Genomic DNA, 114,927 nt, shown 5'->3' with positions numbered 1-114,927 from the left:
GGAGGCGTTCGCGCGCGCCGTCGAGACGCTCGGCGCGCAGCCGGACGCCGCCGCGGTCATGCGGGCCGCCGCCGGGCTCGCCCGGCTCACCCAGCAGGAGAACGGATGACACTGCAAGCGATCAAGCCCGCCGCGTTCCCGTGGTTCCCCTACGAGGGGTTCACGTTCTGCCTCGGCCTGTCCGAGGACGGCGGGGCGTGGTCGTCCGGGCACACCTCCGCCGCGCACGACGACGCGGTCGGGAAGATGACCGTGTCGGGGACGATGGCCGAGCAGGCGCGCACCGCCTACCGGAAGGTCATGACGATCATCGAGGCCGCCGGGTACGGGCCCGACGACGTCGTGCACGTCACGGAGAACGTCACGGTCGCCGGGCTCGCCGACTACGCGGCGGCGGCCGGGGTCCGCGCGGAGGTCTTCGGCGCGCACGAGCCCACGGTGACGACGGTCGTCGTGGAGCGCCTCGTCCGCTCCGCCGCGCTGCTGGAGATCGAGATGCACGCCGTGCGGGGCGGCGGCGCCGAACTGCTCGCGGCGAGCGAGCGGCGCGAGGCCGGAACCTGGGCGCCGTCACCCGTCCGCGAGGGCTACGACGGCACCGTGCACCTGCCGACCATGGTGCCGGTGGACGAGTCGGGCGGCGTCGTCGCCCCGGGCGACTTCGTCGGGCAGTACGCCTACTGCCTCGACCGCGCGGACGTGCTGCTGCGCAAGGCGGGCCTCTCCCTCGACAACGCGGTGACCACCTACGACTACTCGACGCCGGCCAGCCGCGACATGTACCGCAAGACCCACCGCGTCCGGAAGGAGCGCCTCGGCGGGGCGGGCGTGCACCCGGGCGCGGGCGGCATCCTGATGAGCCGGCTGCACCATCCCGAGGCGCTCGTCGCGATCGACGTCACCGCGTCCCGGCACCCCCTCGAACTCGTCAACCCGGGCTGGTCCCGCTACGACACGCTCACCTACGCGCCGGGCGTGCGGGCGGGCCGGACGCTGTTCATGTCCGGGTTCGCCGCGCTCGACATGGAGACGCAGGAGGCGCTGCACCCCGGCGACATCGGGGCCCAGGCCGAGGCGACCTACGGAGCCGTCCTCCACCTGCTGGAGTACGCGGGCCTCGGCCCGGCGGACCTGCTGTCGACCATCGAGTTCTGCGTCGAGTCGGCGCTGCGCGACTACCGCGCGGTCGCGCCCGTCCGGGAACGGCTGCTGTCGCCGCCCTGGCCCGCGTCGACGGGGGCGATCTGCAAGGGGCTGCTCCGCCCCGAGTTCCTCCTGGAGGTCTTCCCGACCGCCTTGTACCCGGAGGGCGCCCCGACCACGGCCACGACCAACACGACCGCGGGGGACGCGTCATGACGCTGCTCACCGAGGAGATCCGCGCGCTCGTCGGCCGGACGAAGGTCTACACCGCGCCCGAGCCGCTGGGCGCCGCCGCCGGCCGCTACTTCGGCCTGGCCGTCGGCGACCGCAACCCGCTCTACTCCGACCCCGCGTACGCGCGGGAGCAGGGGCTCGCCGACGTGACCGCGCCGCCCACCCTGATCTGCGAGACCAACCAGTACGCGAACCTGCCGATCGGGCCGGACGGCGACGCGGGCCACAACTGGGGCATCGAGATCCCCGGCACCCGCAAGGTGCGCGGCGGCAACCGCTACGTCTTCCACCGCCGCATCCTGCCGTCCGACGTCGTCACCGCCACCTGGGAGATCACCGACGTGGCCGGCAAGACGAACCGGGCGGGCGCGGAGATGCTGATCATCACGTCGCGGGCGACCTACACCCAGCAGGACGGGGAGACGCTCGCGGAGAACGAGGAGACCGTCATTTTCGTATCTCTGGAGGCGGGCGCATGACCGCCGCGCACGCGACGCACGAGGCGGGCGGGGCCGTCCCGCCGCTGGAGCGCCGGATCGGGCTCCCGGACATGATCGCCTACGCCGGGGCCACCTGGGACTGGTACCGGCTGCACTACGACACCGAGTTCGCGAAGGCGTCGAAGCTGCCCGGCCTGGTCGTCGACGGCCAGGTGTTCGGCGCGCTGCTGGTCGAGCAGATCCAGGACTGGCTCGGGCCGCGGTGCTTCGTCCGCGAGCTGGAGTTCAGCTTCAGGGCGCTGGTGTTCGCCGAGGAGACCGTCCGCTGCGAGGGGACGGTCGCCGCGGCCGGGGACGGGTTCCTTGACCTCGACCTCCGGGTGGTCGTGGTCGGCGAGGACGGCGCGGCCGACCGCGTCGCCGTGGCGCCGGCCCGCGCCCGCGTCCTGCTCGGCACGGCCGACGGCCCCGGCTCCGGGGCCGCGCGCGCGGGGGAGCGGTGAGCACGGGCGTCGCGATCGCGGGCGCCGCCGAGTGCGACCTCGGGGTGACGAACCGGTCGGTCCTCGGGCTCCAGGCGCAGGCGGTCAAGCGGGCGCTGGACGACGCCGGCCTCACCCTGCGCGACGTCGACGGCATCGCCACGACCGGCGTGTCGCGGTTCTCGGCGACGCAGCTCGCCGACTACTTCGGCATCCGGCCCCGGTGGACGGACTCGACCTACGCGGGCGGCTCCGCGTTCGAGATGTTCGTCGCCCGCGCGACCCAGGCCATCCAGGCGGGGCAGGCCGAGACGGTCGTGATCAGCTTCGCGTCCAACCAGCGGTCGGCCCGGTCGCGCTCGCTCGGCGGGGTGGTCGAGGACCACACGCCCGAGGCGCAGTTCGAGACGCCGTACGGGCCGCTGTACCCGCTGTCGTACTACGCGATGGCGGCGCAGCGGTACCTGCACGCCTACGGCGGGACGCGCGAGCGGCTCGCCGAGATCGCGGTCGCGGCACGGGAATGGGCCCTGCTGAACCCCGCCGCGTTCCGCTACGGGAAGGGCCCGCTCACCGCGGCCGACGTGCTCGGTTCGGCGATGATCTCCAGCCCGCTCACCGCGCTGGACTGCTGCCTGGTCACCGACGGCGGCGGCGCGGTCGTCCTGACGTCCCTGGAGCGGGCCCGCGACCTGCGCCGCACGCCCGTCGAGGTGCTCGGGTACGGGGAGCGGACGACCAACGCCTCGATGACCGCCGTCCCCGACCTGACCGTCACGGGCGCGGCCGGCTCCGGCGCCGACGCGTTCGAGCGGGCCGGGGTGACGCCGGCGGACATCGACGTCGTCCAGGTGTACGACTCGTTCACGATCACGGTCGCGCTGACGCTGGAGGCGCTCGGCTTCTGCGGGCGGGGCGAGGCCCTCGACTGGATCGCCGGCGGCCGGATCAGGCCCGGCGGCGACTTCCCGCTCAACACCTCGGGCGGCGGGCTGTCCTACTGCCATCCCGGCCAGTTCGGCGTCCTCCTGCTGGTCGAGGCGGTGGCGCAGCTGCGCGGCGACGCGGGGGACCGGCAGGTCCCGGACGCGCGGCTCGCGGTCGCGCACGGCACGGGCGGGATCCTGTCGACGCACGCCACGGTGGTGCTGGGGGTGGACCGATGACCGGCTCCGACGGCTTCGCGCACGACGTCCCGGCACCGGACGAGGTCACGGCCCCCTGGTGGGAGGCCACCGAGGAGCACCGGCTCGTGCTCCAGACGTGCCCGAGCTGCGCCCTGGTGCAGCATCCGCCGCGCGCGCTCTGCGTCCACTGCGGGGCGGACGAACTGGACTGGGCCGCGTCCGAAGGCCGGGGCGTCGTCGACTCCTTCACCGTCGTCCACCGCGCCCCGCGACCGGACCTCGCCGTCCCCTACGTCATCGCCCGCGTCCGCCTGGCCGAGGGGGCCGTCCTCCTCACGCGCCTCCAGGAGCGGGAACCGGACGGCTGGCGCATCGACGACCCGGTCAGGGTCGCCTGGGCCGACCTCGACGACGGGCGCGCCCTCCCCGTGTTCGTCCCGGACACGGCGTTCGTCTCAGGCCCGGTGGTCGTCCCGGACATGCCCGCGTCCCGCGGAACCGAGAAAGGCAGCTAAGTGGATTTCCAGCTCAATGAGGAACAGCGCGAGTTCCGCGCGGTGCTGCGCGACTTCGTGGACCGGGAGATCATCCCGGTGGCGCGGGACTGGGAGCACTCCGGCCGCTACCCCACCGAGATCGTCCAGGGCATGCGGGACATGGGGCTGTTCGGGATCACCGTCCCGGAGGAGTACGGCGGCCTCGACCTCGACCCCGTGTCGTTCGCGCTGGTCTTCGAGGAGATCGCGCGCGGCTGGATGGGCATCGCGGGCATCCTCGGCAGCCACTCGCTGGCCTGCCGCATGATCGCGATGCGCGGCACCGAGGAGCAGAAGCGCAGGTACCTGCCCGGCCTGGCGACGGGCGAGCGCCGCACCGGCATCGGCCTCACCGAGCCGGACGCGGGCACCGACCTCCAGGGCATCCGCACCACGGCCCGGCTGGAGGGCGACCACTACGTCGTCCGCGGCACCAAGATGTGGATCACCAACGCGCGGCACGCCGACCCGCTGCCCGTGCTGGTGAAGACCGACCCGTCCGCCTCCCCGGCGCACAAGGGCATGAGCATCCTGCTCGTGGACGCGGGCTCGGACGGCTACGAGATCACCAAGGACATCCCGAAGCTCGGCTACAAGGGCACCGAGTCCTGCGAGATCGTCCTGGACGGCGTGCGGGTGCCGCGGGAGAACCTGCTCGGCGGCGTCGAGGGCAAGGGCATGCAGCACGCGCTGTCGGCCCTGGAGTGGGGCCGGGTCAACATCGCCGCGCGGTCGGTCGGCATCGCCCAGCGCGCCCACGACGAGGCGCTCGCCTACGCCGGCCAGCGCAGGGCGTTCGGGCAGCCGATCGGCGACTTCCAGGCCGTCCAGCTCCAGCTCGCGACCGTGGCGACCCAGTTGCAGGCGGCGCGGCTGATGGCCTACTTCGCGGCGGACGCGGTCCGCCGGGGCCGCGCCGACGGGCAGACCGGGATGGCGAAGATCTTCTGCTCGGAGGTCGCGCTGCAGGCCGCGATCGACGCCATGAAGATCCATGGCGGGTACGGCTACTCCACCGAGTACGAGGTCGAGCGGCTCTACCGCGACGCGATCCTGATGAGCATCGGGGAGGGCACGAACGACGTCCTGCGGACGGTCGTGGCGAAGTCCCTGCTGCGCGGCGAGACGGTCGTGCGGTGACCGCCCCCGGCCGGCTGCCGCGCAGCTACCTGTACGTCCCGGGGAACGCCCCGGACAAGCTCGGCAAGGCGCCGACGCGCGGCGCCGACGCGCTGATCGCCGACCTGGAGGACGCGGTGCCGCCGGGCGGCAAGGACGCGGCGCGCCGCGCGGTCGCCGACTGGCTGCGCTCGGTCCCGGACCCCGGCGGCGCCGAGCTGTGGGTCCGGGTCAACGGCGGCGCGGCCGGGGACGCGGACGTGCGGGCGCTCGCCGGGCTGCCCGCGCTGACCGGGCTCGTCCTCGCCAAGGCCGGGGACGCGGAGCACGTCGCGGCGGTCGCCGGGCTGCTGTCCGGCCTGGGCGACACGACGACCCTGCTGATGCCGCTGCTGGAGACCGCGGGGGCGGTCCTGGACGTCCGGGGCATCGCCCGCGCGCCCCGGGTCCACCGGCTCCAGATCGGCGAGGTCGACCTCGCCGCCGACACCGGGATCGATCCGGGGCCGGACGAGACGGAGCTGCTGTTCGCGCGGAGCATGACCGTGCTCGCCAGCGCCGACGCCGGCCTCCACCCGCCGGTCGGCCCGGTGTCGGCGGTCACCGCCGACCCGGCGGCGCTCGCGGAGTCCACCGAACGGGTCCGGCGGCAGGGCTTCGTGGGGCGGGCGTGCATCCACCCGGCGCAGATACCGGTCGTCCACGCGGCGTTCACGCCGTCCGCGCGGCAGATCGCGGGGGCCGAGGACGTCCTGGCGAGGTTCGAGGCGGCCGCCGCGGCCGGTTCGGGCGTCGTGCTGGACGCCGAGGGGCGGCTGATCGACGCGGCCGTGATCCGGCTGGCCCGGCGCACGCTGGCCACCGCCGGACGGGCCGCGGCGAAATAAATCTGACATATAGAGGATCTAGCCTGCCGACCCCGGAACCGAGCAAGATTGTACGCACCTGACCACCGTCGGAACAAAGATCAGACGACGGACCGAGTTCGGCACAGGCATGGAAAGAGACGGCAGCCATGGCACAGATGAACATCGCCAGCGGAATCCGCGAGTTCGCGCGCAGCTCGCCGGGCGCCACCGCCCTCGTCGACGGGGACCGGCGGCTCACCTTCGCCGAGCTGGACGACCGGAGCAACCGTGTCGCCGCCCTGCTGCTGGACGCCGGGTTCGGCGCCGGCGACCGCGTCGCCGTCCTGCTCGGGAACCAGCTGGAGTACGTGGAGGTCGCGGCGGGCGCCGCGAAGGCCGGCGTCGCCATGGTCCCGCTCAACCCGCGCGGCACCGCCGCCGAGCACGGGTCGCTGATCACCCGGTCGGGCGCGTCCGGGCTGGTCGCCGACGCGGCGTTCGAGGCGAGCGTCCCCGGCCTGGTCGAGGACCTGCCGCTCGCGCTCGCCATCGGCTCCCGCGACTGGGGGCGCCCCTACGAGAAGGCGCTCGCCGGCGCGCGGGCGGTCGACCCGCGCGTCCAGGTCAGCGAGACCGACCCGTTCTGCGTCCAGTACACCTCCGGCACGACCGGCCTTCCCAAGGGCGCGCTCCTCACCCACCGCTCCCGCGTGCTCACCATGTTCGGCTGCGCGGTCGACTACGGGCTCGGCCCCGGCAAGCGCACCGCCGCGGTCGCGCCGATGGCGCTCGGCGCCGGGTTCTGCTTCGCCTACGCGGGCCCGTTCATGGGCGGCCGGACGTCCATGCTGCCCCGCTGGGACCCCGAGCGCCTCCTCGACATGATCGAGCGCGACCGGCTGCAGACGATCTTCCTGGTGCCGACGCACGCGCTGACGCTGCGCCAGGTCATGGAGCAGTCGCCGCGCAAATGGGACCTGTCCAGCCTGGAGACCCTCTACTTCAACGCGGCCGCGCTGCCGGTCCCGCTCAAGGAGTGGGTCGTCGAGACGTTCCCGCACGTCGGCGTGCACGAGCTGTACGGGTCCACGGAGGGGGGCGTCGTGACGGACCTGCGTCCCGCCGACGCGCTGCGCAAGGCCGGATCGGTCGGGCACCCCTGGTTCATGACCGACGTGCGGCTGCTCGACGACGACGGCCGCGAGGTCGGTCCGGGCGAGCCGGGCGAGCTGTTCGGCCGCTCGCCGTACAACATGATCGGCTACCTGGACGACCCCGGGGCCACCGCCGCCGCGATCAGGCCGGACGGCTACCTGTCGGCCGGGGACGTCGCCGTCCGCGACGAGGAGGGCTTCATCACCATCGTCGACCGCAAGAAGGACATGATCATCTCCGGCGCGGCGAACATCTACCCGCGGGAGATCGAGGGCGTCCTGATCGGCTGCGACGGCGTCGCCGAGGTCGCCGTCGTCGGGCTGCCGGACGAGAAGTGGGGCGAGACGGTCGGCGCGTTCGTCGTCCCCCGCCCCGGCCGCGACCTCGACTTCGGCGCGCTGGAGGCCGCCGTCCGCGAGCGCCTCGCCGGCTACAAGACGCCCAAGGTGTGGCAGGCCGTGGACGAGCTGCCGAAGAACAGCAACGGCAAGATCCTCAAGCGCGTCATCCGCGACGCCTACGGGAGGTGAGCGCATGGCGTACGAGACCCTGGACGTCTCCCGCGACGGGCCCGTCCTCCTCGTTGTCATGAACCGTCCCGAGGTGCTCAACGCCTACGACCGCCGCATGGTCGCGGAGCTGCGCGAGGTCTGGCGCGCCCTCCGCGACGACGACGGCCTGCGCGCGGCGGTGCTGACCGGCGCGGGCGACCGGAGCTTCTCCACCGGCCTCGACGTGGACGACGCCCTCGCCGGCGACGTCGCCAGCCCCTCCCTCGACGACGCCGGACGGGTCGCGATCACCGCCCGCGACCTGCGGGTCTTCAAGCCGGTCGTGGTCGCCGTCAACGGGTACTGCAGCGCCGGCGGATGGCATTTCGTCAACGACGGCGACGTCATCCTCTGCGCGGAGGGCGCGACGTTCTTCGACACCCACATCGACGTCGGGCTGGCCAACCCCGTGGAGGCGGTCGGGATGCTGAGCCGGCTGCCGCTCACCGAGGTGCTGCGCATGGTCACGAGCGGGCGCGCGTACCGGCTGGGCGCCGAGCGCGCCCGCGAGCTCGGGCTCGTCACCGAGGTCCTGCCGCCGGACGGCCTCGTGCCGCGGGCCCTGGAGATCGCGCACGTGATCGCCCGGCACCGCCCCGAGCTGCTCGCCGGGAGCCTGGAGACCATCTGGACGGCGGTCGACGACCAGCGCACCCACGCCGAGGCCCTCGGCCTGGCGCTGCTCATGCGCGCGTCCGGCCGCGACCTGCTCGCCTTCCGGGACGCGCCGCCCGGAGCCGGCCCGTGAAGATCGGGATCTTCGACCGGGTGCGGAGCATCGAGCGGACCGCCGCCGACCTGCGGGCGGCGGCGGACGACGGCATCGGGAGCTACTGGCTGACGCAGGCGTTCGGGACCGACACGCTGACCGTGATCGGCGCGGTCGCCCGCGACCTGCCCGGCCTGCGGGTCGGCACGGCCGTCGTCCCCGTCCACCCCCGGCACCCGATGGCCCTCGCGCAGCAGGCGCTCACCGCCAACCTGCTCGTGGACGGGCGGCTCGCGCTCGGCGTCGGCCCGTCCCACCGGTCCGTCGTGGAACCGTGCTGGGGGATGCCGTACGACCGGCCGGTCCGCTACATGCGCGAGTACCTGGAGGCCCTGAACGGCGCGCTGGCGCAGCGCGTCCGGTTCCGCGGGGAGGTGCTGACCGCGCGCGGCGACCTGGACGTCCCCGGCGCGCCCGTGCCCCCGGTGCTGGTCGCCGCGCTCGGCCCGCGGATGCTGGAGGCCGCCGGCGCGCTGGCCGACGGCACGATCACCTGGATGGTCGGCCCGCGCACCCTCCGCGAACTGACCGTCCCGGCCCTGCGCCGCGCCGCCGCCGGGGCGGGCCGCCCCGATCCGGAGGTCGTCGTCGCGCTGCCGGTGTGCGTGACCGGCGACGTCCCCGCGGCGCGGGCCGCGGCGGAGGCCGAACTGGAGTGGTACGGGACGCTCCCGTCCTACCGGGCGATGCTCGACCGCGAGGGCTGCGCGACGCCCGGCCGGATGGCGCTGATCGGCGACGCGGAAGCGGTGGCCGGGGAGATCCGCGCGCTGGCCGGCCTCGGCGCGACCACCTTCGCCGCCAGGATCTTCGGCACGGAGCGCGAACGGGCCGCGACCCGCGAACTGGTCGCCGCGCTCGCCCGCTGACGGAACCCGCGGCGCGCCGTCCGTCCCGGCTGCTGGGAGGGACGGCGCGCCGCGGGCCGATCGCGGGGGTCAGGCCCAGGCGGCGCGGACGTCGTCCAGCGTGTTGACCCAGCCGAAGAGGAAGCCGATGCCGGTCAGCGCGTGCTCGTGCCGGGCCTTGTCGAACTCGGCGGTCGCGTCGCTGATCACGTGCACGAAGTAGTCGCGCTGGCCCGCGTCCCGCGCCGTCGTCTCGACGCAGATGTTCGTCGTCACCCCGCAGATGACGAGCGAGCGGGTGCCGAGGCCCGTCAGCACCGGCTCCAGCCGGGTGCCGTAGAACGAGCTGGGCCGCGACTTGTCGATGACGATCTCGCCCTCGGCCGGCGCCAGCTCGTCGACGATCTCCGCGTCCCAGCTGCCGGCCGCGAGCGAGCCGACCTCCTTCATCGCGGGGACGATGTGGTTCGGCAGCACGCCCCCGTCCGCGTACCCGGGCTGGAAGACGTACCGGGTGTAGATCACCGGCACCCCGGCGGCGCGGGCGGCGCCGACCAGCGCGCGGCAGCCCGCGATGGCCGGGCGCAGCTCCGTGTGGGGCAGGCCGACCGCGGCCATGGAGCCCTTGTCCTCGAGGAAGCCGTTCTGCATGTCGACGACCAGCAGCGCGGTGCGCTCTCGCGTGATGTCCACGGTGACCCTCCCGGCTCAGTAGCTTCTCGGCAGCCCGAGCGACTCGCCGAGGATGTTGCGGATCATGTCGTTGCTCACGGGACTGAACAGCTGGAGCCGGGCGTCCCGGAAGTACATCTGCATCGCCGACTCCTCCGCGAGGCCCTGCGCCGCCATCGCGCGCATGCCGCGGTCGACGATGCGGGCGGTCGACTCGGCGGCGACGAGCTTGGCCATCCCGGTCAGCGCGGTCGCCGGGCGGCCGCCCTCGACGGCGCGGACGGCGCTGTCCACCAGCGCGCGGGACGCCGACAGGTCGGCGATCGAGTCGGCGGCGGCGTGCTGCAGCGCCTGGAACCGGCCGATCGGGCCGCCGAACGCCTCGCGCTCGCGGAGGTGGGCGAGGTGCAGGTCCAGGGCGGCGCGCCCGATGCCGAGGCTGAGGCCGGCGGCGAGGACGCGCTCCACGTCCAGCGTCCGGCCGAGCAGCGCCATCGCGCGGCCGCGCTCGCCGACGAGGTTCTCCAGCGGCGCGGTCGCGTCGTCGAAGTAGATCTCGCAGGTGCCGGCGGCGCGCATCCCGGCGAGGCGGACCCGGCGGACGGTGACGCCCGGCCGGCCGAGCGGCACCGCGATCACGCTGAGGCCGCGCGCCCGGCCGCCCTCGGGCGGGTCGGTGCGGCACACCGTGAACGCGATCTCGGCCTTGTGCGCGAGGGAGATCCAGAGCTTCTGCCCGCGCAGCACCCAGCGGCCGTCCGCGACGCGGGCGGACGTGCGGAGGTTCAGCAGGTCGGTGCCGACGTCGGGCTCGCTCATCCCGAACGCGCAGATCATCGCGCCGGACGCGATCGCGGGCAGCCAGGCGCGGGCCGCCGCGCCGGGCACGTCGGCGAGCATCCGCATGGCCATGCCGCACAGGACGTAGTCGACGGCGAGGCTGGGGAGGACGCGGGCGATCTCCTCGACGACGGCGACCGCGTCGCCCACCGTCCCGCCGCTCCCGCCCGCCGACTCGGCGCCGCCGAGACCGAGCAGCCCGGCCGCGCCGAGCGCCGACCAGGCGGCGGCGGGGAACGCGCCGTCCCGGTCCGCGGCGAGCGCGCGCTCGCCGGGCAGCTCGCGGGCGAGCAGATCCCCGACCATCGCGCGCAGGTCGCCGCGTTCGGCGGCCTCCTCGAACGGCCTCGTACTGAGCACGCACTCTCCCTTGTCCGTCAGTGATAAATCTGAGGTATGACGTTGAGGGATGTCAAGGGCCCCGAAGACGTCATTGACAAGCCCTTGCCCAGGCGGACTATCGTTATGTCTGATGTATTCGAACCGCAGGAGGCCCGATGCCGGGTGAGGTGACGATCGTCGACGGCGGAGCCGTCCGCTGGGCGAACGGCCGGGAGATCTGCCCGGCCGGGCCCGTCCGGTCCGATCGGGCCGCGCGGCCACCTGCGCAGGAGGAAAGGCCGTTTCATGGTGTGGCGTGAACATGGCGACACGGCGACCCTGCCGACCCGGGGCGGATACGCCGACACCGACTGGGGGCAGGTCCACTACCGGGTCAACGGCGACTCCGGCCCGTGGATCGGCCTGTTCCACGAATCGCCCCTCTCCTCGCGGGTCTACGAGGACCTCCTGCCCCTGCTCGGCCGGCACGCCCGCGCGGTCGCGTTCGACACCCCCGGCTACGGCGCGTCCGACCCGCCGCCCGGACCCGGCTTCGAGATCCCCGACTACGGCCGGGTGCTCGCCCAGGCGGCGGCCGGGATCGGGATGGAGCGCCCGGTCCTCGGCGGAGTGCACAGCGGGTCGTCCCTCGCGCTCGCCGCCGCCGCCCGGCTGCCGGTCTCCGGCCTGGTGCTGAGCGGCGTCCCGCTGTTCGACGCCGACGAGCGGGCCGCGTTCCTCGCGAACTGGACGCCCGAGGCGCCCGTCGACGGCGCGGGCTCGCAGTTCGGCTGGGCCGTCGAGCGCTACCTGCGCACCTGGGGACCGGACCTCCCGCCCGCGATGCTGCACCTGGCGGTGGTGGAGCTGATGCGGGTCGCGAGCCGCTACGAGTGGGGCTACCAGGCGGCGTTCCGGTACGACCCGTCGGCCGCGCTCGCCGCCGTGGACGTGCCCGTCCTCCTGCTCGACGCCGAGTCCGACATCCTCGCGCCCAAGGACCCGATCGCCATGGAGCTGGCGCGCGACGCCCGCCTCGTCGTCCTGCCCGGCCTGCCCGGCCAGCCGCACCTGCGCGCCCCGGACGACTACGCCGCCGCCCTGCTGGCGTTCGCCCGGGAGACCGCCGGCCCGGAAACGAGCTCATGACCAGGGTCGACGCGACGGTGGCCGGCACGGTCATGACCATCACGCTGGACGGCCCGGACCGCATGAACAGCCTGTCCCCGGACACCCTCGACGGCCTGGACGCCGCCCTGGACGCCGCCGAGCGGGACGCCTCCCTGACCTCCCTGGTGATCACCGGGACGGGCCGGGCGTTCTGCGTCGGGATGGACATCGGCTTCCTCGGCGAGTGCTTCGCCGACCCGCCCGGGGTGTTCGTGCCGTTCATCCGCCGCTACCACGAGTTCCTCGACCGGCTGGAGGCGTGCCCGCTGCCGAGCGTCGCCGCGGTCAACGGCCTCGCCCGCGCGGGCGGCTTCGAGCTGCTGCTGGCCTGCGACTTCGTCATCGCGGCGGACGACGCGAAGGTGGGCGACACGCACACCGACTTCGGCATCGTGCCCGGCGCGGGCGCGTCCCAGCGCGCCCCGCGCAAGCTCGGGGACCAGCGCGCCCGCGCGATGCTGCTCGCCGGCCGCTGGCTGACCGGCCCCGAGATGGTCGGCTGGGGCCTCGCCCTCGCCAGCGTCCCGCCGGCGGAGCTCGCCGCCGAGGTGGCCCGGCTCACCGGCGCGCTGGGCGACCGCTCCCGCGCGGTCACCGGGATCGTCAAGCGGCTCCTGAACGCCGCCCCGGACGTGACCCTGGCCGAGGGGCTGCGCCTGGAGCGCGAGCTGTTCACCCGCTTCCACGAGGAGGTCGCGGACGCCGACGAGGGCTACCGCGCCTACGTGGAGAAGCGCCGCCCGGTCTGGAACGCGAGGTGACGCTCCGCACCCCGCCGGTCGAGATCACCCAGCCGCTCATCGACGGGCTCGTCCGCCTCGGCGGCTACACCCACCCGCTGTTCGGCCCCGCCCGGGACGGCGGCGCGCCGATGCCGGGCCAGGGCGTCCTCCTCCTGATGGGCGGCCTGGTCGAGCAGTCGGGGCTGCTCGACCGCGCGATCGCCCTCCTCGAACTGCGCGAGGTGCGGTTCCTGAAGATGCTGACGGCGGGCACGAGCCTGCACGTGGAGCTCGCGCCGGGCGCCGCCGAGCCGACCTCGTCGGGGAAGATCGTCCAGCACTACCGGTGGACCGCCGTGGACGCCGGGGGCGGCCGGATCCTCGAAGCCCGGGCCCTGATGCTCATGCACCCGCCCGAGGCCCCGTCCCCCTGACGCCGGGGACGGGACCCGGCCGGTCCTCGCCGATCAGCCCCACGGGCCAGGTCGGCCCACGGGCGGGGTCAGCCCCACTGGCCGGGCTGGTACTCGCCGGCGGGCTGCCGGGTGATGGCGTTCATCCGGTTCCAGGCGTTGATGAGGGCGATCGCGGAGACCAGGGCGGCGAGCTGCTCCTCGTCGTAGTGCTTCGCGGCGCCGGCCCAGACCTCGTCGCTGACGCCGCCGGCCGCGTCGGCGACGCGGGTGCCCTGCTCGGTCAGCTCCAGGGCGGCCCGCTCGGTCTCGGTGAAGACGGTGGCCTCCCGCCAGGTCGCGATCAGGTTCAGGCGCACCGAGGTCTCCCCGGCGTGGGCGGCGTCCTTGGTGTGCATGTCGGTGCAGACGGCGCAGCCGTTGATCTGGCTGGCCCGGATCTCCACCAGGTGCAGGGTCGTGACCGGCAGCGAGGAGTCCGACAGGACCTTGCCCGCCGACTGGAGGTACTTCATGTACTTGGCCGCGACGCGGGTGCCGTAGTAGTCGAAACGGGCGTCCATGGTGCTCTCCCTTGCCGTGGTGGCGGTTACACCCTGATGACGGGGCGGCCGGGCCGGATGTGACCGCCGGACGACGTGACGGCCGTCACCCGTCGAGAACGTCACATTGACGCGCGGGGGCGGCGGACCGCAGAATCTTCACTATGTTTGTAGGAAATAAAGGGAACTGCCCCGCCCCGGATGCCGGAAGGCCCGCCGCACGGGGCGCTGAGAAAGGAAGCACCAGGTGAGCCTCACCTTCCACTGGTTCCTGCCCACCTACGGCGACTCGCGCCTCATCGTGGGGGGCGGGCACGGGCAGCTCGCCGGCACCGCGTCCGGCGACCGGCGCGCCTCGATCGGCTACCTGTCCTCGATCGTGCGGGGCGCCGAGGAGCTCGGCTTCGCCGGCGCGCTCACGCCGACCGGCGCGTGGTGCGAGGACGCGTGGCTGACGACCGCGATGCTGGCGCGCGAGTCCGAGCGGCTGGCCTTCCTCGTGGCGTTCCGCCCCGGGCTGATCAGCCCCACGCTCGCCGCCCAGATGGCGGCCACGTTCAGCGCGCACGCCCCGGGCCGGCTGCTGCTCAACGTCGTCACCGGCGGCGAGGCCCATGAGCAGCGCGCCTACGGCGACCACCTGTCCAAGGACGAGCGGTACGCCCGCTGCGACGAGTTCCTGTCGGTCGTGCGGCGGCTGTGGGACGGCGAGACCGTCACCCACCGCGGCGCGCACCTGGACATCGACGCCGCGCGCCTGCCGACCCTGCCCGACCCCGCCCCGCCGCTGTACTTCGGCGGCTCGTCCGCCGCGGCCGGTCCGGTCGCCGCCGAGCACGCCGACGTGTACCTGACCTGGGGCGAGCCGCCCGCGGCCGTGGCGGAGAAGATCGAGTGGATCCGCGGGCTCGCCGCGGAGCGGGGGCGCAAGCCGCGCTTCGGCGTCCGGCTGCACGTCATCGCCCGCGACACCGCCGAGGAGGCGTGGCGGCAGGCGGGCCGGCTCGTCGAGGCGCTGGGCGAGGACACCGTCGCCGCGGCGCAGGACTCGCTCGCCCGCAGCGAGTCCACCGGCCAGAGCCGCATGCGCGCGCTGCACGAGCGCAGCCGCGCGGACGGCTCCTGGCGCGACCCGCACGCGCTGGAGGTGGCGCCGAACCTGTGGGCCGGCGTCGGCCTGGTGCGCGGCGGCGCGGGGACGGCGCTGGTCGGCAGCCACGCCGAGGTGGCCGAGCGCATCGCCGAGTACGCCGAGATCGGCGTGGACGAGTTCGTCCTGTCGGGCTACCCCCATCTCGAAGAGCTGTACTGGTTCGGCGAGGGAGTGCTGCCCCACCTGGCCCGGCGCGGCCTGTTCCACGGCCCCTCCGGCGGCGGCGCCGGCCACACCGCGTTCCTGCCCAAGGCGGCCGGGCGATGACGATTGGCGAGGCATGAGACTTCTCGTTCTGGTGGGGAACCCCCGTCCGCGGTCCCGCACGCTGCGGGTCGCGCTGGAGGCCGCCGCCGCGGTGGCCGAGCGGATCGGGCACGCGGACGGGGCGGACGTGGTCGACCTGTCCCTGCTGGCTCCCGGGCTGCTCGACGCCTCACCGCCCCCGGCCGTCCAGGACGCGCTGGACCAGGTCGCCGCGGCGGACCTCCTGCTGGTCGCCGGCCCCACCTTCAAGGCCACCTACACGGGACTGCTGAAGGTGTTCCTCGACCGCCTGCCGCGGGGCGCGCTGGCGTCCACGGTCGCGTTGCCGATGCTCGTGATGGGCGACGTCAAGCATTCGCTGGCGGTCGAGGTGCATCTGCGGCCCCTGCTGGTGGAGCTGGGCGCGATCGTGCCGGCGCCCGGCCTGGCCTTCCTGGAGTCGCAGGTCCCCGACGCCGCCGAGGTGCTCGGCGACTGGGCGGGCCTGGTCGCGCCGCAGGTGTCGGCGGCGCTCGCCGGCACGGCCGTCCTCGCGGAGGCGCCGTAACTGGATTTGACGTCGATGTCGAGTTAGGATTCGGGTGCGCGCGGGGAGGATCGCCCGTGCGCGGCGCGAGCCCGCCGGGCGCGCACTCCGAATCCTGCCGAGGAGGTCACCGCGTGGACAGTTCGCGCATCGCCGACATCATCGAGATCGAGCAGCTGCTCGCCCGCTACGCGGCCGGCATGACGATGGACGACGTGCGGGCGGTGCTGGCCGTGTTCGCGGCGGACGGCGCCTACAGCGCGTTCGGCGAGCGGTACGGGACCGCCGACTTCGCCGAGCTCATGGCGGCCGCGCCCAAGGGGGTGTTCTCCGTGAGCACCCCGGCGATCGAGTTCGACGGGCCGGACGCGGCCACCGGCGTGCAGCCGCTCTGCTTCGTCGCCCAGGCCGACCACTCGATGCGGATCGGCTACTACACCGACTCCTACCTGCGCACGGCGGACGGATGGCGGCTGCGGACCAGGGCGATGACGTTCCTGCGCCGCGACGGCTCCCGGGACTCCGGCCGCCCGCACGATCCGCGGCGTCCGGTGCCGGGGCAGAAGTCCGCGGGCTGAGCCGTGGATCTGCGGGAGTTTCGCGCCGGCCTGGACGCCTGGCTCGACGAGCACGGGCCCGAGCTCGAACCCCGGCACGGCCCGGACGTCTCGCTCGCCGAGGAGATGGCGCACCTCGCCAAGGTCAAGCGCCTGGCCTACGACGCGGGCTGGATGCGGTGGGGCTGGCCGGAGCGGGTGGGCGGGCTCGGCGGGTCCACGCTGATGCGCGCCTACCTCGGGGAGGCGCTCGCGTTCCGGGACCTGATCGAGCCGGGCGTCTACTCCATGACCGAGGTGCTGGCGCCGACGATGATCGAGTTCGCCCGCCCCGAGCTGGCGGCGGAGACGGTGCCCCGGCTGCTGCGCGGGGACGAGACGTGGTGCCAGGGGTTCTCCGAGCCGAGCACCGGCAGCAACCTGGGCTCCCTGGCGTGCCGCGCCCGCCGCGCGGACGACGGGTGGCGGGTCAGCGGGCAGAAGGTGTGGACGAGCCTGGCGCAGTTCGCCGACCGCTGCGTCCTGCTCACCCGGACCGGCGCCCCCGACTCGGGCAGCAGGGGCATCACCGCGCTGTTCGTCGACATGGACACGCCGGGGATCACCGTGCGCCCGATCCGGGCGATGCACGGCCGGGACGAGTTCTGCGAGGTCTTCCTCGACGACGTGCGGGTGCCGTTCGACCGCACGCTCGGCGAGGTGGACGGCGGCTGGGCCGTCGCGATGGACCTGCTGCCCTACGAGCGGAGCACGTCGCTGTGGCACCGCGGCGCCTACCTGCGGCAGCGGCTGCAGCGCCTGCTGGCCTCGGCGCCGGAGGGCGCGCTGGACCCCGCCGAGCTGGGCGAGGTGGTCCAGTCGGTGTTCGCCTTCCAGGCGCGCTCCCGCTCGACGCAGCACCGGATGGCGCGCGGGGAGCGGCTGGGGCCGGAGACCTCGATCGACAAGGTCATGGTCGCGACGACCGAGCAGGCGGTGTACGACCTGGTCGCCGGCACGGTCGCGGCGGACATCGCGCTCGGCGACGACGCGGAGGGCGACCGGTGGCGCACCGAGTTCCTGTACTCGCGGGCGGCGACGATCTACGGCGGGAGCGCGGAGGTGCAGCGCAACATCATCGCGCGCCGCCTGCTGGACCTGGGAGCGGAACGATGATGGACGCCGATGTCGCCGGGCTGCTCGCGCAGAGCTTCGAGCAGGCCTTCAAGAGCGAGAGCGCCGCGGCGGTCGACGCGGCGCTGGACGAGATGGGCTGGCGGGAGGCGCTGGAGGCCGAGGGCGCCGCCGTCCTGCCGCTGCTGTTCACCCGGCAGGGCGCCGCCAACGCGGCCTCCGGCGCCCTGGACGACGTGCTCGCCGCGGCGCTCGGGACGCCGTCCGGGCCGCGCACCGCGGTCGTCCTGCCGGAGTTCGGGAGGCACGCGGCGCCCGGCTCCGTCCGGGACGGAGAGCTGGCGGTGCGCGGTCTCGGCACCGTGCGGACGGCGACGGCCGGCACCGCCGTGGTGGTCGCCGAGGAGGACGGCGTCCTCCGGGCGTTCACCGTGCCGGCGGGGAGCCTCCGCGTCCGGCCGGTCGGGGGCGTCGACCCGCGGCTCGGGCTGGCCGCGGTGGAGGCCGAGGGCGTCCCGGTGCGGGACGGCTCCGCCGCCGACTGGGCCGGCGCGCTCGCGGCCGGGCGGTCGGCGCTCGCCCACGAGCTGGTCGGCACGAGCAGGACGATGCTCCGGCTCGCGCGTGAGCACGCGCTGACCCGCGTCCAGTTCGGGCGGCCGATCAGCTCGTTCCAGGCCGTCCGGCACCGCCTGGCCGAGAGCCTGTTCGCGATCGAGAGCGCGGACGCCGCCGCCGGGGCGGCGGTCGACGCGGCGGCCGATGCGGCGGACCGGGCGCTGCTCGCCGGCATCGCCAAGTCGCTCGCCGGCCGCAACGCGCGCACGGTGGCGCGCCATTGCCAGCAGGTGCTCGCCGGCGTGGGGTTCACCGAGGAGCACGACTTCCACCGCTGCTTCCGGCGCGTCCTCGCGCTCGACGGGCTGCTCGGCGACGCCCGGACGCTGACCCGCGAGCTGGGGGAGGAGCTGCTGCGCACCCGGCGCATGCCCGCCGTGCCGCCGCTCTGACCCAGAGCATGCGAGAGAGCCCCTCCCGGCCGGCCGGGAGGGGCTCTCTCGCGTCGTGCCGTCAGCCGGCGTCGCCGCCCTTGGACAGCTGCTTGTCCAGGGTCTTCCGCAGCTCCGGGGAGAGGAACGAGCGGTCCTCCGCGGCGATCGCGAAGTCGAGCGTGGCGAGGACGGCGCGCTCCAAGTGCAGGTTGAGGATGCGCTTGGTGTCCTCCATGGCCCGGCGCGGCAGCGCGGCGAGCTTCCGCGCGCACGCCATGGCGGCGGGCATCACCTCGTCGTCGGCGCAGACGTGGTTGGCGAGGCCGATCTCCGCCGCGCGGCGGGCGGGGATCCGCTCGCCGGTCAGCGCGTACTCCTTCGCAAGCTGGAGGCTCGTCAGCAGCGGCCACGTGACCGGGCCGCCGTCGGCGGCCACGAGCCCGACCATGACGTGCGGGTCGGCGAGATGCGCGCTCTCGGCCATGTACACGATGTCGGAGAGCGCGACCAGGCTGCACCCCAGCCCGACGGCGGGCCCGTTGACCGCCGCGACGATCGGCAGCCGGCACTGCACCATGCCGGTGACGATGCGCCGGGCGTCGGCGAGCGTCTGCCGGCGGAGGGCGTCGTCCTTGGTGAGCTCGTCGATGTAGGAGAAGTCGCCGCCGGCCGAGAACGCCCGGCCCGCGCCCGTGATCACCACGGCGCGGGCGCCGTCGTCCGCGTCGAGCAGCGGGAACAGGGCGCCGAGCCCCTCGTGCAGTGCGTGGTTGGTCGCGTTCAGGCGGTCGGGGCGGTTCAGCGTCACGATCCGGATCGGCCCGTCGGCGGTGACCTCGATCTCCGGGGGCAGGTCGCGGCTCATGAGGCGGGGAGCCCGAGGATCCGGGTCGCCACCAGGTTGCGCTGGATCTGCGACGTCCCGCCCATGACGCTCTGCGCCCTGCTGTAGAGGTACATTCTCAGCCACGTGTCCTCCTCCGCGCCGCCGGTCACGTTGCTCACGCCGAGCGCGGCGTGCCCGACGGCTTGTTCGACCCATGTCATCAGGAGCTTGTCCACCGAGCCCTCGGGCCCGTGCGAGACGCCGCCGAGCCGGTCGGAGAGCCGCCGGCAGACGTGCAGCCGCAGCATCTCGGCCTCGACGACCGCCCACGCCACGTCGCGGACGTGCTCGCCGGTGAAGCGCTCCGGTTCCGCGCGCAGCCGGGCGACGAGCTCGTTGACCGCCTTGCCGTAGCGCGCGACGTAGCCGAGTTCGCCCGGCTCCCGCTCGTGGCTGACCACGGTCATGGCCAGCCGCCAGCCCTCGCCCGGCTCGCCGATCATGTCGGCGGCCCGCGCGACCGCGCCGTCGAAGACGACCTCGCCGAACTCCCGGGTCACCCCGTTGATCATCTTGAGCGGGCGCTGCTCGATGCCGGGCTGGTCCATCCGGACGGCGAACGCCGACAGCCCGCGGTGCTTGGCCGCCGCGGGGTCGGTCCGCGCGAGGACGAGGCACCAGTCGGCGGCGTCGGAGTAGCTCGTCCAGACCTTGTGGCCGGTGATCGCGTACTCGTCGCCGCGGCGCTCGGCGCGGGTGCGCAGGGACGCCAGGTCCGACCCGGCGTCGGGCTCGCTGAACCCCTGGCACCAGCGCTGCCGCCCGTCGACGATGCCGGGCAGGAAGCGGCGCTTGACGTCGTCGTTCCCGTGCCGCAGCACGCCCTGGACCAGGTAGCCGAGGCTCGGCCGCGGCGGCGCGCCGGCCGCGGCGAGCTCCTCGTCCACGATCGCCTCGTACACGCTCGGCAGGCCGTGGCCGCCGATCTCGGCGGGCCACGACAGCGCGAAGAAGCCGGCGTCGTAGAGGGCCTGGTGCCAGGGCGCCTGCCCGTCCCAGTACTCGTCGGCCGTCGAGGACGCGGGGAGCCCGGGATTGTTCTCGGCGAGCCACGCGCGCAGCCGGCGGCGGAAGGCGGCCTCCTCGGCCGAGTCAGCGAAGTCCATCGTGCACGCCTCCAAGCCCGCGGTGGGCGACCACTCGCTCCAGGTTCGTCCCGACGTCGCCGAGCACCTGGGTCGACAGGAAGGCCCGCCGCAGGTGGACGTGGGCGAAGCACTCCCAGGTGTTGCCGATGCCGCCGTGCACCTGGACGGCGGTCTCGCAGACGGCGCGCGCGGCGCGGGCGCAGTAGGCCTTGGCGACGGCGGCGGCGTCGAGCGCCTCGGCGGCGGGCAGGGTGTCGGCCGCCCAGGCCGCGTGCAGCGCGATGCTCGTCGACCCCTCCGCCGAGACGAAGGCGTCGGCGAGCATGTGCTGGACGCTCTGGAAGGCGCCGATCGTCACGCCGTACTGCTGCCGGACGGCCGCGTACGAGCAGGCGAGCCGCACCGCGCCGCGCATCGTCCCGACGAGGTCGGCGCAGGTGAGGGCGAGGGCCAGGGCCGACCACGCGTCGATGTCCGCCGGGCCGAGGCGGCGGCGCGCGCCGGGCGGCGGCGCGAGCGGCGCCGCGTCGAGCGCGGCGATGGGGCGGGTCAGGTCGCGCCCCGGCGCGCCGCCGGCGACCGGCACCGCGACCAGGTCGTAGCCGTCACCGTCACCGGCACGGGCCAGGGCGAGGGCGGAGGTGGCGCCCTGGGCGTCGACGGCGACGCCGGAGCAGCGCGTGTCGCCGTCCTCCGCGACGGCGAGGCCGGACAGGTCGGGACGGAGCAGAACGGTCTCGGGCGCCGCGCCCGGAGCGGCGTCGGGCGCGCCGGCTCGGCGCCGCAGGTCGGCGGCCAGGGTCGGCCCCAGGAAGGCCGCGTCGGCCGCTCCGCGCCCGAGTTCCTCCGCCACGATCGCGGTCTCGACGGCCGACGCGAGCGGCCGGCCCCCGTCGGCGGGGGCGCGCAGCTCGCGCCACCCGGAGCCGGCCAGGGCCGTGTCCAGCTTGGCGGCGCGGGCCGTGTCGTCGAGCTCGGCGACGGTCTTGGGGGCGAGGTCGTCGACGAGCCGGGCGGCGGCCTCGCGCAGCGCCCGTTGCTCCGGGGATAGGCGGACGTCCATCAGCGCTCACTCCGCATGCTGTGTCGCCGGCCGGGCGAGCGTGACGGAGCGGCCGCGGCCGGATCGGAAATCGTGATCATGTACCGGCAACCTCGGGAGAAGATGCGCCGGGGCCTGCGGTCTCAGGCCGCCGGGGCGCGGACGTTGCGAGCGATTTACAGTTCTAGATAAAAGTCTATACTGACGTCGATGTCAATCCTGTGGTCTGGCCACGGCTGGCCGGTCCGGAGTGTGCGGCGATACGTTCGTCCAGCAGAGAGCGGGAGTTGCGCCATGAACGAAGGCTGTGAGCCGACTTGGCCGAACATCGCGGCGATGACCGCGTCCGCCGCGGAGCGATTCGCCGGTCGCACCGCGGTCGTGGACGGCGCCGAACGCACCTCCTACGCGGAGCTGCACGCCGAGGCGCGCCGGTTCGGCGCGGCCCTGGTGGCCGCGGGCGTCGAGCCGCGCGACCGCGTCGGCATCTGGGCGTTCAACAGCCGTGAGTGGATCGTCGCGCTCCTCGGGCTGTACCAGGCGGGCGCGACGCTGGTCCCGGTCAACACCCGGTTCAAGGGCGTGGAGGCCGCCGACATCCTGCGGCGCGCGAAGGTCAAGGTCCTGGTGACCGTGACGGAGTTCCTCGGCAACGACTACGTCGCGATGCTCGCCGGCTCGGGCGTCCCCCTGCCCGATCTGCGGACCATCGTCATCGCCCGCGGCGGGCAGTCCGGGGCCGGCGTGCCCTGGGCCGGCTTCCTCTCGCGCGCGACCGCCGGGGATCTCGCGGAGGTCGACCGCCGGTGCGCCGCCCTCGGCCCGGACGATCCGTCCGACGTGCTGTTCACCTCCGGCACGACGGGAACCCCCAAGGGCGTCCTGACGACCCACCGCGGGGCGATGGGCGTGGGGGCCGACTGGGTCGCCATGGCCGGCCTCTCCGCCGATGACCGCTACGTGCTGGTCAACCCCTTCTTCCACATGTTCGGCTTCAAGGGCGGCATCCTCGCCTGCGTCGCCTCCGGCGCCGCGATGCTGCCGCAGCCCGTCCTCGACGTGGACCGGGTGCTCGGCCAGGTCGCCGAGGAGCGCGTGACGGTGCTGCCCGGACCGCCGGCCCTCTACCACGCGATCCTGGAGCACCCCGACCGGGACCGGTACGACCTGACGAGCCTGCGGGTCGCCGTCACCGGCGCGGCCGACATCCCGGTCGAGCTCATCCGGCGGGTCCGCGCGGAGCTGCCGTTCTCGATGATCGTGTCGGGCTACGGCCTGACCGAGGCCGGGACGGCCACCTCGACCGCGCCCGACGACGACCCGGAGACCATCGCGACGACCGTGGGGCGGCCCCGTCCCGGCTTCGAGGTCCGGATCGCCGACGCCGCCGGCGGCGACGCCGCGCGGGGCGAGGTCGGCGAGATCGTCCTGCGCGGACCGACCACCATGGCCGGCTACCTCGACGACCCGGCCGCGACGGAGGCGGTGCTGTCCGCCGACGGCTGGCTGCGCACCGGCGACCTCGGGAGCTTCGACGAGCGCGGCTGCCTGCGCATCGCCGGGCGCTCCAAGGACATGTTCATCGTCGGCGGCTTCAACGCCTACCCCGCGGAGATCGAGGCCATGCTGCTGGAGCATCCGGACGTCGCGCAGGCCGCGGTCATCGGCGTGCCCGACGCGCGCCTCGGCCAGGTGGGGATGGCGTTCATCGTGCCGCGGTCGCCCGCGCTGGACGGCGCGGCCGTGATCGCGTGGTGCCGGGAGCGGATGGCCAACTACAAGGCCCCGCGCTTCGTCGAGCTGATCGACGAGCTGCCGCTCACCGAGAGCGGGAAGGTGCGCAAGAACGCGCTGGAGGCGCGGGCCGCGGGCCGCGGCGCCTGAGTCCGGGCGCTCCCGGAGCCGCCCGGCGGCGGTCCTGCTCGTCCCATTGATTGACATCGACGTCGGTTTTGAAGGATTTGCGCCGTGCGTGCGATGCGGGAAACCCGATACGGAAGGTGGCCGACATGACAGACCACGACATCGAACCGATGCTCGACACGGTGCGGGACTTCATCCGCAAGGAGGTCATGCCGCGCGAGGCGGAGATCGACGAGAAGGACGAGGTGCCCGCCGTCCTCCGCGAGGCCGCCAAGCGGATGGGCCTGTTCGGCTTCACGATCCCGGAGGAGTACGGCGGGCTCGGGCTCGGCATCGTCGACCAGTGCCGGCTGCTGATCGAGATCGGCTACACGACCCCGGCGCTGCGCTCGATGTTCAGCACCAACGTGGGCATCGCCGGGCAGGTCATCATGGACGGCGGGACCTCCGGGCAGAAGGCGGAGTGGCTGCCCAGGTTGGCCTCGGGCGAGGCCGTCGCGTCGTTCGCGCTCACCGAGCCGGACGCCGGGTCGGACCCGTCGGACCTCCGCACCAGCGCCGTCCGCGACGGCGGCTCCTGGGTCCTCAACGGCACCAAGCGGTACATCACCAACGCGCCGATCGCCGACGTGTTCATGGTGTTCGCCCGGACCGACCCGGACGCGAAGTCCTCCCGCGGCATCTCGACGTTCATCGTCCCGGCCGGCACCCCCGGCGTCTCGGTGGGCCCCCGCGACCACAAGATGGGCCAGTTCGGAGCCTGGACGGCCGACGTCAACCTGGACGGCGTGCGGGTCCCGGCCGACGCGGTCGTCGGCGGCGAGGCGGGCGTCGACACCGGCTTCCTGACCGCGATGCGCTGCCTGTCGAACGGGCGGCTGCTGCTCGCCGCCGCCTGCGCCGGGATGTGCCGGCGGCTCGTCGACGAATCGGTGCGGTTCGCGTCCGAGCGCAGGCAGGGCGGGCGCGCCATCGCCTCCCACCAGCTCGTCCAGGCGCTGATCGCCGACTCGGTGACCGACACGATGGCCGCCCGCAGCCTCGTCCTGGAGTCGGCCCGCGCCTACGCGGACGGCTCGGACCGCCGGACCGGCCCGGCCGCCGCCAAGTACTTCTGCAGCGAGGCCGTGGGGCGGGTCGCGGACCGCGCCGTCCAGGTGCACGGCGGCGCCGGGTACATGCGCTCGGTGGCGGTCGAGCGGTTCTACCGCGACGCGCGGCTGTTCCGCATCTACGAGGGCACCAGCCAGATCCAGCAGCTGATCATCGCCCGGCAGACGATCGGGGCGGCCGCGGGCTGACCGCCCGCGACCGCCCCGGCCGGGGCCGCCGCCGCCTCCGTCAGGTCGACAGGACGGAGACCGCGGCGACCCCGGGCGCGCCGTACAGCTGGGCGACCCCGACGCGCGGCGTGTTCCGCACCTGGCGCTCGCCCGCCCGTCCGCGCATCTGCAGCACCAGTTCGCGGACCTGCCGCAGGCCCGAGGCGCCGACCGGCTCGCCGTTGGCGATCAGGCCGCCGTCGGTGTTGACCGGCAGGCTGCCTCCGAGGCCCGTGGCCCCGGCCGCGATCAGCTTGTTCTGCGCGCCGTCCTCGCACAGCCCGACCTCGGCCATGTGGATGACCTCGGCGCCCGCGTCGGTGTCCTGGAGCTGGGCGATGCCGACGTCCTGCGGGGCGACGCCCGCCGCCTCGAACGCGGCCCGCGCCGCGTCGACGGTCGGCGCGGGGACGTGGTCGGCCGCCAGGGACGCGGACGGCGTGTGCACCTCGAAGGCCCCGTAGCGCCTGGTCCGGGTGACGACGCTGCGCAGGTAGACCGGCGTGTCGGTGTAGCGGCGCGCCACGTCGGCGCTGCACACGACCAGCGCCGCCGCGCCCTCGTTCGGGCTGCAGAACATGTACTGGGTCAGCGGGTGGTTGACCATCCGCGACCCGAGGATCTGCTCGCTCGTCAGCGGGGTGCGCCGGTGGGCGTCGGGGTTGAGGCCGCCGTTGCGGTAGTTCTTCTCGGCGACCGCCGCGAGCGTCTCGCCGGTGATCCCGTGGTCGTGCATGTAGCGGTTGATCTTCATGCCGAAGAACTTCGTGGTCAGGAACAGCCCCATCTCGCCGTACCACTGGGGGCAGCCGTACTCCTGCGGGTTCGCGGTGAAGGCGCCCGGCTCGTGCTTGTCCATGCCGAGGACGAGCCCGATCTCGTGCTCCCCGAGCCGGATCGCCTGGCTGGCCATCGCCAGCGCGCTGCCGGCCGTCGCGCAGCCGTTGTAGACGTTGGTGAACTGGACGCCGGTCAGCCCCAGTTCGGCGACGACCGCGTCCGGCTGGTCGACCTCGTAGCTGCCGCCCACGGCGAACTGCATGTCCGCCCAGGCCAGCCCGGCGTCGGCCAGCGCGTCCCGGGCGGCCTCGGCGCCCATGGCCAGGGCGGGCTTGCCCGGGAACCGGCCGAACCGGTGGATGCCCACCCCGATGATCGCGACGTCAGGCATGGTCTCCCTCTTCCGGGCTGAAGGCGAACGTGATGATCTCGCTGCCGTCCTCGCCGGTGCGGAACGGCATCGTGACGAGCCGCATCGGCATGCCGATGGCCAGCTCGTCCCGGGTGCAGCCGACGATGAGGCCCTCGACGCGGAGCTGGCCGGTGAGCTCGACCACTCCGACGAGCCAGGGCTCGAACGGGTCGGTCCCGGCGAACTCGCCGCGGAACGGCGCCTTCGGCGGGAAGCCCTGGGTCGTCCATGTCCAGAGGGTTCCGGAGCGGTTCAGCGGCGTGCGCTCCACGGAGGTCGCGCCGCACCGCGGGCAGCCCGCCCGGAGCGGGAACGTGAACGCGCCGCATTCCGCGCACCTGCCGCCGATCAGGCTGGGTTCGCCATCGGGCCAGGTGAGCAGATCGTCGGCGATGGGGACCGGTGCCATCTCTTCTCCTTGCTTCCCCCTCCGCCGGGACCGGCGGACGGAGGCTCACGGGTGCCGAGGGGGTGCGGGACGCCGTCCCGCCCGCCGTCCGCGCGGCCCGCCGGGCGCCGCCGGGGCGCCATCGGGGTGCGCGCGGCGAACCTAATCTTATACTGACGTCGACATCAAAGAGAAGGCGGCGGAGTCCGGCAACCGGGGCTTTCACCCCCGATGGTGCTCCGCAGACTATAGATACCGACGTCAAAATCGTAAGATGTCCGAGCGGCCCGGGACGGGCCGACGGAGGAGCGAGGTGAGGCATGCGGGACGACGACGCGGACGCCGGCCGGCGGCTGGCCGCGGTGACGCGGCTCCAGGCGGACTACTCCCGGTTCGTCGACGACGGGGACGGGGAGGCGTTCGGCGGACTCTACGCCCTCGGCGGAACGCTGGTCCTGCGGGGACGCGAGATCAGCGGCGGGCGGGAGCTTGCGGCCTTCGCCGCCGGGTCGCCGGCGGCGGTCCACCTGCAGGGCGTGCCGAGCATCCGGGTCCGGCCGGACGGGGACGTCGACGCCGTCTCGTCCTTCGCGGTCTTCGTCGCGGACACCGGCGCGATCCTCGCCGGCCGGTACACCGACCGGATGACCTGGGAGGGCGGACGCCTCCTGTTCGCCCGCCGGGAGATCGACATCCGGAGCGGCGGCCGGGAGTCCGGGTGAGCCGGACGGCCCGCCGTAGCCGCGGCCGCGGCTACGGCCGGGCTGCGCCCTCGGTAAGGTCTTCCGGGCCGCCCCGCCCCCCGCGCCCGACATTGGACGCCGGCGAGTTGCGGCATTATGTTTTCGACGTCAAATTCATCGTTTGGAGGACGGGATGGACGCAGAGCCTCGCTCGGCGAAGGGCCGCCGGACCCGGGCGCGCCTCTTCGAGGCCGGCAAGGTCGTGTTCGAGCGCGACGGCTTCCTCCAGGCGCGGATCACCGATATCGCGGCGGAGGCGAACGTCTCGCACGGCTCCTTCTACCACTATTTCGATTCGAAGGAGTCCCTCTTCCGCGAGATCGCCGAAGAGGTCGAGGTCCGCCTGGTGTCCATGGACGACATCGCGCAGGACCGGGGCGAGGACGCGGGGCCGATCGACCGCATCCGCGCCGCCAACAAGGCGTACCTGACCGCGTACAAGAAGGAGGCCCGCATCATGCGGGTCATCGAGGAGGTCAGCCGCTACAACGACGACGTCCGCCAGGTGCGCTCCAAGCGCGACGACTACCTCGCGGCCCGGCTGGAGTCGGCGATCAAGCGGCTGCAGGCGGAGGGGTTCGCCGACACGCGGATCGACGAGCGGTACGCGGCCACCGCGCTCGGCGGCATGGTCGCGAAGTTCGCCGAGATGATGTTCGTCGGCGGCGCCCGGTTCGACATGCGGGAGGCGGTGGAGCAGCTGACGCTGCTGTGGGCGAACGCCCTCGGCCTCAGCCCGGCCGCCGCCACCCGCAAGGCCCCGGCCGAGAGCGGCACCGCCTGAGCGTCCCGCCGGGCCGTCCGGGGCGAGGCCCGGCGGGGCGCCCGGCGCCGGGCGTCCCGCCGGACCGCCCGCCGGTCACGCCGGGACGCGCTCGAAGACCGCCGCGATGCCCTGCCCGCCGCCGATGCACAGCGTCTCCAGGCCGTACCGCGCGTCCCGCCGCGCCATCTCGTGCAGCAGCGTCGCCACGATCCGCGCGCCGGTGGCCCCGACCGGGTGGCCCAGCGAGATCCCCGAGCCGTTGACGTTGAGCCGCTCGAAGTCGGCGGCGCCGAACCCCCACTCCCGCGTCACCGCGAGCGCCTGGGCGGCGAACGCCTCGTTCAGCTCGATGAGGTCCATGTCGGAGAGCTTCAGCCCGGCGGCGTCGAGGGCCCGCTGCGTCGCCGGCACCGGCCCGATCCCCATGACGTCCGGCGAGACGCCCGCGACGGCCGTGGACACCACGCGCGCGAAGGGCCGCAGCCCGTGCTCGGCGGCGAACTCGGGCGTCGTCACGAGGCACGCCGCCGCGCCGTCGTTCTGGCCGCTCGCGTTGCCCGCCGTCACCGTCGCCTCGGCGTCCTCATTCCGCATCACCGGGCGGAGCGCGGCGAGCGCCTCGCGGGAGACGTCGCGGCGCGGGTGCTCGTCGGTGTCGACGACCACGGTGCCCTTCCGGGTGCTGACCCGGACGGGGACGATCTCCTCGGCGAACGCCCCGCCGTCCTGGGCCGCCAGGGCGCGCTGGTGCGACCGGTAGGCGAGGTCGTCCTGCTCCTCCCGGCTGATCGAGTACTCGCGGCGCAGGTTCTCCGCCGTCTCCAGCATGCCGCCCGGCACGGGGTGCGACCGGCCGCCGGCCGTCGTCCGCCCGCGCGTGAGGGTGTCGGTCAGCGTGATGTCGCCGGCGCGCGAGCCCCAGCGCGCGGTCAGGGAGTAGTGCGGCGCCTGCGACATGCTCTCGGCGCCGCCGGCGATGATCGCGCGGGCCGCGCCGGAGCGCACCATCGCGGCGGCCAGCACCACGGCCTGCAGACCGGAGCCGCAGCGGCGGTCGAGCTGCATGCCGGGGACGGTGGTCGGCAGGCCGGCGTCCAGGGCGATGACGCGGCCGATCGCGGGCGCCTCGGCGGTGCCGTAGCAGTGCCCGAAGACGACGTCGTCGACGAGCGCGCCGTCGAGGCCGCTGCGGGCCATCAGCGCCTCGACGACCGTCACGCCGAGCGTCTGGACGGGGACCGTCCGCAGGGCGCCGCCGAACCGCCCGATCGCGGTGCGCACGGGCTGGCAGATCACGGCCTCGTTCATGTCTCTCCTTGGGGGAAGTCGTTCGGGTCGAAGCCGAGTTCGGCGAGGATCGCCGCGGTGTGCTCGCCCAGGCCGGGGACGTCCTCCAGCGGCGTGCTCCACGCGGCGGTGATGACGGGGGGGAGCAGCGAGGCGAGCGGCCCGACCGGCGACCCGACCTGCCGCCAGCGGTCGCGGGCGGTCAGCTGCGGGTGGTCCACGACCTCGGTCACCCGGTTGAACTCGGCGTTGCCGATGCCGGCCGCGTCGGCGCGCGCGCAGACCTCGGCGAGGTCGAGCGTGGAGGTCCACGCGGCGACGGCCTCGTCCAGCCTGTCGCGCTGCTCGCAGCGCAGCGGGGTGGTGGCGAGCGTCTCGTCGTCCGCCAGGTCCGGGCGCCCGATCAGGTCGCGGGCGAGGCGCTGCCATTCGGCGTCGTTGGTCGTCCCGAGGACGACGGTGCGCCCGTCCCCGGTCGGGTACGCGCCGTAGGGGGCGACGATCGGCGACGACATCCCGATCGGGGCCCGCTCCTCCCCGGTGTAGCGCGCGTACAGGAGCGCGAAGCCCAGCAGGTCGGCGGCGGTGTCGAACATGCTGACCCGCAGCGCGGCGCCGGAGCCGGTGCGGCCCCGGCGCAGCAGCGCGGCCATGATGCCCGACGCCGCCTGCATCGCGGTGCCGAGGTCGGCGATCGGGACGCCCGGCTTGGCCGGCGCGTCCGCCCGCCCGGTGGCCGCGCAGGAGCCGCTCTCCGCCTGGACGAGCAGGTCGTAGGCCCGCCGGTGGTCGAGGGGCCCGCCGGTGCCGTAGCCGGAGATGTCCACGGCGACGAGGGACGGGTGGCGCTCGACCAGCGTCCCGGCGTCCAGCCCGAGGCGGCGCGCGGACCCGGGGGCGAGGTTCTGCACGACGACGTCGGCGCGTTCGAGCAGCCGGTCGAGGACGGGACGGGACTCGGGCCGCTTGCAGTCGAGGGCGAGGGACTCCTTGTTCCGGTTCAGCCAGGCGAAGTACGTGGCCATGCCGTCGGCGGCGTCGTCGAACCACCGGGTGAGGTCGCCGGAGCGCGGGTGCTCCACCTTGATGACCCGGGCGCCGAGGTCGGCCAGCATCCGCGTGCAGTAGGGCGCCGACACCGCCTGCTCGAAGCTCAGCACGACGGTGCCGGAGAGGGGCGGTTCGAGGCCGGCGGGGTCGTCCGGGTGACCGGGGCCGGCCGGGTGACCGGCGGGGCGTGGCCGATCGTGCATGTGCACCTCCGTGTACGCGGTCGCGGGGGCTGCCCCGACGGCCCGATCCTATGCACAAGTTTGACGTCGATGTCGAGTTACACCCTGGTGGCGCGTGCGCTGGGGTCGCGGGATTGACCATTGGCCCGTCTCATTATAATTTCGACGTCTATGTCAAATAATCTGGAGGCGGCCGCGCCCGGCGCGCGGCCGGCCGGGGCCGTCGAGACGGGCACCGGGCACCTGCTCGCGTCCCGGGCCTCCGGCGTGCTCACGCTGACGCTCAACCGCCCGGAGGCCCGCAACGCCTTCTCGCGGGAGATGCTCGAAGCCCTGGCCGCGATGCTCGACCTCGCCGACCGGGCGGAGGACGTCCGCGTCCTCGTGCTGCGGGGCGCGGGCGGCGTCTTCTGCGCGGGCGGCGACCTCGGCATGCTCGCCGCGGGGGAGAGCGTCTTCGGCCCGGCCGGCGAGCCGGCCGTGCGCCTCGCGGCGCAGAAGGCGCTGCAGCGCGCGACGGTCGCCCGGCTGCACGCGATGGGCAAGCCCAGCATCGCGCTGATCGACGGCCCGGCCGTCGGCGCCGGCCTCGGCCTCGCGCTCGCCTGCGACCTGCGCTACGCGAGCCCCGAGGCGACGCTGCGCACCGGGTTCGGCCGGCTCGGCCTGGCCGGCGACTTCGGCTGCACCTGGCTGCTGCGCCGGCTGGCCGGGCACGCGCGGGCGCTGGAACTGCTCTACTTCTCGCCGCCCCTGCCGGCGGCGCGGGCGCGGGACCTCGGCCTGGTGACGGACGTCCTGCCCGGCGAGCGGCTGCACGGCCACGTCGCGAAGCTCGCCGGACGCCTGGCCGCCGCCTCGCCGGACGCCCTGCGCGCCATGAAGGCGCACGTGGCCCGCGCCCACGACGCGGACCTGGCGACCTGCGCCGACGCCGAGGCCGAATGGCACGTCCGGCTCCTGGAGTCGGACGCCCACCGGGAGGCCGTCCGCACGCTCGCGCGGGACCGGGCGGCCCGCCCGCAATCCACCACGGAGAACTCAGGAGCTGACCGATCATGACGAGTCTCGACGGCCGCGTCGCGCTGGTGACGGGCGCGGCCCGCGGCATCGGAGCGGAGATCGCCCGCCTGTACGCCGGCGCCGGAGCCAGGGTCGGGGTCCTCGACCTGGAGGAGGACGCGACCGCGGGCACCGTGGCGGCCATCACGGGCGCAGGCGGGCAGGCCGTCGGCATCGGCGCGGACGTCTGCGACGCCGCCCAGGTGGACGCGGCGCTGGAGCGGCTGGTCCGGGAGTTCGGCGGCCTCGACATCGTCGTGAACAACGCCGGCGTGACCCGCGACAACCTCCTGTTCAAGATGACCGAGGACGACTGGGACACCGTGATGGGCGTCCACCTGCGCGGCACGTTCCTCGTCACCCGGGCGGCCCAGCGGATCATGGTCGAGCGGCGGTACGGGCGGGTGGTCAACATCTCCTCGACCGCGGCCCTCGGCAACCGCGGCCAGGCGAACTACTCCGCGGCGAAGGCGGGGATCCAGGGCTTCACCCGGACGACCGCGATCGAGCTCGGCCCCTTCGGCGTCACCGTCAACTCGATCGGGCCCGGCTACGTCGACACGGAGATGACCCGCGCGACGGCCGAGCGCCTCGGCGTCCCCGTGGAGCGGCGCCTGGCGGAGGTGGCGGCCGGGCTCCCGGTGCGGCGCGTGGGCCGGCCCGCGGACATCGCGAACGCCGCGCTGTTCCTCGCCGCCGAGGAGTCCGGGTTCGTGACCGGCCAGGTCCTCTACGTCGACGGCGGCCGGTCGGTGCGCTGACATGGCCGGACGACCGGGGCCGCGCGCCCGCGCCGCGATCAGCACCGACATCGGAGAAGGAGCCCGCCCATGACCGAGAAGCAGCCCGCACCCGTCCCGCCGGCCGGCGACGACCCCGGGGAGCAGCTCACCGACGAGGAGCTGCGCACGGCGGTCCGCGAGGTGGCCGGCCGGTTCGACGACGCCTACTGGGCGGACGTCGACCAGGAGGCGCGGTTCCCCTGGGAGTTCTACGAGGCGTTCGCGTCGGCCGGCTGGCTGGGCATCGCCATCCCGACGGAGTACGGCGGCGCCGGGCTCGGCATCTCGGCCGCGTCGTCCATGGTCTACGAGATCGCCGCGTCCGGGGCCGGCATGAACGGATGCAGCCCGTTCCACCTCACGATCTTCGGCCTGAACCTGGTGGCGCGGCACGGCGGCGAGCGGCTCTGCCGCGAGCTGCTCCCGGCCGCCGCCGCGGGCGACCTGCACGTCTGCTTCGCCATCACCGAACCGGACGCGGGCTCGGACACGAGCCGCATCCGCACGTTCGCCCGGCGGGACGGAGCCGACTACGTGATCAACGGGCGGAAGGTCTGGATCACGAAGGCGGCGCAGTCGCAGAAGGCCGTCCTGCTGGCGCGCACGAGCGAGCCGCGGGAGGGACGGCGGCCGACCGACGGGCTGTCGATGTTCGTCGTCGACCTCACCGGGGGCGGCATCGAGATGCGGGCGATCCCGAAGATGGGCCGCAACGCCGTGTCCTCGTACGAGGTGTTCCTGGACGACTTCCGCGTCCCCGGGTCGGCCCTGGTGGGGGAGGAGGGCCGCGGGTTCGCCTACCTGCTGGACGGCATCAACCCGGAGCGCATCCTGCTCGCGCACGAGGCGCTCGGCATCGGCCGGGCGGCGCTGCGCCGCGCGGTGCGGTACGCGGGGGAGCGCGTCGTGTTCGGCCGCCCGATCGGGAAGAACCAGGGGATCGCCTTCCCGCTGGCCGAGGCGTCGATGCGGCTGGACGCCGCGGAGCTGGCGGCCCGGCACGCCGCCGCCCGCTACGACAGCGGGCGGCCGTGCGGGAAGGAGGCGAACACCGCGAAGTGGCTGTGCGCCGACGCCGGCTTCGCGGCGGCGGACGCGGCGGTCCAGACGCACGGCGGCTACGGCTACGCGCGGGAGTACCACGTCGAACGGTACTTCCGGGAGTCCCGCCTCATGCGCATCGCCCCGGTCAGCCAGGAGATGGTGCTGAACTACATCAGCGAGCACGTCCTCGGCCTGCCCAAGTCCTACTGAGAACGACCGCGCCGTACGGCCGCAGCGACGGAGGAACGCACAGCATGCGCATAGCCATTCATTCGGGACTCACCATGCGCGGGAGGGTCGACGGCGTCGTCGAGCAGGTGCGCAGGGTCGCCGAGTTCGGCCTGGCCGGGTACTGGGCGCCCATGCTCACCGGCCACGACACCCTCACCGCCTTCGCCGTCGCGGGCCGCGAGGTGCCGGACGTGGAACTGGGCACGGCCGTGGTGCCGATGCCGCTGCGTCCGCCGTACGCCCTCGCGCAGCAGGTGGCGACGGTCCAGGAGGCGATCGGGGGCGGGCGGCTGGCGCTCGGCATCGGCCCGTCCCACGAGGCGCTGGTCCGGGACGCGTTCGGGCTGGAGTGGCCGCCGCCGATCGCGGCCACGCGCCGCTACGTGGCGGAGCTGGCGTCCGTCATGGCCGGCGGGGACGGGCGGCGGGTCGTCGTCGGCGGCGACCCGACCCCGATCCTGCTGGGCGCCGTCAACCCGGCGATGGCCGCACTGGCCGCGGAGGCGGCGTCCGGCGTCGTCACCTGGGCGGCGGGACCGCGGACGATCGCCGACGTGATCCGCCCGGCGCTGCGGGACCGGCCGGCCGGCGCGCCGTTCCGGATCGTGGCCGCCCTGCCGGTCTGCGTGACCGACGACGTCGCGGGCACGCGCGAGCACGTGCACGCCGTGCTCGGCGCCAACGACCGCTTCCCGTCCTACCGGAAGGTGCTGCGCCGGGAGGGCGTGGACGGGGTGGCCCGGCTCGCGATCGTCGGCTCGCCGGACGAGGTGGCCCGGCGCCTCGACGCGTTCGCCGCGAGCGGCGCCACGGACTTCGCCGCGCATGTGCTCGCCACGACCGACGCCGACGCCGAGCGCACCTGGGAGTTCCTCGCCGGCCGCGCCGCCGCGCGGGGCGATCAGCGGTAGTCGCCGCCCGCGAGGTAGCGCTCCAGGCGCGGGGCGCTCGCGGCGCGGGACACGAGTTCCACTCGCGCGCCGAGGCCCGGCAGGACGTGGTAGCAGCCGCCCGCCCGCCGGCCCTCGGCGTCGAGGAGCGCGGCCTCCCACGGGCAGCCGCCCTCTTCGAGGCCGGCGGACTCGCCGGGCACGTCGTCGCTCCACATGCCGAGGTGGTGCAGGCCGGTCCGCTCCCACACGCTGTCCGGGACGCGCACGAGCAGCTCGATGTAGGGCGGCCCCTCCAGGGACAGGACGAACGCCTGGTCGAACGTGCGGGGGCCCGACGGCGTGCCGAACCCGGCCGCGAACCGCTGCACGCGGCCCCACGTCACGCCCGCCGCGGCGGCGAACTGCTCCATCGCCGGTTCGAGGGCGTCGACCACGATGCCGACGTGGTAGATCCGGGGAGAGGTCATCGTCGTCTTCCCTTTCCTTGACGTTGACGTCAAAATACATGACATCCCCTCCACTCGGGAGATGTGAAGATCCTTGACCGTCTCGGGTGCTGAGGTGGTAACACGGTACCGATCGGCGGGACCGAATCGTTATTGATATCGACGTCACATCCTGTTAGTTTCGAGGCACTTCGCCTCGGCGATCGGCGCCGCCGTCCGGACCGGACGGCTCCCGCGGCCGCCGGCCGGTCCGCCCGGGTCCGTCAGAACGCGCCCTCGCGCAGATAGTTGGGAGTCCCACCGTGCGTAGATTCCTCTCCGCCGCCGCCATCGCGGCGCTGGCCACGGCCGCCGCCACCGCCTGCTCCGATTCCGGCTCCGACGCCGAGTACGGCAAGAGCCTCGCCGGGGAGCCCGTCAACCTGTCGGTGATCGCCTCCGGCCCCGGGCCCATCTACCAGCCCGAGCTGCTGAAGGCCGCCAGGGCCGCGGTCAACGCGGTGAACGACGCCGGCGGCGTGAAGCCGGCCGGCGGCGGCGAGCCGCGCCCGCTCAAGCTGGTCGACTGCGAGGCGTCCACCGTCACCGACCCCAACGCGGCGGTGAAGTGCGCACGCGAGGCCATCGACAAGAAGGTCGTCGCCACCGTCGGGAAGTACGTCTCGTCGGACGCGGTCGTCCAGGCGTTCGAGGCGGCGTCGATCCCGCTGGTGGGCACGCAGGTGCAGACCGAGCAGGACTTCGTGAACCCGGCGTCGTTCCCCCTTGAGGGCGGCTCGCCGATGCTGTCCGCCGCGACCGGCGCCGCGCTCCAGGACGCGGGGGCCAAGACGGTCGCCGTCGTGACCGGCGACAGCCCGTCCGGCCGACTGGTGCCCACGTACGTCAAGGCGCTGCTCGCGGCGCCGGGCGACCTGAAGGGCGCCTACTACCTGCCCTTCGACGCCTCGGCCGACCTCACCTCCCACTTCAGCCAGATCGTCGGCGACAAGCCGGACGGCGTCGCGCTGCTCGCCTCCACCGACGTCACCAGCAAGACGATCGTGGGCCTGCGGCAGGCCGGCTACAAGGGCAAGATCGCGGTCGTCGCGACCGCGGTGTCCGAGGCGTCGCTCGCGAAGATGGGCGACGCGGCGGACGGCACCCTCGTCATCAGCGACTACGACGCCGCGACGAACACCGCGAACCCGAAGATCAAGCAGTTCCGGGACGAGATCGAGAAGTACGGCGACGGCGAGATCGAGGGCACCGAGTTCGCGCTCAACGCCTGGGCGGCCGTCCACTTCGTGGCGGACCGGCTCGGCACCACCGACGAGATCAGCGGTTCCGCGCTCATGGCCTCGCTCAAGGGCAGCAAGGTCTCCATCGGCATCGCCCCCGACTTCACCTACGGTTCGCCGAACTTCCTCAAGCTGCCGCAGCTGCCGCGGGCGACCGTGCAGTTCCAGACGGTCCAGGGCGGCAAGATCAACGCGCCCGCCGGCGGCAAGTTCACCGATCTGAACGAGCTCGCGAAGAAGTAGCGGCCGGACAGGCCAGGAGCCTCGCCCATGAACGACTTGCTCACCTTCGTCATCCTGGGACTGTCGGTGGGGGCGGTCTACGCCCTCACCGCCCAGGGACTCGTACTCATCTACCGCGGCAGCGGGGTCGTGAACTTCGCGCAGGGCGCCTACAGCATGATCGGCGCGTACCTGTTCTACCGCGTCGCGCCCGACCTCGGGCTGTCGCAGGCCGCCGCGTGGCCGCTCGCCCTGGGCGTCCCCGCCGTGCTCGGCGGCGCCACGCACCTGCTGCTGATGAAGCACCTGCGGCGCGCGTCGGCGCTGGTGCGCCTCGTCGCGACCCTGGGCGTCTTCGCGCTGCTGGTCGGGATCGGCTACCAGCTGTGGGGACGCGGGCAGGACCTCGTCGTCTCCCCGCTGCCGCACTCGGTGCACCACCTGTTCGGGACGGGCGCGGGGATCAGCGAGGACCGGTTCTGGATCATCGCCATCGCGGGCGTCCTGACGCTCGGCCTCGTGGCGCTGTTCCGCTGGACGTCCTTCGGGCGGACCACCGAGGCCGTCGCGGAGAACCCGGTCGCGGCGGCGGCGCTCGGCAAGTCGCCGGACCTCGTCGCCACGGTCAACTGGATGACCGGCGCCGTGCTGGCCGCGCTGGCCGGCGTCCTGGTCGCGCCGATCCTGTTCCTCAGCGTCGAGGCGCTCGCGCTGATCGTCCTGCGCTCGCTGGCGGCGGCGCTCGTGGGCCGCTTCTACTCGTTCTGGAAGACGCTCGCGGCGGCGCTCGTCATCGGCCTGGTGGAGACGCTCCTCGGCCGCTACATCGTGGACGAGGGCCCGCTGGCGCCCGTGGTCTCCGACGACCGGCTGCTGTTCGGGGCGTTCACCGCCCAGTCGGTGTCCCACTCGGCCGCGTTCCTCATGATCGTGGTGGTGCTGTTCGTCGCGGGCCGCAACCTGCCCGTCCGGGGTGAGCTGCTGGACCGGCTCCCGGTGCTCGGCTCGGGCCGGGTCTCGGTCCCGGGCCTGCTCGCCGCCGTCGCGGCCACCGCGGTCGTCATCACGGCGGTGCCGCCCGCGTGGGCGGCCTCGATCCAGGTCAGCCTCGCCGCCGCGATGATCTGCCTGTCGCTGGTGGTGGTCACCGGGCTGACCGGGCAGATCTCCCTCGCCCAGATGGGCCTCGCCGGCACCGGCGCGTGGATCGCCGGGAAGCTGATCCAGACGCAGTCCTGGCCGTTCGTCCCGGCCCTGGTCGCCGCCGTGGCCATCACGATGGCGGTCGGGGTGGTCGTCGCGATCCCGGCGCTGCGGACGCGGGGCGTGAACCTCGCCCTGCTGACCTTCGGCCTGTCGGTCGTGCTGTCCCAGCTGATCCTGCAGAACCCCGCCCTCACCGGCGGGATGGCCGGGATCGACATCGGCACGCTGAACCTGTTCGGCTGGGCCATCGACGGCTTCGACCATCCGCGCCGGCTGGCCTTCGTCACGCTCGCGCTGCTCGTCGCGGTGTCGGTCGGCGTGGCGAACGTGCGGCGCGGGTGGACCGGGCTGCGGCTGATCGCGCTGCGCAGCAACGAGCGGGCGGCCGCCGCGCTCGGGCTCGACAGCGCGACCATCAAGGTCTACGCGTTCGCGCTCGGCGCGGCCCTCGCCGCGCTCGGCGGCGTGCTGCTCGCGTTCCGGCAGCGGAACCTGGTGCTGACCGAGTTCTCGCCGTTCTCGTCCGTGCAGCTGGTCGTGTACACGGTCATCGGCGGGATCGGCTTCGTGATCGGCGCGATCGGCGGCGGCACGTTCGCCCCGGGCGGCATCGGCGGGCAGATCATCCATTCGTTCGGCCTCGGCACCAACGCGCTGGAGATCGTCTCGGGCGCGATGCTGCTGGTCATCATCCTCGCCAACCCGAGCGGGATGGCCTTCGAGCAGGTCCGGTTCGCCGGGCTGGTGCGCGACCGGGTGCGGCCCCCGGGGCGCCGCGAGCGCGGCGCCGCACCCGCGCCGGCACCGGCGGCCGCCGCCGACTCGCCGCGCCGGGAGCGCCCGGCGGGGGAGCGGGTCCTGGACGTCTCGGCGCTGAGCGTCCGCTTCGGCCGGGTCAGGGCCGTGGACGACGTGCGGCTGCACGTGGGCCGCGGCGAGGTCCTGGCGCTGATCGGGCCGAACGGCGCCGGGAAGACGACCGTGATCGACGCGCTGACGGGCTTCGTCCGCCCCGAGCGCGGCGCGCGGATCCGGCTCGGCGGCGCGGCGATGGAGGACTGGGGCGCCGCCCGCCGGTCCCGCGCCGGGCTGGTCCGCTCCTTCCAGACGCTGGAGCTGTTCGAGGACCTCACCGTCCTGGAGAACCTCCTGGTGACGGCGGGGAGCCCGGGGCCGCTGCGGTACGTCACCGACCTGGTCCGGCCGCGCATGCCGGCGCTGACGGCGGCGGGCGCGGCGGCCGTCCAGGAGTTCGGGCTCGCCGACGACCTGGCGCGGCTCCCGGACGAGCTGCCGCACGGCAGGCGGCGGCTGCTGGCCATCGCCCGCGCGGTGGCCGCCGACCCGGCCGTGCTGCTGCTGGACGAGCCCGCCGCCGGGCTCAGCGAGGAGGAGACGGCCGAGCTGGCCCGGCTGATCCGGCGGCTGGCCGAGAACCTCGGCATCGCCGTCCTGGTCGTGGAGCACGACATGTCGTTCGTGCGGACGTGCGCCGACCGGGTCGCCGTCCTCAACTTCGGAGCGCTGATCGCGGACGGGGAGCCGGCGGAGATCCTGCGGGATCCGGCCGTGGTGGCCGCCTACCTCGGCACGGACGCGGCGGCCGAGCGGGCCGAGCCGGTCGAACGGGCCGAGCCGGTCGAACGGGAGAGGGCGTGACGGCGATGCTGCTGAGCGTCGAGGGGTTGTCCGCGGGGTACTCCGGCGCGGACGTGATCCGGTCGCTGGACCTGCACGTCGACGAGGGCGAGGTCGTGGCGCTGCTCGGGCCGAACGGGGCCGGCAAGACCACGACGCTGCTCGCGCTCGCCGGGGTGCTGGCGCCGACGTCCGGGACCGTCCGGTACCGGGGCGCCCTGCTGCGCGGCGCGCTGCACCGGCGGGCCCGGCAGGGCGTGTCCTACATCAGCGAGCAGGGCGCGGTCTTCAGCCGGCTGACGACGCTGGCGAACCTGAGGCTCGGGCCGGGCCGGGTGGAGGACGCGCTCGCCCTCTTCCCCGAGCTGGAGCCGCTCCTCAAGCGCCGGGCGGGCCTGCTGTCGGGCGGCGAGCAGCGGATGCTGGCGCTCGGCCGCAGCCTCGCGGCCAAGCCGGACCTGCTGCTGGTGGACGAGCTGTCCCTGGGGCTCGCCCCGCTGATCGTGACCCGGCTGCTGGAGCGGCTCCGCGCCGCGGCCGACGCCGGGACGGCGGTGCTGATCGTGGAGCAGCACGCCTCGCAGGTGCTGTCGGTCAGCGACCGCGGGCACGTGCTGCGGCGCGGCAGGCTGGCGATGTCGGGCACCGGCGCGGAACTGCTGGCCTCGTCCGGCGAGCTGGAGTCGGCGTACCTGAGCGCCGGGCCCGCGGAGGAGACCGCCGAGCGGTGACGCGACGCCGAAGGCGGCCGCCCCTCGCGAGGGGCGGCCGCCTTCGGCGTCTCAACCGGTCAGCGGGGCAGCCCGAGGCCCCGGCGGGCGATGATGCCGCGCTGGATCTCGCTCGTCCCGCCGTAGATCGTCGTCCCCAGGGAGAAGCGCAGCGCGTGCTCCACCCGCCCGCCCGCCCCGGCGGCGGGGGACAGGTGGCTGCGCAGCGCGTCCGGGCCGAGCAGGGCGGACAGGTCCTCGGCCGCCCGGGTCAGCGCCTCGGAGCTGAAGAGCTTGGACATCGGCCCCTCCGCCGCGGGGACGGCGCCCTGCCGGGCCATCACCGCCGCGCGCCGCTGGAGCAGCAGGGAGACCTCGGCCTCGGCGGCGCACCGGCCGAGCCGCTCCCGGACGTCCGGGTCGGCGATGCGGGGCCCGCCCCGGTCGCCGGGCACCGTCCGCGCCCACTCCTCCGCCGCCTCCAGCATCCGCAGCATCGAGGCGCCGAAGCCGGTGGAGTGCTCCTCCTGGAGCGCCTCGCCGAGGACGCGCCAGCCGGCGCCGACGTCGCCGATCCGCCACCCGTCGTGGACGCGGGCGTCGCGGTAGTAGGTGATGTTCGTCCGCTCGCCGGAGACGGTGCGGACGGCCTGCACCTCGATGCCGGGCTGGTCGAGGGGCACCAGGAAGACGGTCAGCCCCTCGTGCTTGGCGGCGGCCGGATCGGTCCGCGCGAGCAGGAACACGTAGTCGCCGATGTGGGCGTTGGTCGTGAACATCTTGGAGCCGTTGACGACCCAGTGGTCGCCGTCCCGGACGGCGCGGGTCCGCGCGGCGGCGAGGTCGGACCCGCATTCGGGCTCGGTGAACCCCAGCACGATGACGATCTCGCCGCGCACCGCCCTCGGGACGATCCGCTCCCGCTGCGCGTCGCTCCCGCAGTGCAGGACGGCGCGCGCGACCATGTGCGTCGTGCTCACCCCGTAGGTGGGGGCGTCGGCCCGGCTCAGCTCCTCCTCCACGACGCACAGGTCGAGGGGGTCGCAGGGGCGCCCGCCCCACTCCTCGGGCCAGCCCAGCGCGAGCAGCCCCGCCTCGTGCATCGCGCGGACGAAACCGGCGTCGTGGGCGACGCCGGTGCGGTGGCAGCGCTCGGCGAGCTCGTCGGTGAGGTGCTCCTTGAGGAACGCCCTCACCTCCGTGCGGAGCGCCTCGCCGCGCTCTCCTAGGCCGAAGTCCACTGTTCCTCCATCTGTGCGGGGCCGTAGCGGCGGTCGGCCGCCCGGCGGTAGGCGGCGCGCGGTTCGAGGCAGGCGGCGGCCCACGCGCGGGCGCGCCGGTAGTACAGCTGGACGTCGTACTCGTCGGTGAATCCGTAGCCGCCGTGGAAGTGCAGGCTGCGGTAGGTGGCGTCGCGCGCCGTCTCCGCCGCGAACCCGAACGCCATGGCGGCCAGCTCGGCGAAGCGCGCCGGGGCCTCCGCCGCCGCCCACGCGGCCTCGTGGACGAGCAGCCGGGCGCCGTCGACGGCCGCGGCCGAGTCGGCGAGCGGGTGGGCGACCGCCTGGAAGGACCCGATCGGAACGTTCCAGGCGCGCCGTCCGGTGACGTACTCCACGCCGATCTCCAGGGCGCGGGCCGCGATGCCGACCTGGGCGGCGGCGGTGAGCAGCAGGAACTCGTCCTGCGCCGCCTCGTGGGCGGCGCGGGCGTCCGGACCGGCGGCGAGCACCTCGGCGTCCGCGCCCACCGGCAGGTCGGCGAGCGGCATCGACCCGAGGTTCTCGACCGGCGCTCCGCGGGCCGGGACGAGCAGCAGCCGGTCGCCGTCCGCGATCAGCGCGTCATCGGCGACGGCCCCGGCCGGGACGAGCCGGGCCGTCCCGTCGCGGGCCGGACGCACGGCCATCGTCACGGTCCGCTCTCCGGCCAGCACGGCGGCGAGGACGGCCGCGGCGCGCGGCGTCCCGAGCCGGGCCAGGAGCCGGGCGGCGGCCTGCGCCTCGACGACCGGCGCGGGGGCGAGGAAGCGCCCCTGAACCTCCGCGATCAGCGCGAGGTCGAGCGGTTCGGCCCCCCAGCCGCCGGCGTCCTCGCCGACCGCCATGAGCACGGCGCCGGCGGACCGGACGGCGTCCCACAGGCCCGCGTCGAAGCCCAGCGGTTCGGCCGCCCGGACCCGCGCCGGCGGCGACGCGCCGGCGTACAGGTCGGTGAAGGAGCCGACGAGCTGGCGTTGTTCGGCACTCAGACCGACGTCCATGTTTCGGGCACCGCCTTCAGATCTCGATCACTCCGCGCCGGGTGGCGCGCAGCCCGTTGAGCTCCGCGTCCCACGCGTCGTCCGGGACGCCCGCCGCGCGCAGCGGGCCCTTCATGATCTTGTTGGACGCGGAGCGCGGCAGTTCGGGGACGAACGCGATGAAGCGGGGCACGGCGAAGTACGGCAGCCGGTCCGCGAGGTGCCGGAACAGCTCCGCCGGGCCGGGCGGGCCCTCCGGGTGCGGGACCGCGAGCAGCAGGACCTCCTCCTCGCCGTACTCGCTCGGCACCCCGACCGCCGCCGCGTCGGTGACCCGCGGGTGCGTGTTCGCCTCCGCCTCGACCTCGACCGAGGAGATGTTCTCGCCGCGGCGGCGGATGCTGTCGCGGATGCGGTCGACGAGGAAGAACTCGCCGTCGGGCATCCTGCGGACGGCGTCCCCGGTGTGGAAGTAGGAGTTGCGCCACGCCTCCGCGGTCGCCTCGGGGCGCCCGGCGTAGCCCTGGAACATCGTCCACGGCTCGTGCGGCCGGACGACCAGCTCGCCGATCCGCCCGTCCGGGACGGGGAGGTCGTGCTCGTCCACGACGAGGGCGTCGAAGCCCGGCCGCACCCAGCCGAGGCCGCCGGCGCCCGACACCCCGTGCGGGGCGGCGAGCGGCGTCGCGGCCTCGGTGCTGCCGTAGCCGGCGCAGTAGGTGACGCCGTACCGCTCGCAGAACGCGTCGGCGTCGGCCGGGACGGGCGCCAGGCACACCTTGCGCAGCCCGCTCGCCCGGTCGAGCGGGCTCGGCGGCTGGGCCTCCAGGAACCGGGCCATGGCGCCGGTCAGGATCGCGAACGTCGAGCCGCTGTCGGCGATCTCCCGCCAGAAGCCCGACGCGGAGAAGCGCGGGCTGATGTAGGCGCGGGCGCCGGCGATCAGCGCGTTGTAGACGCCCCACAGCTGGCCGCCCACATGGAACAGCGGGAGCGACACGTGGCTGGTGTCGTTGTGCCCGACGGCGCCGATGTACACGGGGCTCGCGTACCCGTAGGCCTGGGCGTGGGGGAGGAGGACGCCCTTGCTCGGCCCGGTCGTCCCGGACGTGTAGAACACCGCCGCGATGTCCCATGGACGGGCCTCGGCGACGACCGGGTCGCCGGCGGGCAGGTCGAACCGTCCGCGGCCCGTCCCCTCCGGGGTGCGGGTGACGACGCGGCCGCGCAGCCGCCCGCCGCAGGCGGCGGCCAGCCGGCCGGCGTAGTGCGGGTCGGCGATGGCGGCCACGGCGCCGCTGTCGCCGACGACATGGTCCAGGAAGCCGCCGTCGAACGCGGTGTTGACCGGCACCTCGACGGCGCCGGCGCAGGTGAGGCCCAGCCACGCGACGACCGCGGCCACATGGTTGTCCAGCATCAGCAGCACGCGGTCGCCGGGCCGGATGCCGTACGCGCGCAGGGCGCCGGCCATCGCCGCGGCCTCGTCGAGCAGCCGGCCGTAGCTGAGTTCGTCGCCGGGCCCGGCGACCGCGGGACGGTCGGGGTGCCGTTCGGCGCGGTCCCGCAGGACGTGCTGGACGGTGCGCTCCGCCAGCGGCGGAAGAGAGCCTTCGAAGGAGGGTTTCACGGTGTTCCCCAGCGTGCGGAGTCGGGATGGAAGTGCAGTTCGCCGCGCAGCGCGACGCGGCCGTCGCCGTTGACGGCCCGCGTGCGCACCGTGCCGCCGCCGGCCGGGGCGAAGCCGATCACCAGCCGGTCGGCGTCCGACACGGGCCTCAGGTACGCGACCTCGGCGCCGCGCAGCTCCCCGGCGCCGAGCAGCGCGGAGTTCTGGACGGCCAGCCGGGCGACGATGCCGAGCGTGACCTCGCCCGGGAGCGCCGGCGCGGGCAGCCCGAGCCTCCGCGACTCGGCCGGGTCGATGTGCATCGCGTCCCGCATGCGGCCGCCGGCCGTCGGGCCGAGCAGGGTGCGGAACACGGCGGCCTGGTAGGGGCGGACGGTCTCGCGGGCCTCGACCGTCCAGCCGCCGTCGTCCTCACCGCCGTCCCGCGCGGGGGAGGGCGGGCGCTGCGCGCCGCGGGTCCCCGGCAGGCGGAAGTGCACGTCGAGCGAGGAGTCCGCGATGGGTTCGCCTCCGGCGGTGGTGCCGACGCCGAGCCTGAGCACGAGCCGCCCGCCGGTGTGCGCGGCGACGCCGAGCGTGGCCGACGCGACGGCGTCGTCGCAGTCGGCGGGGAGCGGGCGGTGGACCCGGACGCGGTTGGAGCGCGCGAAGGACGGGAGCCCCGCGTCCTGCGTGCCGGCGGCGAAGTCGAGCAGGGCCCCGTGCGCGAAGCGCGTGGCGAACGTCGCCAGCGTCCCGAAGCCGGGGGCCGACTCCCAGACGAGCGCCCGGCCGTTGTGCGCGTCGGCGCCGGCCGCGACCGCGTAGGTGATGGCGTCCCGGAGCGACCAGCGCACCGGGTAGGCGCGCCGGCCCCAGCCCTCGACGAACCGCAGGATCTCCGAAACGCCGTCCGGCACGGTACCTCCTCGTCACCTGGTGCGCGGTCCGACGAGAACACATGATTTCGACGTCGTTGTCAATAGGTATCCTCGCAGCATAGGTTGAGCTGTGCGCCGCCGGAACGCGCCGGTGACGGCTATCGACGTCTTCGTCGGATTCGAAGGGGAGTGGGAGCGATGGGGGACGACCGGGCCGGGCCCTGGGACCAGGACGAGCTGATCCGGCTGATGGACGTCCGGCCGACCGGGCCGGGGCGCTACGCCGCCCCCGCCCACGGGCCCGCGGGCCGCAACGTGGTGGAGGCCGGCCAGCTCCTCGCGGACGCCGTCGTCGCCGCGTCCAAGGAGATCCCCGGCCAGCGCGTCACGTCCGCCACGATGGTCTTCTCCCGGGCGGCCCGCCACGACGAGGAGATCGCCGTCGAGCTGGACGTCGCCCACCGGGGGCGGACCTACTCCACCGTCCAGGCGCGGGCGGTGCAGCAGGGGAGGCCGCGTGGCACGGGCCTGGTCCTGATGGGCGCGGACGCCCCCGACCTGGTCGCCTCGACCGCGCCGATGCCCGACGTGCCCGGCCCGGGTGCGCTGCGCCCGTTCGAGCCCCCGGAGATGAAGGTCGGGGGCCGGGAGATCCGCGTCGTCGACGACGCCTACGACTGGGACCCGGCGCACGTCGGGCCGCCGGAGCTGTTCGTGTGGACGCGCTTCGACGCCGCGCCCGCGGCCGGGTACCTGCACACCGCGCTGATGACGCAGTCCACGACGCACTGGACGATCGCCGCCGCGCTGCGCCCGCACGCCGGCTACAGCGAGGCCATGGCCCACCGGACGATCTCGACGGGGATCCTGACCGCCACGGTCGCTTATCATTCCGACGTCGACGTCACACAATGGCTGCTGTACGCCAACCGGGTCGTCTACACCGGCCGGGGCATGACGCAGGGCGAGGGACGCGTCTACGGCGAGGACGGGCGGATGGTCGCGTCCTACTCCGTCCAGGGCATGATCCGTCCGCTCGCGGCCGGCGCCCCGGTTTCCGGCACCACGCTATGAGCCGGTGGCCAGGTATTGACCTCGACGTCGAAACATACTTTGATGGCAGCCATCAGCACCGGCGGGCGGGCGCCGTCCGTCCCGGTGACCGACGACTGAAGGCGAAACGGTGACCGCACGCTCTGCTTTCGAAGGCTGGGGCCTCCGGGCGGTTCCCGCCGGGCTCGCCCGGCGCTACCGCGACGAGGGCCGGTGGACCGGCGACTCCCTCGGCTCGATGATCGCCGCCGGGCTGGGCGGCGCCCCGCGCTCGCGCTTCCTCGTGGGATCGGCCGCGCGCCCCTACGACGGCACCCTCGCCGACGTGGACCGGGCGGCGCGCTCGCTCGCCTGGGCGCTGCGGGTCCGCGGCATCGGCCCCGGCTCGGTCATCGTCGTCCAGCTGCCGAACTGGGCCGAGGCCGCCATGACGTTCTTCGCCGCGGCGTACACCGGGGCGGTCGTCGTCCCCGTGGTGCACTTCTACGGCCCGAAGGAGGTCGGCTACATCCTCGACGTCGTCCGGCCCGACGCGATCGTCACCCCCGACAGCTTCGGCCGCACCGACCACCTGGAGCAGTACGGGGAACTGCTGGCCGAGAGCGGCGCCGATCCGCTCTGGCTGGTGGTGAGCGACCGCCGGGAGCGGGAGCTGCCGCAGGCCGCGACGCCCTTCCACCGGATGCTGGACGCCGAGCCGCTCGCGGAGCCGGAGCCCGTCGACCCCGCGTCCCCCGCGATCGTTGGCTTCACCTCCGGCACCACGCTCAACCCCAAGGGCGTGGTCCACAGCCACCAGACGATCGGCTGGGAGGCGCGCCAGGCCGACCACTTCTACGGCAGGGGCGGGCCGCCGCAGATCGTCGGCACCCCGGTCGGCCACTTCATGGGAATGATCAACGCGTTCCTGCTGCCGCTGCTGCGCTCCGAGCCGATCCAGCTGATCGACCGCTGGGACCCGGCCGAGGTCCTGCGCATGATGGCGGCGGACGGGCTGGGCATCGCCGGCGGGCCGCCCTACTTCCTGACCAGCCTGCTGGACCACCCCGGCTTCACGCCCGAGCACCTGGCGCTCATCCCCTACATGGGGCTCGGCGGCGCGAGCGTGCCGGAGGCGTTCACCGAGCGGGCGACCGCCGAGGGCATCGCGGTGTACCGGTCGTACGGGAGCACCGAGCACCCGTCGGTCACGGCGAGCCTGCTGGCGGACGCGCAGGACAAGCGCCTGCGCACCGACGGCCGCGCGCTGCCGGGCGCCGAGTTCCGCCTCGACGACGACGGGGAGATCCTGACCCGCGGCGCGGACTGCTTCATCGGCTACACCGACCCGGAGCTGACCGCCCGCGCGTGCACCGCCGACGGCTGGTACCGCACCGGCGACATGGGCGAGGTGGACGCCGACGGCTACCTCACGATCACCGACCGCGTGGCGGACGTCATCATCCGCGGCGGCGAGAACATCAGCGCGCAGGAGATCGAGTCGCTGCTGCTCACCATGGACCGGGTCGCCGAGGTCAGCGTGGTCGCCGAGCCCGACGCGCGGCTCGGCGAGCACGCCGCCGCGGTGATCCGCCCGCACGAGTCGGCCGGCCCGGTGTCGCTGGACGACGTCCGGGCCCATCTGGCCGAGGCCGGGCTCGCCCGGCAGAAGTGGCCGGAGTCGGTGCACCTGGTCGCCGACTTCCCGCGCACGGCGACCGGGAAGATCCAGAAGTTCCGGCTGCGCGAGCAGGTGCGCGACGGCTCGCTGCGGCACGCGCGATGAAGGGAGAGGCTTTGGAACCGTCGGGTTACGCCGAACGTCCGGACTACCGCGTGGACGTGCGCCGCAAGCGGAACCTCGTCCAGGTCACCTGCGACGGCGTCACGCTGGCCGAGACGACCGCCGCGCTCGTGGTGGACGAGCAGGACCACGGCATCGTCGTCTACGTCCCGAGGGCGGACGTCCGGTCCGAGCGCCTCGCGCCCTCGGACCACACGTCGCGGTGCCCCTTCAAGGGATGGGCGAAGCACTGGCGGCTGAAGGACGGCGCCGACCCGATCGCCTGGGAGTACCCCGAGCCCTACACCGAGGTCGCGGTCCTGCGCGACCACATCGCCTTCTACCAGGACCGCGCCGTCGTCCGGATCGGCGCCGCCGACCCGGTCACCTCGGCCCCCCGCCCCTGATGCCGGCCCGGGGCCGCCGGGCGTCCAGCGCGGTCTCCGCGCGCTTTCCGAAAGGGTGACCATGCCGTCACGTGAGCTGCCGTTCCCGCTGTTCGACGCGGACAACCACCTGTACGAGACCGAGGACGCCTTCACCCGGTACCTCCCGAAGGAGTACCAGGGCGCCATCGAGTACGTGCAGGTCCGCGGCCGCACGAAGATCGCGATCCGGGGCCAGATCAGCGACTACATCCCGAACCCCACGTTCGAGAAGGTCGCCCGCCCCGGCGCGCAGGAGGACTACTTCAAGAACGGGAACCCGGAGGGCAAGTCGTACCGGGAGATCGTCGGCAGGCCGATCGAGTCGATCCCGGCGTTCCGCGAGCCGGGACCCCGGCTGGAGCTGATGGACGAGCAGGGCATCTCGCGGAGCCTGATGTTCCCGACGCTCGCCAGCCTCCTGGAGGACCGGATGCGGGACGACCCGGAGCTGACCCACGCCGCCGTCCACTCCCTGAACCGCTGGCTGGACGACGTCTGGTCGTTCAACTACCGGGACCGGATCTACACCGCCCCGGTGATCACCCTCCCGATCGTGGAGGAGGCCGTCAGGGAACTGGAGTGGTGCCTGGAGCGGGGCGCGCGGGTCGTGCTGGTCCGTCCCGCGCCCGCGTTCGGGGTCTCCGGCCCCCGCTCGGTCGCGCTGCCGGAGTTCGACCCGTTCTGGAAGCTCGTCCAGGACAGCGGCACGATGGTGGCGTTCCACTCCTCCGACAGCGGATACCAGCGCTACACCGCCGACTGGGAGGGCAAGCAGCGCGAGTACCTGCCGTTCACCCTCCAGCCCTTCCGCGAGATCGGGCAGTGGCGCGCGATCGAGGACACGGTGGCGTCGCTGATCTGCCACGGCTGCCTGTCCCGCTTCCCCGACCTGAAGATCGCCACCATCGAGACCGGGTCGTCCTGGGTGGGGCCGCTGCTGGAGAAGCTGCGGACCACCTTCAAGAAGATGCCGCAGGGCTTCCAGGAGGACCCGGTGGAGCAGATGCGCCGGCTGATCCACGTGAGCCCGTTCATCGAGGACGACATGGCGGGGCTGGCCGACCTGCTCGGCGTCGACCGCGTCCTGTTCGGCTCGGACTTCCCGCACCCCGAGGGCAAGGCCGACCCGATCACCTACGTCGACGACCTCGGCCACCTCGACGAGCCCGCCAAGGCCAAGATCATGGGAGGCAACCTCTCCCGCCTCCTGCCCGTGTGAGCGGGCCGGCGGCGCGGGCGCGGGCCGGCCTCTACCTGCCGCAGATCCGGATGGACTTCGCCGACATCGAGCGGCGGGTGCGGGCGGCGGAGGAGGCCGGCTTCCACTCCGCCTGGTTCATCGACCACCTCGCGCCGCCCGGCGGCCGCGGCCTCGACATGCTCGACGCCTGGACGGTCGCCACGGCGGCGGCCATGCGCACCGAGCGGCTGCGCATCGGCCACCTCGTGCTGTGCGCGGAGTTCCGCCACCCGGCGGTCCTGGCGAAGATGGCCGCGAGCCTCGACGTCGTCTCCGGCGGGCGGTTCGAACTCGGCCTCGGCTGGGGGTCGGTCGCCGGGGAGCTGGCCGACTACGGGTTCCACGATCCCGGCCCGGCGGCCCGGTCCGCCCGGCTCGCCGAGACGATCGACATCCTCCGCCTCCTGTGGACGGGGGAGCCGGTCGACTTCGACGGCGCGCACTGGACGCTCCGGAACGCGGTCTGCCGGCCGCGGCCCGTCGCCGGCCGGGTGCCGATCCACCTCGGCGGCGCCGGCCCCCGGCTCACCATGCCGCTGGTGGCGGGCCGGGCCGACTGGTGGAACTGTCCGTCCACCGCCGCGGACCGGCTCGCCGAGCTGCGCCCGGCGGCGGGCGCGGCGCGGATCTCGGTGCAGCACCCGATCGGCCTGGCCGCCTCCTCGGCGGCGCGCGAGGAGGTCGCCGAGACCGCCCGCCGCCGCTTCGGCGCCTGGGGCGGGCTGATCACCGGGACCCCCGACGAGGTCGCCGCCGCGCTGGCCCGCGAGCGCGCGGCGGGCGCCGAACTGTTCGTCTGCCAGTTCCACGACTTCGGTACGCCGGAGACGATCCGGCTGTTCGCCGCGGAGGTCCTCCCGGCGCTGGAACGTCCCATCGCAGTGAAGGAGCACGGAGAGTGACCATCGGCAGCGAGTCGCCGGCGCCGAAGCACCTGCTCGACGAGCTCGGCTTCGCCACCTGGAAGGACGGCGGGGACCTGCGCGGTTCGGCCTCGATCACCCCCGTGATGCACGTGCCGGGCGCGCCGCACCTGCGGACGTCCGTCCTCGCCGCGTGGGCCGACATCCTGACCGGCCTGCTGGCCACCCAGGTCACGACGCCGCGGGTGCCGGTGACCCTGGAACTCGACGTGCAGCTGTACCGCCCTGCCCCGGCGGACGGCACCGTCGAGGGGATCGCCCGGGTCGTCAAGGTGGGCCGTTCGGTGTTCGTCTCCTCGGTCGAGTTCACCTCGTCCGGCGCGGGGCCGCTGGCGATCGCGAACGCCTCGTTCATGATGGCGCCGGATCCCGGCCTCAGGCTGCCGCCCAGCTTCGACGTCGAACTGCCGCTGCGGGAGGACCGGCTGGCCGTGCCGCTCGCCGAGCGCGCGGGCTGCGAGCGCCGCGCCCCCGGCGTGGCGGTCCTGCCGAGGTCCGAGGACGGCCTGAACGTCTCCGGCACCGTCAACGGCGGGCTCATCGCGCTGGCCGCCGAGGAGGCGGTGCTGTCGCTGGAGCCGGGCGGCACGCTGTGCTCGCTCGGCCTGCGCTACGTCCAGCCCGCCCGCGTGGGCCCCGTCGTCGCCACCGCCCGCCAGCAGGACGGGCTCGGCCAGGTGGAACTGCGCGACGCGGGCAACGGCGACCGCCTCAGCTGCATCGCCACCGCCAGGACCTTCCGGGGCGCCCGGCTCGCCGGATAGCGGGCCGGGCGCCCCGGGGCCGTCAGCCGAGGAACTCGGCGGCGAAGCGGCGCAGGCCGTCCAGGGCCTCCCGGGAACGGGCCCAGGGAGCGACGATCAGGCGCGTGACCCCGGCGCGGGCATGGGCCTCGACCTCCGCGGGCCGGGAGATCCGCGCGCCGGGCAGCGTGACCTCGATCGGGGACGTCCGTCCGGCGCGCTCGGCCAGTTCGCCGAGCCGTGCGAGCGAGCGGGGGAGCTGCTCCAGGGTGTGGTTCATCGGCATCCAGCCCGTGCCGACGGTCGCGGCGCGGCGCAGCGCCGCGGCCCCGTCGCCGCCGATGTGCAGCGGCGGCCCCGGCCGCTGCGCGGGCTTCGGCTCGAACGCGACGGGGCCGAAGTCGAAGTGCTCCCCGTGGTGCTCCACCACGGGCTCGCTCCACAGGCGGCGGCAGACCGCGAGGGCCTCGTCCATCCGCGCGCCGCGGCGGTCGAAGTCGAGCCCCGCCGCCTCCCACTCCGCGCGCAGCCAGCCGGCTCCGACGCCGAACGCCAGCCGCCCGCCGGACAGGACGTCCGCCGTCGCCGCGGCCCGCGCCGCCACGAACGGGTGCCGCAGCCCGATGTTGTACACGCAGGTGCCGAGCCTGATCCGGGTCGTCCGCGCGGCCAGGTGGCACAGCACGCCGAACGCGTCGAAGACGGGGACGTCCGGGGCGATCGGCGGGTGGTCCGACCCCTCGTGCGGGCTCCCGGCCGCGCCGACCGGCAGGACCAGGTGCTCGGGGACCCACACCGACTCGAACCCGAGCCGGTCCGCCTCCTCGGCGACCGCGCCCCACAGCCCGGGGGCGACGGCGCCGAGCTGCACTCCGAACTGCATCCGGCCTCCAGGCCCGCCCGAATTTTCGATATTGACGTCAACACGTGAGAGGGCGCTCACTGGCCCTTGAGCTTGTCCTTCATCCCGTCGAGCCGCATGAGGACGGGGAAGCCGCCGTCGCTGAGCGCGTTGCCGTGCCCGGTCTGGTGGATGTCGAAGACCGACTGGATCGCGGCGTAGAAGCCCTGCACGTCCAGGGTCTGGTTGACGGCCCGCTTGGCCTGCCGCAGCGCGAAGGGGTGCATCTGGGCGATCTGCCCGGCCAGTTCCATCGCGGTGGCGTCCAGCTCGTCCAGGGGGACGACGCGGTTGACCATGCCGGCCTTCTCCGCTTCGTCGGCGGTGACGGCGCGCCCGGTGAACAGGATCTCCTTGGCCTTGCGCGGGCCGAGTTCCCAGGTGTGGCCGTGGTATTCGACGCCGCCGATGCCCATGTGCACCACCGGGTCGGAGAACTGGGCGTTCTCGGCCGCGACGATCAGGTCGCACGGCCAGCACAGCATGAGCCCGCCCGCGATGCACTTGCCCTGCACCGCCGCGATCGACGGCTTGGGGACGTTCCGCCACCGCAGCGAGTACTCCAGGTAGCGGCGCGCCTCGATGCCGTAGATGTACTCCAGGGTGAGCTTCTCCGGGCGGGGGCCGCCGCCCTTCAGGTCGTGCCCGGCCGAGAAGTGCCGGCCGTTGCCGCGCAGCACGATGACCCGGACCTCGTCGTCGGCGGCCGCCTTCGCCCAGGCCGCGTCGAGCTCGTCCAGCAGCTCCATGGTCTGGGCGTTGGCCGCCTCGGGGCGGTTCAGCGTGATGACCGCGACGCGGTCCTCGACCTCGTACAGGATCTGGTCCATCGGTGCCCACCACTCTTGACATCGGAATCGGAATCAATATTCGGGCACCGGTCGTGGCCGTGTCAAGGCGGCGTCATCCGGGAACGGGGTGCGGCAGCATGCAGACCAGGACGTCCGGGACGTGCTCGCGCACGGCCTCCGCGAGGAGCAGGCTCCGCTGGTCGTAGAGGAACCGGTAGCGGGGACGGCTCGACTCGATGACCGGGATGAGCACCAGGAGGGGCCCGCGGTCCCGCGCCGCGCGGCCGATGTACTCCACGACGGGACGGACCCTCGCGTCGTGCGGGCTGGGCAGGATGGTCAGCCGCACGCCGGGATCCCACCGGTCCCACCGCTCGCGGAGTGCGCGGGCGTGCTCCTCGTCGGCCGACACCGCGACCGCGGCGACGTCGCCGCCCAGGCTGAGCGCGGTGCTCAGGGCCTGCGAGGTCATCGCCCCGAGGTCGTCCACCGGCACGACGACCCGCCAGGCGGCGGGCGCCCGCCGCGGCCGCTCGGCCGGGACGCGGCCGAACCCGAGTTCCCGGCCGACGCGGTCGTAGTAGCCGCGGATGCGGGCGAACAGCGCCATCAGCAGCGGCACCGCGACGACGACCACCCACGCGCCCGCCGTGAACTTGGTGACCAGCAGGACCGCGGTGGCGGTCGCGGTGAGGACCGCGCCGGTCCCGTTCAGCAGCGCCTTGCCCGCCCAGCCGGCGGGCCGCAGCCGCGCCCAGTGCAGGACGAGCCCGGTCTGGCTGATCGTGAACCCGGTGAACACCCCGATGGCGAACATCGGCAGCAGCGCGTGCGTCCGGGCGTCCACCGCGGCCAGCAGCAGCGCGGCGGCGGCCGCGACGGCCAGCACGCCGTACCGGTGCACCGGGCGCTCGCCGCGCAGCGCGAACAGGTGCGGGAGCCTGCGGTCCTTGGCGAGCAGGCTGAGCAGGACGGGCAGCCCGCCGAAGCTGGTGTTGGCGGCCAGCGCCAGGGCGACCGCGACGACGACGCCGGCCACCTGGTAGAGCCACCCGGTCCCGAAGGCGCCCGCGGTGAGCTGCGCGAGGAGCGTCACGCCGTCGCGCGGGGCGAGGACGTCCCGCCGGATCAGCAGCGCCAGCCCGACCAGCATCACGCCGAGCAGCGCGCCCAGCATCAGCTCGGTGCGCTGCGCCCGCGCGACGCGCGGGCTGCGGAACATCGGCACGCCGTTGGCGATGGCCTCCACGCCGGTCAGCGCGGCGCATCCCGCCGAGAACGCCTTGAGGATCAGCAGCACGCCCAGCGCCTCGTGGGCGTGCGGAGTCACCCCGCCGCCGACGGACGCCGCCGGATGGCCCCGGATCAGCCCCGTCACGACGATGCCGAGGATCGTGCCGATGAACAGCAGCGTCGGCGCCGTCAGGAACCGGGCGCTGTCGGTGATCCCGTACAGGTTCACCGCGGTCAGCGCGAGCAGGACGGCCAGCGCCACCGGCAGCAGGTGCGGCCGCAGCGCGGGGAACGCCGAGGCGAGGCTCGCCGCGCCCGACGCCAGGCTGACCGCCACGGTGAGGACGTAGTCGACGATCAGGGCGGCGGCGGCCAGCAGGCCCGTGCGGGGCCCCAGGTCGGCCTTCGCCACCGCGTAGGAGCCGCCGCCGCCGGGGTGCACGGCGATCACCTGCCGGTACGACACCACCAGCACGACCAGCAGCGCGGTGATGGCCAGGGTGACCGGCAGGGTGCGGCGCACCTCGGTGACACCGGCGGTGACCAGCACCAGCGCGATGGCCTCGGGGCCGTAGGCGACCGAGCTGAGCGCGTCCAGCGACAGCGCGACCAGGCCCTGGAGGCTGGTCAGCCGGCTCTTGTCGCCCTCGCCGTGGCGGCGCTGGAGCCTGGGCCGCCGCGCGCCCGCGAGCGGCCCCCGCGCGTGCACCAGCGCCCGGCCGGCCGCCACACCGGGCGGGCCGGTGCGCGGATCGGCCGGGGCGGGGTCAGTCATCGGCGAAGGCGGCGTCCATCCCGGCGGCCTGCTCCTCCTCGGTCGTCCGCATCCGGAACAGCCGGTCGATGACCTTGCCGATGACGAAGGTGACGGTGAACGCGTAGACGCCGACCGCGAGGACCGCGACGACCTGCTTGCCCAGCACCGACGCCGAGCCGCCGTAGAACAGGCCCGGCGCGCCGCGCTCCCAGCCGGTGGCGAGGAAGCCGAGCGACACCACCCCGACGATCCCGCCGGCCCCGTGGATGCCGGTGACGTCGAGGGTGTCGTCGTAGCCGGCGACGAGCTTCAGCTCCACCGCGTACGTGCACACGACGGCCGCGACGACGCCGATGAGGAAGGCGCCCTCGACGCTGACGAAGGCGCAGGACGGGGTGATGGCGACCAGCCCGGCGAGCGCGCCGCTGGACGAGCCGAGCTTGGTCAGGCGCCGGAACCGGAGCCACTCCACCGTCCGCCACGCCAGCATCCCGGTGCAGCCCGCGATCATCGTGCTGATGAACGCGCGGGTCGCGAGCGCGCCGTCGGTCAGCGCCGAGCCGGCGTTGAAGCCGAACCAGCCGAACCACAGCAGGCCGAGGCCCAGCATCACGAACGGGATGTTGTCCGGGCGGGGGCCCTGCCCGCGCCGGAACGCGACGCCCGGCCCCAGCACGAGCGCCATGGCGAGCCCGGAGATGCCGGAGTTCAGCTCGACGACCAGGCCGCCGGCGAAGTCCATCACCCCCCATTTGCTCAGCCAGCCGGAACTGGCGAACACCCAGTGCGCGATGGGGACGTAGACCAGCGTCACCCACACGATGACGAAGAGCACCCACGGCCCGAACCTGGCGCGGCCCGCGATCGAGCCGCTGATGAGCGCGACGGTGATGATCGCGAACGTCAGCTGGAAGCAGACGTAGATCTGCTCCGGGATCCGGCCCTGCAGGGTGCTCGGGGTGATGTGTCCGAGGCGCCAGTCGCCCCAGCCGATGAGGCCGAGGCCGCCGGCGTCCTTGCCGAACGTCATTCCGTAGCCGTAGAGGAACCACAGGACCGTGACGAGGCTGATGCAGATGAAACTCATGTAGAGCATCGACAGCATGTTCTTCGAGCGGACCATGCCGCCGTAGAAATAGGCGAGCCCGGGAGTCATCAGGAGCACCATCGCGGTGCTCACCATGAGCCAGGCGGAATCCCCCGTATTGAGGCCCGTCGACATATGCGAACCAATCGTCGGTCTGTCTTCCGCCGAACGTGCGGCGGGAACGCTTCCGTTCTTATGCTTCGCATTTCGGGAGTGCGCCAAACTCGATATTCCAGCCCTTGACCAATGATTTGCGATAACTGATTTTTCGCGATGCGAGAACGCGGGAAGTGTGCCGGTTGTCCTTGGAGGAGAGCGCCGGTCGCAGGCCCGTTCCGCGGGTCCCAGACGATGGGAGAGTGCCGATGGCGTCACCGCCGCCGTCCCCGTCCGCGGGCACGCCGTCCGCGGGCACGCCGTCGGCGGATGCGCACGGCGGGGAACCCGCGCCCGCGGCGCAGCGGGCGCGGGAGGGCCTCCTGGCGATTCCCCGGGGCGTCGCCCAGGTCGACTTCCAGCCCAGCGTCTGGACCGGGCTGCTCTTCCTCATCGCGCTGTTCGTCGGCGGCTGGCAGTTCGGCGCCTTCGCGCTGCTGGGCGTCGTGACCGCCACCGTGACCGCCTACCTGCTCGGCGTCACCTGGGACCGCGTCTCGATCGGCCTGGAAGGCTTCAACGGGACGCTCATCGGCGTCGCGCTGGTGCTCTACCTAGGCGCGACCTGGTCGACGGTGGCGGTGGTCGTCGGCGGGGCGGTGGCCGGCAGCGTGCTCACCGCCGCGCTGAACGCCGTGCTCACCCCGTACAACCTGCCGACCTTCACCGCGCCCTTCTGCGTCGTCGCGCTGGTCATGGCGATCGGCGCGCCGTCGTACGGCCGGGTGTGGGCCGACCACGCCAGCACCGCCCCGCCGTCGGCCACCGACCCCGGCACCGCGATGACCTGGCACGACTTCTGGCAGGGCTTCTTCAACGGAGTCGGCCAGGTGTTCTTCCAGGACAAGTGGTACGTGGGGATGATCTTCCTGATCGGGCTGGCGGTGTCGAGCCGGGTGGTCGCGGCGGCGGCGGCCGCGTCCAGCCTCATCGGCCTGCTGACCGGCTGGTGGCTCGGCGCGCAGGCGGCCGACCTCGGCGCCGGCCTGTACGGCTACAACGCGGTGCTGACCGGGATCGCGCTGGGCGGGACGTTCGTCGTGCTGAGCCCGGCGGGCGCCGTGTACGCGGTGATCGGCGCGGCGACCGCCGCCGCGCTGACCGCCGGTCTCACCAACCTGTTCAACGTGGTCGGCGGCCACACCCTGACCTGGCCGTTCGTGCTGGTCACCTGGGTGTTCCTGGCCGCCGTCCCGATCTTCTCCAAGATCCGGCGGGTCAGCTGAGGGGCGCGCCGCCGACCGCGTCCCGGCGGCGTCCGGGCAGAAAGGGGCATTGATGAACCTGTCACCACGAGAGATCGACAAGCTGCAGATCTTCACCGTCGCGCAGATGGCGGAGAAGCGCCGGCAGCGCGGCCTGAAACTCAACCACGGCGAGACGGTGGCGCTGATCAGCTCCGCCATCGTCGAGGCCGCGCGGGACGGCAGGTCCGTCGCCGACTGCATGGAGCTCGGCAAGAAGGTCGTCGGGCCGGACGACGTGATGCCGGGCGTGCGCGGCATGCTGCCGCTGATCCAGGTCGAGGCGGCGTTCGACGACGGCACCAAGCTCGTCTCCTGCCACGACCCCGTCGGCGGCGGCAAGTGACGGGACCTCCCGGACGCGCCGTCCTGCCGGTCGGCGGGCACGAGAGCGCCGCGGGACTCCCGCCCGGCGGGGCCGCGGGCCCGCTGCCCGGAGCCGGCGGGATCAGCGGGCCCGGACGGGGCCTGCGGACCGCGCTGCGGGACCGGCCGCGCGCCGTCGCGGTGCCGATGACGCTCGGCCGCGACCCGGACCTCGCGCCGGCGGCCGCGCAGACCCTGGCGTGGGCCGCCCGCGACCGGACGCCGGGCGACCTGCTGCTCGCCGAGCCGCTCGGCACGCTGACGCACCTCGTGGGCTGGATCCGCGCGGCCGTCATGCGGGTCGCGCGGGCCGGGGACGCCGCGGGCGCCGTGCTGCTGGTGGCGCCGGCCGCCGGACCCGACGCCGACGCGGAGCTGTTCAAGGTCGCGCGGCTGGTCTGGCACTACCTGCCGGTCCGCCGGGTGGAGGTCGCCCTGGACGGCGGCGAGCCCGACGTGGTCGAGGGCGTGGAGCGCTGCCGCCGCCTGGGGGCCCGCGAGGTCGCGCTCGTCCCCGCCTCGCTGGTCCCGCCGCCGCCGTGCCCGGGGGCCGTGTCGGCCGGGCCGCTGCTCCGGCCGGCGGCCGTCGCGGCCCTCGTCCGCGAGCGCGCGGCGGAGGCGGAGCTGCGCTGGGAGCGCGCCGGCGACGACGGCCTCGGCATGGCCGCCGTCCACGGGCACGGCCACGGGCACGGGCACGGGCACCCCGTTGGTCATTCCGATGGGCCGCGGCATCACCACGCTTTTACCGAGAACACCGAGACGATCCTGGAGGGGGCGGCCGCTCATGGCGGATGACATCTACATATTCGGTGAAGGGGAGATCGAGCTGAACACCGGTCAGCGAAGGGAGACGCTGACCGTCCGGAACACCGGGGACCGGGCCGTTCAGATCGGCTCGCATTTCCATTTCTTCGAAGTGAACCGGGCGCTCAGTTTCGACCGCGAGAAGGCATTCGGAATGCGGCTCGACATCCCGGCGGGCACCGCCGTCCGGTTCGAGGCCGGCGACTCCAAGAAGATCCAGCTCGTCGAGTACGGCGGCGGCATGCGCATCGTCGGGTTCGGCGGGCTGCTCAACGGCAGCGTCCGGTCCCGCGCGGCGCGGGAGGCGGCGTTCAGCCGGATGCACGAGTGGGGCTACCTGGACAGCGCGGCGCCGGGCGGCGACGGGGCCGGCAACGGGCACAAGGCCGGGGCCGGGCGCTCGAAGGCGGGCGCCGGCCGATCCAAGAAGGGATGACGATGGCGACGACGATCTCGCGCCGGAAATACGCGAGCATGTACGGCCCCACCGTGGGCGACCGGATCCGCCTGGGCGACACCAACCTCGTCATCGAGGTGGAGAAGGACTACAACGATGGCCACTACGGGGACGAGACCCAGTACGGCGGCGGGAAGACGGCCAGGGACGGCATGTCCGCCGACCCGGCCTCGCTGAACGCGACGACCACCCTGGACACGGTGATCACCAACGCCGTGGTCATCGACCCGCTGCTGGGCATCGTCAAGGGCGACATCGGCATCAAGGACGGGCGGATCGCCGGCGTCGGGAAGTCCGGCAACCCGCACACCCAGAACGGGGTGGACCGGCGGCTCATCGTCGGCCCCGGCACCGAGGTGATCTCGGGGGAGAACCTCATCGCGACGGCCGGCGCGATCGACAGCCACGTCCACTTCCTCGCGCCGCAGCAGGCGCAGCACGCGCTCAGCAACGGCATCACGACCCTGCTCGGCGGCGGGACCGGGCCGGCCGACGGGAGCCGCGGGACGACCTGCACGCCCGGACCGTGGAACATCTCCCGCATCCTGCAGGCCTACGAGGGCATCCCGGTCAACATCGCCGTCTACGGCAAGGGCAACGGCAGCCTGCCCGGCCCGCTGGACGAGCAGCTGCGCGCCGGCGCCTGCGGGCTGAAGGTGCACGAGGACTGGGGCACGACGCCCATGGTCATCGACACCGCGCTGCGGGTCGCCGACGACCACGACGTGCAGATCTCCATCCACACCGACACCCTGAACGAGGCCGGGTTCGTGGAGGACACGATCAGCGCGATCGACGGCCGCGCGATCCACACCTACCACTCCGAGGGGGCGGGCGGCGGGCACGCGCCCGACATCCTGCAGATCACCTCGGAGCCCAACGTGCTGCCGGCCTCGACCAACCCGACGCTGCCCTACACGGTGAACTCGGTGGACGAGCTGCTCGACATGACGATGGTGTGCCACCACCTCAGCTACGACGTCCCCGAGGACATCGCGTTCGCCGAGAGCCGCGTCCGCGCCGAGACGATCGCCGCGGAGACGGTGCTGCACGACCTCGGCATCATCAGCATCATCGGCTCGGACTCCCAGGCCATGGGACGGGTCGGCGAATCGGTCACCCGCGCCTTCCAGATCGCCCACCACTGCAAGGACAAGCGCGGCCCGCTGCCCGAGGACTCCTCGCGCAACGACAACCACCGGGTGCTGCGCTTCCTGTCCAAGGTCACCATCAACCCGGCCCGCACCTGCGGCATGGCGAACGAGATCGGGACCCTGGAGGACGGCAAGCTCGCCGACATCGTGCTGTGGCCCGTCCGCTCCTTCGGGGCGAAGCCCGCCATGGTCGTCAAGGGCGGCCTGATCAGCTGGGCGCAGATGGGCGACCCGAACGCCTCGCTGCCCACCCCGCAGCCGGTCTACTTCCGGCCGACGTACGGGGCGATGGGCACCGCGCTGGGCGCGACGTGCATGACGTTCATGTCGGACGCGGCGATCTCCGAGGGCGTCCCGGAGAAGCTCGACCTGAAGCGCATCGTCCGGCCGGTCCGCCAGTGCCGCACCGTCGACAAGCGGCACATGATGTACAACTCGACGATCGCCGAGGTCAGGGTGGACCCGGAGACCTACCGGGTCACCGTGGACGGCGAGCCGGTGTCCATCGAGCCGGCGCGCGAGCTGCCGCTGAACCGGCTGTTCTACATCGCATGACGGGAACGCCGCCGGGAACCGGTGGGCTGGAGGCGCTGCTGGCGCAGCTCCAGCTCACCGATTCGGGCTTCCCCAGCGGGCTCTACACCCTGTCGCACGGGCTGGAGGGCCACGTCCAGCTCGGCGCGGTCGCGGCGGAGGACCTGCGCGGCCTGGTGTCCGACCTGGTGCGGGCGGCGGGCACCGCCGACGCGGCGGCGCTGGCGCTGGCGCACCGGGCGGTGACCGCCGGCGACTGGGACCTGCTGGTGGAGACCGACCGCAGGCTGCACGCGATCAAGCTGAACCGGGAGCAGCGGACGGCGTCGGTGCGCACCGGCCGGCAGGTCCTGGACACCGCCGCGCCCGCGTTCGGCTCCGCCCCGGCGGCCCGGCTGGCCGGCCTCGTCGCGGACGGCGCGACGCCGGGGACGCACCCGGTCGTCGTGGGCGCGGTGCACGCGGGCCTCGGGGTGCCCGTCCGCGACGCGGTGGCGAGCGACCTGTACGCCTTCGCGGCGAGCTGCGCCGCGGCGGCGGTGCGGCTCGGCCGGATCGACTTCCGCCGGGCGCAGGCGCTGCTGCGCGAGGTGCGGCCGGACCTCGTCCGGGCGGCGGGCGCGGCGCTGGCCGCCCGGGACCCGCGGGACCTGCACGCCTCGACGCCCGGCGCCGACGCGGTCGCCGCCGTGCACGAGCGGGCGGAGGCCCGGCTCTTCGTTACCTGAGTGACCCGACGATGGGAGACGTCATGGATCTGGAGCAGGTGTACAAGATCGGCATCGGCGGGCCGGTGGGGTCGGGGAAGACGGCGCTCATCGAGGCGCTCGTCCCCGTCCTGGTGGAGCGGGGGCACCGGCCCGGCGTGATCACCAACGACATCTACACGCAGGAGGACGCCGAGCACGTCCGCCGCACCCTCGCCGGCACGCTGGACGCCGAGCGGGTCGTGGGCGTCGAGACGGGGGCGTGCCCGCACACGGCCGTCCGGGACGACCCCACGATGAACCTCGCGGCGGCGGCGGAGATGCTCGACCGCTTCGCCGACATCGACGTGCTGCTGTTCGAGAGCGGCGGCGACAACCTGACGCTCACCTTCAGCCCGGCCCTCGCCGACGTGTTCGTGTTCGTCCTGGACACCGCCGAGGGCGAGAAGATGCCGCGCAAGCGCGGGCCGGGCACCACCGACTCCGACCTGCTGGTCATCAACAAGATCGACATCGCGCCGTACGTGCGCACCGACCTCGCGGTGATGGAGGGCGACGCGCGGAAGGTGCGCGGCCCGCGCCCGGTCGTGCTGACCGACTGCCTCACCGGGACCGGGGTCGCCGACGTCGCCGACTTCGTCCTCGCGCGGCGGGAGGCGATGTGCTCACCGGCGTGATGAGCGAGGCGGGCGGGTCCGCCGGCCTCGCCCGGACGGCGCCGGAGCGCTGCGCCCCGGCGTGGCTGCCCGCCGAGGTGGCGCGGCACGCCGCCACGCCGGACACGCTCCCGGTCGGGGCGCCGGGCAAGGTCGGCGTGCTGGAGCTCGGCTTCGCGGTGGCGGGCGGCCGGACGGAGCTGACCGGCTGCTTCCAGAAGGCGCCGCTGCACACGACCCGCCCCCTGTATTCGGACCCCGCCCGGCCGGACACGCCGCACGTGCTGTTCATGACGTCCGGGGCGGGCGTCCTGCAGGGCGACCGGTTCCGCATCGGGCTGGACTGCGGGCCGGGGACGTCCGTGCACTTCACCACGCAGACCGCCACGCGGATCTACCGGATGGAGCACGACTACGCCACGCAGGTCGTCGACCTCGCCGCCGGGCCGGGCAGCCGCGTCGAGTACCTGCCCGCGACCACGATCCCGTTCGGCGACTCGCGGTTCTACCAGCGCATGAGCGTCACCGCCGACCCGGAGGCGACCGTCGTCCTCGGCGAGAAGCTGATGGCCGGGCGGCTGGCCCGCGGCGAGTGGCACGCCTACACCGCCTACTGCGCCGACCTGGAGGTCCGCGACCCGGACGGCCGCCTGCTGTTCGCCGACCCGGTCCGGCTCGTCCCGGACGAGTACCCGGTGACCGGCCCCGCGGTGATGGGCGGGTTCGGGCTCACGGCGTCCCTGTACGTCGTCACGCGGGCGAGACCCGCGCGGGAGGTCGCGGACGCCCTGCACGAGGCGCTCGCCGGGACGGGCCTGCGCGCCGGCGCGAGCGTCCTGCCCGGCGACTGCGGGGCGTGGGCCCGGATGCTCGGCGACCGCTCCCCGGAGGTGGACGCGGCCTTCCAGCGCACGGTCGACGCCGTCCGCCGATTCCTTCCCGCGCCGTGAGGGAGCCGCTGCGGGGACGCCTGCACCACCGCGAGCGGGCCGAGGCCCGCGTGCTCCACCCGCACAAGGGGCCGCCGCCCCTCCCCGGCCTGAAACCGCGGGTCATCGCCGACATCGCGGTGGGGGGCGCGCTCGGCGCGCTCGCCCGTTACGGGCTGAGCCAGGCGATCCCGGCGGCGAAGCTGGGGTTCCCGTGGAACACCTTCACCGTCAACATCCTCGGCTGCCTCGCCATGGGGATCCTGACGAGCTACCTGCTGGGAGGCCGTCCGCACCCCTGGACCCGCCCGCTCGCGGTGACCGGCTACCTCGGCGGGTTCACCACGTTCTCGCACCTGATCGACGGCGTCTACACGCTCGGCGACGGCGGCAGGCCGGGCCTCGGCATCGGCTACGCGGCCGCCAGCGTCGTGCTCGGCTGGATCGCGATCGCCGCCGGCCTCGTGCTCGGGCGGAGGATCCCGCACCGTGAGACCGGGGGGGCGCCGTGACGACCCTGATCGTGTCGCTCCTGGTCCTCGCGGGCGGCGCCGTGGGAGCCGTGGTCCGCTACGTCGTGGACGGCTACGTCAAGGCCGCCGCGGGGAAGTCCATGCCGTGGGGCACGCTCTCCGTCAACCTCCTCGGCACGGGCGCCCTGGGCGCTCTGCACGGCGCCGGGACCGGGAGCTACGTCGAGGCGCTGATGGGCACCGGCCTGTGCGGCGCGCTGACCACGTTCAGCACGTTCGAACTCGACACCGTCCACCTGATCCAGGACGGCGCCTACACCAGGGCCGCCGTCAACGCGATCGGCAGCCTCCTGCTGGGCTTCGCGGCGTTCCTCGTCTTCCACGTCATCTTCCAGCGGCTGACCTGACAGGTCCGTGACCGCGTCCTTGCAGCGGTGTCCGGTGACGGCCTTAGATTGCCTCGTGCAGTCGCGCCGCTACGACGACCGGAACACGTCCGGGCCCCCGCTGGATTCCGCCGACGTGCTGCGCCGGACCCCGCTCGCATCGGGGCGGTCCCCGGCCCGGCGCGAGATGGGCAGCGTCTCCTTCGGGCGTCCCGTCGCGTACTGGGCGCCGCCCGGCGACCGGCCGGACGGCGCGGGCTCCGGCGGCGACGAGCTGGGCCTCTGGGCCGCCTTCGACCTGCGCCCGCCCACCGCGTCGACGCGTTTCGCGGCGGTGTTCCTGCAGATGCGCTTCGACGACTCCCGGGTCGTCGCGGTGAGCCTGGACGCCGCCGGGCACCCGGGGGCGCCGCCCTCCTGGGAAGAGCGCCTCCGGTACGGCGGACCCGTCTCCGGCTCGGGCATAGGCGAGTCCTCGTTCGGCTGGTTCTTCGGCGATTTCGCGGCACGCGCCCCGCTGCCGTGGCGCCACGCCGTCCACGCCGTCGTCCGGGTGCCGCGCGACGTGCCGGAGGTCACCGGGACGGTCAGGGCGGACGTGTCGATGGTCCGGCGCGGCCACCGCGCGCGGCTCCTGCACGCGCGCAGCGGCGAGGCGCCCGCCTTCGCGCTCGCGCTGCCGCCGGGGCGGCCCGCGCCGCCCGCCTCGTCCTGGGACGGCTCCGCCGCCGGGGACGCGCACGCCTCCTCCGGGGTGCGCCTCTGCCTCGCGGCGGACATCGAGAAGTTCAGCCGGTTCCACAACCCGGAGGCGGCGCGCGCCCAGCGCCGGTTCGTCGAGGTGCTGGAGGCGGCGCGGCGGCACGCCGGGGTCACGGAGGACGACGTCGAACGCCAGCAGGCGGGCGACGGCCAGCTGGCCATCCTGCCGGCCGCCATCGACGAGTCCCGGGTGATCCCGCTGCTGGTCGAGGGCCTGCGGTCGGCGCTCGCCGACGTCAACCGGGACCTGAACGCCCGCGCCCGCATCAGGATCAGGGTCGCGCTCCACCGCGGGCACGTCGTGCCGGGCGTGAACGGCTGGATCGGCGACTCGACCATCGCCGTCCACCGCCTGCTGGACTCAGCGCCGGCCCGCCGGGCGCTCGCCGGGAGCCCGGACGCCGACTTCGTCCTCATCGTCCCCGACACCCTCTACCGGGACATCATCGCCCACGGCTACGGCCACCTCGCGCCGGACGAGTTCGAGCCCGTCGAGGCGGTGCTGCCCGACAAGGACTTCGCCGAGCGCGCGTGGGTCCACGCCCCCCGGGCCCGCTGACGTCCCGGAGTCCGGGCCGTCGCTATGGCGCCTCTCCAAAGGCGCCTTGCTTCCGGAGTTCTTCCAGTGTGGTGTCGTCGTATCCGGCGATTTGGCGGGTGACCAGGTCGAAGTCTTCGTTGCGGAGGGGTGCCCGGCGGTATTCGGGTGGTTGGGTTCCGACGCGGACGGGTGAGGCGAGTTGCTCGACGGTGCCGAAGCGGGGGTGTTCGGTGGTGATGCGGAGTCCGCGTGCTCGGGTGTGGTCTTCGTGCATGGCCTGTTCGACGTTGTTGATGGGGCCGCAGGGGATGGACGCCGCGTACAACTCGGTGAGCCAGGCCTCGACGGTGCGTTGCGCGAAGATGTCCTCCAGCAGCGGCAGCAGGGTGTCTTTGTTGGCGGCGCGGTCGGCGAAGGTGCCGTATCCGGAGTCGGGGCGGGCCCACTCGGGGTGCCCGACGACGGTGGCGAGCCTGGTCCAGAACTTCTCCTTGGCGCAGCCGACGATGAACCAGCCGTCGGCGGCCTGGAACGCCTGGAACGGCACCAGGGAGGGGTGGGCGGAGTGGCGGGTGCGGGCGGGGGAGAACCCGGCGTTGAGGTGCCACACCGCGGGATAGGTCAGCAGCCCGATCGCGGTGTCGTAGAGGCTGACGTCGCAGTCCATCCCGGTGCCGTCGCGGCGCGCGGCGTGCAGCCCGGCCAGCAGCGAGATCGCCGCGACGAACCCGCCGGAGTAGTCGACCAGCGACAGCCCCGACTTGGTGGGCGGACCGCCGGGCTCCCCGGTCAGGTCCATCCAGCCCGCCAGCCCCTGCAGCACGTAGTCGTAGCCCGGCTCCGCGCTGCGCGGCCCGGTCATCCCGAACCCGGTCAGCGAGCAGCACACGATCGCCGGGTTCAGATGCTTCAGAGCGTCGTAGGTGATACCGATCTTGGCCGGCACATCACCCCGCAGATTGGAGTACACCACGTCCGACACCCTCACCAGGTCCTCGAACACCCGCCGCCCCGCGTCCGTCGACAGGTCCAGGGACAGACTGCGCTTGTTCCGGTTGAACGTCTCGAAGAACAACGAGTCCTCACCCTCCCCATAAGGCGGGACGTACCGGCCCACATCACCCCCCGACCGCGGCTCCTCGATCTTGATCACCTCCGCACCCAGATCCGCCAGATGCACACTCCCGAACGGACCGGCCCCGTACTGCTCCACAGCGATGATGCGGACATCCTCCAACGGCTTCAAACGATGCTCCCGGTCAACTCGGCGGTGAGTGCGAAGCGGTACGTCCCGGGCGGTGCGGATCTCGGCGCGGGGGGCCGCCCGGGTGAGTCCCCGCCGCCGCCCCGGCCGAGGACGCGGACGGTGGCGATGCCCGCCATCGGCCCCCCTCTCCCTGCGGTGCGCGCGAGGTTGCGCGAGATAAGGTCAGACTTTTTAGATTCTAAGGCAGGACGGCGCGCTGGCCAAGCATTTCGAAACGCCGTTTCGATCAGGGAAACACGCGAGTCCGGCGTGTCGTCGCTCGGAACCGAGTACGCGGCGAACAGTCGTCCTTTCGGGCGAGGACGAGCAGCGGGAGTGGGTTCGCTTGGCGGGGTCGCCGACCTGCGCCGTCCCGGCCAAAGTGCACCGGCCGCAGCTCTTGACCTATATACATCAGACAAATAGTTTTGCAACGTGATCGACGCGGCGCACGGCCTGGATCTCCACAGCATGGCGGTGCTGCTGCACCTGCTGCTGTTCGTCTACTGGCTCGGCGGCGACCTCGGCGTCTTCTACGCCAGCCGCTTCATCCTGCGCCCCGACCTGTCGCCCGAGGCGCGGGCGGTCGGCGCGAAGGTGATGAGCGTCGTGGACATGGCGCCGCGCGTCTGCCTGGTGCTGTTCCTGCCGAGCGGCGTCACGCTGATGGCCGCGAGCCCGTTCGGGCGCGGCCTGCTGCCCGGCTGGACGGTCGCCCTCGCCTGGGCGGGCGGGCTCGCCTGGCTGGCCCTGGTGCTGTACGACCACGCGCGCGGCGCCACCCCGCTCGGCCGGGTCGCGCGCCGGCTGGACCTCGCCGTGCGGGGCGGGCTGGCGGCGGCGCTGCTCGGCGTCGCGGCCTACACGATCGCCGTGCCCGAGCCGTTCGGCGTCACCACGAACCCGAGGTGGCTGGGCGCCAAGGCGGCGGCGTACGCGCTGTGCATCGTCGGCGGCGTCATGATCCGGTGGCGGCTGCGGCCGTTCGGCCCCGCCTTCGCACGGCTCATGGCCGCGGGCTCGTCGCCCGAGGTCGAACGGGACATCCGCGCCTCCGTGCGGGGCTGCCTGCCCTACGTGTACGCGGTGTGGGCGATGGTGCTGCTGGCCGCGTTCCTCGGCGTGGTCAAGCCCGGGACGACCGCCTACGGGTGACCGGCGCGCCCGCACGCCCGCGAGGCGGGCGGGGCCGGAGCCGGCGGGCGCGGACGCGACGACGGCGATCACCGGGTCCCCCCACCGGCGAGGCGAGTGCCGAGGAACCGGCCGAACGACAGCGCGGGGGTGACGAGCATGCCGCCGCAGAAGGCGTGCCCGCTGGTGGCGGCGGCGCCGAGCACCTCGCCCGCGGCGTACAGGCCGCCGATCACCGAGCCGTCGGGGCGCCGCACCCGCAGCTCGGAGTCGACGTCCACGCCGCTGAAGCCGATCAGCGTCGTGCCGTGGTTGCGGAGCGCGTAGAAGGGCGGTTCGGCGATGGGGGCGGGCAGGTGGGAGCGGTGGTGGTCGGGGTCGGCGCCCGCGGCGACGAACCCGTTGTAGCGCTCCACGGTCGCCGCCAGCCCCACCGGGTCGATCCCCGCCGCCTCCGCCAGCCCGGCGAGGCCGGGGGCGGTGTGCACGCCGGCGCGGCGGCCCGCGTGGCCGCGCAGTTCCTCGGGCGTCCAGCCGAGCACGACCGGATGCGACTGGACCAGCGCCCGGGAGTCGAACACCGTCCAGAAGGTCAGGTCGGGGACGCGCTCCATGAGGAGGCGCTCCTTGCGGTCGATGCTCGGCTCGTCCTCGGCGGTGAACCGGCGCCCGCGCCGGTCGACGTAGATCTCCCACGGCGGGCGCTCGGCCGCGACCAGGAGCGGGCGCGGCGTGAACGCGATCCGGCCGCCGGGCGCCTCGGCGGGCAGGCCGCCGAACGTCGGGATGTAGGCGCCCCGCCCGGCCACCGCCGCCCCGGCGGCGCGGGCCATCCGCAGGCCGTCGCCGGTCGAGGTCGGCCAGGCCGCGCTGAACAGCGGCACGCCCTCCAGCTCCTCGAACAGGCCGGGAGCGGCGGCGATGCCGCCGGTCGCCAGCACGACGGCGGGCGCCGCGATCTCGGTGCCGTCCTCCAGCCGGACGCCCGGGCCGTCGGGCAGGGCCGCGACGCGCGTCCCCAGGCGCAGTTCCACCGCCCCGTCCGCGACCGCCTCGTCCAGGAGGCGGCGCAGGACGGCCAGGACAGCGAGCCCGCCGTCCTGCGCGTAGACCGTGCGGGGCGTGCCGTAGGGCTCGTGGCCGTGGACGATGCGCGGCGACTCGGGCGCCCAGGCGATCCCCTCGTCCTCCAGCCAGTCGATCGTCCGCGGTGCGAGCCGGGCCGCCAGGTCGAGCAGGTCGCGCCGCACGGTGCCGCCGCTGATCCGCGCGACATCGTCCGCGTGCGCCGCCGGGGAGTCGGCGATGCCGCGGGCCGCCTGCCGGCGGGTGCCGCCGCCGGCGAGGTGCGCGGCCGACACGTGCAGGGTCCCGCCGACGCCGGCGGCCTTCTCCAGCAGCAGCACCCTGGCCCCGGCCGCCGCCGCGGCCACGGCGCACGGGATGCCCGCCGTCCCGGCGCCGACGACCACGATGTCGTACCGCATGCGCGCTCCGTCCAGTTCAGCCGGAGGCCGGGCCGGCCCCCAGGTACACCGCCTGCACGGCCGGGTCGGCCGCGACGTCCTCCGCCGGGCCCGACAGCGCGATCGTGCCGCGCTCCATCACGTACGCGCGTTCGGCCAGCCGCAGCGCGACCAGCGCGAGCTGCTCGACCAGCAGCACCGACAGCCCGCGCTCGGTGTGCAGCCGCTTGACGTGCGTGAACACCTCGGCGGCCTTGAGCGGCGCCAGGCCGAGCGACGGCTCGTCCAGCACCAGCAGCCGCGGCTCGCCCATCAGCGCGCGGCCGACCGCGAGCATCTGCGCCTCGCCGCCGGACAGCGTCCCGGCGGGCTGGTCGCGGCGCTCGGCCAGCCGGGGGAACAGCTCCAGCACCTCGGCGAGCAGCTTGGCCTCCCGGCGCCGCACCGAGAACGCGCCGAGGCGCAGGTTCTCCAGCACCGAGTGGTCCGGGAAGATCCGGCGGCCCTCCGGCACGTGCCCGATGCCCTGCCCGGCGCGCCGCCAGCCCGGCATCCGCGTGATGTCCCGCCCGCCGAACCGGACCGCGCCCTCGGTGGGCTTCACCAGGCCCGACAGCACCCGGAGCGTGGTGCTCTTGCCCGCGCCGTTCGGCCCGAGCAGGACGACGAACTCGCCCTCGTCCACGGTCAGGTCGATCCCGCGCAGCGCCCGGACGCCGCCGTACCCCGCGTGCACCCCGGCCAGCTCCAGCAGCGCGCTCACTCCGCCGCCTCCTCGACCAGGTCCGGGCGGCCCAGGTACGCCTCCAGCACGGCCGGGTCGCGGCGGACCTCGTCCGGCGCGCCGGCGGCGATCACCCGGCCCCCGTCGATGACGGTGATCGCGTCGCTGATGCCCATGACGAACTCCACGTTGTGCTCGATCAGCACGACCGCCAGCCCGCGGTCGCGGAACGCGCGGCACAGCCGGGCCAGAGCCTCGATCTCCGTGCCGGTCAGGCCGGTGGCGGGCTCGTCCAGGATCAGTACCCGGGGCCCGGACGCCACCGCGCGCACCACCTCCAGCAGCCGCTTCTGCCCGTGCGACAGCGAGCCGGCCCGGCGGTGCGCCCGCCCGGCGAGCCCGGCGAACGCCAGCAGCGCCGCCGCCTCCGCCCGGCCCTCCCGGTCGCGGCGCCGGTAGCCGGGCAGCCGCAGCACCGCCGCGGGCCAGCCGTAGTGCTCCCGCCGCCGCATCCCGGTCAGCACGTTGTCCAGGACGCTCTGCTGCTCGAACAGGTGCGGCACCTGGAAGACCCGGGTGACGCCCAGCGACGGCACCGCCCACGGCCGCGCCGGCGCGGGCTCCCCGAAGACCAGCACCTCGCCCGCGTCCACCTTGTGGAACCGGGTCAGGCACGACACCGTGGTCGACTTGCCGGACCCGTTCGGGCCGATGATCCCGTGCACGGTCCCGGCCCGGACGGCGATGTCGACGCCGTCCACCGCCTTCACCCCGCCGAAGTGCTTGACCAGCCCGCGGCCCTCCAGCGCCGGGACGTCCGGCACCGCCAGCTCCGGGAGCACCGCGGGGAGCTCCTCCGCCGGGACCTCGGGCCCGTCGTCGTCGGCGTCGTCGATCCGGCCGAACCGGCCGGCCCGCCAGGTGCCGACCACCCCGCGCGGCAGCAGGATCATCGCGGCCAGCAGCGCCAGCCCGAGGATCAGCGTGGTGTACCGCGCGTAGTCCTTGATCAGCTCGACCAGGACCGCGACCAGGGCCACGCCCAGCACCGGACCGGCCAGCGTGCCGATCCCGCCGACGAACAGCCCGACGAAGAACACCAGCCCGTTGTCGAGCAGCCCGACGTCGGGGTTGATGAACCCGAGCTGGAGCGCGTACAGCCCGCCCGACAGCCCGGCCACCGCGCCCGACACGGTGAACATCAGCAGCTTGGTGGTGGCGGGGCGGATGCCCATCGCGGCGGCGGCGTCCTCGCTCTCGCGCACCGCGAGCGACGCCCGCCCGTGGCCGCTGCGCACCAGGTTCCGCTGGAACACGTACACCAGCGCCAGCAGCGCGAGGACCACGTAGTAGAAGGCCACCTTCGAGAGGCCGCCGGGCGCGACGCCGATCAGGCCGACCACGCCGCCGGTGAGGCCGTCCCAGTCCCGGCCGACCTCCAGCACGATCAGGTTGGCGGCCATCGTGATCATGCCGAAGTACAGGTAGGCGGCGCGCAGGCTGATCGCCAGGACCAGCGCGGACGCCGCCGCCGCGACGGCGATCGAGCACGGCGGGCCGAGGTACCAGGGCAGCCCGGCCTTCACCACCAGCGCCGCCGTCGCGTACCCGCCGAGCAGTTGCAGCCCGGTGTGCATCATCGACAGCATCCCGCCGTAGCCCATCGACAGGTTGAGCGCGATGGTGAGGATGGCGCTGATCGCGGCCGCCGCGACGATCCCGTTGTAGTAGTTCGCGTTGTAGCTGTAGAAGTCGGTGATCGCGGGCCAGGCGAGGAGCACCGCGCCGGCCGCGGCGGTGAGGACGGGGGGCAGCGCCCGCCCGATCCGGGCCGCGGGGATCTGCGTGCGGGCCATCAGAGCGCCTCCGTCCGCTTGCCGAACAGGCCCGAGGGGAACACCACGAGGATCAGGCCGAGCAGCACGAACGCCACCAGGTTGCCCGCGGTCGCGTTCACCAGGTTGCGCACCACGGCGTCCAGCAGGCCGACGATCATTCCGCCGGCCAGCGCGCCGCGCGGCGACCCGACCCCGCCGATCACCGCGGCGGTGAACCCCTTGATGGTGAAGATCAGTCCGGCCGCCGGGCCGATGAACAGCACCGGCCCGGCCAGCAGTCCCGCCACCGCGCAGATCAGCGTGGCGATGACGAAGCTGAGCACCACGATCCGCTGCACCGGGACGCCCAGCAGCACCGCGGTGTCGGAGTCGTGCGACGCGGCCCGGATCGCCCGCCCGTAGGCGGTGCGGCGCAGGAACGCGTCGTAGCCCGCCATCACCGCGACGGCGACGGCGACGGCCAGCACCTGCTGCCAGGACACCGGGTCGCCGAACAGGTCGAAGCCGCCGGCGATGATCGGGTCGGGACGCAGCGCGTCCACGTCGTAGTACCGCAGCGTGAACAGCGCCTGGAAGATCAGCGCGGCGGCGAGGGTGGCCACGATCCAGGCGTGCCGGGATCCGGACCGGCGCACCGGCAGCATGATCATCCGCTCTGTGGCGATGCCCATCAGCACCGCCGCCAGCACCGTGACCAGCACCGCGGCCGGCCAGCCCCACCCGGTCAGGGTGACGACCTGGTACCCGACCACGGCGCCCAGCACCAGCGCCTCGCCCTGGGCGAAGTTCATCACCCCCGTGGGCTGGAACACGATCGCGAGCGACAGGGCCACCAGGGCGTAGACCGCCCCGGTGAAGACCCCGTCCACCCAGACCTGCGTCGTCACTTCGCGGCGTCCAGCTGCTTGGTGAACCAGCCCTGGGCGTCCTTGTTCCACTGGTAGAGGTGGATGCCGTCGATGCCGTAGAACTCGTGCGACGGCCCCGACTTGATCGCGTTGCCGGACGGCGTCCGCGCCGCCGGCACGGCCAGCTTCTCCAGCGCGGCGGCGACCTTGGCCGGGTCGGTGCCCCCGGCGGTCTTGGCGGCGGCGGCGTAGGCGAACACGCAGTCCGCGGCCATCGCGGTGCCCTTGGGGGAGGACGCGCCCGTCTTCGGACCCACGTTCTTGCCGTACCGCTTCTCGATCGCCTCGATGTGCGCGCGGTAGCCGGGCTCCCACTGGGCGCGGTCGCGGATCGGGTACTGGTAGTTGGGCGCGGGGAAGATCGCCCCCTGGGCGTGGTCGCCCGCGGCCTCCACGAACGAGATGTTCTGCATGCCCGAGCCGGTGCCGAGCAGCCGGCCCTTGTAGCCGACCTCCCCGGCGGCGGCCATCGTCTTGGCGCCGCCGACGTTGCTGGACAGCAGGATCGCGTCGGCGTCCTTCAGCTTCTCGACGTAGACCTTGTGGCTCTGGTCGTCGGTCCGCGTCTGCTGGAAGCCCAGATACTTCAGGCCGTATTCGCTCGCCTTGGCTTTCAGCATGGCGTCGGTCTGCTTGCCGGTGTCGTCGTTCTCGTAAATGAGGCCGAACGTCTTGGCCTTCTGCTGCTGGAGATATTCGAGGACCTTCTGGATATCGAGGCTCGCCGGGTCCTGGGAACGGAATCCATAGCGCAGCGAGGAGAAATCTCCGGTGGACACCCCGGGCTGGCAGTTGACCTTCTTGTGCTGCTCGAAAACGCCCTTGGCGGCCGAGTAGAAGGCGGTGATCGAGGGCCCGATGATCAGCTTGATCTGATCGTCCCCGGCGAACTCGTTGGCGGCCTGCACCGCCTTGGTGGGGTCGAGCGCCATGTCCCGCGTGACCAGCGAGAGGTCGGCGCCGTCCACGCCCCCGGCCGCGTTGACCCGGTCGATCTCGACCTGGAGCGAGTTCTGCTGCGAGATGCCCAGGACGGCGAACGCGCCGCTCATCGGAGCGATCAGTCCGACCTTGATAGCCGGCTTCCCTTTGGCGTCTTTGCCCGAACATCCGGACGCGGCCAGGGCGAGCGCCGCGACGGTCGCGGCGCACATGATGACAGGCTTGCGCACCTGCTCCTCCATAGGGGTTAGGCGGCTTTGTTCCGGAAGGGGGAACGCTGTTCCGATGCAGCAAACTACGGACCTTGGGGCCGGGGTGTCAATAGGTCTGATGTTTTCAAGTTCAACGCTCGGGAGCGTTCCGGACGGAGGCGGCGCTCAGCGGGCCGCCGGTTGGCGGCGGAAGCCCACGTGGACGGGAGGGTCGGCGACGATCCGGGTGTCCAGGAAGTCCCACCAGTCGTCCTGGGCGACCCGCTGGTCCTCCCAGTCGCCGTCGGCCTTGAGGGTCGCCAGCGCGGCCCGGTAGGCGCCCCAGGCCGCCTCGTCCTCGAACGCGGCCCAGTTCTCCAGCGTGTAGACGTCGCCGACCACGCTGTAGTGCCAGCGCACTTCCCGCACCGTCGGCAGATCGCGGTAGAACCAGCGCTCCCGTTCTTCCAGCCAGGCCCAGAACTCCTTCATGTTCCGCCGGGCGCGTTCGGTGAGCTTCATTCGGTAGACGAGGTAGATCATGCGGTTCCTCCGCTCGTGCGACGTGGTCGGCTACATTAGTAACAGCCCGCAAAGGGAGCGCACATCCCCGTCCGCCATTTTTGCCGGTCGTGGGCGCTGTGACGAATTCACTATTGACAGGGCGCGGGCTTTCGGGCCATCCTCTCCGCAGGTTTATGAGACAGTGTTCCGCATGGCGGAACACCGCTACGGGAGGCGACCGGCGTGCGACCCCATGTCGAACTGATCCAGGAGCAGGACTACATCTGGCACGCGGCCGAGCTGGCGGGCGGCGAGGGCCGGGCCAGCGAGCGGCGGCTGTCGGTGGACGAGGAGGACGGCTCCTCCTCGCTGCGCGTGGACTTCCACACCGACTGGGGGCGCGGGCCGGGCATCCACCACGCCGACACCGAGTACTACGTCGTCGAAGGCGAGATGGACTACGGCGGCCGCAAGATCGGCAAGGGCGGGTACGTGTACGCGCCCAAGGGGGTGCCCGCCGACTACGTGAAGTTCGCCGAGGGCACCCGCATCCTGCACTACCGCGAGTACGGCGACGCGGGCTTCGACGCCGTGGAGAGCCTGGCCGCGCCGGGCTGGAAGGGCGCCCGCGAAGAGGTCATCGTCATGGACACCGAGGCGATGAAGTGGGACGCCGTCCCCAACGCCGGCCCCATGCCCGGCCTCTACATCAAGTACCTGCACGTCGACCCGGTGACCGGCTTCTACACGCGGCTCGTCCACTCCGAGGCGGGCTGGACCGAGCACCGGCTCGCGCACCACCCCTGCTACGAGGAGGCGTACACCCTCTACGGCCAGATGGAGGGCAACTTCGGCACCCTCGACCTCGGCACGTACTTCTTCCGCCCGGCGCGGGTCAAGCACGGCCACTTCACCACCATGGAGGGCGGCGTCACCTGGCTGCTGCGCTCCGACGGCGAGCTGATCAACTGGTACACCCAGAACGAGTGGGTGCGCTGGGGCGGCGAGGCCCTCAACTACGGCCCGGACGGCGGCTTCATGCGCTGGTCGATGTCGTCCCACGACCTGGGCCGCGGCACCGCCGGACGCAGCGACCAGGACATGGCCGACTTCAAGAAGTCGGTCGACTTCCAGCGCGAGCAGGGCCAGCCGGACGTCGACTTCGCGCAGCACAACGCGTCGGACAAGAGCCTCATCGCGATCGCGAAGGCCCTCGACACCGCCCGCCTCCAGGCCGGCCAGGGCCCGGGCCTGGCGCACGACCATGACCACGACGACCACGACCATGACCACGACCACGACCAGCTCGAACTGGACTGGGGCCCCGACCCGGCGAGCCTGGAGCACCCCGACGAGCGCACCGACGACAACAGCCACAACTGGGGCATCGGCCGCGTCTGGCAGGAGGGCCAGCAGGTGCCGGTCCCGATCATCTCGACCCTTCCGGTCCGCAGCCGCTCCACCGGCCGCTGGAACGGCGAGGGCATGTAGCCCTGCCGGGCGTCTCCGCTCCGCCGTACCGGCGTGCGGCCCGGGTCCGGCCTGCGTGCCCGGGCCCGCCGCGCACTCGATGTAGTTCCGTGGCAGTTCGCAAGCGTGAAGGCTTGGGGAACGCAACTTTGCGAGACGACAGCGGAACCCCCGGCCGGCCGGCCGGCGGGCGGGGGCGGGGCGCGGGCCCCCGGATCCTCCTGGTGGACGACCGGACGCTCATCCGGTCGGGCCTGCGGGCCATCCTGCGCGAGCAGCGGGAGGTCGAGGTGGTCGGCGAGGCCGGCGACACCGCGCACGCCGTCCGGCTCACCGCGGAGCTGAAGCCGGACGTCGCCGTCATCGACGCCGCCGCGCACGGCATCGACGTGGTGGAGACCACGCGGCTGCTGGCCACCGGCGCGGCGGCGCACCCGACCCGGGTGCTGGTGGTCATCGGGGTCCACGGCCGGGACCCCGCCCACGAGGTGATCCGGGCCGGTGCGTCCGGACTGCTGCTCAACCGCGCCGGCCCGCGCGAACTCGTCTCCGCGCTGCGCGTGGTCGCCGCCGGATACCTGCTGCTGGCCTCGGCCGAGCACCGGCCCGCCCCGGCCGCACCGCCCGCGGCGGCCGCGCTGGACGCGCTCACCCAGCGCGAACTGGACGTGCTGACGCTCACCGCCCGCGGGCACACCAACGCCGAGATCTCCGCGCGCCTGTCGTTACGCGAGAGCACCGTCAAGTCGCACATCCAGCACATGCTGATGAAGCTCGGGCTCCGCAACCGGGTGCACGCGGTGATCTACGCCTACGAGGCCGGCCTGGTCGAGATCGGGACCGCGTCGCTCGACCACCTCCAGCGCGCCTTCTAGCGGCTGGTCGCTTCGAGGACGAACTGCCCGACCCGCCCGGCGGCCGGGCCGCCGGCGGCGAGCAGGTCGTGCCCGCCGGGCAGCACGTGCAGCGTGAACCCGCCGCGGGTGTAGCGCGCCCAGCCGCGCACGCCGTCCACCGGCCAGAGCGGATCGGCGGCCCCCGCGAGGGCCAGCAGCGGGCACTCCACGGGCGCGCCGTCGACGGGGGAGTAGCGGTCCGCCAGCAGCAGGTCGGCCCGCACGGACGGCAGCACCAGGTCCAGCAGCGCGGGGTCGGCGAGGACCTCGGGCGGGGTGAGCCCCAGGTCCCGCAGCAGCGCGACCAGCTCCGGCCGGGTCCGCCGGCCGAACGGCGGCGCCGCCGCGTCCGGGGCGCCCCGCGCGGCGACAGCCAGGGCGCCGGGCGGCCGGTCCGCGGCGGCCAGGGCGCGGGCCGCCTCGTAGGCGTGCGCGGCTCCCATGCTGTAGCCGAACAGCACGATCTGCTCCTCGGGCAGGGCCAGCACGGCCCCGGCGAGCCGGGCGGTCAGCTCCGCCGGGTCCTCGATCGGCGGCTCGGACAGCCGCGAGGGCCGGCCGGGCAGCCGTGCCGCGTGCAGCCGGACGCCCGGCGGCAGCCGCTCCTGCCAGCCGCGGAACAGGCCGGCGTCGCCGCCGAGCCCCGGCAGGCAGACCAGCGCGACCGCCGCGTTCCCGCCGGGTGCGGGGCTCCAGAACCAGTCGCGCGGATCCTCGCCGGTCACGCCGTGCCCCGCTCGTCGACGGCCCGCAGCAGCAGGCCCGCCCAGGAGCCGGGCGGCGCGGCGAAGAACTCCCGGTTGCCGGGACGCACGCCGAGGTCCCGGTGGACGGCGCGCAGCAGCTGCATGACGCCCAGCGAGTCCATCCCGAGTTCGGTGAAGCCGGTGGCCTCGGCGAGTTCGGCGCCGCCGGCGCCGAGTTCGGCGACCCGGTCGCGTACGTAGCCGGCGACGAGCGCCGGGCGGTCGGCGGCGGGCGCCGCCAGCAGCCGGTCCAGCACCGCCGGGTCCGCGCCGGACCCGGCGGGCTCGGGCCGTTCGCCGCCGATGCCGCGCAGCAGCGGGCGCGGGCCGCGCGCTTCGAGCAGCGGCCGCAGCACGCTCCAGTCCACCCCGGCGACCACCGCCTGCCCCCGGTCCTCGTGCAGCAGGTCGCCGAGCAGGCCGGTGGCGGTCTCCGGGTCCAGCGGCCGGAGACCGACCCGGGTGAGCCGGGCGAGCAGTTCCTCCCCGCCGAGCCCGCTGGAGTTCAGCCACGGCCCCCAGTTCACGCTCAGCCCGGGGCGTCCCTCGCCCCGGCGGTGCAGGGCGAGCGCGTCGAGGAACTGGTTGGCCGCCGCGTACGCGGCCAGGTTGTGCGATCCCCACAGCGCGGCGATGGACGACATGCCGACGAAGAAGTCGAGCGGGTCGGCCGAGGTGAGGCGGTGCAGCAGCCAGCCGCCCTCGACCTTGGGACGCAGCACGCCGTGCACGGTCCGCGGGTCCGCGTCCGCGATCTCCTCCGGGCCGGCGACGCCCGCCGAGTGCACGACGCCGCGCAGCGGCACCGGGCCCGCGCGCAGCTCGGCCAGCACCGCCGCGAGCGCGTCCTCGTCGGCGGCCTCCGCGACGCGGACGTGCACCGTGACACCGCGCCGCTCCAGGTCGCGGACGGCGTCGATGCGCTCCCGCAGCGCCGGGGACGTGTCCGGGGCGTCCCAGCGGGACCGCTCGGGGAGCCCGCTGCGGCCCACCAGCGCCAGATGCCGGGCCCCGCGGCCGGCCAGCCACCGGGCCAGGGTGAGGCCGAGGCCGCCGAGGCCGCCGGTGATGAGGTAGAGGCCGTCGGGGGTGATCGGCGCGGGGCGCGGCGGCCCGGTGCGGGGCCGCGGGCGCAGCCGCGGGGTGAGCCGCGTCCCGCCGCGCAGCGCGATCTGGTCGGCGCCGGGCGCGCGGATCTCGCGCGCGAGCGCGCCGGGTTCGTCGCCGCCCGCCGGGTCCAGGTCGACCAGGCCGCCCCACAGCTCCGGATGCTCCAGCGCGATCACCTTGCCGAGCCCCCACAGCGGGGCCGCCGCCAGTCCGGGCAGGCCGCGCTCGGTTCCGGTGCCCTGCGCGCCCCGGGTGACCACCCACAGCCGCGGGGACGGGCCGGCGGCGAACGCGCGGACGAGTTCCAGCACCGTGTCGACGCCCGCCGCACGCGCCGCGCGCAGCCCGGCCGCGTCCAGGACGTCCGGGGCGGGCACGTCCAGCCCCCACAGGTGGACGATGCGGTCCACCGGAGCCCCGGCGGCGAGCCCGCGCAGGTCCGCGCCCTGCTCGGCCGTGACGACCCGGCACTCGGCGCCCTCGTCGGCGAGCCGGGCCGCGAGCGCGGCGCCGACCCCGCCGCGGTCGGCGAGGATCAGCGTCCGGCGGGGCGGCGGCGCGTCCGGCGCGGGTTCCGCGGGCTCCCATTCGACGGTGTACTCCAGGCCCCCGGCGGCGTGCGGGGCCGGGAGCGTCCCCGCCGCGGCGGGGGTGAAGTAGTACCGCTCGCGCTGGAACGGATAACCGGGCAGGCGCACCGCGCCCGCCGCCGTCCTCGCGTGCACGGCGGGCAGGTCGAGCGGGACCCCGCGCACGTACAACTCGCCCAGCGACGCCTGGATCCGCTCGGCGTCGGGAGCCTTCGGGTCGAGCGAGGGGATCCACGCGTGCTCGGGCTCCGGCAGGGCCTTGGCGCCCAGGCCGAGGAGCGTCCGGCCCGGCCCGATCTCCAGGAACGTGGTGTGCCCGAGCGCGGCCAGTGACCGCAGGCCGTCGTGGAAGCGGACCGGGTGCCGCGCGTGGTCCGCCCAGTACCCGGGGGTGAGCCGGCCGGGCTCCAGCGGCTCGCCGGTGAGGTTGGAGACCACCACCGCGCGCGGGCGGGCCGCGGCGACCCCGGCCGCGGCCTCGCGGAGCCCGGCGAGCATCGGGTCCACCAGCGGGCAGTGCGAGGCGTGCGAGATCCGCAGCGGCCGGGTCCGCACCCCGGCGGCGGCGAGCCGCGCCGCGATCGCCGCCACCTCGCCGGACGCACCGGCCAGCACGACGTCGGCGGGACCGTTGACCGCCGCGATCGCGACCCGGCCGCCCAGCTCCGGCAGCGCCGCCGCCTCCCGCTCCGGCAGTTCCACGCTGAGCATCGCGCCGCGCTCGGGCAGCGCCTGCATCAGGCGTCCGCGCGCCGCGACCAGGCGGAGCCCGCCGGCGAGGTCCAGCGCGCCCGCGACGCAGGCGGCGGCGTACTCGCCGCCCGAGTGGCCGAGCACGGCGGCGGGCCGGACCCCCCACGAGCGCCACAGTTCCGCCAGCGCGTACTGGAGGGCGAAGAGCGCGGGCTGGGTGTAGAGGGTCTCGTCGAGCAGGCCGGTGTCCCGCTCGCCGGGGAACAGGGCCGCGGTGAGCGGGCGGTCGAGCTCGCCGTCCAGGATTTCCGCGCAGGCGTCGACGGCCTCGCGGAACACCGGCTCGGTGTCGTAGAGGCCGCGGCCCATCCCGGCGTACTGCGCGCCGGAGCCGGTGAACAGGAACGCGACCTTGGCGCGGTGCCGCGGCGCGGCGCGCCCGGCGACGACGCCGGGCGCCCGTCCCGCCGCGGCGAACCCGGCGAGCCGGCCGGCGAGCGCGTCCGGCGGGGCCGTGACGGTCGCGAGCCGGTGCGGGTGGTGCGCCCGGCCGAGCGCGGCCGTGCGGGCGACCGCGGCCATCGGCGCGGGCGGCCCGGTCCGCAGGTGCTCGGCGTGCCGCGCGGCCAGGTCGCGCAGGGCGCGTTCCGAGCGCGCCGACAGCAGGAGCGCCTGCGGGCCGCTCTCACCGGCCTCCGCCGCGGCGGTCTCGGGCGCCTCGCCGAGGACGACGTGGACGTTGGTCCCGCTGGCGCCGAAGGCGCTGACGCCGCAGAACCGCTCTCCCGTCCACCGGGTGTGCTCGGTGGGCACCCGCAGGCGCAGCGAGGCCCAGTCGAGGTTGGGGTTGGGGTCCTGGAAGTGCAGGTGCGCGGGGATCTCGCGGTGCTGCAGCGCGAGCGCGGCCTTGATGACGCCCGCGACGCCGGCGGCCGCCTCCAGATGCCCCACGTTGGTCTTCACCGAGGCCACGTGGAGGTCCGCGGCGCGGTCCGCGCCGTACACCGCGTCCAGCGCGCGCAGTTCGATCGGGTCGCCGAGCGGGGTGCCGGTGCCGTGCGCCTCCACGTACGAGACCTGGCCGGGGGCGACGCCGGCGTCGTCCAGCGCGGCCCGGATGACGGCCTGCTGGGCGGCGGGGTTCGGCACCGTGACGCCGCTGGAGCGGCCGTCGTGGTTCGCGGCGCTGCCGTGCACGACGGCCAGGATCGGGTCGCGGCGGGCGAGCGCGTCCGACAGCCGCCGCAGCACGACGATCCCGCAGCCCTCGCCGCGGCCGTACCCGTCGGCGCGGGCGTCGAAGGTCTTGCACCGGCCGTCGGGCGCCAGCGCCCCCGCCTTGCTGACCAGCACGAAGCTGTACGGCGACAGCAGCAGGTTCACGCCTCCGGCGAGCATCAGATCCGTCTCCCCGGAGCGGAGGCTGCGGCAGGCCGAGTGCAGCGCGACGAGCGACGAGGAGCAGGCCGTGTCGATCACCTGGGCCGGTCCGCGCAGCCCCAGCGCGAACGCGACCCGCCCCGCGATGAAGCTGCTCTCGCCCAGCACCTGGTACGGGTCGATGTCGCGGACGTCGCCGTACTGCTGCCGGAGCCGCACGTAGTCGCTGGTGCTCGCCCCGACGAACACCCCCGTCCGGCTGCCCTCCAGGGAGTCGGTGGCGATGCCCGCGTGTTCGAGGGCCTCCCAGGCGACCTCCAGGACCAGCCGCTGCTGCGGGTCCATGCCCACGGCCTCGGCCGGTGAGATCCCGAACGGCCCGGGGTCGAACGCCTCGGGCGCGTCGAGGAAACCGCCCTCCAGCGTGTAGGTGGTGCCGGGCGCGTCCGGGTCGGGATCGTAGAACGCCTCGGCGTCCCAGCGCGCGGCGGGGAACCGGGTGACGGCGTCGGCGCCGGTCCGCAGCGTCTCCCAGAAGGCGGCCAGGTCCGCGCCGCCGGGGAAGCGGCATGCGGCGCCCACGATGGCGATCGGCTCCCGGGCCGCGGGCGCGCCGCGCTCGGCGAGGGCCGTGCGCAGCCGGCCGATGGTCTCCACCGCGCGGGCCAGCTCGGCGCGGTAGTCAACGGGCGTGGTCATCGGGACTCCTGTCGGTCAGCTCGCGGGACGCGGCGATCTCCGCGTGCAGCGCGGCCAGCAGGGCCGCGTCTGCGTCTGCGTCTGCGTCGTCGGCGGAGGCGGAGGCGGGGGCGGAGGCGGGGTCCGGGTCCGGCGGGCCGAACGCCTCGGCCTCCAGGTGCGCGGCGAGCGCGGCCGCGGTGGGGTGCTCGAAGGCCAGCGTGGGCGGCAGCCGCAGGCCGAACCGGCGCTCCAGCCGGATCCGCAGCTCCAGCGCGGTGATCGAGCCGAGCCCGAGGTCGAAGAACCCGGCCCCCGGATCCGGCTCGTCGGGGTCGGTCAGGCCCAGCACCGTGCGGACCTCGGCCAGCACCAGGTCCAGGACCCGCTCCCGGCGCTCCTCCGCCGGCAGGCCGGCCAGCCCGTCCGCCGGGTCCCGCGGTTCGGGGTCCAGCTCGTCGAACAGCGGCCAGGGCAGGGCCTGCCGGTACAGCGGCAGCATCAGGCCCCAGTCCACGTCGGCGACCGCGGCCTCGGTGCGCCCCGCGGCGAGCAGCGCGTCCAGGGCCGCGACGGCGGTGTCGGCGGGGATCGCCTCGACGCCGCTGCGGCGGAGCGTGGCGCGGCTGCCGGGGTCGAGCAGCGCAGGCTCGTCCCACGGCGTCCAGGCGACGTGCAGGACGCGGCCCCCGCGCTCGGCCCGGGTGGCGGCCAGGGCCGCGAGCATCCCGTCGGCCGGGGCCTGGCGGGCCGCTCCCGCCGAACCCCAGGCCGACCCGGCGCCGCCGAACACGATCATCGGGACGGCGTCGCCGGCCAGGGCGTCCAGCCGCCAGGCGCCCAGCGCGCGGCGGGCGGACGCGGCGGCCAGCCCGGTCGGCGTCGCCGCCGCGGGATCGTCCAGGACCCAGTCCAGGCCGAGCCACACGATCCCGCCCAGCGGCCCGCCCGCCGCCAACTCGGCGACCAGCTCCTCGGCGCGGTCGGGATCGGCAAGGTCGGTCCGGCGGAACTCCACGCCCGGCGGGGCCTGGGCGGCGAGTTCCGCGGGGCCGCCGCCGGCGCCGGTGACGACGACGCGGTCCGCGCCGTGCCCGGCCAGCCAGCGCGCGATCCGGGCGCCGGCCGCGTTCCAGCCCTCGCCGACGACGCAGGCGCCGGCGAACACCGGGGGCGCCGCGCCGGGGCGCCGCACCGGGTCCCGGACGACGCGGGGGACCAGCCGCCGCGGTCCGCGCAGCGCCACCCGGTCCTCGCCGCCCGCCCCGCCCGCGTGGGCGAGGACGGCGTCGGCGGCCGCGTCCGGCGCGGCCTCGACCGGGTCCAGGTCGAGCAGCCCGCCCCACGACGCCGGATGGTTCAGCGCGGCGACGCCGGCCATGTGCCAGACGGCCGCGTGCGCGGGGACCGGGGCCGGCTCCATGCCGCCCACCCGGACCGCGCCGCGCGTCACGACCAGTGCGCGCGCCGTGCCGGGGGCCGCGGCGAGGGCCCGGCCGAGCGCGGGCACCGACAGCGCGACGGCCGCGGCCTCCTCGCCGGCCGCCGCGTCCGGCCCCGGCGGCAGGTCCAGGGCCCACAGGTGGACCGCGGCGCCGCAGCCGTGCTCGCGGACCAGCCGGCGCAGCAGGCCGTCCAGGGCGGCGGGGTCGCGGGCCCGGTCCGCCGCGACCGTGACCACCTCCTCGCCGCGAGCGGCGAGCCGGTCGCGAAGCGCGTCGGCCACTCCGCCGGCGTCGGCGAGCAGCAGCCAGGGGCCGGACGTGTCCGAGGCGCCGGCCGGCGGCGGCCGGTCCCGCCATGCCAGCCCGTGCTGGAGGGCGTCCAGCGCGGTGCGCGCCGCCGCGTCCGGCACCGCCGGGGCCGGACGCAGCCGGGCGTCCAGCAGCGCCGCCAGCACCGTGCCGTCTTCGGCGAGGACGTGCACGTCGCCGACGACGTCGGAGCCCGCGCGGCCGGTGGCGACGGCGCGGACGCGGCAGCGCGCGCCCGGGGCGGCGACCGCCGTGAAACGGCCGACCCCGGCCAGGACCAGGGGCCCGGCATCGCCCGCCGCGAGCGCCAGCGCGTGCTCGCACGCGGCGGCGACCTCCGGCGGCAGCACCCGGCAGGGCCGCCCGGTGTCCCGGAGCACCTCCACCTCCGTCCCGCCCGGCGGCGGCGCGGGGAGCCCGGCGGGCGCCCGGGCGGCCCGGCCGGTGGCGTGCACGGCGGTGCCGTCCCCGACGCCGAACGCCGCCGAGCCCGCCGCCGACACCGTGATCCGGACGGTCCGGACGTCCCCCGGCTCCAGGAGGAGCGGGTCGGGGAACTCCACGCCGGTGCAGGCGACGGGACCCGGGCCGAAGCGTTCGGCGAGCGCCGCGGCGGCCGTCTCCAGCCAGGCCGCGGCGGGCACGAGCAGCGCGCCGTTCAGCTCGCGGACCGCCATGCCGGCGTCGACGTCCACCTCGGCCTGGTAGCGGCCGCCCACGGTGGCGGCGCGCCTGAGCAGGGGGTGCGCGTCCTCGGCCGGGTCGTCCGCGCCCGGCGCGTCATGCTCCACCCAGTACCGGCGGTGCCGCCACGCGTAGGTGGGCGCGGCGCCGTCCGGTCGGCGGCGCGGGACGACCCGCCCCCAGTCCACCGGGTACCCGCCGGCGTGCAGGCCGCCGATCCCGGCCGACAGCAGCGTCGCCGGGCCGTCGGCGTCCCGCCGCAGGGACGGGACGAACACCCCGTCGGCCCCGGCCGCCCGCACCTCCTCCTCGATCGGGCCGAGCAGCAGCGGATGCGGGGAGATCTCCACGAAGGCGTCGAAGCCGTCCGCGGCCATCCGCCGGATCGTGTCGGCGAACCGCACGGGCTCGCGCAGGTTCCGGCCCCAGTACGCGGCGTCCAGCGCGCCGCCCGGCAGCGGCCCGGCGGTGACCGACGAGTAGAGCGGCAGCGCGCCGTCGCGGGGCCGCAGACCGGCGAGCGCCGCGACCAGATCGGCCCGCAGCGGCTCGGTGTACGGGCTGTGCCCGGGGCCGCCGGCGTTGACCCGGCGGCAGAAGACGCCGCGGGCGCGCAGCCGGGCGAAGACCTCCGCTAGGGCCTCCTCGTCGCCGGACAGCACCGTGGACCGGGACGAGTTGCTCACCGCCACGCAGAGCCGGTCCCCGTATCCGGCCGTCTCGGCCTCGGCGGCGTCCGCCGGGAGCCCGACGACGCCCATCCCGCCCAGGCCGACCAGGCGTTCCAGCACGCCGGACCGGGTGCAGATGAGGCGGGCCGCGTCCGGCAGGTCCAGGGCGCCGGCCACGCAGGCCGCGGCGACCTCGCCCATGCTGTGCCCGACGACGGCGCCGGGCTCGACGCCCCGGGACCGCCACAGCGCGGCCAGCCCCACCTGGATCGCGAAGACCAGCTCCTGGAGCTCCGTCTCGTCGCGGGTGTCGCCCGCGACCAAGCGGTCGAGCACCGACCAGCCGAGCAGCGGCCGCATCGCGTCGTCGCACTCGGCCACGGCGGCGCGGAAAACGGGTTCCCCGGCCAGCAGGTCGCGGGCCATGCCCGGCCACTGCGAGCCGTGGCCGGAGAACACGAACACCGGACGGCTCCGGTCCCGGGCGCGGCCGGTGGCCGCGCCGTCGGTGACCGGGCCGGCGGCGTCCGGGCCGGCGGCGTCCGTGCCGTCGAAGCCGGCCAGCCGCGCGGCCAGCCCGGCGCCGTCCCGCGCGGCGACGACGAGCCGGTGCTCCAGGTGCTCCCGGCGGTGCGCGGCGGCGGCGCAGAGCGCGGCCGGGTCGGCGCCGCCGGCGAGGGCGGCGCGGTAGGCGCCGGCCTGCGCCTCCAGCGCGTCCGCGGTCGCGGCCGACACCGGCAGCACGTGCACCGGCGGCGGCTCCGCGGCGGGCGGCGGCCCGGACGCGGGCGGCTCCGCCACGACGACGTGCGCGTTCGTCCCGGTCATCCCGAAGGCGCTCACCCCGGCGACGCGCCGCCCGCCCGTCCACGGGGACGGCCCGGCCGCCACCGCGAACGGCAGCTCGGCCCAGGGGATGCGCGGGCTCGGCCGGTCGAAGTGCAGGCTGGGCACGATCTCGCCGTGCTCCGCCATCAGCGCCGCCTTGATCAGGCCCGCCATGCCGGACGCCGCCTCCAGATGCCCGAGGTTGGTCTTCGCCGACCCCACCAGGACCGGGTCGGCCGGATCCCGCGGGCCCAGCGCCGCGCCGAGCGCCTGGAGCTCGATCGGGTCGCCCAGCGGCGTGCCGGTGCCGTGCGCCTCCACGTAGCCGATGTCCGCCGCGGTCACGCCCGCGTCGCGCAGCGCGTCGCGCACCAGCGACTCCTGCGCGGGCGCGTAGGGGGCGGTGAACCCGGCGCTGGGGCCGTCCTGGTTCACGGCCGAGCCGAGGATCACCGCGTGCACCCGGTCGCCGTCGGCGAGCGCCCGCGACAGCGGCTTGAGGACGACGACGCCGCAGCCCTCGCCGCGCCCGTAGCCGTCGGCGGCGGCGTCGAACGCCTTGCACCGGCCGTCGGGCGCGAGCGCGCCCGCCGCGGCGGAGAACCGGTGGATGGTCGGCCGCAGGATCAGGTTGACCCCGCCGGCGATCGCGGTGTCGCAGTCGCCGTCGCGCAGGGCCCGGCAGGCCAGGTGGACGGCCACCAGGGAGGACGAGCACGCGGTGTCCACCGCCAGGCTCGGGCCGTGCAGCCCGAGCAGGTGGGACAGCCGGCCGGGGGCCGCGGCGAAGGTGTTGCCGGTGCCGTAGAACGCGTCCACGTTGCCGGGATGCCGGGTGACCAGCTCGGTGTAGTCGCTGGAGTTGATCCCCGCGTAGACCCCCGTCCGGCCGCCCGCCAGGCTGGACGGCACCAGGCCGGCGTCCTCCAGGGCCTCCCAGGCGACCTCCAGGAAGACCCGCTGCTGCGGGTCCATGGCGCGCGCCTCACGCGGCGGGATCCGGAAGAAGGGCGCGTCGAAGCCCGCGACGTCGGCCAGGTAGCCGCCCGGCCAGGCCCCGGCGCCGGGGAACCGGTCCTCCGGCGCCGGGCCGACCGCGTCCCGGCCCGCGCGCAGCAGCCGCCAGTAGGCGTCGGGACCGTCCGCGCCGCCGGGCAGTCGGCACCCGATCCCGATGATCGCCACCGCTTCGCGCCCGCCCGCCTCTTCCTCCGCCGCCGCCGGAGCGGCGCCCCGCTCGCCGGCCAGATGCGCGGCGAGCAGCTCGACCGTCGGGTGGTCGAACGCCAGCGTGGCGGGGAGCCGCCGGCCGAGCGCCGCCTCGAGGCGCTGCCGCAACTCGACCGCGAGCGCCGAGTCCATACCCAGCTCGGCGAACGTGCGGCGGTGCGGGACGGGAGCGCCGGGGGCCGACTCCAGGACCCCGCGGACGGTCCGCTCGACCAGTGCGCGGAGCCGGTCCGGCGTCCGGACCCCGCCACGTGCCTCCGCCGCCTGCCGCTCCGGGCCCGGAGCGGGCTTCGGGACGGGTGCGGGCTCCGGCACGGGCGCCCCCTCCGGCACGGGCGCGAGCCCAGGGACGGGCGCGGTTCCGGCGGGCGGCGCGGCCGAGTCGCTGAACCAGTACCGCTGACGCTGCCACGGGTAGCGCGGCAGCCCGCGCGGCGACGGCGCCGGCCCCGGCGCGGCCTGCCGCCAGTCGATGTCCAGGCCCTCGGCGTACAGCCGGCCCAGGGACTCCAGCAGCGTCTCGCGCGCGGGCGCGCCGCGCCGCAGCGACGGGACGGCCAGGCCCTCCGCGCCGTGCTCGGCCAGGCACCGGCCGAGCGGCCCGGCCAGCGACGGATGCGGTCCCAGCTCGACGAACACGCGGTGCCCGGCGCCGATCAGCGTGCCGGCCGCCGCCGCGAACTCCACCCGCTCCCGCACGTTCCGGCCCCAGTGCGCGGCGTCGAACCGGCCGTCGCCGGGCGTGGTCGTGACGATCGGGACCGCCGCCGCGGACGGCGCGAGGTCCGCCAGCGCGGCCGCGAGGTCCGCGGCGTACCCGTCCATCTGCGGGCTGTGGAACGCGTACCCGCCCGGGAGCGCCCGGACCCGGGCGCCCACGGCGGCCAGCGCCGCGGTGGCGGTCTCCACCGCGCCGGGCGCGCCGGCGATCACGGTGGAGCGCGGCCCGTTGACGGCGGCGATGGCGACCCGGTCCCCGGCGAGCTCCACGACGCGCGCGGCCGGCAGGTCCACCGCCGCCATCGCGCCGCGCCCGGCCGCGCCGCGCAGCAGCGCGCCGCGCCGGACGATGATCCGGACGGCGTCCGCCAGGTCCAGCACCCCGGCCAGCCGCGCCGCCGCGATCTCGCCCATGCTGTGCCCGGCGACCGCCGCCGGGCGCACGCCCCACGCCTCCCACTGCGCGGCCAGCGCGAGCTGGAGCGCGAAGACCGCGGGCTGGGCGGCGCCGGTGTCGGCCATCCGGTCGCCGGCGCCGGGGTCGGTGAGCAGGTCCAGCACCGACCAGCCGGCCTCGGCGCGGATCGCGGCGTCGCACTCCCGCAGCGCCGCCGCGGCGGCGGGGAGCGCGAGCAGGTCCCGCCCCATGCCCGCCCACTGCCCGCCCTGTCCGGACAGCACGAACACCACGCCGGGCCCGGCCGCGCCGTCCCGTCCGCCGGGCGCGACACCGGGGACCGGCTCCCCGGCCAGGAACCCGCCGAGCCGGTCGGACAGCTCCGCCCGGTCGCGGGCGACCACGGCGAGCCGGTGCCCCGGGTGGTGGGGGCGCCGCAGCGCCGCGGCGCGCACGTACTCCCGGTCGCCGCCGGGCTCCGCCAGCCGGTCGCGGTGGGCGCGGGCCAGCGCGGCCAGCGCCGCCCCGGACCGCGCCGAGATCGGGAGCAGCAGCGGCCCGTCCGGCTCCGGCTCCGGCCGCGCCGGCTGCGGCGCCTGCCGCAGCACGACGTGCGCGTTCGTCCCGCTCAACCCGAACGCGCTGACCCCGGCCGCCCGGTCCGCGCCGGGCCACGGCGTGGCGGCCCGCGGTACCCGCACCGGCCAGCGGTCCCAGCGGATCGCCGGGTTCGGCGTCTCCAGGTGGAGGTGCGCCGGGACCTCGCCGTGCCGCAGAGCCAGCGCGGCCTTGAGCAGGCCGGCGACGCCGGCGGCGGCGTCGAAGTGCCCGAAGTTCGTCTTGAGCGAGCCGACCAGGAGCGGATCGTCCGGGGTGCGGCCCGCGCCGAGCACGGCCGCGATCGCGCCCATCTCGATCGGGTCGCCGAGCGGGGTGCCGGTGCCGTGCGCCTCCACATAGCCCACCGCGCCGGGGGAGAGCCCGGCGTCGGCGAGCGCGGCGCGCAGCAGTGCCTGCTGCGCGGCGCCGTTCGGCGTCGTCAGCCCGGCGCTCTGCCCGTCGTGGTTGACCGCCGAACCGGCGATGACGGCGAGCACGTCGTCGCCGTCGGCGAGCGCGTCGGCCAGCCGCTTGAGCACCACCACGGCGGCGCCCTCGCTGCGGACCATCCCGTCCGCGGCGGCGTCGAACACCCGGCAGCGGCCCTGCCGGGACATCGCGCCGATCCGGCACATGAACATCGACACCTCGGGCGACAGGATGAGGTTCACCCCGCCCGCGACCGCCAGGTCGGTTTCGCCCGACCGCAGGCCGCGCACCGCCAGGTGCACCGCGACCAGCGACGACGAGCACGCCGTCGCCAGCGACATGACCGGCCCCTGGAGGCCGAGCAGGTACGCGATCCGGCCCGGCCCGAAGCTCGGCTCGCCGCCGCTGGTGAACCAGGGGCCGACGCCCGCCGTCCCGGCCTCGCGGAGCTGCCGGAGCTGGTAGTCCGCCGACAGCGAGCCGGTGTACAGCCCGGTCCGCGTCCCGGCGAGCCCGGTCGGGTCCTGCCCGGCGTCCTCCAGCGCCTCCCAGACGACCTCCAGCAGCAGCCGGTGCTGCGGGTCGATCCGGCGCGCCTCGCGGGGCGCGATGCCGAAGAAGCCGGCGTCGAAGCCGGCGACGTCGTCCAGGAAGCCGCCGCGCCGGGAGTACAGGGTGCCGGGGACCCCGCCGTCGGGGTCGTGCAGCGCGTCGGCGTCCCACCGGTCCGCGGGGACCTCGCCCACCGTGTCGGCGCCTTCGCGCAGCAGCCGCCAGAACTCCGCGGGCCCGTCCGCTCCGCCCGGGAAGCGGCAGCCCGCGCCGACGACGGCGATCGCGTCCCGCTCGCCCATCAGGCGCGCGCCGCCGGGTCGGCGGCCAGGTCCAGGACCAGCCGGGTGAGCGCGGCGAGGGTGCGGAAGTTCGCGCCCACGATCTGCTCCGGCGGGACGTGCAGGCCGAACTCGGCGAGAATGAAGCCCACCAGCCGGACCATCGTGAGCGAGGTCAGGATCCCCCATTCCAGCAGCGGGGTGTCCGGCTCCAGCCCGCCACCCGCCGCCTGCGGCACGTGTTCCTCGAAGAAGCGGATGAGTTCGGCCAGCACGTCCTCGTACTCCATGGCGCCAGTACCCCGATTCGGCTCTCGTCGACCTGGTGGATGGGGGAGCGGGCGTCGAGCGCCCCCCGCCGGAGGTGCTCCGCCGGCAGGGAGACGTCGTCGAAGCCCCGCACCGGGCGGCCGACCCCGGCGATGACGCCCCGCCGCGCCGCCGCGGCGCGCGAGCAATGTAAGGAGCCGCGCCGTCCGCTGTCCTCATCCGCCGTGGGGAGATCTTCGGGAGGTGCGGAGGCCCCTCCTCCCCATCCCGGAGCGGCCGGTTCATCCGTTCGGCGGAGCCCGCCGCCTCCGCCCGGCGGCGGAGGACGGCGGCCGCCCCGCCGCCTAGGTTCTGCGGCGTGGACTTCGAGTGGACACCGGAGCAGCGGGACCGGTACGAGGCGACGGTCGCGGCCGTCCGGACGCGGTGGGGCGGCGCGGTCCGCACCGGCGCCGTCACCCGGGACGAATGGCGCGACTGCGGGGAACTGGGCCTGCTCGGGCTGCCGGTTCCGGCCGAGTACGGCGGCGGCGGGCTGGACGCCCGCACCAGCGCCCGCGTGATCGAGGCGTTCGGCTACGCGAGCGAGGACATGGGCCTGGTCTTCGCGACCATGGCCCATCTGCTCGCCTGCGCGATGCCGATCGCCGAGCACGGTTCCCCCGGGCTGCGCGCCGCGCTGCTCCCGCCGCTGTGCTCGGGGGAGTGGATCGGCGCGAACGCGATCACCGAGGAGGGCGCCGGATCCGACGTCGGGGCGCTGTCCTGCCGGGCCGAGCGGGTGCCCGGCGGGTACCGGATCGACGGGGCCAAATCGTTCGTCAGCAACGGGCCGATCGCGGACGTGTTCCTCGTCTACGCCGTGACCGATCCCGGATTCGGCCACCTGGGCGTGTCCGCGTTCGCCGTGGAGCGCGACCGGCCCGGCCTGGACGCGCGGCCCGCGTTCGCCAAGCTCGGCCTGGACGCCTGCCCCGCCGGGGAGCTCGTGCTGACCGGATGCGTCGTCCCGGAGGACCACCTGCTGGGCCGCCCGGGGCAGGGCTCGGCGATCTTCCAGAGCTCCATGCGCTGGGAGCGGAGCTGCCTGTTCGCCGGGTACGTGGGGGCCGTCGAACGGCTGCTGGAGCGGTGCGTCGAGCGCGCCGCCGGGCGGCGGCGGTTCGGCCGGCCGATCGCGGCCAACCAGGCGGTCGCGCACCCGCTGGTGGACGTCCGGCTCCGGTTGGACGCCGCGCGCCTGCTGCTCTACCGGGCCTGCCACGTGCTGGACCGGGGCGGCGCCGGCGCGCTGGAGGTGTCGCTGGCCAAACTCGCCGTCAGCGAGACCGCGGTGGCGGCGGCGCTCACCGCCGTGCAGGTCTTCGGCGGCGACGGCTACCGCGAGGGCGCCGGGATCGAGCGGATGCTCCGCGACACGGTGCCGGGCACCCTGTTCTCCGGCACCTCGGAGATGCAGCGCGAGATCGTCGCCCGGGAGATGGGGCTTTGACGCCGCTGCGCGGCCTCGTCCCGGCCGCGGCCCGGCGCACCCCGCGGGCGCCGGCGGTGGCGGGGCCGGACGGGACGCTGACGTACCGCGAACTGGACCGGGAGGCCGACCGGATCGGCCGCGCGCTCGCGTCCCTGGGGGTGCGGCGCGGCGACCGCGTCGGCCTGTGGCTGGACAAGTCGGCGGTCGCGGTCGCGGCCATGCAGGGTGTGCTGCGCCTCGGCGCGGCGTACGTGCCGCTCGACCCGCTGAGCCCGCCCGCGCGGGTCGCGCGGATCCTGCGCGGCTGCGGCGCCGCCGCGCTCGTCACGGCGCCCGGCCGGGAGCCCGGGGTCCCGATCCCGCTGCTGCGCACCGGGCCGGGCTGGGACCTCGTCGAACGGCAGTCCGCCGATCCGCTGCCCGACCCCGGCACAGGGCCGGACGACCTGGCGTACATCCTCTACACCTCGGGATCCACCGGCGAGCCGAAGGGGGTGTGCGTCAGCGACCGCAACGCGATGGCGTTCGTGGAGTGGGCGGCGGCCGAGCTGCGGGCCGTCCCGTCCGACCGGTTCGCCAACCACGCGCCGTTCCATTTCGACCTGTCGGTGCTCGACCTGTACGCCGCGTTCCACGCCGGAGCGTCGGTGCACCTGGTCCCGCAGGCCGCGGCCTACGCGCCCGCCCGGCTGGTCGAGTTCCTGACCGGGCGCGGGATCACCGTCTGGTACTCCGTCCCGTCCGCGCTCATCCTGATGATGCGCGACGGCGGGCTGCTGGACGCCGCCGCTCCCGGCCTGCGGGCGCTGCTGTTCGCGGGCGAGCCGTTCCCGGTGCGCTACCTGCGCCCGCTGCGGGACCGCTTCGCGGACGTGCGCCTCCTCAACCTGTACGGGCCGACCGAGACCAACGTCTGCACGTTCCACGAGGTGACCGGCCCGATCCCGGCGGACCGCACGGCGCCCGTCCCGATCGGGGCGGCGTGCTCCGGCGACCGTGTCTGGGCGCGGCTCCCCGGCGGCGGCGCCGCGGCCCCCGGGCAGGTGGGCGAGCTGATGGTGTCCGGCCCGACCGTCATGATCGGCTACTGGGGCGGCGAGCCGCAGGGGGACGCCCCGTACGCCACCGGCGACATCGTGCGGGTCCTCCCCGGAGGGGCCTTCGAGTACGTCGGCCGCCGCGACGCGCTGGTGAAGGTGCGCGGCAACCGGATCGAGCTCGGCGAGATCGAGTCGGTGCTGCTGGCGCACCCGTCCGTCGGCGAGGCGGCGGTCGTCGTCGCGGGCTCCGGCCTGGACGCCGTCCTGGTCGCGTTCCTCACGGGCTCCGCGGGCCCGCCGCCCGGCTGGCTGGAGACCAAGGGCTGGTGCGCCCGCCACCTGCCCCGCCACATGATCGTCGACCGGGTGGTCGCGCTGCCCGGGCTGCCCCGCACCGGGACCGGCAAGATCGACCGCCGCGCGCTCCAGGACCGCGCGGCGCCCGCCTGACGCCACCGCCCTCCCCGGAATCGGGAAGGGCGGGGGCGCGGTCGTCAGAGGCGGGACTCGATGGCCTCGATGATGCGGGGGCGCAGTCCGGCGGCGGGGATGACGGCGTCGACGGAGCCGACCTCGACCGCGCGGCGGATGTCGTGGACGCGGTCGAACTCCGCGGCGACCTCGCCGACCTTCTCGGCGCGGACCGAGGAGCGCAGCTCGTCCAGTTCGGCGAGCAGCGCGGCGCGGTCGGGGCCGGTGGCCGCGGCGACACGGGCCTCCAGGCCGCGGACGCGCGGGTCGGCCGCAGTGCGGGCGTCGACGTCGCGGGAGAACACGACCGCGGCGGCGGGGGCGCCGCCGAGCACCGAGGCGAACGAGCCCTCCAGCGCGAGGACGGTCATGTTCGGGTTCAGCGCCTTGGAGAACACCACGAACGCGCCGCCGTGGTAGCGGGAGATCACGCAGAACACGATGGGCCCGCGGAAGTTCACGATCGCGCGGCCGATCTCGGCGCCGTACTCCAGCTGCAGCTTCCGCAGCGACTCCGGCGAGCCGTCGAAGCCCGACAGGTTCGCCAGCACCACCAGGGGCCGGTTGCCGCTGGCCGCGTTGATCGCCCGCGCCGCCTTCCTGGACGACTGCGGGAACAGCGTGCCCGCGGTGTAGGCGTCCGGGCCGTCGGTGGGCGGGAAGCCGCGCCGCGGCACCGCCTGCGACTCGATGCCGAGCAGGCACACCGGCATACCGCCGAGATGGACGTCCTGCACGACCGCGGTCTCCGCGTCGGCCATGCCCGCCCAGCGTTCCAGGACCGGGTGGTCCTGGTCGGACAGCGCCCGCATCACCGTCCGGATGTCGAACGGCTTCTTGCGGTCGGGGTTGGCCTCGGCGGAGAAGATCTCGCCGACGGTGGTGAAGTCGCTGCCCTCCACCGTGTGCGGGAAGTCGGAGACGTCGCGGTCGGCGGGGTCGACGGTGCTCGCGCGGCGGGGCGCCTGCTCGCCCGGCGCGACGTACGTGTGGTCGTAGTACGACATCAGCACGTCCCGCGCGGCGACCAGGTTCGGCGCCCAGTACTGCGCCTGCCCGTTCGGGCCCATCACCCGGTCGTAGCCGCCGATGCCGAAGTTGTCCTCGGCCGACACGCCGCCGGAGAAGTCGAGCGACTGCTTGCCGGTGAGCACCATCGCCGATTCCGGCGTCATCACGAGGACGCCCTTGGTGTGCATGAGCATCGTCGCCTCGGCGTTCCAGTACGGCTGCGCGCCGACGTTGATGCCCGCGACCACGACGTTGACCTCGCCGCCGTCCTGGGTGAACTCGACGATCCGCTTGAGCGCCGCCGCCACCCAGTCCATGTTCTCGGTGCCCGACTCCATGGAGATCCGGGCGCCGGCGGACAGCGCGTACCACTCCAGCGGGACCCGCATCCGCTCGGCCAGGTCCAGCGCGGCGATCACGCGGCGGCACTCCGGCTCCGACAGCGCGCCGAGCGCCTTCGTCGGGTCGCCGAGCAGCACGACGCGGGTGACGCCCTGCGGGTGCCGCCGGGTCTTCGTGGTGACGACGCCGGCGACGATCGCCGCGGTGTTGCGCCCCTTCGGCCGGTCGACCGGCACCAGCGCGTGGTTCCCGGTCTCGTCGACGTCGAGGTCGTGCTCGGTGAAGTCGCCGAGCACCTCGGTCAGCTCGTACGGGTACACCGTGTTGCGGCTGCTCGCGCGCAGCACCTTCTGCCGGTAGCCGTCGACCGGCTCGACCGGCTCGTCCGACGGCTCCCCGACGGTCAGCACGGTGCCGCCGGCGGCGTCGAACGAGACGCGCACGGCGATCTTGACCAGCTCGCCGGTCGCCCGGTCGCGCTGCCGCGCGATGAGCTCGATCTCCTCCAGCCCGGCGCCCGCGGCGGTCGGCAGCATCCGGCCGAGGAGCATCTCCAGCTCCGCGCGGGTGAGGTCGCTCGGCGGCCACACGTAGACCACGATCCGGTTGGTGGTGAGGCGCCGGCTCGACGGCCGCCGCTCCTGCGCCCGGCGGATCGAGTCCAGGCAGGTGGCGAGGGTGAACTCGGCCGTCGGGAGGCTGAGCAGCCGGCCCTCGTGGTCGCGCAGCTCGGACAGGTCCCGCACCTGCGCGAACGCGACGAGCCGGTCGTCGGACGGGTTGCCCCGCGCCACGCACTGGAAGAGGTAGACCTCCTCGTCCGAGGACGGCAGCCGGGTGAGGTCGAACCCGCTCAGCCGCTCCATCCGCATCCGCTGCGCGATGTGCGGGTGCAGGCCGCGGATCAGCCGCTCCTCGGCCATCCCGGCGGCGGACGGGCGGAACGTGAAGTGGTGGTGCATGACCGCGCCGCTGCTGCCCGCGACGGTGGCGGTGAGCCTGCGGACCCGGTCCGGCAGCGGATGCGCGCCGAGGACCTCGTGCAGCGCGGCCGCCATCGCGTCGAAGTCCTCCGGCTGGTTCTCCCAGGAGAGGTAGATGTCGGCGTCGAGCGCCGCGTCGCCGTCCGCCAGCTCCGCGAGCCCGCGCAGCGCGCCGCCCAGGGCTTCGAAGCTCACCGCGGCGGAGACGAGGCGGGACCCCTCGCGCTCGGCGACGACGAACCGGCAGCCGCCGACCTCGCCGGTGCGGACGCCGGTCAGGCCCTTGTTCCCGTAGTACCGCCGGGTCAGCACCTCCAGCATGACCGAGTCGTCGAGGACGCCGCGGCGCAGCCGGCGGCCGAGCAGCCGGACCAGCGGCTCGGTGCTGGCCACCATCTCGGCGATGCGGCCGGCGCGGTCGGGCGCGTCCGGGTGCGCGTCCAGGTGGCGGAGGTGGGCGCGGACGCCGGCGTAGACGCGGGCGCGGTTGCGGCGCAGCATCGGCTGCGCGTACCAGGCGAACACCACGCCGCACGCGAGGTCGTAGACCACCGGGAAGCGGACCTGCGTCGCGGCGATCAGCCGCTCCAGCGCGAGGCCCGCGGGCTCGCGCAGCGCCTCGGCCGGCGGCGGCTCGCGCAGCCACGACCGCAGCAGCGTCGTGACGACCGCGGCGTCCGCGGACGCGCGCTGCTGGGCGAGGAAGATCCGGAAGACGGCGGCCTCCAGCTCGGGGCCGCGGTCCAGCTCGGCGACGCCGTAGTGCCCGAGGGCCTTGGCGAGCCCGGCCTGGAACGCCTCCGGCAGCCCGGCCCGCTCGACGTCCAGGCTCTGCAGGTAGGTGTGGAAGTACTCGCGGGCGCTGTGCAGGTGGCCGTCGCCGACGTCGCCGCCGCCCGCCGGCCGGTTGCGGCTCAGCTCGGCGAGGTCGGCGAACACGTCGAGGAGCGCGATCTCCTCGGCCAGCGGCCGGTGGCCCGCCGCGGCGGCGTCCTCGCGCGCGGCGAGGTAGTCGTCGAGGACGCGGCGCTCGTCGTGCGGGTCGACGTCGAAGCCGAGCAGCAGGCTGCGCAGGTCCTCCCGGCCGCGCGCCGCGCGCTCGCGCGCCGGGACCGCGCCGGGCGCGGCGGGCAGGTCCAGCTGGACGGACGCGGCGGCCGAGGCGTCCCCTGCCTCGGCGTCGTCGTCGGCGAGCGGCTCCAGCCGCAGCAGCGGCGCGCCCGTCTCCACCTGGCTGCCCACGGAGACGACGCATTCCTTCAGCCGCGCCTTGAACGGCGCCCGCAGCACCGTCTCCATCTTCATGCTCTCCAGCACCAGCACCGGCGCGCCCGCCTCGACCTCGGCGCCGGCCTCCAGCGGCGTGGCGACGACCAGCGCCGGCGCGGGGGAGCGGACGACGCCGCCCTCGTCGCGGCTGACCCGGTGCGCCACGCCGTCGACCTCGACCAGGTGGACCGGCCCGTGCGTGCCGGTGAGCAGCCGGTACCGGGTGCCGTTGACGACGATCTGCGCGGTGTGCCGGTCGAAGCGGTCGAGCTCGACGTCGGCGGTGCGGACCGCCCCGGCGGCGCCGTCGCCCGCCTCGATGCCGACGCGGAACCGGTCCGCGCCGACCCGCGCGACCCGCACCCGGTAGCCGGCGCCGCGCAGCTTGAGCTCCAGCGGCCGGCCGCTCTCGTGCCGCACCTGCGGGCGCCCGCCGGACGCCGTCGACAGCAGCCGCCGCCGCGCGGCGCGCTCCCCGTCCTCGTACGCCTCGATGGCGGCGGCGGCCAGCGCGACCGCGGAGTGCCGGTGCGAGACGAGCCCGCCCTCGGCCCGGACGCGGTCGATCCAGCCGGTGTCGGCGGTGCCGCCGACCACCTCCGGCCGGTCGAGCAGGTCGAGCACGAAGCTCTTGTTCGTCGCGCCGCCCTCGATGATCACCGTGGTCTGCGCCATCGCGCGGCGCAGCCGGCCGAGCGCCTCGTCCCGGTCCCGGCCGTAGGCGATGATCTTGGCGATCATCGAGTCGAAGTCGGCGGGGATGGTGTCGCCCTCCCGGACGCCGGTGTCCACCCGGATGCCCGGCCCGGCGGGCAGGGCCAGCCGGGCGATGCGGCCGGGCGCGGGCGCGAAGTCGCGGTCGGGGTCCTCGGCGTTCAGCCGGGCCTCGATGGCGTGCCCGCGCTCCGCGGGCGGCGCGCCTTCGAGCCGTCCGCCGGACGCCACGTGCAGCTGCGCCCTGACCAGGTCGAACCCGGTGGTCGACTCGGTGATCGGGTGCTCGACCTGGAGCCGGGTGTTGACCTCCAGGAACGCGAACAGCCCGTCGCCGGGGTGGTAGAGGAACTCGACGGTCGCCGCGCCCCGGTAGCCGACCGCGACGGCGAGCCGCTCGGCCGACGCCTTCAGCTCGGCGGCCTGCTCGGGCCGCAGCACCGGCGACGCCGACTCCTCGATGACCTTCTGGTTGCGGCGCTGCACCGAGCAGTCGCGGACGCCGAGCGCCCACGCGGTCTCCCCGTCGGCGATCACCTGGACCTCGACGTGCCGGGCCCCGGTGACCAGGCGCTCCAGGAACACCACGCCGCTGCCGAACGCCCGCGCGGCCTCCTGGCTGGTGCGCTCGTAGGCGTCCGCCAGCTCGGCCTCGCTCGTGATCACGCGGATGCCGCGCCCGCCGCCGCCGGCGGTCGCCTTCAGCATCAGCGGGTAGCCGATCCGCGTCGCGGCCTCCAGCGCGGCGTCCAGCGTCTCGACCGCGCCGCGGCTCCACGGCGCGACCGGCACGCCGACCTCCTCGGCGATCAGCTTCGCGCCGATCTTGTCGCCGAGCCTGCGCATCGCGTCCGCGCTCGGCCCGACGAACGTGACGCCGGCCCTCTCGCACAGCTCGGCGAACGCCGGGTCCTCCGCGACGAAGCCCCAGCCGACCCACGCGGCGTCGGCCCCGGTCTCCACGAGCGCGCGCTCCAGCACCTCCATGTCGAGGTACGGGCGGGCGGACGCGGGTCCGAGGTCGTAGGCGATGTCGGCCTCCCGCACGAACGTCGCCGCCCGGTCGACATCGGTGTGCAGGGCGACGGTCTCGATCCTCGTCCCGGTCTCCGCGGCGATGTCCCGCACGGCGTGGATGAGCCGCATGGCGGCCTCACCCCGGTTGACGATGGCGACACGACTGAACACCCGACCGAGCCCTCCTGTAGACCAGTGCGCACGCCCTCGGACGGCGACCCCGACGGTGCCACCTTTCCGCCTACCGGCCCGTAGCGCCATGTCGCAGACATCGCATGCTGGGCGGCTGGAGTTGTGGGAATCGTGCAAAGCCGCGACCGGTCGCGGGCACTCGGCGATACGGAGCGCGACGACGGCGAACTCGTCGGTGCCGGTGGTGGGGCGGCCCGCGCGGATGCCGTCGCCCGGGCGGCGGCGATGTGTCCGCGAGCCCGGACCGGGCAGCCTGGGAGCGTGGAGCCGCTGCTGACGTTCGGGCACGGCACCGCGGGCCGCGCGGAGCTGGCGCCGCTCCTGCGCGGCGCCGGGGTGCGCCGCGCGGTGGACGTGCGCACCGCCCCCGGCAGCCGCCGCAACCCCGACGTGCGGCGCGACGCCCTGGCGGAATGGCTGCCGGCGGAGGGCGTCGGCTACCGCTGGGAGAAGCGGCTCGGCGGTTTCCGGCGGGCCGCGCCGGACTCGCCGGACACGTTCTGGCGTAACGACTCCTTCCGCGGGTACGCCGGGTACAGCCGTGGTCCCGAGTTCCTGGCCGCCATGGACGAGCTGCTCCGCGAGGCCGGGTCCGCCCGGACGGCCGTGATGTGCAGCGAGTCGGTGTGGTGGCGCTGCCACCGCAGGATCATCGCCGACTTCGCCGTGCTGGCCCGCGGCCGCCCCGTTCTGCACCTCGCCCACGACGGCCGCCTCACCGAGCATCCCCCCACGTCCGGAGCGCGCCTCCGCGACGACGGGCTGCTCGTCTACGACGGAGAGTGACGCCGCCCGTCCGGCCCTCGCGCCGCGGCCAGGGAGGCGGCCAGGGACCCACCCTGGTGCCCTCCCGTCCCCCGTCCGGGGACGGTTGGGCCATGGCCTCCGGAAAAAAGTTCGGGGGAGCTGTCACAGGACGCGGGGCCGTCCTGTCTTTGATGGCAGCCGGACGGCAACGGACGCCCGGCGAACAGGAGGTGGCGGAATGAAGATCGTGGTTATCGGCGGGACCGGCCTGATCGGGTCGAAACTGGTGGCGAAACTGGGCGAGCACGGCCATGAGGCGGTGCCCGCGTCCCCGAACACCGGTGTGAACACCCTGACGGGGGAGGGCCTCGCGGACGTCCTGGCGGGGGCGTCGGTGGTGGTGGACGTGGCGAACTCGCCGTCGTTCGAGGACGCCGCCGTCCTCGAGTTCTTCGAGACCTCGACGGGCAACCTGCTCGCCGCCGAGGCCGCCGCGGGCGTCGGGCACCACGTCGGGATCTCGATCGTGGGGACCGAGCGGCCGCCCGAGCGCGGCTACTTCCGCGCGAAGATCGCCCAGGAGGACCTGATCCGGAAGTCGTCCGTCCCGTACTCGCTCGTGCACGCGACGCAGTTCTTCGAGTTCACGCGGGCCATCGCCGACGAGGCCACCGACGGGAACACCGTGCGGCTGGCGCCGGTGCTGTACCAGCCCATCGCCGGGGACGACGTCGCCGCGCAGCTCGGCAAGGTCGCGGTGGGCCCGCCGCTGAACGGCCGGATCGACATCGCCGGGCCGGAGCGGTTCCGGATGGACGAGTTCTTCCGGGACGCGCTGGCGTCCTGGAACGACCCCCGCGAGGTGGTCGCGGACCCGCACGCGCACTACTTCGGGGCCGAGGTCGTGGAGGACAGCCTGGTCCCGGTCGGGGACGCCGTCCTCGGCGCCGTCCGCTACGGCGAGTGGCCGGGCCGCGTCCCGGCCGCGAAGTAGCGCACCGAGGCGACGGGGGGCCGCCGTGACCGCGTCCGCGATGGTCGCCGAGTTCGATGACGTCGCCGGCTGGACGGCGGAGGCCGTGGAGCTGCTGGGGGAGCGGCACGCCATCCCGGCCGCGTGCCGCGGCAGCGCGAGCCCGGCGGCGCTGGCCTGGCTGGCGGAGGCGTGCGAGCTGTCGGCCGGTACCACGCTGCTGGACGTCGGCGCCGGGGCGGGCGGCCCGGCGGCCTGGGCGGCCGAGCGGTTCGGGGTGCGGCCGATCCTGGTGGAGCGGATGCCGGCCGCGTGCCGGGCCGCCGCGCGCCTGTTCGGGCTGCCGGTGATCACCGCGGACGGGGCGCGCATCCCGCTCCGCACCGGGTCGGCCGACGCCGCGTGGTGCCTGGGGGTGCTGGACACCGTCCGGGACAAGGCGGCGGTGCTCGGCGAGATCAAGCGGGTCCTGGCGCCCGGCGGGTCGCTGGGCCTCCTGGTGGTCGTCGCCCGGAGCCCGCGGGTCCGCGCGGCTCCGGACGGGAACCACTTCCCCACGCAGCGGGAGCTCGCCGCGCTGCTCGACGCCGCCGGGTTCGACCTCGTCGAGCAGATCGACCGGCCGGGCAGCGCGCCGCTCGCGTGGTCCCGGCGCGCCGAGCAGGTCGCGGCGGTCGTGGCCGCCCGGCACCGCGGCGACCGCGCCTACGCGCTGGCGGCCGGCCAGGGCGAGCGCCTCGCCCGCCTGCTCGCCTCCGGCCGCCTGTCGATGCAGCTGGTCCACGCCGTCAGCCGCCCGGTCCGCCGGGCGTCCAACACGCAAGGAGAAGGAATGAACGAGCACGGCGACGGCGGGTTCGAGATCGAACTCGAAGTCGAGATCGAGGCCGAACTGACCCTGGTCGAGTCGAGCCGCGCCGGAGAGGCCGCCGAGAGCCCGGCCGCGGAATGGCTGTTCGACCCGACGGACGCCGAGCGCGACGAGGTCGGCCTCCGCAACCTCCTCGGCGCCGCGGAGGCACTGGAGGGCGAGCATGAGTGACGCGCGGGCCGCGACCGCGGCCGCCCGCCCCGTGCGGATCACGACCCTCGAAGGGCTCCGCGAGCACCTCCAGTGGGCGATCGAACTGGAGCACGCGACCCTGCCGCCGTATCTGTGCGCGCTCTACTCCCTCGACCCGGAGCGCAATCCCGAGGCCGTCCAGGTGGTGGGCAGCGTCTTCGCCGAGGAGATGCTCCATCTGGCGCTGGCGGCGAACCTGCTCAACGCGGTCGGCGGCCGGCCCCGGCTGGACGTCCCGGAGATGCTGCCGCCGCATCCCCGGCCGCTGCCGCACGGCGACCGCTCCCTGGAGCTGTCCCTCGTCCCGTTCGGCGCGGAGGCGATCGAGACGTTCCTGCGGATCGAGAGGCCGGCCCCGCCCGGCGCGCCGGCGGAGGACGACGGCTACGAGACCATCGGGCAGTTCTACCAGGCGGTCGCGGACGGGCTGCGGCATGTGTGCGACCGGTTCGGCGAGGACGCGGTGTTCTCCGGCGACCCCGCCCGCCAGGTGACGTCCGCGCACTTCCGCAACAGCGCGGGGCGGCTGTTCCCGGTCGGCGGCCTGGCGTCGGCGCTCGCCGCGCTGGAGGAGATCGTCGAGCAGGGCGAGGGCACCGCCCGCGGCGAGGTCTGGGACGGCGACCGCGACGTCTTCCACCCGGAGCGGGACGAGGTCGCGCACTACTACCGCTTCCAGGAGCTGAAGGCGGGACGGCGCTACCGGCGCGGGGACACCCCCGAATCCGGGCCGACCGGCGAACCGGTCCACGTGGACTTCGAAGGCGTGCATCCGATGCGGCGCAATCCGCGGCGGGCCGACCACGCCCCCGGCAGCGCCGTCCGCACCGCCCAGGAGGAGTTCGACCGCACCTACTGCGCCGTCCTCCACCTGCTCGACCGGACGTTCGACGGCAGCCCGTCCCTCCTTTCGGTGGCGATCGGCACCATGTACGCGCTGAAGGCGCAGGCCGAGGCCCTGATGCGCATGCCCTGCGGGGACGGCACGACCGCCGGCCCGGCCTTCGAGTACGTGCCGCCCGAGTCGCGCGGCTGGAGCAGCGGGGAGGGGCGGCGCGTCGTCGTGCTCCGCGACGGCCCGTACGTCGTGTACGGCGGCGTCCCGCTCCGCCGCAAGCGCAAGATCGTCTCGGCGGAGAACGACGCGCTGACCTGGCGGACGGGCGACGACCTGCCCACCGAGGACGTCTACGCGCTGTGCCGCTGCGGGCATTCGGGCTCCAAGCCCTTCTGCGACGGCACGCACGCCCTGATCGGTTTCGACGGGACGGAGGCCGCCCCCCTCCGCCCGTACGGGGAGTTGCAGCACGTCCACGACGGGGAGGGCGTCTCGGCGCAGCGGGTCGGCGAGCTGTGCGTCCACGCCGCGTTCTGCATCGGGCGCACCAGGCCGATCGCCGCGATGCTCGCCGACGCCGGGGACAGCGACGTGCGCTCCGACATCATGGGGCGGATCGACCACTGCCCCTCCGGGTCGTACAGCTACGCCCTGGAGCGCGGCGGCGAGACGATCGAGGCCGACCTGCCCGAGGCCGTCTCCGTCCTGGCGGAGGAGGACGGCCTGGCGAGCGCGCTGTGGGTGACCGGCGGAGTGCCGGTGCACCGGGCGGACGGCCGGCCGATGGAGACCCGCAACCGCATGACGCTGTGCCGCTGCGGCCACTCGGCGAACAAGCCGCTGTGCGACGGCGCCCACCGGGAGATCGGTTTCCGTGACGAGCGCGCACCGTAGCGGGGACGCGCCGGCGCGGGGCGGCGGGATCCGGATCCGGGTGCGGATGAGCGCGCGCCCGATCGACGAGCCGCACCGCGCCGCGAGCCCGCTGGAGCTGCTCTTCGACCTGACCTTCGTGGTCGCGATCGCGGCCGCCACCGCGGGGCTCGCGCACGACATCGCCGCCGGGCACGGCGCGGACGGGCTCGTCCCGTTCCTCCTGGTCTTCTTCGCGATCTGGTGGGCCTGGATGAACTTCACCTGGTTCGCCTCGTCCTACGACACCGACGACGTCGCGTACCGGCTGCTGACCATGGTGCAGATGGCGGGGGTGCTCGTCCTCGCCGCGGGCGTGCCGGCCGCGCTCGACCACTCCGACTACCGGGCCGTCACGTTCGGCTACCTCGTCATGAGGGTCGGCCTCGGCGCGCAGTGGGTGCGGGCCGGCGTCGAGGACCGGGCGGGCCGCCGCACCGCGCTGCGCTACGCCGCCGGCATCGGCGCCCTCCAGGCGGGGTGGCTGCTGCGCCTGCTGCTCGCCGAGACCGGCGCCCTCCCGCCGGACGCGCAGGTCCCGTCGTTCGTGGCGCTGGCCGTCCTCGAACTGGCCGTGCCGCCCTGGGCGGAGCGGGCGGAGCCGACCAACTGGCACCCGCACCACATCGCCGAGCGGTACGGCCTCTTCACGATCATCGTGCTCGGCGAGAGCGTCCTCGCCGCGACCCGGGGCGTCGCGGCGGCGCTGGAGAAGTCGGAGATCAGCAGCCCGTTCCTCGTCATCGCCGTGTCCGGCCTCGTCGTGCTGTTCGCCCTCTGGTGGCTCTACTTCCTGGCGCCGGCGGGCGAGGGGCTCAGCGACCGCCGGCACCGCTCCTACCTGTGGGGGTACGGCCACTACGGCATCTTCGCGTCCCTCGCGGCGCTCGGCGCCGGGCTGGAGGTCGCGGTCGAGCAGACCGGGCACGGCCCGCACGCCTCGGCCCTTGCGGTCTGCTACGCCGTGGCGATCCCGCTGAGCGTGTACCTGGGCCTGCTCTGGCTCGTCCACGCGTCGATCGTGGCGGAGCCGCTCGCCCATCCCGTCGCGGTCGCGGCGTGCATCACCGTCGTCCTGCTGCTCCCGTCGGCGGCGCCGCACGTCGGGGTGGCCGCGGTGATCGCCGCGCTCGCCGGGATATGCGTGCTGCTGACCGCCTGCACCATCGCGTCCAGGAACGCGCGGAGCGGGGCGGGGGGCCGGGAGCGGCCCGCCGGTTAGAACGCGGGCGCATCCCGGTGTTGGGATGCGCCCGCGGTTCCGATGGAATGGGGGAGCAGGACGCCCGCTCAACGCATTCCGGCAGGAGCCCACATGAGCCGTGACCCCGGCGCGCCGATCCCGTCCACGCCGCGGGCGGCCGGCGGCACCCCGGAGGCGGAGGCGGGCGGCGGCCGGTCGCGGGGCGTCCTGGTCAGGCTGCTGGTCCTGGGCGCGGTCCTGCTCGGGCTCGGGGTGCTGGTGGCGCTGACCGGTGAGGCGCTGTGGGACGACGTCAGCGGCTGGGTCGAATCGCTCGGCATGTGGGGTCCGCCGGTCTTCGCGCTGTGCTACGTGGTGGCGGTGACCGCGCTGGTGCCCGGCTCGGTGCTGAACGCGTCGGCCGGGGCGCTCTTCGGCGTCGCCGTGGGGACGCTCGCGGTGCTCGCGGGGGCCACGGCGGGCGCGGCGCTCTCCTTCGCCCTGGCCAGGGCCCTGGGGCGGCCCGCCGTGGCCCGCTACGCCGGGAAGGGGCGGCTGGCCCGCCTGGACGCCCACCTGTCGCGCCGGGCCTTCGAGTCCGTCCTGGTCCTGCGCGTGGCGTCGGTGTTCCCGTTCGGCGCGGTGAACTACGGGGCCGGGGTCGCCGGTGTGCGGTTCGCGCCCTACATCGCCGGGACCGCGCTCGGGATCGTGCCCGGCACGCTCGTCTACACCGGGCTCGGCGACGCGCTGCGCGAGCCCGGCTCCCCGCTGGTGTGGATCGCGCCGGTGGGGCTCGTGGCGCTCAGCGCGTTCAGCTGGTGGGCGGCGCGGCTCGTCCGCTCGTCTGCGTCCGGGAAGGACACGTCCCCGGAGGACGCGCCCGCCGGCTGAGCCGCGTCGCCGGCGGTCGCGGCGTGCGTCCCGCCGGTCAGTCCTCGCTCCAGCCGTGCTTGCGGGCGAAGGTGAGCAGGCTCTCGCGCAGCTTGACCAGGTGCGCCCCGGTCAGCTCCGGGGCGGTGTCGAGGATCAGCTCGGTCAGCTCGATGCGCAGTTCCGTCGTGGTGAGGACGTCGCAGAGGCCCTCGTCGTCGGCCGCGGGGACCCGGGCGGGGCCGGCCGGGGCGGGGCGGTCGCCGATGACGCTGACGTCGAACGCCTTCAGCCCCCGCTCGCCGTCGATGAGCTCGTATTCGACCGACGTTCCCGTCGTGATCAGAGTTTTGTCGTCGTTCAGGTCGTTCACGTGAACGAAGACATCGGGACCGCCCTCATCGGGGGTGATGAATCCGTAACCGCGAACTTCGTCGAACCGCGCGATCCTGCCCACATGTACCACGACGACATCCTTCACCGAACGCACCTGCACCAGCTGCCGCCGAAATGCGCGGAGAGATCACGATCGCGCCGCGCCGTCCCGGCCTTCGGTCCCAGAGTAGCCAAAGAGCGGCCCGGCGTGCGCGGATGGCAATTCCGCCCGAATTAGCCGGTCCGGACGGTACGGGGCCAGGGCCGCCTCCCCGTCGCGGAGATCGGCGGCGATCAGGTCGGCGAGATGCGGGCCCAGGGTGATGCCGCTGTGGGTCACGGCAGTGTAGAGGCCGGGGCGGTGCCGGCCGACGAGCGGGCGTCCGTCCGCGGGGAGCGGCCGGACGCAGCGCCGGACCGCCTCGATCCCGGCGGTGAGGGCGGGGAGGAGCGCGCGGGCGCGGTCGAGCAGCTCGGCGGCGCGGGCGTCGAGTTCGGCCGGCGTGGTGGCGAGGTCGGTGGCGTCGTCCAGGTCGGCGGCCTCCAGCACGAGCCCCTGCCCGGGGGCGGGACGCATGTCGAGGCGGGGGGAGTGGACGAGGCCGTTGACCAGCCCGGGGGCCGGCGCGGTGACGGCGGTGAGGCCGGGGGCGGACGACCCCGGCGCCTCGGCGTCCACCAGGGGCAGGTCGATGCCGGCGGTCGCGAGCAGGGCGGCGCTGTGCCGGCCCGCCGCGCAGATCGTGAGGTCGGCGGCCAGGTCGTCGCCGGTGCCGAGCCGGACGCCGGTGACGTGCTCGCCGCGCAGGTCGAGCCGGTCCGCGCGGACCCCGGTGAGGATCCGCGCGCCGGCGTCGCGGGCGCGGCCGATCAGGGCGGCCACGGCGTCCGGGCCGTGGACGTAGCCCTCGCCGGGGTAGTGCGCGATGACCGCTCCGGCGGCGGGGCGCAGCGCCGGTTCGATGCCGCGCAGCCGGCCGGCCGTGATCAGCTCGGCCGGGTAGCCGAGCGCGGCCAGCCGCGCGACCCGGTCGCTCAGCAGGGACGCGACCGGCTCGGCGTCGGCCCAGGCGGTGTTGCCCGAGACGCGGAACCAGCCGGGGTCGCCGAACTCGCCGGCCAGCCGCCGCCAGGCGCCGAGGGCGGCGACGCGCAGGGAATGGTAGGCGGGGTCGCCCGGATCGTTGGCGTTGAGCCACCCGAAGCTCCCGCCGGAGGCGCCCGAGCCGGGCCGGTCCTGTTCGACCAGGGTCACTTCGGCGGCGTCCGCCCCGCCGGCGAGCCGGGCGGCCAGCGCGGCGCCGACGATGCCGCCGCCGATGATGACGATGCGCACGCCTCCCAGGATCGCAGGCCCGCCGCCGCCTGGCCATCCCTCTCCGGCCGTCCGGCGGCACCGGTCGCCCGTGTTCCCACGTGTTCCCACAGAGACGGCTGTGAGAAATGCGCCCCGGGCAGGCTCCGTGCCGCTAGGCGGCGGCGGTGCGGCCGATGCGGACCCGCCAGGTCTCCGGCCCCTCCTCCAGGTAGTCCCAGGTGAACGCGCCGTCGTGCTCGGCGGCGAACTGGTAGTACAGCGGCTTGGGGTCGTGGTCGTTGACGAGCACGAACGCCTCCCCGCCGCCGAGCGAGGCCCACGTCTCGAAGATCAGCTCGTGCCGGCGCGCGGGCGCCTCGGTGCGGACGTCGAGCGGGCGGTCCCCAGCGGTCATGGCGGTCTCCTTCACTCTATTTGCCCAGGGTCAGATTGTTTATACAGGGAGGCTAGTGCAAAATAGGGGGCGCGACAACGTGACCGAGGAGGCCCGTCGTGACCTATGTGATCGGTGAGCCCTGCATCGACGTGATGGACCGCGCCTGCGTCGACGAGTGCCCGGTGGACTGCATCTACGAGGGGGAGCGCTCGCTCTACATCCATCCGGACGAGTGCGTCGACTGCGGCGCGTGCGAGCCGGTCTGCCCGGTGGAGGCGATCTACTACGAGGACGACCTCCCCGCCGCGCTGGAGCCCTACCGGGACGACAACGCGCGGTTCTTCGCCGAGGCGCTGCCGGGCCGGGACGCCCCGCTCGACACGCCCGGCGGCGCCGCCAAGCTCGGTGCGCTCGGCGTCGACACCCCTCTGGTCGCCGCCCATCCGAAATCCGAGGAGGCCGCCCGGAATGATTGAACGGTGAACCGTTAAGCACAGTTAAGTTGATCTTGAGGTGCGCGTCTCCGTATGGTCGTTCGTGATCGACGACGTCCATCCCCTCGGGGGAACGGGAGAGATCACGTGAAGCAGCGGATGAGTCGAATCCTGGCGACGGGCACGGCCGCGGTATCCCTGGCCGGACTCGGCACGCTGGCGCTGGCGGGTCCCGCCAACGCCACCGACACCAAGTGCGCGACCAGCTCGAAGGAGTACCCGACCAACGGCTACAACGCCGACATCAAGGTCGAGCTCTGCATCAGCCGCAACTGGGGCGGCCCAGGGGGCAGCAACAGCTACAAGTGGGCCTGGGCGAAGGTCACCTGGGGCGACTCGGGCGCGGGCAAGTTCGAGAACTTCGACGTCCAGGTCCGGATCGAGCAGAACGACGCGGACGTCAAGACCCGGACCTGCGACTTCACCTCGGCGGTCAACGGCAGCACCTCGGGCTCCAAGACGTGCCGGCTGCCCAGCTCCGGCTCGTACGTGAACATCAGCGGCAACACCGCCGACGGGCACGTCGTCGCCAACGTCAACGACGACGGCGAGGGGAACCACACCTGGGGGCTGCAGGGCACCGCGAAGATCTGAGCCGTCCCGGACGGCGTGCGCCCGGCTCCGCGAAACCGCCGCCCGCGTGGGGGCCGCCCTCAGCGCGTGACCCCCGGCAGGCGGTCCCCGGCCTGTTTGCGGAGCGTGCTCCCGGGTACCGGGCGATGCGTCGATCGGCGGCCAGGTCGATCGGCGTTTCGGGGGAGGACGAGCGGTGGGGATTCCGGGGGCGTCCCTGGCCAAGGCCGTGCTGGACGTGCCGGAGGCGGCGTCGGCGCTGGCCGCGCGGGGGGCGAGGGCCGGAGCGCGGACCGCCGCCGCGGGCGTGCGGACCACCGTCGGAACCGCCCTGGAAGCCGGCGTGCGGGGCACGCGCGAGCTGTACGCGAGCCTGGAGCGCGCGGAAGCGGCGCTGAGCCGTGCGGACGGCGGCGGGCGGGCGGAACCCGACGCTGGCCCCGTCCCGGTCCTCGGAGCGGGCCCCGTCCCGGTTTCCGCGGTGCGCGGCGCGGCGGGGGAGGGGACGCGCCGCACCTCCCGCGCGGCCGGCGCGCTGGCGGTCCTCGCCGCAGGAGGGCCGGGACGCCGCGTGTGGTCCCACCGCGGACGGGCGCACATCCAGGTGAACGGACTGTCGGGCGGCGGGCCGCGGCACCGGCGGTACGTGCGGACGCTGACGGAGGCCCTGCGCCGGCTGGACGGCGTGAACTGGGCGGAGGTCAACGCGGTCACCGGCAGCATCCTCGTGGCCTACGCCGAGCACGAGGTGGACCTGGGAACACTGGTGGCGGCGGTCCAGGACGTCGAGGACGCCCACCACGCGGTCCGGTCCCCCGAGGGCGCGCACGTGCGGCCGCCCGACGACGAGATGGCGTGGACGGCGGCGGCGTCGGCCCTCGTCGCGGACTGCGCCGGGATGGCCGGCGCCGTGGCCGGCCGGCTGCTGGGCCTCCCGCCGGCGCCCAGCCCGGTCAGGGCAGCGGTGTCGGCCGCCGACTCGCTGCCGCCGGTGCGGGCCGGGTTGCACCGGCGGCTGGGCGAACCGCGCGCGGAGGCCCTCCTCGGGCTGGCCAACGCGATCGTCCAGGGGGCCGGGCAGGAGGTCGCGCCGCTGGCCGCCGACGCCGCGCACCGGGCCTTCCAGCTGTACGAGATCGCCGCGCGCCGGAAGGCGTGGCGGCTGCGCGAACCGCAGCTCGCGGCGGCCGGGCGGCAGCCGCAGGAGTGCGGCGTCCGCGCCGAGCGGCCGTGCCCGCTGCCGGACGGCCCGGTGGAGAAGGCCACGAACCGGACGGCGCTGGGCCATCTGCTCGGCGGCGCCGGCGTCCTCGCGGCCACCCGGGACGCGTCCGCCGCGGCCGACCTGCTGCTCGCGACGGTGCCCAAGGCGGCGCGGCTCGGCCGGGACGCGTTCGCCGCGGTGCTGGCGCACGACCTGGCGCGCCGCGGCACCGTGGTGCTGGACCCGGCCGCCCTGCGCCGGCTGGACCGGGTCAGCGCGGTGGTCGTCGACTCCGCCGTGCTGTGCGACGGGGAGCCGCGGCTGCTGTCGGCGGTCGCCACCGCCGACGGCATGGACGACGCGGACGTGTGGCGCGCGGCCGGGACGGCCCTGGCCGGGCTCGGCGCCGCCGACCTGGACGGGCCCGGCCCCTGGCCCGCCGGCCGGGACGAGCCGGAGTGGCGGCTGGCGCGGGCGGCGGAGGCGCCGTCCGGCGGCGTCGCCGACCCCGACGGGATCGCGCTCGACCTGTCCGGCGACCGCGGCCCGGTGGGCCGCGTACGGGTCGGCCTCTCGCTCGATCCGCTGGCGGAGGCGCTGCTGTCGGCGGCGCACCAGGCGGCCGGCGTGGTCGTCCTGACCGAGCACGCGGGCACGCGGGAACTGGTCGCCTGGAGCGACGACACCCCGGTGCCGGCCGCCGCCATGGCCGAGTCGGTGCGGGCGCTGCAACGCGACGGCCACGTCGTGCTGGCCGTCTGCGGCGGGCGGGCGGAGGCGCTCGACGCGGCCGACGTCGGGGTGGGCGTGCTGAACGGCGACGGCCGGACCGGCTGGTGCGCCGACCTCGTGTGCGGGCCGGGCCTCGCCGAGGCGTGGCGGCTCCTGACGGCCGTCGGGCCCGCGCGGCGGGCCGGCGAACGGGCCGCGGAGCTGTCGCTCAGCGCGTCGGCGCTGGGCGCGCTGCTCATCGCGGGACGCCCCGCGCCGCGCCGCGGCCCGCTGCGCCGGGCGGCCGGGTCCTGGCGGGACGTGCCGCCGGTGCACGCCGCGTCCATCACGGCGATGCTCGCGAACGCGCTGAGCGCCAGGCGGCTGGCCCGCCGGCCCCTGCCGCCGCCGGTCGTCCACGACGCCTGGCACGCCGTCACCGCCGAGGAGGCGTTCCGGCGGCTGTCCCGCGCCGCCGGCGGCGCCGGGCCCGCGGGCGCCGCCGCGCTGAGGGCCAGGATGGCGGACGTGCCGCTGGTGCGCCGCGCGGTGCTGCGGCCGGCCGGCGCGGGCGCGCGCCTGGCCGCCGCGGTGCGGCAGGAACTCGACGACCCGCTCACCCCCGTCCTCGCGCTGGGCGCGGCGGCCTCCGCGGTGGTGGGGTCCAGTGTGGACGCGCTGCTGGTCGGCGGCGTCATGGCGGGCAACGCCCTCATCGGGGGCGCGCAGCGGATGCGGGCGGAGAAGGCGCTGGGCGAACTGCTCCTCGGGCAGCAGGTCCGGGCCCGCCGGGTGCGGCCCGAGGCCGTCCCGTCCCGCCGGCCGGACGCGGGCCCGGAGGCGTTCGCGAGGCTGCGCACCGCCGCCACCGAGCAGGTCACGGCCGGACGGCTGCGGCCCGGCGACGTGATCCTGCTGCGCTCGGAGGACGTCGCGCCGGCGGACGCCCGCCTGCTGTGGTCCGAGTCGCTGGAGGTCGACGAGGCGACGCTCACCGGCGAGTCCGTGCCCGTCGACAAGAGCGTCGAGCCGTCGCCCGGCGCGGACCCGGCCGACCGGCACTGCATCGTCTACGAGGGGACCACCGTCGTCGCCGGCACGGCGGTCGCCCTCGTCGTCGCCACCGGGGAGGCCACCGAGGCCGGGCGGGCCGCCACCTTGGCCGGGACGGCGGACGGCTCGTCCAGCATGCAGGCCCGCCTCGCCGAACTCACCCGGCAGGCGCTGCCCGCCACCGCGCTCGGCGGCGCGGCCGTCACCGGGCTCGGCATGCTGCGCGGGCTGCCGCTGCGCCGGGCCCTCGGCTCCGGGGTCGCGGTCGCCGTCGCCGCCGTCCCCGAGGGGCTGCCGCTGGTCGCCACCGTCTCCCAGCTCGCGGCCGCGCGGCGGCTGTCGCGGCTCGGGGTCCTGGTCCGCTCCACCCGCGCGCTCGAAGCGCTGGGACGGGTCGACACCCTGTGCTTCGACAAGACCGGCACCCTCACCGAGGGCAGGCTCCGCGTGGTCCGCGCCGCCGGTCCGGCCGGGCCGCTCCCGCTCACCGGCGACGACGGGCGGCGCATCCTGCGGGTCGCGGCGCGGGCCTGCCCCCGGCAGGGCGGGCAGGTCGCGCACGCCACCGACCAGGCCGTGCTCGACCGCGCCGCCGACCTCCCGCCCGACACCCGCTGGACGCTCGGCGAGGAACTGCCCTTCGAGGCCACCCGCGGATTCTCCGCCTCGCTCGGCCGCGACGGCGACCGGGCCGTCATCGCGGTCAAGGGCGCGCCCGAGGTCCTGCTCGCCGAATGCGCCCGGGTCCGCGCCGGGCGGCGCTCCGAACCGCTCACCGCGGCCGGGCGCCGCACGGCCGCCGCGACCGTGCGGCGCCTGGCCGGGCGCGGCCTGCGCGTCCTCGCCATCGCCGAGCGCCCCGTCGACGACGCCGGACGGGTCCGCGGCCGGATCGCCGACCACATCGGGGACCTCACGCTCCTCGGCTTCGTCGGCATCGCCGACACCCCGCGGCCGACGGCGGAGGAGGCGGTGCAGCGGCTCGGCGACGCGGGCGTGCGGACCACCATGATCACCGGGGACCATCCGGCGACCGCCGCCGCGGTGGCCGCCGAACTCGGCATCCCCGGCGCCGACCGGGTCGTCACCGGGGCCGAGCTCGACGCCATGTCCGCGCCGGAGCGGACCAGGGCCGTCCAGCACGCCGCGGTCTTCGCCCGCGTCTCGCCCGCCCAGAAGGTGCGCATCGTGAAGGACCTGCGCAAGGCCGGGCGGGTGGTCGCGATGACCGGCGACGGCGCCAACGACGCCGCCGCGATCCGCCGCGCCGACGTCGGCATCGCCGTCGCCGGCCGCGGCTCCGGCGCCGCCCGCACCGCCGCGGACCTCGTCCTCACCGCGCCCGACACCGCCCTCATCCTGGACGCGCTGCGCGAGGGCCGCGCCCTGTGGCACAGCGTCCGCGACGCCGCCGCGATCCTCGTCGGCGGCAACGCCGGGGAGGTGTCCTTCACCGTCCTCGGGACGGCCCTCAGCGGGAACGCCCCGCTCAGCACCCGCCAGCTGCTCGTGGTGAACATGCTCACCGACATGCTCCCGGCGCTCGCGGTGGCCATCACGCCCGCGGACACCGCCCCCGGCTCCGCGGCCCCGATCCACGGGTTCACCGGCCGGGACACGCGCCGCGTCCTCGCCGTCCGAGGCACCGCCACGGCCGCCGCGGCCCTCCTGTCCTGGTACGCGGGCCGCCTGACGACCCTCGTCCCGGGCGGCCGTCGTCGCGCGTCGACGATGGGCCTGGCGGCCCTGGTCGGCGCCCAGCTCGGCCAGACCCTCATCGCCCGCTGGCGCAGCCCCCTCGTCCTCGCCACCAGCGCCGTCTCCGCCGCCGCCCTGTTCGCGATCATCGAGACCCCGGGCGTCAGCCAGTTCTTCGGCTGCACCCCACTGGGCCCCGGCGCATGGACGATAGTCACGGCCGCCGCCGCAGCGGCGACCCTGGGCGCCGCCCTGGCCCCGCACCTCTCACCGCCCGCCCCGGCGACGAACCAGAGCGGTTGACGCATCCTGCGGGCGAACGTGAACACCCCTGCGACCAGCAGCAACCCGGCGCCGATGACCTGCGGCGCGGTCGGCCGTTGGGCGGGCTCCTTGGCCAGGCATGCGGCGACCAGCCCGGCCAAGGGCTCGGGAAGCGTGCTGGTGTCGGGCCCGGCATGCAGGATGCGATGCATCACCGCGGGTACGGGTGTCGCCGAAAGGGGAACGGCCGGTCGCGGCGAACACGATGGTGGCTCCTCAGGCGAACATGTCCGTCCATGTGCCGGGCTCCTGGCCGCTCACTTGTTCGGGCACCATGTAGGCAGGGGTTCCGACGACCCCGCTCGTCATGGTGGAAGTGCCGTCGATGGCCTTGGCGATGCCGAAGCCGATGACTCGCGGGCCGTCCTCGCCCATCAGCACGTTCGGCGGCTTGAAGTCGCGGTGCACGACTCCGGCCTGGTGGATCGCCGCCAGCGCGGTGGCGGTGCCGATGGCCAGCCGCTGCAAAGCCGCACCCGTCCGCGGCCCCTCGTCATGGACGAGCTCGTACAAAGACGGGCCGGGCACGAGCTCGCTGACGATGCAGGGCCGATCGCCATGGATGTCGGCCTCCAGCACCCGGGCGGTACAGAACTCGGCGACCCTCTCCGCGAACCTCGACTCGCGCACGAACCGCTCGCGCGCCTTCGGATGACGTGCGACCTGAGCGCGCAGCAGCTTGACGGCCACCTCCCCGCCGTCCGGCCCGCGCCCGGCGTACACGACGCCCTGGCCGCCCTCCCCGAGACGGCCGGTCAACTCGTACCGTCCCAGCCGTTCGGAATCGTCGGGTTGCAGGTGAAAGAGCCATCGTCGTCTATTTGACCCTGCCCGGAGCCCTTGCCGAGCAGAGATCATCCACACTCGCCGCAGCCGCGATCTTGTTCCGGCACGACCACCGAGACCTGGCACTGGACGCCCTTCTCGACGGTACCTGTGGCCATCGAGGGTGCAGCCGACCGGCTCTCATGTCCATGACCCTGCCCAGCGGGGCACACAAACCGGTGAACGTTCGTGGTCGCCGCTAGACGGCCGGCTGGGATAGACCGGACAGGACGACGTCGATGGCCCGGGACAGGGTTTCGGGATGGGGTGGCATGGCCGCGGACGCCTGGGCCAGGCCGCGGAGGAGGAGATAGACCTCCTCGACGGTGGCGGAGGGGCGTACGGCGCCGCTGTTCTGTGCCTGGCGGAGTACCTCGCTGACGGCTGACTTCAGGCGGTCCGAGGCATTGACGGCGGCGGGGGAGGGCTTCGCGGGCAGCAGCGTGCCCAGGGCGAGTTTGGTGCCCCCCGTTTCGATCATCGTGCGAAGCAGGGTGCGCCAGCCTGTCGCGGGGTCCGGGGCTGCGGCGATGGCGAGGGCCTCGCGGGTGAGGCGGTCGAAGTGCCGCAGCAGGGTCGCCTCGATCAACTCCTCCTTGGTGGGGAAATGGCGGAAGACGGTGGCGTGGCCGACGCCGGCCCGCCGGGCGACCTCCTCGGTCGATCCGGCCGCACCCCGGCCGCCGAAGACCTCCTCGGCGGCGGCCAGGATTCGCTCCCGGTTCTCTCGGGCGTCTTGGCGCATCGGGTCCCTTCCCGCAGTTTCAGTAGGACTTTAACCGGAGTAGATACTTCGGTACACTTACCGAAGTCTGGACTTCGTTTATTTCTGGAGGATGCTGTGCCGTCTTCACCAGCCGATGTCGTCCGTGCCGTCGCCGAAGGGGTCGGCCGTGTGATGGCCGGTGGTCTGAGCAAGGAGGAGAAGGAGGCGGAGTTCGATCGTCTCGCGAGTTTGTACGCTGCGGAGACCGACGTCCGGCATCCGTTCGCGCCGCTGGGCGACGTTCCCCTGCGAACCCGTGCCGAGCTGCGGCACCACTTCTCCGACGGGCCGGCCCGGGAGGTGGAAAGGTTCGAGCCGGTGGGCCGGATCCACGAGACCGCCGATCCCGAGGTGGTCATCTACGAGTTCAGCTACGTCGGCTCGGTGGACGGCAGGGACTTCGCGGTGCCGTGCATCTTCGTTGTCCGGGTGCGGGACGGAGTCATCGTCGAGTCGCGCGACTACGTCGATCATGTGGGCATGGCCCGGGC

Annotated in this window: 97 protein-coding genes and 1 pseudogene (2 of these 98 only partly in view); 62 read left to right on the top strand and 36 right to left on the bottom strand. The window is 74.8% G+C overall.

The window, feature by feature from the left end; genetic code table 11:
- The 11 genes from ACA511_RS25380 to ACA511_RS25330 all read left to right on the top strand — a co-directional run.
- Nucleotides 1–109, top strand: the 3' portion of a protein-coding gene (locus tag ACA511_RS25380; protein ID WP_375027099.1) for an MmgE/PrpD family protein. The gene continues 1,274 nt to the left of window position 1, outside the view; 109 of the gene's 1,383 nt are visible here — the last part of the coding sequence; the start codon falls outside the window, past its left edge; its stop codon occupies nt 107–109.
- Nucleotides 106–1,359 carry a RidA family protein gene (locus tag ACA511_RS25375; RefSeq protein ID WP_375027098.1) on the top strand — a complete coding sequence of 418 codons (1,254 nt, stop codon included), beginning with the start codon at nt 106–108 and terminating at the stop codon, nt 1,357–1,359. Before ACA511_RS25380 ends, ACA511_RS25375 begins: the two co-directional genes overlap by 4 nt.
- Nucleotides 1,356–1,856 carry a MaoC family dehydratase N-terminal domain-containing protein gene (locus ACA511_RS25370; protein ID WP_375027097.1) on the top strand — a complete coding sequence of 167 codons (501 nt, stop codon included), beginning with the start codon at nt 1,356–1,358 and terminating at the stop codon, nt 1,854–1,856. The genes ACA511_RS25375 and ACA511_RS25370 overlap by 4 nt, the downstream gene beginning before the upstream one ends.
- Complete coding sequence (locus tag ACA511_RS25365; protein ID WP_375027096.1) at nt 1,853–2,320, top strand: MaoC/PaaZ C-terminal domain-containing protein; 468 nt, start codon at nt 1,853–1,855, stop codon at nt 2,318–2,320. Before ACA511_RS25370 ends, ACA511_RS25365 begins: the two co-directional genes overlap by 4 nt.
- Nucleotides 2,317–3,465: an acetyl-CoA acetyltransferase gene (locus tag ACA511_RS25360; protein ID WP_375027095.1), complete on the top strand. Its 1,149-nt coding sequence runs from the start codon at nt 2,317–2,319 to the stop codon at nt 3,463–3,465. Before ACA511_RS25365 ends, ACA511_RS25360 begins: the two co-directional genes overlap by 4 nt.
- Entirely contained in the window at nt 3,462–3,941 is a 480-nt protein-coding gene (locus ACA511_RS25355) for a Zn-ribbon domain-containing OB-fold protein (RefSeq protein WP_375027094.1), read from the top strand. Before ACA511_RS25360 ends, ACA511_RS25355 begins: the two co-directional genes overlap by 4 nt.
- A complete protein-coding gene (locus ACA511_RS25350) occupies nt 3,942–5,102 on the top strand; it encodes an acyl-CoA dehydrogenase family protein (RefSeq protein ID WP_375027093.1) in 1,161 nt (386 codons plus the stop codon).
- Complete coding sequence (locus tag ACA511_RS25345; RefSeq protein ID WP_375027092.1) at nt 5,099–5,968, top strand: HpcH/HpaI aldolase/citrate lyase family protein; 870 nt, start codon at nt 5,099–5,101, stop codon at nt 5,966–5,968. Before ACA511_RS25350 ends, ACA511_RS25345 begins: the two co-directional genes overlap by 4 nt.
- Before the next feature lie 128 nt (nt 5,969–6,096).
- A complete protein-coding gene (locus ACA511_RS25340; RefSeq protein WP_375027091.1) occupies nt 6,097–7,614 on the top strand; it encodes a class I adenylate-forming enzyme family protein in 1,518 nt (505 codons plus the stop codon).
- A gap of 4 nt (nt 7,615–7,618) precedes the next feature.
- A complete protein-coding gene (locus ACA511_RS25335) occupies nt 7,619–8,383 on the top strand; it encodes an enoyl-CoA hydratase/isomerase family protein (protein WP_375027090.1) in 765 nt (254 codons plus the stop codon).
- A complete protein-coding gene (locus ACA511_RS25330) occupies nt 8,380–9,273 on the top strand; it encodes a TIGR03564 family F420-dependent LLM class oxidoreductase (protein WP_375027089.1) in 894 nt (297 codons plus the stop codon). The genes ACA511_RS25335 and ACA511_RS25330 overlap by 4 nt, the downstream gene beginning before the upstream one ends.
- A 69-nt stretch (nt 9,274–9,342) precedes the next feature.
- On the opposite strand, the gene ACA511_RS25325 is transcribed toward ACA511_RS25330, so the two are convergent.
- Both ACA511_RS25325 and ACA511_RS25320 read right to left on the bottom strand, forming a co-directional pair.
- Nucleotides 9,343–9,945: a cysteine hydrolase family protein gene (locus ACA511_RS25325; protein WP_375027088.1), complete on the bottom strand. Its 603-nt coding sequence runs from the start codon at nt 9,943–9,945 to the stop codon at nt 9,343–9,345.
- 15 nt (nt 9,946–9,960) lie between these two features.
- Nucleotides 9,961–11,124, bottom strand: a complete 1,164-nt coding sequence (locus tag ACA511_RS25320; protein WP_375027087.1) for an acyl-CoA dehydrogenase family protein — start codon at nt 11,122–11,124, stop codon at nt 9,961–9,963.
- Nucleotides 11,125–11,391: 267 nt separating this feature from the next.
- On the opposite strand from ACA511_RS25320, the gene ACA511_RS25315 reads away from it, so the two are divergent.
- Genes ACA511_RS25315 through ACA511_RS25305 form a run of 3 tightly spaced genes read left to right on the top strand, consistent with a single transcriptional unit; the run spans nt 11,392 to nt 13,411 of the window.
- Nucleotides 11,392–12,234, top strand: coding sequence for an alpha/beta fold hydrolase (locus ACA511_RS25315; RefSeq protein WP_375027086.1), 843 nt, complete (start codon nt 11,392–11,394; stop codon nt 12,232–12,234).
- Nucleotides 12,231–13,016, top strand: a complete 786-nt coding sequence (locus tag ACA511_RS25310; protein ID WP_375027085.1) for an enoyl-CoA hydratase/isomerase family protein — start codon at nt 12,231–12,233, stop codon at nt 13,014–13,016. Before ACA511_RS25315 ends, ACA511_RS25310 begins: the two co-directional genes overlap by 4 nt.
- The gene (locus ACA511_RS25305; protein ID WP_375027084.1) at nt 13,013–13,411 is read left to right on the top strand and encodes a hypothetical protein; all 399 of its coding nucleotides are present in this window, start codon (nt 13,013–13,015) and stop codon (nt 13,409–13,411) included. The genes ACA511_RS25310 and ACA511_RS25305 overlap by 4 nt, the downstream gene beginning before the upstream one ends.
- A gap of 68 nt (nt 13,412–13,479) precedes the next feature.
- Here the strand turns inward: ACA511_RS25305 and ACA511_RS25300 are convergent, their stop codons facing one another.
- The gene (locus ACA511_RS25300; RefSeq protein WP_375027083.1) at nt 13,480–13,953 is read right to left on the bottom strand and encodes a carboxymuconolactone decarboxylase family protein; all 474 of its coding nucleotides are present in this window, start codon (nt 13,951–13,953) and stop codon (nt 13,480–13,482) included.
- Nucleotides 13,954–14,179: 226 nt separating this feature from the next.
- Between ACA511_RS25300 and ACA511_RS25295 the strand changes: the two genes are divergently transcribed.
- The 5 genes from ACA511_RS25295 (at nt 14,180) to ACA511_RS25275 (ending at nt 18,558) form a co-directional block, all read left to right on the top strand.
- Nucleotides 14,180–15,352, top strand: coding sequence for an LLM class flavin-dependent oxidoreductase (locus ACA511_RS25295; RefSeq protein WP_375027082.1), 1,173 nt, complete (start codon nt 14,180–14,182; stop codon nt 15,350–15,352).
- Nucleotides 15,353–15,365: 13 nt separating this feature from the next.
- Nucleotides 15,366–15,899 (top strand): NADPH-dependent FMN reductase, encoded by a 534-nt coding sequence (locus tag ACA511_RS25290; protein WP_375027081.1) that lies wholly within the window; start codon nt 15,366–15,368, stop codon nt 15,897–15,899.
- A gap of 113 nt (nt 15,900–16,012) precedes the next feature.
- The gene (locus ACA511_RS25285; RefSeq protein ID WP_375027080.1) at nt 16,013–16,456 is read left to right on the top strand and encodes a nuclear transport factor 2 family protein; all 444 of its coding nucleotides are present in this window, start codon (nt 16,013–16,015) and stop codon (nt 16,454–16,456) included.
- Nucleotides 16,457–16,459: 3 nt separating this feature from the next.
- Complete coding sequence (locus ACA511_RS25280; RefSeq protein WP_375027079.1) at nt 16,460–17,590, top strand: acyl-CoA dehydrogenase family protein; 1,131 nt, start codon at nt 16,460–16,462, stop codon at nt 17,588–17,590.
- Nucleotides 17,587–18,558 (top strand): acyl-CoA dehydrogenase family protein, encoded by a 972-nt coding sequence (locus tag ACA511_RS25275; protein ID WP_375027078.1) that lies wholly within the window; start codon nt 17,587–17,589, stop codon nt 18,556–18,558. The genes ACA511_RS25280 and ACA511_RS25275 overlap by 4 nt, the downstream gene beginning before the upstream one ends.
- Before the next feature lie 61 nt (nt 18,559–18,619).
- Here ACA511_RS25275 and ACA511_RS25270 read toward each other — a convergent pair whose 3' ends face one another.
- Genes ACA511_RS25270 through ACA511_RS25260 form a run of 3 tightly spaced genes read right to left on the bottom strand, consistent with a single transcriptional unit; the run spans nt 18,620 to nt 21,577 of the window.
- Nucleotides 18,620–19,405 carry an enoyl-CoA hydratase/isomerase family protein gene (locus ACA511_RS25270; RefSeq protein ID WP_375027077.1) on the bottom strand — a complete coding sequence of 262 codons (786 nt, stop codon included), beginning with the start codon at nt 19,403–19,405 and terminating at the stop codon, nt 18,620–18,622.
- A complete protein-coding gene (locus tag ACA511_RS25265; protein WP_375027076.1) occupies nt 19,402–20,532 on the bottom strand; it encodes an acyl-CoA dehydrogenase family protein in 1,131 nt (376 codons plus the stop codon). Before ACA511_RS25265 ends, ACA511_RS25270 begins: the two co-directional genes overlap by 4 nt.
- Entirely contained in the window at nt 20,519–21,577 is a 1,059-nt protein-coding gene (locus ACA511_RS25260) for an acyl-CoA dehydrogenase family protein (RefSeq protein ID WP_375027075.1), read from the bottom strand. The genes ACA511_RS25265 and ACA511_RS25260 overlap by 14 nt, the downstream gene beginning before the upstream one ends.
- A gap of 273 nt (nt 21,578–21,850) precedes the next feature.
- On the opposite strand from ACA511_RS25260, the gene ACA511_RS25255 reads away from it, so the two are divergent.
- Together ACA511_RS25255 and ACA511_RS25250 are read left to right on the top strand one after the other, a co-directional pair.
- Complete coding sequence (locus tag ACA511_RS25255; protein WP_375027074.1) at nt 21,851–23,440, top strand: FadD3 family acyl-CoA ligase; 1,590 nt, start codon at nt 21,851–21,853, stop codon at nt 23,438–23,440.
- Between the two features lie 125 nt (nt 23,441–23,565).
- Entirely contained in the window at nt 23,566–24,720 is a 1,155-nt protein-coding gene (locus ACA511_RS25250; protein WP_375027073.1) for an acyl-CoA dehydrogenase family protein, read from the top strand.
- Nucleotides 24,721–24,760: 40 nt separating this feature from the next.
- Here the strand turns inward: ACA511_RS25250 and ACA511_RS25245 are convergent, their stop codons facing one another.
- Entirely contained in the window at nt 24,761–25,912 is a 1,152-nt protein-coding gene (locus tag ACA511_RS25245; protein WP_375027072.1) for a thiolase family protein, read from the bottom strand.
- The gene (locus tag ACA511_RS25240; RefSeq protein WP_375027071.1) at nt 25,905–26,342 is read right to left on the bottom strand and encodes a Zn-ribbon domain-containing OB-fold protein; all 438 of its coding nucleotides are present in this window, start codon (nt 26,340–26,342) and stop codon (nt 25,905–25,907) included. The genes ACA511_RS25245 and ACA511_RS25240 overlap by 8 nt, the downstream gene beginning before the upstream one ends.
- 299 nt (nt 26,343–26,641) lie before the next feature.
- Between ACA511_RS25240 and ACA511_RS25235 the strand changes: the two genes are divergently transcribed.
- Nucleotides 26,642–27,043 (top strand): nuclear transport factor 2 family protein, encoded by a 402-nt coding sequence (locus tag ACA511_RS25235; protein WP_375027070.1) that lies wholly within the window; start codon nt 26,642–26,644, stop codon nt 27,041–27,043.
- 154 nt (nt 27,044–27,197) lie between these two features.
- The gene (locus tag ACA511_RS25230; RefSeq protein ID WP_375027069.1) at nt 27,198–27,848 is read left to right on the top strand and encodes a TetR/AcrR family transcriptional regulator; all 651 of its coding nucleotides are present in this window, start codon (nt 27,198–27,200) and stop codon (nt 27,846–27,848) included.
- A 75-nt stretch (nt 27,849–27,923) separates the two neighbouring features.
- Here the strand turns inward: ACA511_RS25230 and ACA511_RS25225 are convergent, their stop codons facing one another.
- Both ACA511_RS25225 and ACA511_RS25220 read right to left on the bottom strand, forming a co-directional pair.
- A complete protein-coding gene (locus ACA511_RS25225; protein ID WP_375027068.1) occupies nt 27,924–29,138 on the bottom strand; it encodes an acetyl-CoA C-acetyltransferase in 1,215 nt (404 codons plus the stop codon).
- Nucleotides 29,135–30,370, bottom strand: coding sequence for a CaiB/BaiF CoA transferase family protein (locus ACA511_RS25220; protein ID WP_375027067.1), 1,236 nt, complete (start codon nt 30,368–30,370; stop codon nt 29,135–29,137). The genes ACA511_RS25225 and ACA511_RS25220 overlap by 4 nt, the downstream gene beginning before the upstream one ends.
- A 150-nt stretch (nt 30,371–30,520) precedes the next feature.
- On the opposite strand from ACA511_RS25220, the gene ACA511_RS25215 reads away from it, so the two are divergent.
- From ACA511_RS25215 to ACA511_RS25200, 4 genes are all read left to right on the top strand, one after another.
- Nucleotides 30,521–31,411, top strand: a complete 891-nt coding sequence (locus ACA511_RS25215) for an enoyl-CoA hydratase/isomerase family protein (RefSeq protein ID WP_375027066.1) — start codon at nt 30,521–30,523, stop codon at nt 31,409–31,411.
- Nucleotides 31,408–32,172: a 3-oxoacyl-ACP reductase FabG gene (gene fabG / locus ACA511_RS25210; protein WP_375027065.1), complete on the top strand. Its 765-nt coding sequence runs from the start codon at nt 31,408–31,410 to the stop codon at nt 32,170–32,172. Before ACA511_RS25215 ends, fabG begins: the two co-directional genes overlap by 4 nt.
- Before the next feature lie 69 nt (nt 32,173–32,241).
- Entirely contained in the window at nt 32,242–33,447 is a 1,206-nt protein-coding gene (locus ACA511_RS25205) for an acyl-CoA dehydrogenase family protein (protein ID WP_375027064.1), read from the top strand.
- A 44-nt stretch (nt 33,448–33,491) separates the two neighbouring features.
- Nucleotides 33,492–34,379, top strand: a complete 888-nt coding sequence (locus ACA511_RS25200; RefSeq protein ID WP_375027063.1) for an LLM class flavin-dependent oxidoreductase — start codon at nt 33,492–33,494, stop codon at nt 34,377–34,379.
- Here the strand turns inward: ACA511_RS25200 and ACA511_RS25195 are convergent.
- A complete protein-coding gene (locus ACA511_RS25195; protein ID WP_375027062.1) occupies nt 34,370–34,828 on the bottom strand; it encodes a VOC family protein in 459 nt (152 codons plus the stop codon). The genes ACA511_RS25200 and ACA511_RS25195 overlap by 10 nt on opposite strands.
- A 281-nt stretch (nt 34,829–35,109) precedes the next feature.
- On the opposite strand from ACA511_RS25195, the gene ACA511_RS25190 reads away from it, so the two are divergent.
- The 3 genes from ACA511_RS25190 to ACA511_RS25180 are packed head-to-tail and all read left to right on the top strand — an operon-like array spanning nt 35,110 to nt 39,884.
- Nucleotides 35,110–36,330, top strand: coding sequence for an ABC transporter substrate-binding protein (locus tag ACA511_RS25190; protein ID WP_375027061.1), 1,221 nt, complete (start codon nt 35,110–35,112; stop codon nt 36,328–36,330).
- A gap of 27 nt (nt 36,331–36,357) precedes the next feature.
- A complete protein-coding gene (locus ACA511_RS25185) occupies nt 36,358–39,174 on the top strand; it encodes an ATP-binding cassette domain-containing protein (protein WP_375027060.1) in 2,817 nt (938 codons plus the stop codon).
- Nucleotides 39,175–39,179: 5 nt separating this feature from the next.
- Nucleotides 39,180–39,884 (top strand): ABC transporter ATP-binding protein, encoded by a 705-nt coding sequence (locus tag ACA511_RS25180; protein WP_375027493.1) that lies wholly within the window; start codon nt 39,180–39,182, stop codon nt 39,882–39,884.
- Nucleotides 39,885–39,943: 59 nt separating this feature from the next.
- On the opposite strand, the gene ACA511_RS25175 is transcribed toward ACA511_RS25180, so the two are convergent.
- From ACA511_RS25175 to ACA511_RS25160, 4 genes are read right to left on the bottom strand one after another with little or no spacing between them, the layout of a single operon-like run.
- Nucleotides 39,944–41,104 carry an acyl-CoA dehydrogenase family protein gene (locus ACA511_RS25175; protein WP_375027059.1) on the bottom strand — a complete coding sequence of 387 codons (1,161 nt, stop codon included), beginning with the start codon at nt 41,102–41,104 and terminating at the stop codon, nt 39,944–39,946.
- Nucleotides 41,089–42,126 (bottom strand): acyl-CoA dehydrogenase family protein, encoded by a 1,038-nt coding sequence (locus ACA511_RS25170; RefSeq protein WP_375027058.1) that lies wholly within the window; start codon nt 42,124–42,126, stop codon nt 41,089–41,091. Before ACA511_RS25170 ends, ACA511_RS25175 begins: the two co-directional genes overlap by 16 nt.
- A 16-nt stretch (nt 42,127–42,142) precedes the next feature.
- The gene (locus ACA511_RS25165; RefSeq protein ID WP_375027057.1) at nt 42,143–43,735 is read right to left on the bottom strand and encodes an AMP-binding protein; all 1,593 of its coding nucleotides are present in this window, start codon (nt 43,733–43,735) and stop codon (nt 42,143–42,145) included.
- Nucleotides 43,732–44,634: a MaoC family dehydratase gene (locus ACA511_RS25160; protein ID WP_375027056.1), complete on the bottom strand. Its 903-nt coding sequence runs from the start codon at nt 44,632–44,634 to the stop codon at nt 43,732–43,734. The genes ACA511_RS25165 and ACA511_RS25160 overlap by 4 nt, the downstream gene beginning before the upstream one ends.
- A gap of 159 nt (nt 44,635–44,793) precedes the next feature.
- Between ACA511_RS25160 and ACA511_RS25155 the strand changes: the two genes are divergently transcribed.
- The 6 genes from ACA511_RS25155 (at nt 44,794) to ACA511_RS25130 (ending at nt 50,765) form a co-directional block, all read left to right on the top strand.
- Nucleotides 44,794–45,669: an acyl-CoA thioesterase gene (locus ACA511_RS25155; RefSeq protein WP_375027055.1), complete on the top strand. Its 876-nt coding sequence runs from the start codon at nt 44,794–44,796 to the stop codon at nt 45,667–45,669.
- A gap of 109 nt (nt 45,670–45,778) precedes the next feature.
- Complete coding sequence (locus tag ACA511_RS25150; RefSeq protein WP_375027054.1) at nt 45,779–47,413, top strand: AMP-binding protein; 1,635 nt, start codon at nt 45,779–45,781, stop codon at nt 47,411–47,413.
- A gap of 11 nt (nt 47,414–47,424) precedes the next feature.
- Nucleotides 47,425–47,817: a DUF427 domain-containing protein gene (locus tag ACA511_RS25145; protein ID WP_375027053.1), complete on the top strand. Its 393-nt coding sequence runs from the start codon at nt 47,425–47,427 to the stop codon at nt 47,815–47,817.
- Nucleotides 47,818–47,878: 61 nt separating this feature from the next.
- Nucleotides 47,879–49,057, top strand: a complete 1,179-nt coding sequence (locus ACA511_RS25140) for an amidohydrolase family protein (protein WP_375027052.1) — start codon at nt 47,879–47,881, stop codon at nt 49,055–49,057.
- Nucleotides 49,054–49,980, top strand: a complete 927-nt coding sequence (locus tag ACA511_RS25135) for an LLM class flavin-dependent oxidoreductase (protein WP_375027051.1) — start codon at nt 49,054–49,056, stop codon at nt 49,978–49,980. The genes ACA511_RS25140 and ACA511_RS25135 overlap by 4 nt, the downstream gene beginning before the upstream one ends.
- Nucleotides 49,977–50,765, top strand: a complete 789-nt coding sequence (locus tag ACA511_RS25130; protein WP_375027050.1) for a hotdog domain-containing protein — start codon at nt 49,977–49,979, stop codon at nt 50,763–50,765. The genes ACA511_RS25135 and ACA511_RS25130 overlap by 4 nt, the downstream gene beginning before the upstream one ends.
- A 22-nt stretch (nt 50,766–50,787) precedes the next feature.
- On the opposite strand, the gene ACA511_RS25125 is transcribed toward ACA511_RS25130, so the two are convergent.
- The 4 genes from ACA511_RS25125 to ACA511_RS25110 all read right to left on the bottom strand — a co-directional run bounded on the left by ACA511_RS25125 (nt 50,788) and on the right by ACA511_RS25110 (nt 55,648).
- On the bottom strand, nt 50,788–51,627 hold the full coding sequence (locus ACA511_RS25125) for a TIGR03619 family F420-dependent LLM class oxidoreductase (protein ID WP_375027049.1): 840 nt from the start codon (nt 51,625–51,627) through the stop codon (nt 50,788–50,790).
- A 56-nt stretch (nt 51,628–51,683) separates the two neighbouring features.
- Nucleotides 51,684–52,475: an enoyl-CoA hydratase gene (locus ACA511_RS25120; protein ID WP_375027048.1), complete on the bottom strand. Its 792-nt coding sequence runs from the start codon at nt 52,473–52,475 to the stop codon at nt 51,684–51,686.
- A 73-nt stretch (nt 52,476–52,548) separates the two neighbouring features.
- Nucleotides 52,549–54,444: an APC family permease gene (locus ACA511_RS25115; RefSeq protein ID WP_375027047.1), complete on the bottom strand. Its 1,896-nt coding sequence runs from the start codon at nt 54,442–54,444 to the stop codon at nt 52,549–52,551.
- Entirely contained in the window at nt 54,437–55,648 is a 1,212-nt protein-coding gene (locus tag ACA511_RS25110) for an ammonium transporter (RefSeq protein ID WP_375027046.1), read from the bottom strand. The genes ACA511_RS25115 and ACA511_RS25110 overlap by 8 nt, the downstream gene beginning before the upstream one ends.
- Nucleotides 55,649–55,878: 230 nt before the next feature.
- Between ACA511_RS25110 and ACA511_RS25105 the strand changes: the two genes are divergently transcribed.
- The 11 genes and pseudogenes from ACA511_RS25105 (at nt 55,879) to ACA511_RS25055 (ending at nt 64,703) form a co-directional block, all read left to right on the top strand.
- A complete protein-coding gene (locus tag ACA511_RS25105; RefSeq protein WP_375027045.1) occupies nt 55,879–56,895 on the top strand; it encodes an urea transporter in 1,017 nt (338 codons plus the stop codon).
- A gap of 52 nt (nt 56,896–56,947) precedes the next feature.
- Nucleotides 56,948–57,259: an urease subunit gamma gene (locus ACA511_RS25100; protein ID WP_375027044.1), complete on the top strand. Its 312-nt coding sequence runs from the start codon at nt 56,948–56,950 to the stop codon at nt 57,257–57,259.
- Nucleotides 57,256–58,077 carry a hypothetical protein gene (locus ACA511_RS25095; RefSeq protein WP_375027043.1) on the top strand — a complete coding sequence of 274 codons (822 nt, stop codon included), beginning with the start codon at nt 57,256–57,258 and terminating at the stop codon, nt 58,075–58,077. The genes ACA511_RS25100 and ACA511_RS25095 overlap by 4 nt, the downstream gene beginning before the upstream one ends.
- Nucleotides 58,067–58,369: pseudogene (gene ureB / locus ACA511_RS25090) on the top strand (urease subunit beta); the annotation flags it as partial. The gene ACA511_RS25095 and the pseudogene ureB, both read left to right, overlap by 11 nt.
- Before the next feature lie 155 nt (nt 58,370–58,524).
- Nucleotides 58,525–60,252 carry an urease subunit alpha gene (gene ureC / locus ACA511_RS25085; protein ID WP_375027042.1) on the top strand — a complete coding sequence of 576 codons (1,728 nt, stop codon included), beginning with the start codon at nt 58,525–58,527 and terminating at the stop codon, nt 60,250–60,252.
- Nucleotides 60,249–60,959 (top strand): urease accessory protein UreF, encoded by a 711-nt coding sequence (locus ACA511_RS25080; RefSeq protein WP_375027041.1) that lies wholly within the window; start codon nt 60,249–60,251, stop codon nt 60,957–60,959. The genes ureC and ACA511_RS25080 overlap by 4 nt, the downstream gene beginning before the upstream one ends.
- Nucleotides 60,960–60,982: 23 nt before the next feature.
- Nucleotides 60,983–61,615 carry an urease accessory protein UreG gene (gene ureG / locus ACA511_RS25075; RefSeq protein WP_375027040.1) on the top strand — a complete coding sequence of 211 codons (633 nt, stop codon included), beginning with the start codon at nt 60,983–60,985 and terminating at the stop codon, nt 61,613–61,615.
- Entirely contained in the window at nt 61,600–62,544 is a 945-nt protein-coding gene (locus ACA511_RS25070; RefSeq protein ID WP_375027039.1) for an urease accessory protein UreD, read from the top strand. The genes ureG and ACA511_RS25070 overlap by 16 nt, the downstream gene beginning before the upstream one ends.
- Entirely contained in the window at nt 62,541–63,035 is a 495-nt protein-coding gene (locus tag ACA511_RS25065) for a fluoride efflux transporter FluC (RefSeq protein ID WP_375027038.1), read from the top strand. The genes ACA511_RS25070 and ACA511_RS25065 overlap by 4 nt, the downstream gene beginning before the upstream one ends.
- Entirely contained in the window at nt 63,032–63,403 is a 372-nt protein-coding gene (locus ACA511_RS25060) for a fluoride efflux transporter FluC (protein WP_375027037.1), read from the top strand. Before ACA511_RS25065 ends, ACA511_RS25060 begins: the two co-directional genes overlap by 4 nt.
- A gap of 55 nt (nt 63,404–63,458) precedes the next feature.
- A complete protein-coding gene (locus ACA511_RS25055; RefSeq protein ID WP_375027036.1) occupies nt 63,459–64,703 on the top strand; it encodes a hypothetical protein in 1,245 nt (414 codons plus the stop codon).
- Nucleotides 64,704–64,725: 22 nt separating this feature from the next.
- Here the strand turns inward: ACA511_RS25055 and ACA511_RS25050 are convergent, their stop codons facing one another.
- Nucleotides 64,726–65,922, bottom strand: a complete 1,197-nt coding sequence (locus ACA511_RS25050; protein WP_375027492.1) for a CaiB/BaiF CoA transferase family protein — start codon at nt 65,920–65,922, stop codon at nt 64,726–64,728.
- A 444-nt stretch (nt 65,923–66,366) separates the two neighbouring features.
- On the opposite strand from ACA511_RS25050, the gene ACA511_RS25045 reads away from it, so the two are divergent.
- On the top strand, nt 66,367–67,086 hold the full coding sequence (locus tag ACA511_RS25045) for a hypothetical protein (protein WP_375027035.1): 720 nt from the start codon (nt 66,367–66,369) through the stop codon (nt 67,084–67,086).
- A 68-nt stretch (nt 67,087–67,154) separates the two neighbouring features.
- On the opposite strand, the gene ACA511_RS25040 is transcribed toward ACA511_RS25045, so the two are convergent.
- From ACA511_RS25040 to ACA511_RS25015, 6 genes are all read right to left on the bottom strand, one after another.
- The gene (locus tag ACA511_RS25040; protein ID WP_375027034.1) at nt 67,155–68,552 is read right to left on the bottom strand and encodes an FAD-dependent oxidoreductase; all 1,398 of its coding nucleotides are present in this window, start codon (nt 68,550–68,552) and stop codon (nt 67,155–67,157) included.
- 16 nt (nt 68,553–68,568) lie between these two features.
- On the bottom strand, nt 68,569–69,294 hold the full coding sequence (locus tag ACA511_RS25035; protein WP_375027033.1) for an ABC transporter ATP-binding protein: 726 nt from the start codon (nt 69,292–69,294) through the stop codon (nt 68,569–68,571).
- The gene (locus ACA511_RS25030) at nt 69,291–71,111 is read right to left on the bottom strand and encodes an ATP-binding cassette domain-containing protein (protein ID WP_375027032.1); all 1,821 of its coding nucleotides are present in this window, start codon (nt 71,109–71,111) and stop codon (nt 69,291–69,293) included. Before ACA511_RS25030 ends, ACA511_RS25035 begins: the two co-directional genes overlap by 4 nt.
- Nucleotides 71,111–71,980, bottom strand: coding sequence for a branched-chain amino acid ABC transporter permease (locus tag ACA511_RS25025; RefSeq protein ID WP_375027031.1), 870 nt, complete (start codon nt 71,978–71,980; stop codon nt 71,111–71,113). The genes ACA511_RS25030 and ACA511_RS25025 overlap by 1 nt, the downstream gene beginning before the upstream one ends.
- Entirely contained in the window at nt 71,977–73,173 is a 1,197-nt protein-coding gene (locus tag ACA511_RS25020) for an ABC transporter substrate-binding protein (protein WP_375027030.1), read from the bottom strand. The genes ACA511_RS25025 and ACA511_RS25020 overlap by 4 nt, the downstream gene beginning before the upstream one ends.
- A 147-nt stretch (nt 73,174–73,320) precedes the next feature.
- Nucleotides 73,321–73,677, bottom strand: a complete 357-nt coding sequence (locus tag ACA511_RS25015; protein ID WP_375027029.1) for a hypothetical protein — start codon at nt 73,675–73,677, stop codon at nt 73,321–73,323.
- A gap of 204 nt (nt 73,678–73,881) precedes the next feature.
- On the opposite strand from ACA511_RS25015, the gene ACA511_RS25010 reads away from it, so the two are divergent.
- The gene (locus ACA511_RS25010) at nt 73,882–75,129 is read left to right on the top strand and encodes a DUF4437 domain-containing protein (protein ID WP_375027028.1); all 1,248 of its coding nucleotides are present in this window, start codon (nt 73,882–73,884) and stop codon (nt 75,127–75,129) included.
- Nucleotides 75,130–75,257: 128 nt separating this feature from the next.
- Entirely contained in the window at nt 75,258–75,983 is a 726-nt protein-coding gene (locus ACA511_RS25005) for a LuxR C-terminal-related transcriptional regulator (protein WP_375027027.1), read from the top strand.
- Here the strand turns inward: ACA511_RS25005 and ACA511_RS25000 are convergent.
- The 4 genes from ACA511_RS25000 to ACA511_RS24985 are packed head-to-tail and all read right to left on the bottom strand — an operon-like array spanning nt 75,980 to nt 89,637.
- A complete protein-coding gene (locus ACA511_RS25000) occupies nt 75,980–76,729 on the bottom strand; it encodes a thioesterase II family protein (RefSeq protein WP_375027026.1) in 750 nt (249 codons plus the stop codon). The genes ACA511_RS25005 and ACA511_RS25000 overlap by 4 nt on opposite strands.
- Nucleotides 76,726–81,222, bottom strand: coding sequence for a beta-ketoacyl synthase N-terminal-like domain-containing protein (locus ACA511_RS24995; RefSeq protein WP_375027025.1), 4,497 nt, complete (start codon nt 81,220–81,222; stop codon nt 76,726–76,728). The genes ACA511_RS25000 and ACA511_RS24995 overlap by 4 nt, the downstream gene beginning before the upstream one ends.
- A complete protein-coding gene (locus ACA511_RS24990) occupies nt 81,206–89,368 on the bottom strand; it encodes a beta-ketoacyl synthase N-terminal-like domain-containing protein (protein ID WP_375027024.1) in 8,163 nt (2,720 codons plus the stop codon). Before ACA511_RS24990 ends, ACA511_RS24995 begins: the two co-directional genes overlap by 17 nt.
- The gene (locus ACA511_RS24985; protein WP_375027023.1) at nt 89,368–89,637 is read right to left on the bottom strand and encodes an acyl carrier protein; all 270 of its coding nucleotides are present in this window, start codon (nt 89,635–89,637) and stop codon (nt 89,368–89,370) included. Before ACA511_RS24985 ends, ACA511_RS24990 begins: the two co-directional genes overlap by 1 nt.
- Before the next feature lie 338 nt (nt 89,638–89,975).
- Here ACA511_RS24985 and ACA511_RS24980 point away from each other — a divergent pair, with 338 nt between their 5' ends.
- Nucleotides 89,976–91,109 carry an acyl-CoA dehydrogenase family protein gene (locus ACA511_RS24980; RefSeq protein WP_375027022.1) on the top strand — a complete coding sequence of 378 codons (1,134 nt, stop codon included), beginning with the start codon at nt 89,976–89,978 and terminating at the stop codon, nt 91,107–91,109.
- Nucleotides 91,106–92,581 (top strand): amino acid adenylation domain-containing protein, encoded by a 1,476-nt coding sequence (locus ACA511_RS24975; protein WP_375027021.1) that lies wholly within the window; start codon nt 91,106–91,108, stop codon nt 92,579–92,581. The genes ACA511_RS24980 and ACA511_RS24975 overlap by 4 nt, the downstream gene beginning before the upstream one ends.
- Before the next feature lie 44 nt (nt 92,582–92,625).
- On the opposite strand, the gene ACA511_RS24970 is transcribed toward ACA511_RS24975, so the two are convergent.
- The gene (locus ACA511_RS24970; protein ID WP_375027020.1) at nt 92,626–98,109 is read right to left on the bottom strand and encodes a carboxyl transferase domain-containing protein; all 5,484 of its coding nucleotides are present in this window, start codon (nt 98,107–98,109) and stop codon (nt 92,626–92,628) included.
- Between the two features lie 282 nt (nt 98,110–98,391).
- Between ACA511_RS24970 and ACA511_RS24965 the strand changes: the two genes are divergently transcribed.
- The 6 genes from ACA511_RS24965 (at nt 98,392) to ACA511_RS24940 (ending at nt 104,740) form a co-directional block, all read left to right on the top strand.
- Nucleotides 98,392–98,916 (top strand): DUF488 family protein, encoded by a 525-nt coding sequence (locus tag ACA511_RS24965; protein ID WP_375027019.1) that lies wholly within the window; start codon nt 98,392–98,394, stop codon nt 98,914–98,916.
- A gap of 199 nt (nt 98,917–99,115) precedes the next feature.
- Nucleotides 99,116–99,871: an SDR family oxidoreductase gene (locus tag ACA511_RS24960; protein WP_375027018.1), complete on the top strand. Its 756-nt coding sequence runs from the start codon at nt 99,116–99,118 to the stop codon at nt 99,869–99,871.
- Between the two features lie 25 nt (nt 99,872–99,896).
- Nucleotides 99,897–100,892 (top strand): class I SAM-dependent methyltransferase, encoded by a 996-nt coding sequence (locus ACA511_RS24955; RefSeq protein WP_375027017.1) that lies wholly within the window; start codon nt 99,897–99,899, stop codon nt 100,890–100,892.
- Entirely contained in the window at nt 100,885–102,645 is a 1,761-nt protein-coding gene (locus tag ACA511_RS24950; RefSeq protein WP_375027016.1) for a ferritin-like domain-containing protein, read from the top strand. The genes ACA511_RS24955 and ACA511_RS24950 overlap by 8 nt, the downstream gene beginning before the upstream one ends.
- The gene (locus ACA511_RS24945) at nt 102,626–103,885 is read left to right on the top strand and encodes a low temperature requirement protein A (RefSeq protein WP_375027015.1); all 1,260 of its coding nucleotides are present in this window, start codon (nt 102,626–102,628) and stop codon (nt 103,883–103,885) included. The genes ACA511_RS24950 and ACA511_RS24945 overlap by 20 nt, the downstream gene beginning before the upstream one ends.
- 93 nt (nt 103,886–103,978) lie before the next feature.
- Complete coding sequence (locus tag ACA511_RS24940) at nt 103,979–104,740, top strand: TVP38/TMEM64 family protein (RefSeq protein WP_375027014.1); 762 nt, start codon at nt 103,979–103,981, stop codon at nt 104,738–104,740.
- Nucleotides 104,741–104,777: 37 nt separating this feature from the next.
- On the opposite strand, the gene ACA511_RS24935 is transcribed toward ACA511_RS24940, so the two are convergent.
- The 3 genes from ACA511_RS24935 to ACA511_RS24925 form a co-directional block, all read right to left on the bottom strand.
- Complete coding sequence (locus tag ACA511_RS24935; protein ID WP_375027491.1) at nt 104,778–105,176, bottom strand: cold-shock protein; 399 nt, start codon at nt 105,174–105,176, stop codon at nt 104,778–104,780.
- Between the two features lie 66 nt (nt 105,177–105,242).
- Nucleotides 105,243–106,430 carry an NAD(P)/FAD-dependent oxidoreductase gene (locus ACA511_RS24930; RefSeq protein WP_375027013.1) on the bottom strand — a complete coding sequence of 396 codons (1,188 nt, stop codon included), beginning with the start codon at nt 106,428–106,430 and terminating at the stop codon, nt 105,243–105,245.
- Nucleotides 106,431–106,563: 133 nt separating this feature from the next.
- Nucleotides 106,564–106,806: a DUF2249 domain-containing protein gene (locus tag ACA511_RS24925; protein WP_375027012.1), complete on the bottom strand. Its 243-nt coding sequence runs from the start codon at nt 106,804–106,806 to the stop codon at nt 106,564–106,566.
- A 98-nt stretch (nt 106,807–106,904) separates the two neighbouring features.
- On the opposite strand from ACA511_RS24925, the gene fdxA reads away from it, so the two are divergent.
- The 3 genes from fdxA (at nt 106,905) to ACA511_RS24910 (ending at nt 112,824) form a co-directional block, all read left to right on the top strand.
- The gene (gene fdxA / locus ACA511_RS24920; protein ID WP_375027011.1) at nt 106,905–107,264 is read left to right on the top strand and encodes a ferredoxin; all 360 of its coding nucleotides are present in this window, start codon (nt 106,905–106,907) and stop codon (nt 107,262–107,264) included.
- Nucleotides 107,265–107,381: 117 nt separating this feature from the next.
- A complete protein-coding gene (locus ACA511_RS24915) occupies nt 107,382–107,876 on the top strand; it encodes a hypothetical protein (RefSeq protein WP_375027010.1) in 495 nt (164 codons plus the stop codon).
- Nucleotides 107,877–108,051: 175 nt separating this feature from the next.
- Nucleotides 108,052–112,824 (top strand): HAD-IC family P-type ATPase, encoded by a 4,773-nt coding sequence (locus ACA511_RS24910; protein WP_375027009.1) that lies wholly within the window; start codon nt 108,052–108,054, stop codon nt 112,822–112,824.
- Between the two features lie 237 nt (nt 112,825–113,061).
- On the opposite strand, the gene ACA511_RS24905 is transcribed toward ACA511_RS24910, so the two are convergent.
- Nucleotides 113,062–113,604, bottom strand: coding sequence for a serine/threonine-protein kinase (locus ACA511_RS24905; protein WP_375027008.1), 543 nt, complete (start codon nt 113,602–113,604; stop codon nt 113,062–113,064).
- A gap of 265 nt (nt 113,605–113,869) precedes the next feature.
- Nucleotides 113,870–114,415 carry a TetR/AcrR family transcriptional regulator gene (locus ACA511_RS24900; protein WP_375027007.1) on the bottom strand — a complete coding sequence of 182 codons (546 nt, stop codon included), beginning with the start codon at nt 114,413–114,415 and terminating at the stop codon, nt 113,870–113,872.
- 153 nt (nt 114,416–114,568) lie between these two features.
- On the opposite strand from ACA511_RS24900, the gene ACA511_RS24895 reads away from it, so the two are divergent.
- Nucleotides 114,569–114,927, top strand: the 5' portion of a protein-coding gene (locus ACA511_RS24895) for a nuclear transport factor 2 family protein (protein WP_375027006.1). The gene runs 43 nt beyond the window's last position; 359 of the gene's 402 nt are visible here — the first part of the coding sequence; its start codon is at nt 114,569–114,571; the stop codon falls past the right edge of the window.

The sequence above is a fragment of the Actinomadura sp. GTD37 genome, assembly GCF_041951365.1.
Lineage (GTDB): Bacteria > Actinomycetota > Actinomycetes > Streptosporangiales > Streptosporangiaceae > Spirillospora.
This window is presented reverse-complemented; position numbering and strand designations above follow the sequence as displayed.

What these genes read in the sequence shown, in the direction of transcription:
- ACA511_RS25375 (WP_375027098.1), top strand. Translation starts at nt 106, where the DNA reads ATGACACTGCAAGCGATCAAGCCCGCCGCGTTCCCGTGGTTCCCCTAC.
- ACA511_RS25370 (WP_375027097.1), top strand. Translation starts at nt 1,356, where the DNA reads ATGACGCTGCTCACCGAGGAGATCCGCGCGCTCGTCGGCCGGACGAAG.
- ACA511_RS25365 (WP_375027096.1), top strand. Translation starts at nt 1,853, where the DNA reads ATGACCGCCGCGCACGCGACGCACGAGGCGGGCGGGGCCGTCCCGCCG.
- ACA511_RS25355 (WP_375027094.1), top strand. Translation starts at nt 3,462, where the DNA reads ATGACCGGCTCCGACGGCTTCGCGCACGACGTCCCGGCACCGGACGAG.
- ACA511_RS25340 (WP_375027091.1), top strand. Translation starts at nt 6,097, where the DNA reads ATGGCACAGATGAACATCGCCAGCGGAATCCGCGAGTTCGCGCGCAGC.
- ACA511_RS25335 (WP_375027090.1), top strand. Translation starts at nt 7,619, where the DNA reads ATGGCGTACGAGACCCTGGACGTCTCCCGCGACGGGCCCGTCCTCCTC.
- ACA511_RS25315 (WP_375027086.1), top strand. Translation starts at nt 11,392, where the DNA reads ATGGTGTGGCGTGAACATGGCGACACGGCGACCCTGCCGACCCGGGGC.
- ACA511_RS25310 (WP_375027085.1), top strand. Translation starts at nt 12,231, where the DNA reads ATGACCAGGGTCGACGCGACGGTGGCCGGCACGGTCATGACCATCACG.
- ACA511_RS25300 (WP_375027083.1), bottom strand. Translation starts at nt 13,953, where the DNA reads ATGGACGCCCGTTTCGACTACTACGGCACCCGCGTCGCGGCCAAGTAC.
- ACA511_RS25290 (WP_375027081.1), top strand. Translation starts at nt 15,366, where the DNA reads ATGAGACTTCTCGTTCTGGTGGGGAACCCCCGTCCGCGGTCCCGCACG.
- ACA511_RS25275 (WP_375027078.1), top strand. Translation starts at nt 17,587, where the DNA reads ATGATGGACGCCGATGTCGCCGGGCTGCTCGCGCAGAGCTTCGAGCAG.
- ACA511_RS25270 (WP_375027077.1), bottom strand. Translation starts at nt 19,405, where the DNA reads ATGAGCCGCGACCTGCCCCCGGAGATCGAGGTCACCGCCGACGGGCCG.
- ACA511_RS25265 (WP_375027076.1), bottom strand. Translation starts at nt 20,532, where the DNA reads ATGGACTTCGCTGACTCGGCCGAGGAGGCCGCCTTCCGCCGCCGGCTG.
- ACA511_RS25260 (WP_375027075.1), bottom strand. Translation starts at nt 21,577, where the DNA reads ATGGACGTCCGCCTATCCCCGGAGCAACGGGCGCTGCGCGAGGCCGCC.
- ACA511_RS25255 (WP_375027074.1), top strand. Translation starts at nt 21,851, where the DNA reads ATGAACGAAGGCTGTGAGCCGACTTGGCCGAACATCGCGGCGATGACC.
- ACA511_RS25250 (WP_375027073.1), top strand. Translation starts at nt 23,566, where the DNA reads ATGACAGACCACGACATCGAACCGATGCTCGACACGGTGCGGGACTTC.
- ACA511_RS25245 (WP_375027072.1), bottom strand. Translation starts at nt 25,912, where the DNA reads ATGCCTGACGTCGCGATCATCGGGGTGGGCATCCACCGGTTCGGCCGG.
- ACA511_RS25240 (WP_375027071.1), bottom strand. Translation starts at nt 26,342, where the DNA reads ATGGCACCGGTCCCCATCGCCGACGATCTGCTCACCTGGCCCGATGGC.
- ACA511_RS25235 (WP_375027070.1), top strand. Translation starts at nt 26,642, where the DNA reads ATGCGGGACGACGACGCGGACGCCGGCCGGCGGCTGGCCGCGGTGACG.
- ACA511_RS25230 (WP_375027069.1), top strand. Translation starts at nt 27,198, where the DNA reads ATGGACGCAGAGCCTCGCTCGGCGAAGGGCCGCCGGACCCGGGCGCGC.
- ACA511_RS25225 (WP_375027068.1), bottom strand. Translation starts at nt 29,138, where the DNA reads ATGAACGAGGCCGTGATCTGCCAGCCCGTGCGCACCGCGATCGGGCGG.
- ACA511_RS25220 (WP_375027067.1), bottom strand. Translation starts at nt 30,370, where the DNA reads ATGCACGATCGGCCACGCCCCGCCGGTCACCCGGCCGGCCCCGGTCAC.
- ACA511_RS25215 (WP_375027066.1), top strand. Translation starts at nt 30,521, where the DNA reads ATGTCAAATAATCTGGAGGCGGCCGCGCCCGGCGCGCGGCCGGCCGGG.
- fabG (WP_375027065.1), top strand. Translation starts at nt 31,408, where the DNA reads ATGACGAGTCTCGACGGCCGCGTCGCGCTGGTGACGGGCGCGGCCCGC.
- ACA511_RS25205 (WP_375027064.1), top strand. Translation starts at nt 32,242, where the DNA reads ATGACCGAGAAGCAGCCCGCACCCGTCCCGCCGGCCGGCGACGACCCC.
- ACA511_RS25200 (WP_375027063.1), top strand. Translation starts at nt 33,492, where the DNA reads ATGCGCATAGCCATTCATTCGGGACTCACCATGCGCGGGAGGGTCGAC.
- ACA511_RS25195 (WP_375027062.1), bottom strand. Translation starts at nt 34,828, where the DNA reads ATGACCTCTCCCCGGATCTACCACGTCGGCATCGTGGTCGACGCCCTC.
- ACA511_RS25185 (WP_375027060.1), top strand. Translation starts at nt 36,358, where the DNA reads ATGAACGACTTGCTCACCTTCGTCATCCTGGGACTGTCGGTGGGGGCG.
- ACA511_RS25180 (WP_375027493.1), top strand. Translation starts at nt 39,180, where the DNA reads ATGCTGCTGAGCGTCGAGGGGTTGTCCGCGGGGTACTCCGGCGCGGAC.
- ACA511_RS25170 (WP_375027058.1), bottom strand. Translation starts at nt 42,126, where the DNA reads ATGGACGTCGGTCTGAGTGCCGAACAACGCCAGCTCGTCGGCTCCTTC.
- ACA511_RS25155 (WP_375027055.1), top strand. Translation starts at nt 44,794, where the DNA reads ATGGGGGACGACCGGGCCGGGCCCTGGGACCAGGACGAGCTGATCCGG.
- ACA511_RS25140 (WP_375027052.1), top strand. Translation starts at nt 47,879, where the DNA reads ATGCCGTCACGTGAGCTGCCGTTCCCGCTGTTCGACGCGGACAACCAC.
- ACA511_RS25125 (WP_375027049.1), bottom strand. Translation starts at nt 51,627, where the DNA reads ATGCAGTTCGGAGTGCAGCTCGGCGCCGTCGCCCCCGGGCTGTGGGGC.
- ACA511_RS25120 (WP_375027048.1), bottom strand. Translation starts at nt 52,475, where the DNA reads ATGGACCAGATCCTGTACGAGGTCGAGGACCGCGTCGCGGTCATCACG.
- ACA511_RS25115 (WP_375027047.1), bottom strand. Translation starts at nt 54,444, where the DNA reads ATGACTGACCCCGCCCCGGCCGATCCGCGCACCGGCCCGCCCGGTGTG.
- ACA511_RS25110 (WP_375027046.1), bottom strand. Translation starts at nt 55,648, where the DNA reads ATGTCGACGGGCCTCAATACGGGGGATTCCGCCTGGCTCATGGTGAGC.
- ACA511_RS25105 (WP_375027045.1), top strand. Translation starts at nt 55,879, where the DNA reads ATGGCGTCACCGCCGCCGTCCCCGTCCGCGGGCACGCCGTCCGCGGGC.
- ACA511_RS25100 (WP_375027044.1), top strand. Translation starts at nt 56,948, where the DNA reads ATGAACCTGTCACCACGAGAGATCGACAAGCTGCAGATCTTCACCGTC.
- ureC (WP_375027042.1), top strand. Translation starts at nt 58,525, where the DNA reads ATGGCGACGACGATCTCGCGCCGGAAATACGCGAGCATGTACGGCCCC.
- ACA511_RS25080 (WP_375027041.1), top strand. Translation starts at nt 60,249, where the DNA reads ATGACGGGAACGCCGCCGGGAACCGGTGGGCTGGAGGCGCTGCTGGCG.
- ureG (WP_375027040.1), top strand. Translation starts at nt 60,983, where the DNA reads ATGGATCTGGAGCAGGTGTACAAGATCGGCATCGGCGGGCCGGTGGGG.
- ACA511_RS25040 (WP_375027034.1), bottom strand. Translation starts at nt 68,552, where the DNA reads ATGCGGTACGACATCGTGGTCGTCGGCGCCGGGACGGCGGGCATCCCG.
- ACA511_RS25030 (WP_375027032.1), bottom strand. Translation starts at nt 71,111, where the DNA reads ATGGCCCGCACGCAGATCCCCGCGGCCCGGATCGGGCGGGCGCTGCCC.
- ACA511_RS25015 (WP_375027029.1), bottom strand. Translation starts at nt 73,677, where the DNA reads ATGATCTACCTCGTCTACCGAATGAAGCTCACCGAACGCGCCCGGCGG.
- ACA511_RS24995 (WP_375027025.1), bottom strand. Translation starts at nt 81,222, where the DNA reads ATGACCACGCCCGTTGACTACCGCGCCGAGCTGGCCCGCGCGGTGGAG.
- ACA511_RS24990 (WP_375027024.1), bottom strand. Translation starts at nt 89,368, where the DNA reads ATGGGCGAGCGGGACGCGATCGCCGTCGTCGGCGCGGGCTGCCGCTTC.
- ACA511_RS24985 (WP_375027023.1), bottom strand. Translation starts at nt 89,637, where the DNA reads ATGGAGTACGAGGACGTGCTGGCCGAACTCATCCGCTTCTTCGAGGAA.
- ACA511_RS24960 (WP_375027018.1), top strand. Translation starts at nt 99,116, where the DNA reads ATGAAGATCGTGGTTATCGGCGGGACCGGCCTGATCGGGTCGAAACTG.
- ACA511_RS24950 (WP_375027016.1), top strand. Translation starts at nt 100,885, where the DNA reads ATGAGTGACGCGCGGGCCGCGACCGCGGCCGCCCGCCCCGTGCGGATC.
- ACA511_RS24940 (WP_375027014.1), top strand. Translation starts at nt 103,979, where the DNA reads ATGAGCCGTGACCCCGGCGCGCCGATCCCGTCCACGCCGCGGGCGGCC.
- ACA511_RS24925 (WP_375027012.1), bottom strand. Translation starts at nt 106,806, where the DNA reads ATGACCGCTGGGGACCGCCCGCTCGACGTCCGCACCGAGGCGCCCGCG.
- ACA511_RS24915 (WP_375027010.1), top strand. Translation starts at nt 107,382, where the DNA reads ATGAGTCGAATCCTGGCGACGGGCACGGCCGCGGTATCCCTGGCCGGA.
- ACA511_RS24900 (WP_375027007.1), bottom strand. Translation starts at nt 114,415, where the DNA reads ATGCGCCAAGACGCCCGAGAGAACCGGGAGCGAATCCTGGCCGCCGCC.